The sequence below is a fragment of the Stenotrophomonas sp. ASS1 genome (assembly GCF_004346925.1).
GTDB lineage: Bacteria > Pseudomonadota > Gammaproteobacteria > Xanthomonadales > Xanthomonadaceae > Stenotrophomonas > Stenotrophomonas maltophilia_A.
Genome location: NZ_CP031167.1, coordinates 2,138,409 through 2,251,857 on the forward strand (window position 1 = coordinate 2,138,409; position 113,449 = coordinate 2,251,857).

105 protein-coding genes and 2 pseudogenes (1 of these 107 running past the window's edge) are annotated in these 113,449 nt (G+C 65.4%); 33 read left to right on the forward strand and 74 right to left on the reverse strand.

Features of this window, described 5'->3' with window-relative positions; translation table 11 throughout:
* The 22 genes and pseudogenes from rpoN to MG068_RS10180 all read right to left on the reverse strand — a co-directional run.
* Window positions 1–479, reverse strand: the beginning of a protein-coding gene (gene rpoN, locus MG068_RS10085; RefSeq protein WP_132810058.1) for an RNA polymerase factor sigma-54. The gene continues 931 nt to the left of window position 1, outside the view; 479 of the gene's 1,410 nt are visible here — the first part of the coding sequence; its start codon is at window positions 477–479; its stop codon lies beyond the left edge, outside the window.
* A gap of 285 nt (window positions 480–764) precedes the next feature.
* The gene (locus tag MG068_RS10090; protein ID WP_032970105.1) at window positions 765–1,397 is read right to left on the reverse strand and encodes a response regulator; all 633 of its coding nucleotides are present in this window, start codon (window positions 1,395–1,397) and stop codon (window positions 765–767) included.
* A gap of 91 nt (window positions 1,398–1,488) precedes the next feature.
* Window positions 1,489–2,067 carry a PilZ domain-containing protein gene (locus MG068_RS10095; protein ID WP_010485910.1) on the reverse strand — a complete coding sequence of 193 codons (579 nt, stop codon included), beginning with the start codon at window positions 2,065–2,067 and terminating at the stop codon, window positions 1,489–1,491.
* On the reverse strand, window positions 2,064–2,354 hold the full coding sequence (locus tag MG068_RS10100) for a hypothetical protein (protein ID WP_132810059.1): 291 nt from the start codon (window positions 2,352–2,354) through the stop codon (window positions 2,064–2,066). Before MG068_RS10100 ends, MG068_RS10095 begins: the two co-directional genes overlap by 4 nt.
* Window positions 2,351–2,770, reverse strand: coding sequence for a flagellar export chaperone FliS (fliS, locus tag MG068_RS10105; RefSeq protein WP_049398118.1), 420 nt, complete (start codon window positions 2,768–2,770; stop codon window positions 2,351–2,353). The genes MG068_RS10100 and fliS overlap by 4 nt, the downstream gene beginning before the upstream one ends.
* 125 nt (window positions 2,771–2,895) lie before the next feature.
* Entirely contained in the window at window positions 2,896–4,236 is a 1,341-nt protein-coding gene (gene fliD, locus MG068_RS10110) for a flagellar filament capping protein FliD (RefSeq protein WP_049421909.1), read from the reverse strand.
* A gap of 183 nt (window positions 4,237–4,419) precedes the next feature.
* Window positions 4,420–5,223 (reverse strand): flagellin, encoded by an 804-nt coding sequence (locus tag MG068_RS21325; protein ID WP_428999571.1) that lies wholly within the window; start codon window positions 5,221–5,223, stop codon window positions 4,420–4,422.
* 269 nt (window positions 5,224–5,492) lie between these two features.
* Window positions 5,493–5,970: pseudogene (locus MG068_RS21330) on the reverse strand (flagellin N-terminal helical domain-containing protein); the annotation flags it as partial.
* Window positions 5,971–6,192: 222 nt separating this feature from the next.
* Window positions 6,193–6,975, reverse strand: coding sequence for a flagellin (locus MG068_RS21285; protein ID WP_322108059.1), 783 nt, complete (start codon window positions 6,973–6,975; stop codon window positions 6,193–6,195).
* A 33-nt stretch (window positions 6,976–7,008) separates the two neighbouring features.
* Window positions 7,009–7,743, reverse strand: a pseudogene (locus MG068_RS21230) (flagellin N-terminal helical domain-containing protein); the annotation flags it as partial.
* An 86-nt stretch (window positions 7,744–7,829) separates the two neighbouring features.
* Window positions 7,830–9,038, reverse strand: a complete 1,209-nt coding sequence (gene flgL, locus MG068_RS10125) for a flagellar hook-associated protein FlgL (RefSeq protein ID WP_132810061.1) — start codon at window positions 9,036–9,038, stop codon at window positions 7,830–7,832.
* On the reverse strand, window positions 9,035–10,915 hold the full coding sequence (gene flgK / locus MG068_RS10130) for a flagellar hook-associated protein FlgK (protein WP_132810062.1): 1,881 nt from the start codon (window positions 10,913–10,915) through the stop codon (window positions 9,035–9,037). The genes flgL and flgK overlap by 4 nt, the downstream gene beginning before the upstream one ends.
* Window positions 10,916–10,923: 8 nt before the next feature.
* Window positions 10,924–12,123, reverse strand: coding sequence for a flagellar assembly peptidoglycan hydrolase FlgJ (gene flgJ, locus MG068_RS10135; RefSeq protein ID WP_032127379.1), 1,200 nt, complete (start codon window positions 12,121–12,123; stop codon window positions 10,924–10,926).
* Window position 12,124: 1 nt separating this feature from the next.
* Window positions 12,125–13,261, reverse strand: coding sequence for a flagellar basal body P-ring protein FlgI (locus tag MG068_RS10140; RefSeq protein WP_132810063.1), 1,137 nt, complete (start codon window positions 13,259–13,261; stop codon window positions 12,125–12,127).
* A gap of 2 nt (window positions 13,262–13,263) precedes the next feature.
* On the reverse strand, window positions 13,264–13,956 hold the full coding sequence (gene flgH, locus MG068_RS10145; RefSeq protein ID WP_010485899.1) for a flagellar basal body L-ring protein FlgH: 693 nt from the start codon (window positions 13,954–13,956) through the stop codon (window positions 13,264–13,266).
* Between the two features lie 21 nt (window positions 13,957–13,977).
* Window positions 13,978–14,763 carry a flagellar basal-body rod protein FlgG gene (gene flgG / locus MG068_RS10150; protein ID WP_005409571.1) on the reverse strand — a complete coding sequence of 262 codons (786 nt, stop codon included), beginning with the start codon at window positions 14,761–14,763 and terminating at the stop codon, window positions 13,978–13,980.
* 102 nt (window positions 14,764–14,865) lie between these two features.
* Window positions 14,866–15,615: a flagellar basal body rod protein FlgF gene (locus MG068_RS10155; protein WP_032127377.1), complete on the reverse strand. Its 750-nt coding sequence runs from the start codon at window positions 15,613–15,615 to the stop codon at window positions 14,866–14,868.
* Window positions 15,616–15,647: 32 nt separating this feature from the next.
* Entirely contained in the window at window positions 15,648–16,871 is a 1,224-nt protein-coding gene (gene flgE, locus MG068_RS10160) for a flagellar hook protein FlgE (RefSeq protein ID WP_107431886.1), read from the reverse strand.
* A 32-nt stretch (window positions 16,872–16,903) separates the two neighbouring features.
* Entirely contained in the window at window positions 16,904–17,587 is a 684-nt protein-coding gene (locus MG068_RS10165) for a flagellar hook assembly protein FlgD (RefSeq protein ID WP_132810064.1), read from the reverse strand.
* A gap of 23 nt (window positions 17,588–17,610) precedes the next feature.
* The gene (gene flgC / locus MG068_RS10170) at window positions 17,611–18,018 is read right to left on the reverse strand and encodes a flagellar basal body rod protein FlgC (protein WP_010485892.1); all 408 of its coding nucleotides are present in this window, start codon (window positions 18,016–18,018) and stop codon (window positions 17,611–17,613) included.
* 3 nt (window positions 18,019–18,021) lie between these two features.
* The gene (gene flgB, locus MG068_RS10175; protein ID WP_005409576.1) at window positions 18,022–18,417 is read right to left on the reverse strand and encodes a flagellar basal body rod protein FlgB; all 396 of its coding nucleotides are present in this window, start codon (window positions 18,415–18,417) and stop codon (window positions 18,022–18,024) included.
* A 137-nt stretch (window positions 18,418–18,554) separates the two neighbouring features.
* A complete protein-coding gene (locus tag MG068_RS10180; RefSeq protein ID WP_032127374.1) occupies window positions 18,555–19,499 on the reverse strand; it encodes a chemotaxis protein in 945 nt (314 codons plus the stop codon).
* Window positions 19,500–19,691: 192 nt separating this feature from the next.
* Here MG068_RS10180 and flgA point away from each other — a divergent pair, with 192 nt between their 5' ends.
* The 4 genes from flgA to MG068_RS10200 all read left to right on the forward strand — a co-directional run bounded on the left by flgA (window position 19,692) and on the right by MG068_RS10200 (window position 22,376).
* Window positions 19,692–20,348, forward strand: coding sequence for a flagellar basal body P-ring formation chaperone FlgA (flgA, locus tag MG068_RS10185; protein ID WP_132810065.1), 657 nt, complete (start codon window positions 19,692–19,694; stop codon window positions 20,346–20,348).
* 75 nt (window positions 20,349–20,423) lie between these two features.
* On the forward strand, window positions 20,424–20,729 hold the full coding sequence (flgM, locus tag MG068_RS10190; protein ID WP_132810066.1) for a flagellar biosynthesis anti-sigma factor FlgM: 306 nt from the start codon (window positions 20,424–20,426) through the stop codon (window positions 20,727–20,729).
* Entirely contained in the window at window positions 20,726–21,064 is a 339-nt protein-coding gene (locus MG068_RS10195) for a flagella protein (protein ID WP_049399388.1), read from the forward strand. Before flgM ends, MG068_RS10195 begins: the two co-directional genes overlap by 4 nt.
* Before the next feature lie 91 nt (window positions 21,065–21,155).
* The gene (locus MG068_RS10200) at window positions 21,156–22,376 is read left to right on the forward strand and encodes an ATP-binding protein (protein ID WP_019337422.1); all 1,221 of its coding nucleotides are present in this window, start codon (window positions 21,156–21,158) and stop codon (window positions 22,374–22,376) included.
* 410 nt (window positions 22,377–22,786) lie between these two features.
* Here MG068_RS10200 and MG068_RS10205 read toward each other — a convergent pair whose 3' ends face one another.
* The gene (locus tag MG068_RS10205; protein ID WP_032127372.1) at window positions 22,787–24,559 is read right to left on the reverse strand and encodes an EAL domain-containing protein; all 1,773 of its coding nucleotides are present in this window, start codon (window positions 24,557–24,559) and stop codon (window positions 22,787–22,789) included.
* Between the two features lie 4 nt (window positions 24,560–24,563).
* Complete coding sequence (locus tag MG068_RS10210; RefSeq protein WP_132810067.1) at window positions 24,564–26,666, reverse strand: sensor histidine kinase; 2,103 nt, start codon at window positions 26,664–26,666, stop codon at window positions 24,564–24,566.
* 131 nt (window positions 26,667–26,797) lie between these two features.
* Between MG068_RS10210 and MG068_RS10215 the strand changes: the two genes are divergently transcribed.
* Window positions 26,798–29,557, forward strand: a complete 2,760-nt coding sequence (locus MG068_RS10215) for a bifunctional diguanylate cyclase/phosphodiesterase (RefSeq protein ID WP_132810068.1) — start codon at window positions 26,798–26,800, stop codon at window positions 29,555–29,557.
* Between the two features lie 202 nt (window positions 29,558–29,759).
* On the opposite strand, the gene MG068_RS10220 is transcribed toward MG068_RS10215, so the two are convergent.
* The 10 genes from MG068_RS10220 to MG068_RS10265 all read right to left on the reverse strand — a co-directional run bounded on the left by MG068_RS10220 (window position 29,760) and on the right by MG068_RS10265 (window position 37,035).
* A complete protein-coding gene (locus MG068_RS10220; protein ID WP_206138698.1) occupies window positions 29,760–30,983 on the reverse strand; it encodes a GAD-like domain-containing protein in 1,224 nt (407 codons plus the stop codon).
* A gap of 13 nt (window positions 30,984–30,996) precedes the next feature.
* Window positions 30,997–31,524, reverse strand: a complete 528-nt coding sequence (locus MG068_RS10225; protein ID WP_132810070.1) for a hypothetical protein — start codon at window positions 31,522–31,524, stop codon at window positions 30,997–30,999.
* Between the two features lie 109 nt (window positions 31,525–31,633).
* Entirely contained in the window at window positions 31,634–32,098 is a 465-nt protein-coding gene (locus tag MG068_RS10230) for a hypothetical protein (protein WP_032127367.1), read from the reverse strand.
* Between the two features lie 136 nt (window positions 32,099–32,234).
* Window positions 32,235–32,582, reverse strand: coding sequence for a hypothetical protein (locus tag MG068_RS10235; protein WP_049399381.1), 348 nt, complete (start codon window positions 32,580–32,582; stop codon window positions 32,235–32,237).
* A gap of 97 nt (window positions 32,583–32,679) precedes the next feature.
* Entirely contained in the window at window positions 32,680–32,895 is a 216-nt protein-coding gene (locus MG068_RS10240) for a hypothetical protein (protein ID WP_049399379.1), read from the reverse strand.
* A 98-nt stretch (window positions 32,896–32,993) separates the two neighbouring features.
* Window positions 32,994–34,184 (reverse strand): methyl-accepting chemotaxis protein, encoded by a 1,191-nt coding sequence (locus MG068_RS10245; protein ID WP_010485867.1) that lies wholly within the window; start codon window positions 34,182–34,184, stop codon window positions 32,994–32,996.
* A gap of 164 nt (window positions 34,185–34,348) precedes the next feature.
* Window positions 34,349–34,963, reverse strand: coding sequence for a high frequency lysogenization protein HflD (hflD, locus tag MG068_RS10250; protein ID WP_049399376.1), 615 nt, complete (start codon window positions 34,961–34,963; stop codon window positions 34,349–34,351).
* The gene (gene mnmA / locus MG068_RS10255; protein ID WP_132810071.1) at window positions 34,960–36,102 is read right to left on the reverse strand and encodes a tRNA 2-thiouridine(34) synthase MnmA; all 1,143 of its coding nucleotides are present in this window, start codon (window positions 36,100–36,102) and stop codon (window positions 34,960–34,962) included. Before mnmA ends, hflD begins: the two co-directional genes overlap by 4 nt.
* The gene (locus MG068_RS10260; RefSeq protein ID WP_132810072.1) at window positions 36,099–36,560 is read right to left on the reverse strand and encodes an NUDIX hydrolase; all 462 of its coding nucleotides are present in this window, start codon (window positions 36,558–36,560) and stop codon (window positions 36,099–36,101) included. The genes mnmA and MG068_RS10260 overlap by 4 nt, the downstream gene beginning before the upstream one ends.
* A gap of 1 nt (window position 36,561) precedes the next feature.
* Window positions 36,562–37,035, reverse strand: coding sequence for a hypothetical protein (locus MG068_RS10265; protein WP_032127360.1), 474 nt, complete (start codon window positions 37,033–37,035; stop codon window positions 36,562–36,564).
* A 112-nt stretch (window positions 37,036–37,147) separates the two neighbouring features.
* Here MG068_RS10265 and clpS point away from each other — a divergent pair, with 112 nt between their 5' ends.
* Entirely contained in the window at window positions 37,148–37,474 is a 327-nt protein-coding gene (clpS, locus tag MG068_RS10270; RefSeq protein WP_006444529.1) for an ATP-dependent Clp protease adapter ClpS, read from the forward strand.
* A gap of 138 nt (window positions 37,475–37,612) precedes the next feature.
* On the opposite strand, the gene MG068_RS10275 is transcribed toward clpS, so the two are convergent.
* A complete protein-coding gene (locus MG068_RS10275; protein WP_132810073.1) occupies window positions 37,613–38,425 on the reverse strand; it encodes an APH(6) family putative aminoglycoside O-phosphotransferase in 813 nt (270 codons plus the stop codon).
* Window positions 38,426–38,563: 138 nt separating this feature from the next.
* On the opposite strand from MG068_RS10275, the gene clpA reads away from it, so the two are divergent.
* From clpA to MG068_RS10290, 3 genes are all read left to right on the forward strand, one after another.
* Entirely contained in the window at window positions 38,564–40,849 is a 2,286-nt protein-coding gene (clpA, locus tag MG068_RS10280; protein WP_132810074.1) for an ATP-dependent Clp protease ATP-binding subunit ClpA, read from the forward strand.
* Window positions 40,850–41,032: 183 nt separating this feature from the next.
* Complete coding sequence (locus tag MG068_RS10285; RefSeq protein ID WP_132810075.1) at window positions 41,033–41,311, forward strand: type II toxin-antitoxin system RelE/ParE family toxin; 279 nt, start codon at window positions 41,033–41,035, stop codon at window positions 41,309–41,311.
* Window positions 41,312–41,319: 8 nt separating this feature from the next.
* On the forward strand, window positions 41,320–41,607 hold the full coding sequence (locus tag MG068_RS10290; protein WP_032127356.1) for a HigA family addiction module antitoxin: 288 nt from the start codon (window positions 41,320–41,322) through the stop codon (window positions 41,605–41,607).
* 48 nt (window positions 41,608–41,655) lie between these two features.
* Here MG068_RS10290 and MG068_RS10295 read toward each other — a convergent pair whose 3' ends face one another.
* The 4 genes from MG068_RS10295 to aat form a co-directional block, all read right to left on the reverse strand.
* A complete protein-coding gene (locus tag MG068_RS10295; protein WP_032127355.1) occupies window positions 41,656–42,033 on the reverse strand; it encodes a hypothetical protein in 378 nt (125 codons plus the stop codon).
* A gap of 129 nt (window positions 42,034–42,162) precedes the next feature.
* Window positions 42,163–42,435 carry a hypothetical protein gene (locus MG068_RS10300; RefSeq protein ID WP_049399363.1) on the reverse strand — a complete coding sequence of 91 codons (273 nt, stop codon included), beginning with the start codon at window positions 42,433–42,435 and terminating at the stop codon, window positions 42,163–42,165.
* 171 nt (window positions 42,436–42,606) lie between these two features.
* Complete coding sequence (infA, locus tag MG068_RS10305; protein ID WP_005409596.1) at window positions 42,607–42,825, reverse strand: translation initiation factor IF-1; 219 nt, start codon at window positions 42,823–42,825, stop codon at window positions 42,607–42,609.
* A gap of 86 nt (window positions 42,826–42,911) precedes the next feature.
* Window positions 42,912–43,652 (reverse strand): leucyl/phenylalanyl-tRNA--protein transferase, encoded by a 741-nt coding sequence (aat, locus tag MG068_RS10310; protein ID WP_132810076.1) that lies wholly within the window; start codon window positions 43,650–43,652, stop codon window positions 42,912–42,914.
* A gap of 72 nt (window positions 43,653–43,724) precedes the next feature.
* On the opposite strand from aat, the gene MG068_RS10315 reads away from it, so the two are divergent.
* Entirely contained in the window at window positions 43,725–44,993 is a 1,269-nt protein-coding gene (locus MG068_RS10315; protein ID WP_132810077.1) for a hypothetical protein, read from the forward strand.
* A gap of 85 nt (window positions 44,994–45,078) precedes the next feature.
* On the opposite strand, the gene MG068_RS10320 is transcribed toward MG068_RS10315, so the two are convergent.
* Both MG068_RS10320 and trxB read right to left on the reverse strand, forming a co-directional pair.
* On the reverse strand, window positions 45,079–46,203 hold the full coding sequence (locus tag MG068_RS10320; protein WP_132810078.1) for a GNAT family N-acetyltransferase: 1,125 nt from the start codon (window positions 46,201–46,203) through the stop codon (window positions 45,079–45,081).
* A gap of 102 nt (window positions 46,204–46,305) precedes the next feature.
* On the reverse strand, window positions 46,306–47,277 hold the full coding sequence (gene trxB, locus MG068_RS10325; RefSeq protein ID WP_014037154.1) for a thioredoxin-disulfide reductase: 972 nt from the start codon (window positions 47,275–47,277) through the stop codon (window positions 46,306–46,308).
* 233 nt (window positions 47,278–47,510) lie between these two features.
* Between trxB and MG068_RS10330 the strand changes: the two genes are divergently transcribed.
* From MG068_RS10330 to lolA, 3 genes are all read left to right on the forward strand, one after another.
* The gene (locus tag MG068_RS10330) at window positions 47,511–49,871 is read left to right on the forward strand and encodes a DNA translocase FtsK (RefSeq protein WP_132810079.1); all 2,361 of its coding nucleotides are present in this window, start codon (window positions 47,511–47,513) and stop codon (window positions 49,869–49,871) included.
* Window positions 49,872–49,910: 39 nt separating this feature from the next.
* On the forward strand, window positions 49,911–51,854 hold the full coding sequence (locus tag MG068_RS10335; RefSeq protein ID WP_132810080.1) for a DUF3857 domain-containing protein: 1,944 nt from the start codon (window positions 49,911–49,913) through the stop codon (window positions 51,852–51,854).
* Window positions 51,855–51,965: 111 nt separating this feature from the next.
* Entirely contained in the window at window positions 51,966–52,604 is a 639-nt protein-coding gene (gene lolA / locus MG068_RS10340) for an outer membrane lipoprotein periplasmic chaperone LolA (protein ID WP_132810081.1), read from the forward strand.
* Window positions 52,605–52,808: 204 nt separating this feature from the next.
* Here lolA and MG068_RS10345 read toward each other — a convergent pair whose 3' ends face one another.
* A complete protein-coding gene (locus MG068_RS10345; RefSeq protein ID WP_132810082.1) occupies window positions 52,809–53,981 on the reverse strand; it encodes a hypothetical protein in 1,173 nt (390 codons plus the stop codon).
* A 448-nt stretch (window positions 53,982–54,429) separates the two neighbouring features.
* On the opposite strand from MG068_RS10345, the gene MG068_RS10350 reads away from it, so the two are divergent.
* Together MG068_RS10350 and MG068_RS10355 are read left to right on the forward strand one after the other, a co-directional pair.
* Window positions 54,430–55,707, forward strand: coding sequence for a replication-associated recombination protein A (locus MG068_RS10350; RefSeq protein ID WP_240792131.1), 1,278 nt, complete (start codon window positions 54,430–54,432; stop codon window positions 55,705–55,707).
* 225 nt (window positions 55,708–55,932) lie between these two features.
* Window positions 55,933–56,322, forward strand: a complete 390-nt coding sequence (locus MG068_RS10355; RefSeq protein ID WP_106548556.1) for a DUF805 domain-containing protein — start codon at window positions 55,933–55,935, stop codon at window positions 56,320–56,322.
* A gap of 73 nt (window positions 56,323–56,395) precedes the next feature.
* On the opposite strand, the gene MG068_RS10360 is transcribed toward MG068_RS10355, so the two are convergent.
* Window positions 56,396–56,770: a hypothetical protein gene (locus MG068_RS10360; protein ID WP_132810084.1), complete on the reverse strand. Its 375-nt coding sequence runs from the start codon at window positions 56,768–56,770 to the stop codon at window positions 56,396–56,398.
* A gap of 280 nt (window positions 56,771–57,050) precedes the next feature.
* Between MG068_RS10360 and MG068_RS10365 the strand changes: the two genes are divergently transcribed.
* From MG068_RS10365 to MG068_RS10405, 9 genes are all read left to right on the forward strand, one after another.
* Window positions 57,051–58,079 carry an alpha/beta hydrolase gene (locus MG068_RS10365; RefSeq protein ID WP_132810085.1) on the forward strand — a complete coding sequence of 343 codons (1,029 nt, stop codon included), beginning with the start codon at window positions 57,051–57,053 and terminating at the stop codon, window positions 58,077–58,079.
* Between the two features lie 122 nt (window positions 58,080–58,201).
* The gene (locus MG068_RS10370; protein ID WP_132810086.1) at window positions 58,202–59,578 is read left to right on the forward strand and encodes a YncE family protein; all 1,377 of its coding nucleotides are present in this window, start codon (window positions 58,202–58,204) and stop codon (window positions 59,576–59,578) included.
* A gap of 51 nt (window positions 59,579–59,629) precedes the next feature.
* Window positions 59,630–60,676, forward strand: a complete 1,047-nt coding sequence (locus MG068_RS10375; RefSeq protein ID WP_132810087.1) for a heme/hemin ABC transporter substrate-binding protein — start codon at window positions 59,630–59,632, stop codon at window positions 60,674–60,676.
* The gene (locus tag MG068_RS10380; RefSeq protein WP_132810088.1) at window positions 60,673–61,716 is read left to right on the forward strand and encodes a FecCD family ABC transporter permease; all 1,044 of its coding nucleotides are present in this window, start codon (window positions 60,673–60,675) and stop codon (window positions 61,714–61,716) included. Before MG068_RS10375 ends, MG068_RS10380 begins: the two co-directional genes overlap by 4 nt.
* Complete coding sequence (locus tag MG068_RS10385) at window positions 61,713–62,474, forward strand: heme ABC transporter ATP-binding protein (RefSeq protein ID WP_071227416.1); 762 nt, start codon at window positions 61,713–61,715, stop codon at window positions 62,472–62,474. Before MG068_RS10380 ends, MG068_RS10385 begins: the two co-directional genes overlap by 4 nt.
* Window positions 62,475–62,538: 64 nt before the next feature.
* Window positions 62,539–63,282, forward strand: a complete 744-nt coding sequence (locus tag MG068_RS10390) for a hypothetical protein (protein ID WP_132810089.1) — start codon at window positions 62,539–62,541, stop codon at window positions 63,280–63,282.
* 414 nt (window positions 63,283–63,696) lie between these two features.
* The gene (gene fusA / locus MG068_RS10395) at window positions 63,697–65,733 is read left to right on the forward strand and encodes an elongation factor G (RefSeq protein ID WP_132810090.1); all 2,037 of its coding nucleotides are present in this window, start codon (window positions 63,697–63,699) and stop codon (window positions 65,731–65,733) included.
* A gap of 230 nt (window positions 65,734–65,963) precedes the next feature.
* A complete protein-coding gene (locus MG068_RS10400) occupies window positions 65,964–66,236 on the forward strand; it encodes a hypothetical protein (RefSeq protein ID WP_005409616.1) in 273 nt (90 codons plus the stop codon).
* Between the two features lie 110 nt (window positions 66,237–66,346).
* The gene (locus MG068_RS10405) at window positions 66,347–67,102 is read left to right on the forward strand and encodes a SapC family protein (RefSeq protein ID WP_032127340.1); all 756 of its coding nucleotides are present in this window, start codon (window positions 66,347–66,349) and stop codon (window positions 67,100–67,102) included.
* On the opposite strand, the gene MG068_RS10410 is transcribed toward MG068_RS10405, so the two are convergent.
* The 12 genes from MG068_RS10410 to MG068_RS10465 form a co-directional block, all read right to left on the reverse strand.
* Complete coding sequence (locus MG068_RS10410) at window positions 67,103–69,427, reverse strand: ATP-binding protein (RefSeq protein ID WP_081352231.1); 2,325 nt, start codon at window positions 69,425–69,427, stop codon at window positions 67,103–67,105.
* Window positions 69,424–70,050, reverse strand: a complete 627-nt coding sequence (locus MG068_RS10415) for a LuxR C-terminal-related transcriptional regulator (RefSeq protein WP_049399337.1) — start codon at window positions 70,048–70,050, stop codon at window positions 69,424–69,426. Before MG068_RS10415 ends, MG068_RS10410 begins: the two co-directional genes overlap by 4 nt.
* Window positions 70,051–70,214: 164 nt before the next feature.
* Window positions 70,215–70,742 (reverse strand): GNAT family N-acetyltransferase, encoded by a 528-nt coding sequence (locus MG068_RS10420; RefSeq protein ID WP_032127338.1) that lies wholly within the window; start codon window positions 70,740–70,742, stop codon window positions 70,215–70,217.
* Between the two features lie 135 nt (window positions 70,743–70,877).
* A complete protein-coding gene (locus tag MG068_RS10425) occupies window positions 70,878–71,411 on the reverse strand; it encodes a lipocalin family protein (RefSeq protein WP_132810091.1) in 534 nt (177 codons plus the stop codon).
* 8 nt (window positions 71,412–71,419) lie between these two features.
* Window positions 71,420–72,493, reverse strand: a complete 1,074-nt coding sequence (locus MG068_RS10430; RefSeq protein ID WP_132810092.1) for an SAM-dependent methyltransferase — start codon at window positions 72,491–72,493, stop codon at window positions 71,420–71,422.
* Complete coding sequence (locus tag MG068_RS10435; protein ID WP_132810093.1) at window positions 72,490–73,275, reverse strand: DUF1295 domain-containing protein; 786 nt, start codon at window positions 73,273–73,275, stop codon at window positions 72,490–72,492. Before MG068_RS10435 ends, MG068_RS10430 begins: the two co-directional genes overlap by 4 nt.
* The gene (locus tag MG068_RS10440) at window positions 73,272–73,817 is read right to left on the reverse strand and encodes a DUF2878 domain-containing protein (protein ID WP_132810094.1); all 546 of its coding nucleotides are present in this window, start codon (window positions 73,815–73,817) and stop codon (window positions 73,272–73,274) included. Before MG068_RS10440 ends, MG068_RS10435 begins: the two co-directional genes overlap by 4 nt.
* Window position 73,818: 1 nt before the next feature.
* Window positions 73,819–75,078, reverse strand: coding sequence for an SAM-dependent methyltransferase (locus MG068_RS10445; RefSeq protein WP_071227409.1), 1,260 nt, complete (start codon window positions 75,076–75,078; stop codon window positions 73,819–73,821).
* Window positions 75,075–75,842 carry a DUF1365 domain-containing protein gene (locus tag MG068_RS10450; protein WP_132810095.1) on the reverse strand — a complete coding sequence of 256 codons (768 nt, stop codon included), beginning with the start codon at window positions 75,840–75,842 and terminating at the stop codon, window positions 75,075–75,077. The genes MG068_RS10445 and MG068_RS10450 overlap by 4 nt, the downstream gene beginning before the upstream one ends.
* Window positions 75,839–77,116 carry an NAD(P)/FAD-dependent oxidoreductase gene (locus tag MG068_RS10455; protein ID WP_132810096.1) on the reverse strand — a complete coding sequence of 426 codons (1,278 nt, stop codon included), beginning with the start codon at window positions 77,114–77,116 and terminating at the stop codon, window positions 75,839–75,841. The genes MG068_RS10450 and MG068_RS10455 overlap by 4 nt, the downstream gene beginning before the upstream one ends.
* A 1-nt stretch (window position 77,117) precedes the next feature.
* Complete coding sequence (locus MG068_RS10460) at window positions 77,118–78,068, reverse strand: acyl-CoA desaturase (protein ID WP_132810097.1); 951 nt, start codon at window positions 78,066–78,068, stop codon at window positions 77,118–77,120.
* An 81-nt stretch (window positions 78,069–78,149) separates the two neighbouring features.
* Window positions 78,150–78,917, reverse strand: coding sequence for a hypothetical protein (locus MG068_RS10465; protein WP_132810098.1), 768 nt, complete (start codon window positions 78,915–78,917; stop codon window positions 78,150–78,152).
* Window positions 78,918–79,052: 135 nt separating this feature from the next.
* Between MG068_RS10465 and MG068_RS10470 the strand changes: the two genes are divergently transcribed.
* Genes MG068_RS10470 through MG068_RS10480 form a run of 3 tightly spaced genes read left to right on the forward strand, consistent with a single transcriptional unit; the run spans window position 79,053 to window position 81,053 of the window.
* A complete protein-coding gene (locus MG068_RS10470; RefSeq protein WP_132810099.1) occupies window positions 79,053–79,676 on the forward strand; it encodes a sigma-70 family RNA polymerase sigma factor in 624 nt (207 codons plus the stop codon).
* Window positions 79,673–80,347 carry a ChrR family anti-sigma-E factor gene (locus tag MG068_RS10475; RefSeq protein WP_049399319.1) on the forward strand — a complete coding sequence of 225 codons (675 nt, stop codon included), beginning with the start codon at window positions 79,673–79,675 and terminating at the stop codon, window positions 80,345–80,347. Before MG068_RS10470 ends, MG068_RS10475 begins: the two co-directional genes overlap by 4 nt.
* Before the next feature lie 13 nt (window positions 80,348–80,360).
* Entirely contained in the window at window positions 80,361–81,053 is a 693-nt protein-coding gene (locus MG068_RS10480; RefSeq protein ID WP_132811132.1) for a Rossmann-fold NAD(P)-binding domain-containing protein, read from the forward strand.
* A gap of 2 nt (window positions 81,054–81,055) precedes the next feature.
* On the opposite strand, the gene MG068_RS10485 is transcribed toward MG068_RS10480, so the two are convergent.
* Genes MG068_RS10485 through MG068_RS10495 form a run of 3 tightly spaced genes read right to left on the reverse strand, consistent with a single transcriptional unit; the run spans window position 81,056 to window position 86,146 of the window.
* Entirely contained in the window at window positions 81,056–83,452 is a 2,397-nt protein-coding gene (locus MG068_RS10485) for a response regulator (RefSeq protein WP_132810100.1), read from the reverse strand.
* Window positions 83,445–83,912 carry a response regulator gene (locus tag MG068_RS10490; RefSeq protein ID WP_049399316.1) on the reverse strand — a complete coding sequence of 156 codons (468 nt, stop codon included), beginning with the start codon at window positions 83,910–83,912 and terminating at the stop codon, window positions 83,445–83,447. Before MG068_RS10490 ends, MG068_RS10485 begins: the two co-directional genes overlap by 8 nt.
* On the reverse strand, window positions 83,909–86,146 hold the full coding sequence (locus MG068_RS10495; RefSeq protein WP_132810101.1) for an ATP-binding protein: 2,238 nt from the start codon (window positions 86,144–86,146) through the stop codon (window positions 83,909–83,911). Before MG068_RS10495 ends, MG068_RS10490 begins: the two co-directional genes overlap by 4 nt.
* A gap of 252 nt (window positions 86,147–86,398) precedes the next feature.
* On the opposite strand from MG068_RS10495, the gene MG068_RS10500 reads away from it, so the two are divergent.
* Entirely contained in the window at window positions 86,399–86,692 is a 294-nt protein-coding gene (locus MG068_RS10500) for a hypothetical protein (RefSeq protein ID WP_032127324.1), read from the forward strand.
* Window positions 86,693–86,708: 16 nt separating this feature from the next.
* Here the strand turns inward: MG068_RS10500 and MG068_RS10505 are convergent, their stop codons facing one another.
* Together MG068_RS10505 and MG068_RS10510 are read right to left on the reverse strand one after the other, a co-directional pair.
* A complete protein-coding gene (locus MG068_RS10505; protein ID WP_132810102.1) occupies window positions 86,709–87,194 on the reverse strand; it encodes a TspO/MBR family protein in 486 nt (161 codons plus the stop codon).
* A gap of 70 nt (window positions 87,195–87,264) precedes the next feature.
* Entirely contained in the window at window positions 87,265–89,460 is a 2,196-nt protein-coding gene (locus MG068_RS10510) for a hypothetical protein (RefSeq protein ID WP_132810103.1), read from the reverse strand.
* Between the two features lie 133 nt (window positions 89,461–89,593).
* On the opposite strand from MG068_RS10510, the gene MG068_RS10515 reads away from it, so the two are divergent.
* A complete protein-coding gene (locus MG068_RS10515) occupies window positions 89,594–90,127 on the forward strand; it encodes a GNAT family N-acetyltransferase (protein ID WP_132810104.1) in 534 nt (177 codons plus the stop codon).
* Here MG068_RS10515 and MG068_RS10520 read toward each other — a convergent pair.
* A complete protein-coding gene (locus MG068_RS10520) occupies window positions 90,093–90,941 on the reverse strand; it encodes a helix-turn-helix domain-containing protein (RefSeq protein WP_132810105.1) in 849 nt (282 codons plus the stop codon). The two genes, MG068_RS10515 and MG068_RS10520, sit on opposite strands and share 35 nt — an antisense overlap.
* Window positions 90,942–91,030: 89 nt before the next feature.
* Here MG068_RS10520 and MG068_RS10525 point away from each other — a divergent pair, with 89 nt between their 5' ends.
* Window positions 91,031–91,492, forward strand: a complete 462-nt coding sequence (locus MG068_RS10525) for a DUF6265 family protein (protein WP_132810106.1) — start codon at window positions 91,031–91,033, stop codon at window positions 91,490–91,492.
* Window positions 91,493–91,800: 308 nt separating this feature from the next.
* Here the strand turns inward: MG068_RS10525 and MG068_RS10530 are convergent, their stop codons facing one another.
* From MG068_RS10530 to MG068_RS10555, 4 genes are all read right to left on the reverse strand, one after another.
* Window positions 91,801–92,748: a hypothetical protein gene (locus MG068_RS10530; RefSeq protein ID WP_132810107.1), complete on the reverse strand. Its 948-nt coding sequence runs from the start codon at window positions 92,746–92,748 to the stop codon at window positions 91,801–91,803.
* Window positions 92,749–92,890: 142 nt separating this feature from the next.
* Window positions 92,891–93,619, reverse strand: coding sequence for a hypothetical protein (locus tag MG068_RS10535; RefSeq protein WP_240792132.1), 729 nt, complete (start codon window positions 93,617–93,619; stop codon window positions 92,891–92,893).
* 640 nt (window positions 93,620–94,259) lie between these two features.
* A complete protein-coding gene (locus MG068_RS10550) occupies window positions 94,260–100,640 on the reverse strand; it encodes an NACHT domain-containing protein (RefSeq protein ID WP_132810108.1) in 6,381 nt (2,126 codons plus the stop codon).
* A 98-nt stretch (window positions 100,641–100,738) separates the two neighbouring features.
* Window positions 100,739–101,554 carry an AlbA family DNA-binding domain-containing protein gene (locus MG068_RS10555; RefSeq protein WP_132810109.1) on the reverse strand — a complete coding sequence of 272 codons (816 nt, stop codon included), beginning with the start codon at window positions 101,552–101,554 and terminating at the stop codon, window positions 100,739–100,741.
* 532 nt (window positions 101,555–102,086) lie between these two features.
* Here MG068_RS10555 and MG068_RS10560 point away from each other — a divergent pair.
* From MG068_RS10560 to MG068_RS10570, 3 genes are all read left to right on the forward strand, one after another.
* Window positions 102,087–102,842: a tetratricopeptide repeat protein gene (locus MG068_RS10560; protein WP_132810110.1), complete on the forward strand. Its 756-nt coding sequence runs from the start codon at window positions 102,087–102,089 to the stop codon at window positions 102,840–102,842.
* Between the two features lie 457 nt (window positions 102,843–103,299).
* Window positions 103,300–103,656 (forward strand): hypothetical protein, encoded by a 357-nt coding sequence (locus MG068_RS10565; protein ID WP_132810111.1) that lies wholly within the window; start codon window positions 103,300–103,302, stop codon window positions 103,654–103,656.
* A complete protein-coding gene (locus tag MG068_RS10570; protein WP_132810112.1) occupies window positions 103,657–104,127 on the forward strand; it encodes a hypothetical protein in 471 nt (156 codons plus the stop codon).
* Window positions 104,128–104,645: 518 nt separating this feature from the next.
* Here MG068_RS10570 and MG068_RS10575 read toward each other — a convergent pair.
* From MG068_RS10575 to MG068_RS10615, 9 genes are all read right to left on the reverse strand, one after another.
* Complete coding sequence (locus MG068_RS10575) at window positions 104,646–105,101, reverse strand: SEL1-like repeat protein (RefSeq protein WP_132810113.1); 456 nt, start codon at window positions 105,099–105,101, stop codon at window positions 104,646–104,648.
* 199 nt (window positions 105,102–105,300) lie between these two features.
* Window positions 105,301–106,032: a hypothetical protein gene (locus MG068_RS10580; protein WP_132810114.1), complete on the reverse strand. Its 732-nt coding sequence runs from the start codon at window positions 106,030–106,032 to the stop codon at window positions 105,301–105,303.
* Between the two features lie 54 nt (window positions 106,033–106,086).
* On the reverse strand, window positions 106,087–106,713 hold the full coding sequence (locus MG068_RS10585; RefSeq protein ID WP_132810115.1) for a nucleotidyltransferase family protein: 627 nt from the start codon (window positions 106,711–106,713) through the stop codon (window positions 106,087–106,089).
* Window positions 106,689–107,750: an XdhC family protein gene (locus tag MG068_RS10590; RefSeq protein ID WP_132810116.1), complete on the reverse strand. Its 1,062-nt coding sequence runs from the start codon at window positions 107,748–107,750 to the stop codon at window positions 106,689–106,691. Before MG068_RS10590 ends, MG068_RS10585 begins: the two co-directional genes overlap by 25 nt.
* Before the next feature lie 9 nt (window positions 107,751–107,759).
* The gene (gene paoC / locus MG068_RS10595; RefSeq protein ID WP_132810117.1) at window positions 107,760–109,964 is read right to left on the reverse strand and encodes an aldehyde oxidoreductase molybdenum-binding subunit PaoC; all 2,205 of its coding nucleotides are present in this window, start codon (window positions 109,962–109,964) and stop codon (window positions 107,760–107,762) included.
* Complete coding sequence (locus MG068_RS10600; protein ID WP_132810118.1) at window positions 109,964–110,914, reverse strand: FAD binding domain-containing protein; 951 nt, start codon at window positions 110,912–110,914, stop codon at window positions 109,964–109,966. The genes paoC and MG068_RS10600 overlap by 1 nt, the downstream gene beginning before the upstream one ends.
* Window positions 110,911–111,558 carry an aldehyde dehydrogenase iron-sulfur subunit PaoA gene (gene paoA / locus MG068_RS10605; RefSeq protein ID WP_132810119.1) on the reverse strand — a complete coding sequence of 216 codons (648 nt, stop codon included), beginning with the start codon at window positions 111,556–111,558 and terminating at the stop codon, window positions 110,911–110,913. Before paoA ends, MG068_RS10600 begins: the two co-directional genes overlap by 4 nt.
* A gap of 367 nt (window positions 111,559–111,925) precedes the next feature.
* Window positions 111,926–112,258, reverse strand: coding sequence for a hypothetical protein (locus tag MG068_RS10610; RefSeq protein WP_132810120.1), 333 nt, complete (start codon window positions 112,256–112,258; stop codon window positions 111,926–111,928).
* 129 nt (window positions 112,259–112,387) lie between these two features.
* Complete coding sequence (locus MG068_RS10615) at window positions 112,388–113,350, reverse strand: IS110 family transposase (RefSeq protein ID WP_132808894.1); 963 nt, start codon at window positions 113,348–113,350, stop codon at window positions 112,388–112,390.
* Window positions 113,351–113,449: the final 99 nt, after the last annotated feature.

Here is a 113,449-nt window from a genome sequence, read left to right on the forward strand (position 1 = left end):
TCGGCGGCGATGTCGAACTGGGCGCTGGCCAGCAGCTGCAGCTGGTCCAGCGGTGCCTGCAGGTAGCCTGCCTCATCGCAATGGTCCAGCCAGAAGGCGGCCACGGCCAGCTCGCGGTCATCCATGTCCAGCGACAGGCGCTGCAGCACGCGCAGCTGCGGGTCGCTCGATTCGCCGGCGGCGATGCGCGCCATGCGGTCGTCGTCGCCGTCCTGCCAGCTGGCGCCGGCCACGTCCCACATCGACGACTCGGGCAGCTCGTCGAAGGCGGCGATGTCCATCGTGGTGGCACTCGCTTCGGTGGCTTCGGCGGTGGGTGCTTCAGCCTCTTCGATCTCCAGCAGCGGGTTGGAGTCCAGCAGGCGCTGGATTTCCTGTTCCAGGTGCAGGCCATCGAGCTGCAGCAGCCGGATCGACTGCAGCAACTGCGGGGTGAGGTGAAGTTGTTGGCCCAGCTGGGCCGAGAGTGCAGCCTTCATCGTGGTTCCCCGGCACCGCTCCCCGGCGCCTTGTGGAACGCATCTTGCTTTTGATCCGGCGGGGGCGGAATCAGGGGGTTCCTGAGGGGCTTCGTGAATGTCCTGACAGGGTGTAGGGGTATTCCCTACATTGTCGCGGAATGTTGACGATGATCGCCGCTAAGTTGCTGATTTCCGGTGTTGGTGCCGGGTTAAGCGGGCTGCGCCGTGTACGGATTCCTGTCGGGGCGTGTCGGGGTGACGGGAATTCGTCGTCAGTGCGGATCTGGCCTCCTTCGCGGAGGATCACTCGAGCTCGTGCTGGTGGCGCGCGGCCAGCAGCAGCAGATCGTTGGCGCGGCGACAGCCCAGCGACTCCATCATGCGTGCGCGGTGGGTCTCCACCGTCTTGACGCTGATGCCGAGGTCGGCGGCGATTTCCTTGTTGCTTTCGCCCTTGCCGATGCGGCGCAGGATCTCGCGCTGGCGCGGCGACAGTGCGGCGATGCCGGTGGGTTTCTCGCGACCGAGCATCGGTGCCAGCATCTTGGCGGAGATCTGCGGGCTCAGGAACACCTGGCCGGCGTGCGCGGCACGCAGCGCCAGTTCAAGCTCCTGCGGTGCGGCATCCTTGACCAGGAACCCGACCGCACCGCGATCGAGTGCATCGCGCACGTGGGCGGCGTCGTCGTGCATGGTCATCATCACCACCCGCGTGCCGGGGGCGCGCAGGCGGATGTCGCTGAGGGCTTCCAGGCCGGTGCGGCCGGGCAGTGACAGGTCCATCAGGATCACGTCCGGGGCGTGCTGCAGGGCCAGCTGCAGTGCCTGCTCGGCATTGCTGGCCTCGGCGACGAGCTGCACGTCGGCAAACCCCTGCAGCAGCCGCGCCAGGCCGGCGCGGACCAGGGTGTGATCGTCGACGATGAGAACTCGCACAGGCACGTTGGAGGTCCGTGAGGGGAGTCCACCTTAACTTAGCTGAACGGGCGCGCCAAGGGTTGCCCATCCGGCGTCATGGTGGCAGGTTTCAGCGGGCGCGGCGTGCTTCGGCCACCTGGCGGCGATGCAGGCGGAACAGATGCCGCTCCATTGCCATCTCCAGGCCATCGCCAAGACGCTGGAAACGCAGCCACAGGTAGTGACCACCGCCACCGTCCGCCGCTTCGGCGATCACTTCCACGGGCAGGTCGATATGGTCAGGCAGCCAGTCGCTGGGCTGCAGGCGCACCAGGCCGGCCTGGCCGGGGCTGGCGCCGCTGCGCGGCCCCAGCTGCAGGCGGATGCCGCGGCGTGACCAGCGCACGGGCCGCAGCGTCAGTTCCTGGCCCTGCTGGCGTACCAGGCGGCCGAGCAGCACCATCGCCAGATCCAGCTTGGCTTCCAGCCGCTGCAACTGCAGGCTGGACTCATTGCGGTCGTCGTGCTCGTCAACGCGGCTGTCCTCGACCAGGGCCAGGCTGCGCAGCAGACCTTCGGCACTGCTGGTGCGACCGGCGGCGCTGCCTGCCTGGAACTCGGCCGGCAAGGCCAGCTCGCAGCTGAGCGTTTCGTCGAACAGCTCGCTTTCGGCGGGGTGGTGCAGCGACGTGGTCGGCAGTTGGGTCATGCGAGTGATTCTGCCTGCAGGTAGGCATGCGCCGCGCGAAGGGAGCGGCCGGTGTGCTTCAGGTGAGCTGCGGCTTCATCGCGGAGGGTGATCATGCGCGCCAGTACGCGTTGCTGGTGGTCGCGCAACGCGAGGATGGCGGCATCACTGGGGCGCTCGACAACCAACGACAGGGCAGCCACGGCTTCCAGGTGTTCGGCCATCAGGCGTTCGCTGGTGTCGTGGTCCTCGCCCTGGAGGCTGGTTTCCAGCGTATCAAGGGCGTCGTGCATAGTTTGAAGGTTCATGGCGCCACCGCCTTGGTGACCTGGCGCTGGTCTGCCGGAATCGCGTTCCAGGCCGAATCGATCTCCACCATCAAGCCCAGGGCTTCCTTCAGTGCGGTTGGATCGTTGTGCAGGTTGCCCTCGGTCAGGCGCATGATGACGAAGTCGTACAGTGCCGACAGATTGCCGGCAATCTCGCCGCCGGCTTCGTGATCGAGCGAGCCGTTGAGGTGGCCGACGATGGCGCAGGCTTCGCCGATGGCCTTGCCCTTGCGCGCCTGGTCATTCTGCTGCAAAGAGGCTTCAGCGGTGCGGATGCGCTCGCAGGCACCGGCCAGCAGCAGCGCTACCAACTTGTGTGGATCGGCATCGACGACCGAGGTGGTCACGCCGACTTTTCGGTACTGCTCGGCGAACTGCCGATTGGAACCGTACATAGGGGAAGTCTCCTGGAATGCCTGCCCATCCGCGTGGGTTGAGGGGTTCGGCACGGGTCTAACGGGTTATCGGCGCAGCCGGGGCTCTACTTGAGTACCGACTGCGCCGGAAAAATGCCTGGAAATCAGTTGCCGAGCTGCTGGATGAGCGAGCCGCCGGCCGATTGCATCTGCGTGACCATCTTTTCCATCGCGGTGAACTGCTTGGTGTAGCGGTCGGCCACCTTTTCCATGTTCTTGTCCAGCTCGTCCAGCTGCTTTTCCAGTGCCTTGATCTGCTTGTTCAAGGTCGCCGTACGCTGGGTGATCGTGCCGGTGGTCGCGTCCAGGCTGCTCTTCAGCAGTTCGGTCATCGGTTTGCCCAGCGCGCCCTCTGCACCGAACAGCTTGGTGGCGGCCTCCGGGTTCTTCGCCAGCGCGGTGTCGAGCTTGGCGCCATCAAGGCTCATGCTGCCGTCGGCGGCAATGGTGATGCCCAGATCCTTGAGGTCGTTGACGTTCGCACTCAGCTGGGCGCGCAGCTGCTGCTGCAGGCCACGGACCATGGCGTCGCCGGTCATGGTCGAGGCTGTGCGTGTCTCAGCGTTGTAAGCGCTGGAATTCTTCAACGTGGTCTGGATGCCGTTGTAGGCGGTGATGAAGGCCGTGAGATTGGTCTTCAGCGTGCTGTTGTCCGGAGTGACGGTCAGCGTCTGCGTCTCGCCTTCCTTCGCCTTGGTCAGGGTGAGGCTGATACCGGGTACCAGGTCGGTGATCGTGTTGGAGCTGCTGGTGCGGGTGAAACCATCCACCACCACCACCGCATCCTTGGCGGGCACCATCTCGGTCATCTTCGATGCGGATGTGCCGTCATAGGCCAGCTCGGAGAGTCCGCCATTGCCGCCACTGGCGCTGACCTTCAACGCGCCCTTGCTGCCGGAATCAACGGCGGTCAATACCAGGTGCATGCCATCGTCTGCGGTCACCACGGCCGCGGTGACGCCCTTGCTCTCGGCGGCGGAATTGATCTCGGCTGCGATCTTCTCCATCGTCGCGCCGGGTTCGATGTTCACGCTGATGGACTTGTCGCCGTATGCGATCGTCAGCGTTCCGTCGCCAACCACGGCGTCCTTTGTATACGCCTTGGAGCTGAGCTTCTGGTTCTGTGCCAGGGATTTGACTTCCACCTGGTGGCTGCCCGCAGCGGCCTTGCCGGCGGTCGTGCTGGTGTCCAGGGTTGCAGTGAAGTTCGACTCGGTCGGCGTGCTGACTTTCAGGCCGGGGGTGGCCACACCCTTGACCAGGGTCTTCAGCGCGCTCTGCAGACCTGTCATTCCGCTTTTGATGGTGCCAAGCGCCGAAAGCTTGGCGCTGGCGGCAACACCCGCCGAGTTGATCTGCTTTTCCCGGGGCTCGCGTTCCTTGGCGGTCAGCTGTGCAACCAGGCTGGGAATGTCGAGGCCGGAACCAATCGTGCCGATGGCCATGAGGGGAATCCTTTATCTTGGACGGGCCGGGCGGGTGTCCTGCACCTGCTATCGGCCTGGGAGGGGCGAGCTTGAGCGTGGAAACGCTCTCCAGCCTTCTGCAAGGCCCATGCCAATCCGCCACCGGGCACGAAGAAGGGGGCTTGCGCCCCCTTCCCGTTGTTGCCTTGTACTACCGCTGGATCAGCGCAGCAGGCTCAGCACGTTCTGGCTGGACTGGTTGGCCTGGGCAAGCATGGCGGTACCGGCCTGCTGCAGGATCTGGTTGCGGGTCAGCTCGGCGGTTTCCGAAGCGTAGTCCACGTCGCGGATGCGGCTGCGGGCAGCCGACATGTTTTCCGACGAGGTGTTCAGGTTCGCAACCACCGAGGTGAAGCGGTTCTGGATCGCACCCAGGTCGGCGCGGGCGGAGTTGATCGAGTTCAGGGCTGCGTCCATCGCCAGGATGGCGTTGTCGGCACCGTCCTTCGAGGAGATGTCCAGGTCGGCAAAGCCTTCAGCGGCCTTGCCTGCCGTGAACTTGGCGGTACCAGTGGCCAGGCCGGTAGCATCCTTCAGCTTGTCGGCGGTCAGGCTGCTCTTCACTTCGAAGTCGGCCTTTTCCGACGTCAGCTGCAGCTTGCCTTCCACCAGCGAGGCGGTGACACCCGTCTCGTGGGTCTTCGCGTTGATGGCGTTGACCAGTGCAGTGCTGCGATCGCCTGCGGTCTTCGATGCCCCGACAGTGATGTCAACGAAGCCCGAACCGTCACTCTTGCTGATCTGAAGTTCACCTGCAGCAACGCCGGTCGAGAAGTCGGCTGCCTTTGCCACCTGGGTGGCCACGGCAACATCGACGCCAGCTGCGACAAACGGAGCGCCGGTGATTTTGAATGCTTCGCCCGAGTTGGAGATGCTGATGGCACCGGCAGCAACAGAGGTGGAGACGCCAGCTGCCGCGAGTTCGCTGGACTTCGCAGCCAGCGCGTTTCCAATGTTGGTGACCATCGACGTTCTGGCAGCGGCGACATCTGCACCTCCAGTCACCCCTGCCACGTCGATCTTGACGCCGGCCACGTTGAACGAGAATGCATCGTACGTCCTCGCTCCGTCAACGCCAGCTGCGTCTACGAGGCTGGCCCCATTGATCGTGCCGGCCGTCGCGTTCGCGATAGCGTCCTTGGCGCCGCCCACCGGCACAGCACCGGTCGCGCTTGCATCTTTCGACGCGGTGGTCCAGTTACCCAGCTTGCTGATGTTGGCGTTGGCAACCTGCGAGATGTTGATCGTCTGGCCCTGGTTGGCGCCGATCTGGAAGGCCTGGTTGGTGAAGGTGCCGTCCAGCAGGTTGGTGCCGTTGAAGTTGGTCTGTTCGGCGACGCGCTGGATTTCCTGCTTCAGCAGCTGCACTTCGGCGTTCAGGGCCTGACGGTCGGAATCAGAGTTGGTGGCGCTGCGCGACTGCACGGCCAGCTCGCGGACGCGCTGCAGGTTGTTGCCGATCTCACCCAGTGCGCCTTCGGCGGTCTGGGCCAGCGAGATGCCGTCGTTGGCGTTGCGGGCGGCCTGGTTGGCGCCGCGGATCTGGGTGGTGAAACGCTCGGAGATCGCCAGGCCGGCGGCATCGTCCTTGGCGCTGTTGATGCGCATGCCCGAGGACAGGCGCTGAATGGTGGTGGCCAGGTTGGCGCCGCTGGTGCCCAGGTTGCGCTGGGCGTTCAGCGACATGGTGTTGGTGTTGATGACTTGTGCCATGGTGCGGTTTCCTTGTAGGCAGTGTGTCCGGCAGAGCAGCCTGACCGGTTTCGGGGGGCAGTGGCTGGCTTCCCCCCAAGGGGTGTGCTACCGCTGCTGAAATCAATAACGGCACTACCCCTCCGGCCTTTAGCGGAGTTTCGATCCTTTTTTCTCTGATCAAACGAAAAGGCCCCGCCATCTGCATGGCGGGGCCCGGCTCCAGCTCGAGTGGTGCAGGTATTACGACTGCAGCAGGCGCAGTACGTTCTGCGGCACCTGGTTGGCCTGGGCCAGCATGGCCGTGCCAGCCTGCTGCAGGATCTGCCCGCGGGTCAGTTCCGCGGTTTCCTGTGCGTAGTCAACGTCGCGGATGCGGCTGCGTGCGGCGGACAGGTTCTCCGAATTGGTGTTCAGGTTGGCGATGGTCGAGGTGAAGCGGTTCTGGATCGCGCCGAGGTCGGCGCGGGCCGAATTGACGGACTGCAGCGCCGCATCCATGGCGAGGATGGCGTTGTCGGCGTTGGCCTGGTTGGAGATATCCAGTTCTGCAAAGCCTGTCTGAGCCGTACCTGCGGTGAACGCCGTGCCATTGGTGGCACTGCTGCCTGCGGTCAGCCCGGTGGCATTGGCCAGTGCGGTGGCGCTCAGCGAGCCACCAATGGTGAAGTTGCCTTCCTTGTTCTCCAGCTGCACCTTCCCGTCAATCAGCGATGCGGTGACGCCGGTTTCGTGGGTCTTGGCGTTGATGGCGTTCACCAGCAACGTATTGCGTTCCGAGGCGTTCTTTGCGGCACCCACGTTGATGTCGACCACGCCACTGCCATCGGCCTTGGTCAGCGTCAGCTGACCGGCAGTGATGGCGGGGAAATCAGCAGCAATTGCCGGCGTGCCGTTCTGATGGTTGGCGACAAAGGCGCCAGTGGCGAAGCCCTCAGCGGCACCGGCGCCGGTGACGGTGATCGGCAGGTCATTGCCGTCGGCGCGCGAGAACGCCAAGGTGCCGGCAGCCACGCTGCCACTCATGGTGATGCCGGCGGCGGCCAATGCATCGGACTTGCTTGCCAGTGCCGCGGTGATGTCAGCGGCATTGACCGCCCCGCCAGCAGCGGCGGTGTGGATCGAAATACCGCCGACAGAGAAGGCAAAGCCACCAGCAGGAACCGTTGCAATGGCATTGAAGTTGCCGGACGGACCCGAGGTGGTCGGAATCGCAGCCTCGGCGCCACCGGTCGCAGTCTTGCCGGCCACGCTTGCCGGGGTCGAGGCACTGGTCCAGTCGCCGAGCTTGTGCACATTCGCATTGGTGATCTGCGAGATGTTGATGGTCTGGCCCTGGTCGGCGCCGATCTGGAAGGCCTGGTTGGTGAAGCTGCCGTCCAGCAGGCTGGTGCCGTTGAAGTTGGTCTGCTCGGCAACACGCTGGATTTCCTGCTTCAGCAGCTGCACTTCGGCGTTCAGCGCCTGGCGGTCCGAGGCCGAGTTGGTTGCACTGCGGGCCTGAACGGCCAGTTCGCGGATGCGCTGCAGGTTGTTGCCAACTTCGCCCAGTGCGCCTTCAGCGGTCTGTGCCAGCGAGATGCCGTCGTTGGCGTTGCGCGCGGCCTGGTTGATGCCACGGATCTGGGTGGTGAAACGCTCGGAGATCGCCAGACCGGCGGCGTCGTCCTTGGCACTGTTGATGCGCATGCCCGAGGACAGGCGCTGGATCGAGGTGGCCAGCGAGCTGCTGCTGGTGGACAGGTTGCGCTGAGCGTTCAGCGACATGGTGTTGGTGTTGATGATCTGTGCCATGGTGCTTCTCCGTGGTTGCTCGGTTGTTTCGGTGTGGAAGGCGCGGGACGCGCCGTGCTGGAAGACGGATGGAACGGGGAAAGGGACTAGCGGATCTTGTTGAACAGGGACATCGCCTGCATCTGGCTGAAGATCGTCTGGGCGGCTTGAAGGGCGGCGGTCTCCAGCTTGTATTGGCCGATGGCATCGGCGTAATCGAGGTCGCGCATCGTCGAGAGCGTGCTCTTGACGGTGACGGCAGTGGCTTCGCGGGCGCTGGCCGCGGTATCGATGGCGGCCAGCTGGGCGCCGCCCTTGGCGCGGGCGTCGATCATCGTTTCCGAGGCCCTGTTGAGGTCGCGGATGCTGGACTGCAGCGTGTTCTGCAGCGCCGTGCGCTGGCTTTCGGTGGACGGGTCGGTTTCCAGTGCGGCGACCAGTTTGTCCAGGGTGGAGAAGATGTCGCGGCTACCCGCGTCGCTGACGTTGAACTGATCACCGGCGGCTGGCTTGCCCTCGATGCGCATGCGCACGCCGCCAACGACAATGTCCTCGCCGGGTTTGTGGGTTCCGCTGCCGACCACCGTGCCGGTGCCATCAACCACCTCATAGGCACCTTCGGCAGTGCCGGTGAAGCGGACATTGAGCGTGCCGCCGGCCCAGCTGCCGCTGCCGTCACGGCTGACTGAGGTCAACAGGCCACTGCCGGTGTTGCCGGCGGCCGCGCTGGCATCCACACGGCCATCGCCGGTGGGGATGCGCATGAAGATCTCGCTGCCGGGCAGGGCGTCGGAGACCAGTTGGCCCGGTGCCACCTCCACCTGCCGCTGGTTCTGGTCACCGCTGTAGGTCACGGTGCCGCCGCTTCGCTGGAACGGGGCGTCAGCGTCGTTGCTGCCACCGAACAGGTAGCGTCCGCTGCCATCCCTGGAATTGGCCAGCGACAGCAGGCTCTCCTGGATGGTCTTCAGCTCGCTGACGATAGCCTTGAGGTCACTGGCCTTGGGCACCGGACTGTTGGCCTGGATACTCAACTCCACGGCGCGCGACATGAGCTCATTGACCTGAGCCAAGGCGTTTTCCTGCAGGCCCAGGCGGTTCTGCAAGCTGTTGGCGTTCTTGCCGAGCTGCTCGAGCCCGGCCACGACACGGTCCAGGCCAACGGCCGTACCTGCAGCGACCGGGTCGTCCTTGGGGGAGGTGATCTTGCTGCCAGTCGCGATCTGCTGCTCGAGGTGGCTGATTTTCGACTGCTTGGCGAGCATCAGCGACACGGACTGGTTGAACATCATCCCGGTGGAAATTCGGCTGCTCATCGACGGACGGCTCCCAGGATGGTCTGGAACATGTTGTCGGCGGTGGAGATCAGCTGTGAGGCGGCCTGATAGGCCTGCTGCAACCGCAGCATGTCGGCTGCTTCCTCATCCAGGTTGACGCCGGAGATCTCGTCGCGGGCTGCCTGCGCCTTGTCCGTGATGACCTGCTGCGCGTCCAGCGAGTACTCGGCCGAACGTGCCGCCGCGCCGACCTGCGTGGTCAACCCCCCCAGCGCACCGTTGAGGGTGACGGTGCCGCCGTTGAAGGCCTTGGCGTCCTCGACCTTGGCCAGCTTTGCCGCGTTGCTGTTGTCCGACGAGCCTGCCGGAGTAGGGCTGATATTGAAGGTGTCGCCGACCTTCGGTGCACCGTCCAGCACGAAGCTCCAGCCATTGGCGCTGATGGTCTGGCCCGGTGTGTAGGTCTGCGGCGGCCCACCGTTGATGGTGTAGGTGGTCGCCGACGTGAACACGATTGCGGCAGGATCGCGCAGGTTCGGATTGGATACATCGCTGACGGTGACGCCGGTCAGCTTCCCGGTGCCGGTGTTGGCCAGTGCAGCCGTACCCTTGACCGCTGCCGCTGCGGCGATACGGGAGGGATCGGTGATGGCGGTTTCCAGGCTTCCGGCGACGCCCGCGGTCGGCTGCAGGAGGAAACGGTCGTTGGTGGCCGGGGTGCCGCCGACCACCAGCTTGACGCCATTGATCACCAGCGGATCGGCGGTCGTGCCGGTACCGGTCAACGCAACGGTGGCGCCAGTGTCGGCGCGGGTGGCCTGCCACTGGGTGCCGTCGAACTTGAGGACGATGTTCTGTGCCTCCAGCTTGGACAGGTCACCATAGGTCGCAGTGAGGCTGCCGGTACCGGTATTGCTCGCGTTGGGCGTGACGCGTGGGTTGCCGATGGTGAAGAAGTCGCCGCCCATCTTGCCGTACATGTCCACGCCCTGGTGGTGCGCCTGGTTGAAGCTCTCGGCCAGGCCGACGGCGAGCTTGCCCAGTTCGGCCTGGGCCGGTGTCAGCACGGTATCGCGGAACTCGAGCATGCCGCCGATCTTTCCACCCACTGCCTTGGGATCGAGCGTGATCGTGTTGCCCTGGGTTTCCAGCGCCAGTTGCAGGCGTTCGGGCTGGTATGGATCGGTCACCGTAGTGACCTTGGACGCGGTCGTGCCCACCACCAGCGCATTGCCGCCTGCGGTATAGACGTTCATCACGCCGCCATCCTGGACGACGGCAGTGCCACCGGTGTAACCGATCAGCTGCGAGATCAGCTGGTCGCGACGGTCGAGCAGGTCCGGCGCCGCGTTGGCCACGTTGCTGCCAATGGCGCCGTTGATCTGCGCAATCTCCTGCGCCAGGCGATTGACTTCCGTGGCGCCGGCAATGAGCCCGTTGTTGACCTCGCTGCTCAGGTTGTTCATCTGCGTGTTGAGCTGCACGAAGCGGCTCGCCAGGGCCTTGCCGCCATCGAGCAGGCTCTGCCGGTCGGCCGTGCCGGCCGCGTTGGACGAAAGGCCACTGACGGCGTCGAAGAAGTTGGACCAGGAGCCGGCGACATTCGTGGCCGGGTCCGAGAACAGGGCATTCACCCGGTCGGCCATGCCCGAAAGCTGCTTCAGGCGTGCCAGCTCGCCGCTGCTGTCGAGCAGGCGCGAGATGGCCAGCTGGTCGGCAGCACGGCGGATATCGGTGATGCGGGTGCCGCTGCCAACGTCCCCAAAGCCGTAGTTCTGCGGATCAGACGTGGCGAAGTCGACCTTCTGCCGGCTGTAGCCAGGGGTGTTGATGTTGGCGACGTTGTGGCTGGTGGTCGCCAACGCACGCTGGAAGGCGAGCAGGGCACCAGTACCGGTGGAAAGTACGCTGGACATGGGGTTCCTCAACGACGAGTGATACCCAGCGCCGCGGTTGCGGTGCTGGCGAAGGTCTGGCCAAGGCGCGAGCCGGCATCGGCCACGGCGCTGACGGCGCGCTCGATGGTCGGGCCGCCGGCGATCGCGGCGATCTTGGCCGCGTAACGCGGATCGGTGGCATAGCCGGCGCGCTGCAGGCCGCGGGCGAAGCCCTGCACGTCGGTGCCGGCCTGCAGGGCCTGCTGGTAACGCGGGCTGGTCTTCAGCAGGCGCACATAGTCGGCGAAGCTCTCGGCCGGCGAACTGTAGGCGCGGAAGCTGGCGGTCTCGTTGCGGCGCACGCCATCGACATATTCGTGGGTGCCGGCCACGGCGCGCTGGCCGTTCCAGCCATTGGCCTTGATGCCGAACAGGTTGTGCGAAGTGCTGCCGTCGGCATGCTTGATGTGGCGCTTGCCCCAGCCGGTTTCCAGCGCCGCCTGGGCGACCAGGGCGCGGGCATCCACGCCCAGTTCCTTGGCTGCACTCTGCGCGTGCTGCCAGATGCTGGCAACGAAGCCTTCCGGGGTGTGCTCGCCCAGCTGGGCGACGGCGGTGCGGGTAGCCATCGCATCGGCCGGACTGATGGCGGTGCCGCGGTTGCTGGCGGTGGCCGACCACTGGTCGCCGTTGGCGGCCCAGTCCTCGCCCTGCAGGCTGCCGATGTACGGATCCTCGGTGCCCAACGAGCGGTGCATGCTGCTGCTCTCGCGGCCGGCGATCAGGTCCAGGGCCTGTTCCATCGGTGCGACTGCCGCCTGCGCACCGTGCTGTGCACCGGCGGCCATCTGCTGCAGCAGGCGCACGGCCTGACTGCCGTCTTCCAGCGGCAGCGACGGTGCCGGCTTGGCCGGTGCATTGAGCTGGTAGGCACGACTGGCCTTGGCCGGGTCCACGCGGGTATCCAGCGCCGGGCCGTCGGCGGCCTGGCCGGACAGCTGCCGGCTGATCATGCCCGACAGGCCCAGGCCCTTGCCGCGGGTCATCGCCTCGGCAATCTTCTGGTCGTACATCTCGCGGAACATCTTGTTTTCGCCGGGGAACAGCGAATCGCCGAAGCTGGCGTCACGCATGCTCTTGACCAGCATCTGCGCGAACTGGCCTTCCAGCTGGCGCGCGACCTTGTCGATCTTGGCCGGATCGTTCTGTTGCGCCGGGTGCAGATCGAATGCGGGAGTGATACGCATATCAGATCACCTCGAGCTCGGCACTCAGTGCGCCGGCCTGCTTCAGGGCTTCCAGGATCGCGATGAGATCGCCCGGTGCCGCGCCCACGGCGTTCACCGCGTGCACGATCTCGTCCAGGGTGGTGCCGCCGCTGAACTTGAACATGCGGCTGCCGTCGTTGGTGGCGGTGATGGTCGACTGCGGGCTGGCCACGGTGCGGCCGCCGGACAGCGCATTGGGCTGGCTGACGTTGGTGTTTTCCTGGATGGTCACGGTCAGCGAACCATGCGAGATCGCCGCCGGTCCCACGCGCACCTGCTGGCCGATGACCACGGTACCGGTACGCGAATTGACCACCACCTTGGCCGGGGCGCTGCCGGGGGTAAGTTCCAGGTTCTCGATGCGTGCCAGCAGGCCGATGCGCGCGCCTGGGTCGGTCGGCGCGGTGACCGCCACGGTCACGCCATCGACCGCACGCGCCGCACCTTCGCCGAAGGCGTTGTTGAGCGCGGCAACCATGCGCGAGACCGTAGTGAAATCGTTGTTGTGCAGGTTCAGGGTGATGTCGCCGCCATTGGCCAGCGGATCGGGCAGGGCGCGTTCAACGGTGGCGCCGTTGGGAATGCGGCCGACGCTGGGCACGTTCACCGACACGCGGGAGCCGTCCTTGCCCTGCGCGCCGAAGCCGCCGACGATCAGGTTGCCCTGGGCGATGGCGTAGATCTGGCCATCGGCGCCGCGCAAGGGCGCCATCAGCAGCGAACCGCCGCGCAGCGACACCGCGTTGCCGATCGAGGACACGGTGATGTCGATCGGCTGGCCCGGCTTGGCGAACGGAGGCAGTTCGGCGTGGATCGCCACGGCGGCCACGTTCTTCAGCTGCGGGTTGACGTTCGGCGGCACGTTGACGCCCAGTTCGCCGAGCAGGTTCTTCAGGCTCTGCACGGTGAAGGGTGCCTGGCTGGTGCGGTCGCCGCTGCCATCCAGGCCGACCACCAGGCCATAACCCACCAGCGCATTGCCGCGCACGCCGCCGACCTGGGCCAGGTCCTTGATGCGCTCGGCGCTGGCAGGGGCAGCCACGACCAGCAGCATCAGCGCGACGAACGACGCCATGGGTCGCTGCCAGGAAGAAGAGGAGAAGAGTTTCATGGCCATACTCAGAACGGCGTCAGGCCGGAGTTGAAGAAGCGGCTCAGCCAGCCCATCGCGTTGGACTGCGCGACGGGACCGCGGCCGCCGTAGACGATGCGGGCCTCGGCCACGCGGCTGGACGGAATGGTGTTGTCCTGGCTGATGTCGCCCGGGCGCACGATGCCCTGCACCTGAACCAGTTCATCGCCCTGGTTGAGCCGCAGGTTCTTCTGCCCCTGCACCACCAGGTTGCCGTTGGGCAGGCGTTGGACCACGGTGACGGTGACGCTGCCCTGCAGGCGGTTGCTCTGCGCGCTGTTGCCCTTGCCGGTGAAGTCACGCGCGCCCTTGGCCGTGGCACTCAGGATGTCCTTGCCGCCAAGGGTGACCGGAGCGCCAAGAATGGACGGTGTACCCAGGCTCAGGTTCGATTCCTTGTTGGTGGCCGTGTTGGCACTGGTCTGCGCGGTGGTGTTTTCCAGCAGGGTGATGGTCAACAGGTCGCCAACATCGCGCGCGCGCCGGTCCGAATACAGCTGCAGGGTCGGGCCGGCAGCGTAGATCGCGCCGGCGGTCGGCTGTGCCTGCGGCGGCATGATCGGCTGGATCGGTGCCATCGTCGGGTAGGGGCGCACGTCGCCCGCGATCACGCAGCCACCGAGCAGGGCGGCCACGGCGCAGGCGAGGGCAGTGCGGGCGAAGTTGGAAATGGGCGACATGGCGTTTCCCGGTTTGGCCCGTCAGAGCTTGTTGTTGAGATAACCGAGCATCGAGTCGGTGGTGGAGATCGCCTTGGCGTTCATCTCGTAGGCGCGCTGGGTTTCGATCATCGACACCAGCTCTTCCACCACGTTGACGTTGCTGCCTTCCAGCGCGCCCTGCACCACAGTGCCGAGGCCGTTGAGGCCGGGGTTGCCGTTCTGTGCCGGGCCGGACGCAGTGGTCTCCAGGAACAGGTTCTCGCCACGTGCCTGCAGGCCAGCGGGATTGACGAAGTCGGTCAGGGTCAGTGCGCCGACTTCCACCGAGGCGGCGCCGTCGGCCATCTTCACGCTGATGGTGCCATCGGTGCCGATGGTCACCGACTGCGCGCCTTCGGGAATCTGGATGCCCGGCTGCACCGGGTAGCCGCTGTTGGTGACCAGCTCGCTGTCCTGGTTGATCTTGAACGAGCCATCACGGGTGTAGGCCGAGCTGCCATCAGGCATCTGAACTTCGAAGAAGCCGCGGCCATTGACCATCACGTCCAGGGCGCGGCCGGTCTGCTGCTGGCCACCCTGTTCAAAGTTCTTGGCGGTGGCGACCACGCGCACGCCGGTACCCAGCTGCAGGCCGGTGGGCAGCTGCGTCTGCGCCGACGAGGAGCCGCCGGGCTGGCGCACCTGCTGGTACAGCAGGTCTTCAAAACTGGCACGGTCCTGCTTGAAGCCGGTGGTGTTGGTGTTGGCGAGGTTGTTGGAAACCACCGACATGCGCATCTGCTGCGCATCCAGTCCGGTTTTCGCAATCCACAATGCCTGGTTCATCTTCGATGTCCTGTCTGCTGAAGCCGGCCGCGTGGTGCGGCCCTTGTATGCGGGTGTGCAAGCGGTGTGCCAGCGCCGGCATCAACCGGCGCCGGAATTCCGTCAGCTGCCCAGGCGCAGCATGCTGTTGGCGCTGCGCGCGTTTTCGTCGCCGTGCTTGATCACCTGCACCTGCATTTCGTACTGGCGCTGCAGCTGGATCATCTGCACCAGCGCGCCAGCGGCATCCACGTTGCTGCCTTCCAGCTGGCCGCTGTGCACGGCCGTGCCCTGTGCCGGTGCGAACGGCTGCAGTGGGTCGGTGTTGCGGAACAGGCCGTCCAGGCCACGCTCCAGGCGTTCATCCGGTGCCTGCACCACTTTGATGCGACCGATCTGCGCCATGGTCTGCGGACCTTCGCCCTGCGGGATGATCGAGAGCGTGCCGTCGGCACCGATCTCCATCGCCTGGTAGGGCGGAATGGCGATCGGGTTGTTGTTGTCATCCAGTACCGGACGGCCGCTGGAGGTCACCAGCTGGCCGTTCGGCGTCACCGACAACGCCGCGCCGCGCGTGTACGCCTCGCTGCCGTCACTGGACTGCACGGCCAGCCAGGTGCCGGTCTGCAGGGACAGGTCCAGCGGCTTGCCGGTGATGTGCTGCGAACCGGGCGTGCGGTTGAATCCGGCGTCGACATGCAGCGCATCCACCCGCGAGGCAAAGCCCGGGCCACGGATCGGGAAGGCTTCGGTGTTGGCCAGCGCTTCCTTGAAGCCGGGGGTGTCGGAGTTGGCGAGGTTGTGGCTGAGCGTACCCTGCGCCTGCAGGGAGGCGCGGGCACCGGTCATCGCCACGTAAAGGGCTTTATCCATGCGGGGAGTTCCGTGACGGGGTCAGCAGGTCATCAACGGATGTTGATGACGGTCTGGGTGATCTGGTCCTGCGTGGTGATCATCTGCGCGTTGGCCTGGAAGTTGCGCTGCGCGGTGATCATGTTGACCAGCTGCTCGGTGAGGTCGACGGTGGATGCTTCCAGCGAGCCGGCCTGGATCTTGCCGAGGTTGGAGGTGTCCGGCATGCCGGTGCGCGGCGTGCCCGACTCGAACGTCTCCACCCACAGGTTGTTGCCCTTCTGCTCCAGACCCTGCGTGTTGTTGAACGTGGTCAGTGCGACCTGGCCGAGGGGCTTGTCGTCGCCGTTGGAGTAGCGGGCATAGACCACGCCGGTTTCCGACACGGTGATCTCGTTGAGCTTGCCGGCGGCGTAGCCGTCCTGCTGGGTGTTGCGCAGCGCGAACTTCTCGCCGTACTGGGTCGAGCCGCTGATATCCAGCGTCATGTTCAGCTGGCCCGCGCCGGTGGTCGGGGTGAAGGTGCCGAGGCTGACCTTGCCGTTGGCAGGATTGGTCAGCTTGCCGCTGTTGTCGAACGTCACCGGGGTCGGTGCGCCGGCCGGCTGGCCATCCACGTAGTTGCGCACGGTCCACTCGTTGGGGTTGGCGCCTTTCACGAAGTACGAGACCTGGATGTGGCTCACGCCCAGCGAGTCGTACACGGTGATGCCGCCGCTGGAGTGGTTGTAGCTGTTGGAGTCGGTCGGATCGAAATTGGTGACCGTCGGTTGCTTGGCGTTGGCGGGCAGGGTGAAACCGACCTTCACTTCGCTGGTCTGCTTCGGCGCGCTGTCGGTAGTGAGCAGCTGCAGGTCCACCAGGCGGCCGGCATCGAAGTTGGTGCCATCGGCGTTCGGCGCGAACACCTGCAGGCGCGCGCCCTGCGGGTTGATCACATAGCCGGCGGAATCGGTCTGGAAGTTGCCGGCACGCGAGTACACGCGCGAGCCGTTCATGTTCATGGTGAAGAAGCCCTCACCGGAGATCGCCATGTCCAGGCTGCGGCCGGTCTGCTCGTTGTGGCCCTGGATGAACTGTTGGGCCACGTTGGAAACACGCACGCCCGAGCCGGTCTGGTTCTTCGACAGGCCGTAGCTGGTGGAGGCGAACAGGTCAGCGAACTCGGCGCGTGATTGCTTGAAGCCGGCGGTATTGACGTTGGCGACGTTGTTGGCGGTGACGCTCAGGTCGGTATTGGCGGCATTGATGCCGGACAGGGAGACGTTGAAGCCCATGGGATGCTCCTGGTAGATGCGGAATGTGCGGCTCAGCTGACGCGGAGCACGTAGTCGATCGGGGCCGTGCCCAGGCCCTTGAGATTCAGGTACAGGCCGTCGGAGCCGACGGTCACGCTCTCCACCGGGGCCTGCACGAAGGTGGACAGCTTGGTGCTCTTGCCTGCGGTGTCGACGTGGTTGGCGACGATGGAGTACTTGCCCGGTTCCATGCGCTTGCCGTTGGCGTCCTTGCCGTCCCACTGAAACGCGGTTTCGCCAGCGGCCTTGGCATCTACGCTCAGCGAGGTGACCTTGGTGCCGTTGGCATCGGTGATGTCGACGGTCACGATGCCGGCAGAGGGCGCAGCCACCGTGCCTTCGACGCTGCCTTCCTTTTCCAGTACCAGCTTTTCCGACGGCACCAGTACCTGGTGGCCAACCAGAGCGGCACCGCGCAGCACCTGGTCGCTGGCCATCGATTCCTGGAAACCCTTCACCGTCTTGTTCAGATCGGTGATGCCCTGCACGGTGGACATCTGCGCCATCTGCGCGACCATCTGCGTGTTGTCCATCGGCTTCAGCGGATCCTGGTGCTGCAGCTGCTCGGTCATCAGGCGCAGGAAATCGGCCTGGTCCAGCGTGTTCTTCTTCTTGGTGGCGTTGCTGTTCGGGGCGTTCAGGCCGAGCGCGGCGTAGACGTCCTGGTTGGTCTGGTTGTTGACGGCGGTGGTCATGGTGGTATCCGGTGTTGCGGGCCTCAGCGGCCCATGGTCAAGGTGGCCAGGGCCAGTTCCTTGGCGGTGGTCAGCATCTCCACGCCAGCCTGGTAATTGCGCGAAGTCGAGATCAGGTTGACCATCTGCGCCACCGGATCGACATCGGGCTGGTAGATGTAGCCATCGCCGTCGGCCAGCGGGTGGCCCGGTTCATAGCGCTTGATCGGCGCGGCTTCGCTCTGGGTGATCTCCTTGACCTTCACCGACGTGATGTTCGGATCGTTCTTGCTGGTCACTGCCTGGAAGATCGGTTCCAGCGGCTTGTACACGGCATCGGCGGAACCGGCGACGGTGTCGGCGTTGGAGAGGTTGGAGGCGATGGTGCTCATGCGCACCGACTGCGCCTGCAGCGCGGAGCCGGCGATATCGAAGATCGGCAGGTTGCTCATGGCTTATTGCCCCGTGATCGCGGTCAGCATGGAACGCACCTTGCTCTCGACGAAGCTGAGCGAGGCGCGGTATTCGAGTGCGGCGCGGCCATAGGCGGCACGCTCGGCATCGGGATCGACGGTGTTGCCGTCCAGGCTGGGTTGCACGCCTTCGCGCGCGATCTGGAACGGGTTCAGGCCACTACTGATCTCGTAGTGCTGCTCGTGGGTGGTGGCCATCAGGCCATTGGCATCCTGCCCCTGGGCGTGGCGCAGGGCGGCATCGAAGTCCAGATCCTGGGCCTTGTAGCCGGGAGTGTCGGCATTGCCGAGGTTGCTGGCGATCAGCTTCATCCGCTGTTCGCGCAACGGCATGGCCTGGGCGTGGACGCCCAGGTAGTCGGTAATCAGGTTGCGCACGGTGCACTCCCACAGGAACGTTGCCTGGGAAGCTGCAAGGGGTGTGCCAAATTCGAGAGGGTAGTGCCGGCCGCTGGCCGGCTTCCCGGATTGTCCGCGGTTGCCGGCCAGCGGCCGGCACTACCGGATCAGAGGCCTCAGGCCGCCATCGCGACCTTGCGCAGGCGGTCCAGCACGAAGTCGGCCAGTTCGTGCGGCGAGTACTTGGCGACGAAGGCGTTGGCGCCGACGCGCTCGACCATCGCATTGTTGAATACGCCCGACAGCGAGGTATGAAGCAGGACGTAAAGGCCGGCCAGGCCCGGATGGCGCCGGATTTCCGTCGTCAGCGTATAGCCGTCCATGGCCGGCATTTCGATGTCCGAGATGACCATGGCGTAGCGCTCGGCGGGGTTCTCGCCCGAGGCCTGGATCTGCAGCAAGTGGTCCAGCGCCTGCTTGCCGTCGGAAAGCAGGGTGGCGCCCACCCCAAGCTGGTCCAGCACGCTGCGGATCTGTTGGCGGGCTACACGAGAGTCGTCCACCACCAGCACCTGCAGCTGCGGGCCGTCGGCGGGCATTGCCATCGCCGGGTCGAGTACTGCTTCACCGCGTACCTGGGCGATATCGGCCAGCACGCTTTCAACGTCGATCACCTGGATCAACTCGCCCTGGAAGCGCGTCACCGCCGTCAGATAGCTCGATTCGGCGCCCAGTTCCGGTGGCGGGTGGATGTCTTCCACCGCGATGTTGACGATGCGCTCCACGCCGCTGACCAGGAAGCCCTGGATCGAGCGGTTGAACTCGGTCACGACCAGGTAGCCGGGCGAGGTGTCCGCATCGGGCTCACGCTCGGGGTGGCCGATGGCCAGGCCCAGGTCCAGCACCGGCACCGAGCGGCCACGGACGTCGGCCACGCCGGCGAACTGGCTGGGCAGTCCGGGCACCTGGAACAGCTCCGGGCGGCGCAGGACTTCCTGCACCTTGAAGACATTGACGCCAAAAAGCTGACGTCCGCCGAGGCGGAACAGCAGCAGCGCCAGGCGATTGTGGCCGGCCAGTCGGGTCCGCTGGTCGATCCGGTTGAGCAGGTCATGGGACATGGCTGCTGTATCGGCGGGGTGGGCGCCGAACTTGAGCGCTTTTGTAGAGTCGCGCCATGCTCGACCCTGCCTCTGTAGAGTCGAGCTTGCTCGACTGGTCATGAAAGCAGTCGAGCAAGCTCGACTCTACACAAGCCGCTCTGGCACACCCCTTGCACGCACCTGGGCCAGATCCCTTCGACAGGAGGCGCCATGCGCCGGGTCACATCGCTCTTCGCCATCGCGCTTGCCCTGGCCTCGCCGTGGGCGGATGCCGCCGACTGGCAGCCGGTGGCCAGTATCCGCACCGCCGCGTTGTCGACGCTGCCGGCAGGCAGCGAGGGCGAGGCCCAGGTGGCCGATGCGCTGCGCTTGCCCAGGTGTGGTGGCGCGCTGCAGGTGCAGCCCACCGCCAACACCACGGTTGAAGTCAGCTGCCCCGATGCCGGCGGCTGGCGCCTGTTCGTACCAGTAAAGGTGCGGCGCAACCAGACCGTGCTGGTGCTCAACCGCGGAATCGGTACTGGAGAAACCCTCACCGCCGCCGATATCACCACTGCCCAGCGTGATGCCGCCCGGATTGCCGGTGCGGTGCTGGCCGATCCGAATGCAGCGATCGGCCGCATCGCCCGCCGTCCGTTGCAGGCCGGAGCCCTGCTGTCGAACAACGATCTGGTGGTGCAGCGTCTCATCAAGCGAGGAGACAATGTGGCCCTGGTTTCGCGTCGCGGCTCGGTCGAGGTCCGTATTGCAGGCCGTGCGATGGGCGATGCCGGTGAAAACGAACGGGTCTCGGTGGAGAACCTGTCCTCGCGGCGCATCGTGCAGGGCACGGTCGATGCCGCCGGTGACGTAATCGTGGCGCGTTGATTTACCGCAAAATATCCCTAAAGATCACGGCCCTGCGGCCGTTATCCCTTGTGAACGGCAACTCCAGGACACCCCATGAGCCAGAAAATCGACGGCAACCTGCAGGTCCCCCAGGCACTGCGCAGCGTGACGACCACGGCCAACAAGCCCGGCGTCAGCACCGATGCGGCGGCGCGCCCGGTCGAAGCGGCCGACAGCCTGCGCCTGACCGGCGAGGCCACCAATCTGCAGGCCATCGAGCGTGAGCTGACCACCGCCCCGGCAATCGACGCCCAGCGTGTGGCCGCAGTGCGCGAGTCGCTGCAGAACGGCACCTACAAGATCAATCCGGACGCGATCGCATCGCGCATGCTTGAGCTGGATCAGCAGCTGCACGGATGACCGCGCCGATGAGCGAACAACTGCAGCGGCTGGCCCAGGCGCTTGACGTTGAACGTCAGGCGCTGGTCGATCATGACGTACACGCGCTGATCCGGGCGACAGGTGCCAAGCTGGAGGCGCTGCGTGCACTGGAAGGCACGCCGCCGCTTGGTGAGGGGGATCACCTCCAGGAACTGGCCGAACGCAACCGTGCCAATGGTGTGCTGCTGTCGCGCCGGCGCCGCGAGGTCGATTGGGCGCTGCGCCAGCTCGGGCGTACCGAGGCCTCCTCCTCCTATGATGCCAAGGGCCAGTCGCATACGGTCACTGCGCGGCGCCCACTCGCCATCGCCTGACGCGACGGCGGTCGCACATCCCACCCCCGCGGGCTGAAGCCCGCCGCACGACCGCGTATATTGGGCGCCTGTTCGAATGCCCCGAGTCGCCGTGTCCGCTGCCAACGCCCTGGTTACCGCCCCCCTTCCGCCGCAGCCGGTGCTGCAGGCGCTGCTTGAGCGCCTGCGCGAAGGGCTGCTGCTGTTCACCGAAGACGGGCAGGTGGCCCTGGCCAACCCGGCCGCGCAGAACCTGCTGGCCAGCGGTGAGGGCGGCGGCCTGCCACCGCCGCAGCGCCTGCGTGAACTGCTGCCGCCTGATGCATTGGAGCAGGCGCGCCAGCATGGTCACTGGAACGGCAGCCTGCCGCTGGGCGAGGGCGTGGTCATCGCCCATCTGTATCACCACGGCCCGGTCGGCCAGGGGCACTTCCTGGCGTTGTTCCGCCATATCGAAGGCCAGGAAGACTACGAACGCGAATTGCAGCAGCGTCATGCAGAGCTGCGGCAGGCCTACCTGCGCCTCAACGGTACCCAGGAAAAACTGCTGCAGTCGGAGAAGATGGCCTCGATCGGCCAGCTCGCCGCAGGCGTCGCGCACGAGATCAACAACCCGATCGGCTACGTGCACTCCAACCTGGGCAGCCTGCAGGAGTACCTGCGCAGCCTGTTCACCGTGATCGAAGCCTACGAGCGCGCATTGCGGGCGCCGGACCCGAAGGCGCTGATCCCGGAGATCGACGATATCCGTGACCGCCTGGACATCGATTTCATCAGCCGCGACCTGCCGCAGCTGATGGCCGAGTCGCGCGAAGGCATCGAGCGGGTGACGCGCATCGTGCGTGATCTGAAGGACTTCTCGTATTCCGGCCGCGACGAGTCGTGGAAGCTGGTCGACCTGCACGCGGGTCTGGAATCGACCATCAACATCATCTGGAACGAGCTGAAGTACAAGGTCACCCTGGTGCGGGAGTTCGGCCAGTTGCCGTTGGTGGAGTGCCTGCCGTCGGAATTGAACCAGGTCTACATGAACCTGCTGCTCAACGCCGGCCACGCCATCGCCGAGCGCGGCACGATCACGGTGCGTACCGGCGTCGATGGCGATCACGTGTGGGTCGAGTTTGAAGACACCGGCGGTGGCATCTCGCCGGAACTGCGCCAGCGCATCTTCGATCCGTTCTTCACCACCAAGCCGGTGGGCAGCGGTACCGGCCTGGGCCTGTCGATCTCCTACAGCATCATCAACAAGCACCACGGCCGCATCGACCTGGACAGTACCCCAGGCGTGGGTTCGCGTTTCCGCGTGGTGCTGCCGGTGAAGCAGCCGCGCTGACTGCTCAGGGTAGTGCCGGCCGCTGGCCGGCAACCTCATTGAACCCGGCATCGAGAGCAGCCGGCCAGCGGCCGGCTCTACCAGGGCTTGTCCCAGACCTGGATTCGCGCTTCGAGTAGTGCCGGCCGCTGGCCGGCAACCTCATTGAACCCGACGTCCAGAGCAGCCGGCCAGCGGCCGGCTCTACCAGGGCTTGTCCCCGACCTGGATTCGCGCTTCGGGTAGTGCCGGCCGCTGGCCGGCAACCTCATTGAACTGGGCATCGAGAGCAGCCGGCCAGCGGCCGGCTCTACCAGGGCTTGTCCCCGACCGGGTCCGCGCTTCGGGTAGTGCCGGCCGCTGGCCGGCAACCTCATTGAACCCGACATCCAGAGCAGCCGGCCAGCGGCCGGCTCTACCAGAGGGGATCGTTACCGCAATGGGCGATCCTCACCGCCATCTCCGCTTTCCACCGGCGCCGGACCGGCGTTGCTGCGGCGCTGTTCCTCATAGGTGCGGAACGCCTGGTGGATGTGCTTGCGCAGCTCGTCGTCGTTCCACGGCTTGGTCAGGAAGCGATAGATCGCACCGCGGTTGATCGCGTCGGTCACGGTGTTCAGATCGGTGTAACCGGACAGCACCAGGCGGATCGTGTCCGGGTACAGCATCTTCACCCGGCCCAGAAACTCGGTGCCGCTCATGTCGCTCATGCGCTGGTCGGACAGGATCACCTGCACGTCATTGATTGCCAGCAGGTCGAACGCATCGCGCACGTTGCCGGCGGCCAGGATGCGGTAGCCGTCGCGACGGAACAGACGCACCAGCGAGCGCAGCACGTTCTCTTCGTCGTCCAGCAATAGCAGCGTGCGGTCGGGACGGGTCTCGGCAAAGGCTTCCGGACGCAGGTAGCGGCGGCGCAGGGTCATGCCGGCGGCATCGGCCGACATCGGTTCGCCGAACAGATAGCCCTGGAACACATCGCAGTCGTTGCGGCGCAGGAAGCCCAGCTGGGCCTGCGATTCCACACCGTTGGCGATCACGGTCATTCCCAGCTGGTGGCCCATGGCGATGATCGCGCGGGCGATGGCCGCCTCACGGTTGCCGGCCGGCGCGCTCTTGATGAAGCTGCGATCGATCTTGAGCTTGTCCACCGGGTAGCGGACCAGTGCACTCAGGCTGGAATCACCGGTGCCGAAATTGTCCAGGCTCAGGCTGATGCCTTCGTTGCGCAGATTGGCCAGCGTCTCGTGCACGAAGTTGACGTTGTTGGTCAGCGCGCTTTCGTTGATCTCCAGCGTCAGCATCTGTGCCGGCACGCCCGCGGCCTGGATCAGGCCCATGACTTCAGCGAAGAAGTTGGGCCGCAGCAGCTGCAGGGTGGAGACATTCACCGCGATGGTGAAGTCGTCGAAGCCCTGGTCGCGCCACAGGCGGGCCTGCTTCAGTGCGCCTTCCAGCACCCAGGTGCCGATCTGCACGATGATGCCCAGCCGCTCGGCGGTGCGCATGAAGCGCTCCGGCACCAGCATGCCAAGCGTCGGTGACTGCCAGCGCAGCAGCGCTTCCATGCCGACCACGTGGCCATCGCGGGCGCTGACCAGCGGCTGGTAACGCAGTTTCAGCTCACCATTGGGAATGGCGTCCACGATCTGGCGGGCGATGATGCTTTCGCTGTGCGCGCTCGGTGGCGTATCCACGGCGTGGATGCGCACCGCGTTGCCGCCTTCGCGGGCCGCCTGGTACAGCGCATCTTCGGCGTGATCGAGCAGGCGCGAGGTGCTGCTGGCATGGTCCGGGCACAGGCTGACGCCCAGCTTGCCGGTCATGAACAAGGTGTACGGCAGCACCGACAGCGGCAGCTCCATCTGCTGCCGGATCTCCTCTGCGAAGTCCTCCGGCAATGGCACGTCGGCGGTGCGTGGCACTGCGATCAGGAACTCATCGCTGCCGTGGCGCCACAGCTTGCCGCGACCACGCAGGTAGGACTGCAACCGCTGCGCCACCAGCACCAGGGCCTGGTCACCCACCTCGGCGCTCATGTTTTCGTTGACCGAGGCGAAGTGGTCGATGTCCACGTGCATCAACATCAGTGCGGTGCCGCCCGAGGCCGCTTCGGCGACCATCGCCTGCAGCTCGGGGTTGCCGGCGCCGAGGCGGTCGGGGGCATCATCGATGCTGACCGGGGGCTGGTTGGGATTCCACATAGGCTCAGTAGTCCGGTGACTCGACGGCGGCCATGCTGGCCGCCTGGTAGGGGAGGTGGACGTCGATCAGGGTGCCTTCGCCATGCGCGGACTCGATCCGAACGTGACCACCCACGCTCTGCGCACGTTCGCGCATCACGATCAGGCCCAGGCCGCGCGGACCGTCCGGGTCGAAGCCCTCGCCATCATCACGGATCTGCAGGTGCAGGCCGCGCTGGCCGACATCGCGCAGCTGCAGCTGTACCTGGCTGGCGCGGGCATGGCGCAGGGCATTGGTCAGGCTCTCCTGCGCGATACGGAAGCAGGCCTGCTCGATGCTGTTGTCAGGACGTTGTGGCAGCGGTTCGATCTCGGCCAGCAGTTCCACCGGCGAGGAACGGAACAGCACCCGTGCCTGCCAGCTCAGTGCGGCCTCCAGGCCCAGGGCATCCAGCTGCGGCGGGCGCAGCAGCGTGGAGATGTCGCGCAGCTTGGCCACGGTGGTGTCGGCCAGGCTGACGATCTGCGCCAGATCCTCGGCGCGGCGCTGTGGATCATGCTCGTCCTGCGCAGCATGGGCGGACAGCTTGATTGCGGTGATCGCCTGGCCTATATCGTCGTGCAGGTCGCGCGAGATCGCGCGGCGCTCATCCTCCTGCAGCGAGAACAGGCGGCCGGCCATCGCCTGCAGTTCACGGTTGCTGGTTTCCAGTGCACTGCGGGTGCGCTCGGAATCGCTCAGGTCGCGCACGATCAGCAGCTTGCAGTCGCGTCCGCCATAACGCACTTCGCCCACCGCCAGGCCGGCATGGAAGCTGCGGCCATCCGCGCGCTGCATCGCCACCACGCTGCTGTGACCGGGCCCCAGGTGTGGCTGGCCTGCACGCAATTGGCTGCGCACGCGGGCCAGATCGGCGCTGTCCACCAGTGCTGACAGGGGCTCGCCCAGCAGGGTGTGGCTGCCATAGCCGAACAGGCTGGCGGCCCAGGCGTTGGCGTACAGCACGTGTTCGTCGGAGAGGATGACCACGCCGTCGGGCAGTACCCGTACCAGCTCGCGGAACTGTTCCTCGCGCTCGCGCAGCAGGCGTCGCGACTGCTCGCGCTCCGTCACGTCCTGCAGGGTGCCCAGCACGCGGTTGCGGCCGGCCTCGTCGATGCCGCTGGCCGCACGCAGATGCACCATCAAGGCGCGCCCATCCATCGACAGCAACGGCAACAGCACGTCCACCTGCACGGGATCGCCGGAGCAGAGCTCGGCCAGCAGCTGTTCGGTCTGGGTGGCGGTGGCCGGGTCGGCCGGCACCAGCAGTTCGTCGAAGCGATGCCAGCGCCGCGCCTCGGGCGGGCGGCGACCGAGCAGGCGATAGACCTGGTTCGAATAGCGGCCAAGTCCCGTGGAGGGGTCCAGCTCCCAGGCGCCGATGCGTGCCAGCTCGTGGGCTTCTTCGACCCGCGCCAGCGCCTGGTCACGGCGCAGCTGGGCCAGGTTTTCAGCGGTGCGGTCGATGGCAATCAGCAGGCGGGCGTTGTGGCCGTCATAGCTGATGGCGTTGGAGCGAAGTTCCATCTGACGCAGGGAGCCGTCGCGCAGCTGCAGTTGGGTACGCAGTATGCACAGTTCCTCCGGTGCCTCGCGGATCGCCTCCAGCTTGGTCTGCAGTGCCTGGTCCTGGCCTGGCGGCCACAGCGAATCGATGGTCTGCTCCAGCAGTTCGTCACGGTCCCAGCCGAAGGCCGTACAGGCCGCCGGATTGGCATCGAGGATCGCCAGTGTGTCCAGGTCGTAGACCAGGATCGGGCCGGGGTTGCCTTCGAACATCTGCCGCAGGCGCAGCTCGGAGGCCTGCTGGCGTGCATGGGTGTGCAGCACATGCTCGGCCAGCGGGCGCAGCAGCAGATACAGCAGGCCGGCACTGGCGAGGGCAAAGAACGAGCCCTTCAGGCCCTGCCACAAGGCCGCCTGCTGCGGGTCGGGCACCAGTGCCTGCACTGCACTGTCGGTGGAGATCATCCAGGCCAGCGCCATCGCCAGGTAGCTCAGCACCACCCGGCGCCGGTCGCGGCTCAGCGCCTGCGCCATCCGCGGGTCGGGAACTGGGGCGTTGCCGGTCGGTTCTGCGGGCATGGACAGGGCGGAAGAAAGGGGCGCCGGCCATCTTACCGCGCAGGTGCGCCCAGACCACTCAATTATCCGCCGCAGGCGCCGTTAACCACTGCGTGCCCCGCTGACGGGCGTGTCATCCGGAGCAAGATCGCGTGGACCAAGGGATCATCGCCAGCCTGCTGCAGCACCCGCTTGCGTCGGCGCTGGTCATCGTCGACCGCACGGGCCGCCCGCTGGCGGCCAATCCGGCTGCGCGCGAGCATGGCCTGCCGGCGACCGTGGCTGCGTATGCGCCGATGCTGGAAGATCTGCGCCTGATGGCCGCCGATGGCGGCATCGTGGCCTGCACGCTGCCGGGTGGCCCGCACGGCCACTACGACGGCCACCTGCGCGCCGTGCATGATGGCGCCGGCAACCTGCTGGCCTTCACGCTGAGCATTCCAGAGCCGGTGCCGCTCGGCGGCGGTGGGCGCTGGGAGCTGGCGCTGGACAGTGCCGGGCACAGCCTCTGGGACTGGGACATTCCCAGCGACCGTGTGGTGCGCACCCCGGCACTGGGCGATGAAACCGCTACCGAGATTCTGGCCCGCGTGCACAGCGAGGACATCGCACAGGTGCGGGCTGCACTGGATGAGCATCTGCGTGGCTTGAGCGAGCAGTACAGCGCACAGTTCCGTTTCCGCCAGGCCGATGGCCAGTGGCGTTGGGTACTGGACCGCGGGCGCGTGGTCGCGCGCACCGCCGATGGCCAGCCGCTGCGCATGGTCGGCACGCATACCGATATCGAACAACAGAAGCAGCTGGAAGGGCTGCTTCAGGAACAGCAGCTGCACCTGAGCGAGGCCCAGCGCATCGCCAGCATGGGCAGCTGGTCGTTCGACCCCAACAGCGGTCATTTCTGGTGGTCGCCGGAGCTGCGTTCGCTGCTGGCGTTGGAGCAGGGGGCCGTACCCGGCCAGCGGCGCTGGCTGAAGCAGCTGCATCCGCGCTCGCGTGGTGCGCTACGCGCAGCATGGCGACGCTTGTGGCGCGATGGCCGGGCCGCCAACATCGAACTGGAACTGACCCGCGGCAACGAACCGTCGCAGCATCTGCGGCTGTGGATGCAGCCGCTGCTGGACACCGATGGCCAGCCCAAGCGCCTGCTCGGCCAGGTGCAGAACATTACCGAACAGCACCAGACCGACGCACTGATCCGCTGGCGCACCGAGCTGCTGAACCGTGTCTCCGCACTGGGCCGCATCGGCGGTTGCGAGATCGAAGTGCAGACCCGGCATATGCAGTGGACCGAGGAGTGCTACCGCATCCACGGCCTGCGCAAGGAGCCGATCACCCTCGACCAGGCGCTGGCGCTGTACACCGAGGATTCGCGCAATGCCTTCGAGGCGGCGCTGGGCCGGATCGCTGCGGGTGGACTGCCCGAACAGCTGGACCTGTGCTTCTACCGCCAGTCCGGCCTGCGCGTGTGGGTGCAGGTACTGATCGAGCTGGATCGCCGTGACGGCCTGCCGCCTCGGTTCGTGGTCCTGTTCCGTGACATCACCCGCGAGCGCGAGGCCAACGAGCGCATCGAGCTGCTGGCGCACTACGATCTGCTCACCGGTCTGCCCAATCGTGTGCTGCTCGGCGAGCAGACCGCCGAAGCCATCGAGGAAGCGCGCGACCGCGGCACCTCGCTGGCGATGTTGTTCATCGACCTGGACGGCTTCAAGACCATCAATGACAGCTTCGGTCATGCCACCGGTGATGCGCTGCTGAAGGCCGCCGCCACCCGCCTGCACCAGAACCTGCGCAACAACGACCTGTTCGGCCGCTTCAGTGGCGACGAGTTCATCGTCGTGCTGCGCGACCTGGCCGAGCCGGAAGACGCCGGCCACGTGGCGCGCAAGCTGATCGCTTCGCTGGCCGAGCCGCTGCGCCGTGGCGAGACCACGTTGAAGGTCGGTGCCAGCGTCGGCATCGCGATGCTGGGCGATGCCCAGACCGATTTCGATTCACTGCTGCGTGCCGCCGACGCCGCGATGTACGCGGCCAAGGAAGCGGGGCGCAATACCTACCAGTACTACAGCCAGGACGCATTGGCCCGCATCCAGCGCAAGCTCGAGTTGGAGCATGCCCTGCACGGAGCGATCGAACGCGAAGAGTTCAGCCTGGCCTACCAGCCGCTGCTGCATGCGCACCAGGGCGAGCCACCGGCGATCGAGGCCCTGCTGCGCTGGCACCGGCCCGGCATCGGCTACTGCAGCCCGGCCGAGTTCATACCGATTGCCGAGAAGTGCGGCGAGATCGTGCGCATCGGCGACTGGGTGCTGAACGAAGCCTGCCGCCAGGCCATCGCCTGGGACCGTGCCGGGCTGTGTTTCGACCGCATCGCGGTCAATGTGTCGGCGGTGCAGTTGCGTGACCGTGGCTTTGCCGAGCGGGTGATCGAGATCTGCCATGCCCACGGCTGGCCGCCGCAGCGGTTGGAGCTGGAGCTGACCGAGTCGGCGCTGATCCGTGACACCGACATCCTGCGCCACTGCTTCGACGTGCTGGAACGGCATGGTGTGCCACTAGCGGTGGATGACTTTGGTACTGGCTTCTCCAATCTGAACTACCTCAACCGTTTCCCGGTGGGGCGCCTGAAGATCGACCGCAGTTTCGTGCAGGGCATGCTGCATGACTCGGGCACGGCCGAAGTGACCCAGGCCATCGTGCACCTGGGCCATGCGCTGGGCATGAAAGTGGTGGCCGAGGGCGTGGAAACGCACCAGGAAGAAGACATGCTGCGGCGCCAGGGCTGCGACGAGATCCAGGGCTACCTGTATTCGCGCCCGCTCAGCCCGCGCGACCTGGCGCAGTGGCTGCGGCAGCAGCATCCGGCGCCCGGGCGCACAGACGCTGCCAGCGAGGTCGTGCTGGCACGCTGAGGTTGGCGCCGGGCTTTGCCCGGCGGGATCGCCGTACGCCGACGCACCGCTCTGGTAGGTGTCGACCTTGGTCGACACGGATGCCGGTGCTCGCGATCATCCACGCACAGCGTGGACCTACTGACGGCGCCGGCTCTGGTGGGTGCCGACCGTTGGTCGGCACTGATGCCTGCGCTCGCGCTCATCCAGGCATGGCGTGGAGCTACCGGTTGTCGCCATCCGGTTGGGTCGGCGGCTTTCTGGGTGTTATCCCGGCAAGAGCTTCCAGCTCGGCGAGACGATCCGCCTTCACCAGGTGCGCAGCGTTCCAACCGCCTTCGGAAACCGCGGGCGAAAAGCTGTAGATCTCATTCGGAGCCAATGGCCCAAGTCGGTCACGTGCATGGGCATGCAGGGGCTGCTCATCGTCGTCGGTGACGTCAAGATAGGGACCATCCAGGGCCTCCAGCAGGAATGCCAGTTTCCAGTTGCGTTCCACCGCATCGGCGGGGTCTGGTAGATCCGATTCTGTTGAGACGTGTCCGCTGTGCGGATCGATGCTGATCTGCGCGGAGGTGTTCTCCCCACACAGCAGAATCTGGCCGAAAGCCGTCACCGCGTAGACATGGAAAGTATCGGCACCCTCCATGGGATTGCCTTGCAGGAACGCGGTAGCAATCTCCGCATACAGGTGGGGATCGACCAAGGCGAGCCTGTCGTCGCGATAGCGTGCGAGGCCATCACGTCGCCACAGTGCCAGCAGCAGGTTGGGTAGCACGTCTTCCCATGCCGTCAGGGTGGCTTCGGAAACTGCTTCAACCTTGGAGCTCGGAATGAAGCCCTGAAGAAACTCGTCAGAATCCAACCCCGTCACAGGCAACGCGGTGTTCGGTACGGCCAGCGCATTCCAATCCGTGCTGATTGGCAGGTAGTCCAGGAAGGCGAGTAGTGTCTCCGCCCGTGCAAGTTCCGGGCTGCCCTCGTGGGTTGGAATGACGGTCACCGAGCCTCCGGAGACAAGCAGCAACGTGCCCGCAGGAAGGTCATGCCAAGCCTTGTCCAGCACCAGATACCGCTCTGGCGCCTCATCGATATCAGCGTCCAGGATGATGACCTGTGGGCCACCCTGCAGGCAGCCGGCGGAGACCTCGACGGTTGCGTCGGTCACACCTGCATCAGGATCGTTCACATCCATAGGCGCGGAGTACGGCTGCTGGAAATCGCCGAATGACTGTAGAGCTTGATGAAGCGCAATCAGGGAATCGGGATCCAGGGCAAGCGGGTCTGGGGCAACCGGGAGTTGCAGGGCAAGTGAAAGGCAGAGGGCGGCGCTGGCCATGGGCGGTGGGCTGATCTGAACTGAAATCGGACCTGCACGATGATGGGCTGTCCGGCCCAGGTCCATGCAAACAATCCGAATCTGCGCGTCTTTATAGGCGACATCCACGCATGGCGTGGATCTACTGCGATGCGGCAACCATTCGCTGCGGAAATTCGGAGCGAAGCCGTGCGCGCACTGCTTCCACCACGTGTGCATAGCGTCGGCGCTGGATGAAATAGCCCATGTAGAACAGCAGCAGGGCCACCAGCATCGGCGACGCAGCCGGGCGGACCAGGATGATCGGCACCAGCATCACTGTCAGGCCCAGCGCGAACCAGCTGCACCGCCCGACCACCCGCACCTCCCTGCGTTGCGCGTCGATCATCACCCGCCCGCGCATCAGCGGAAAGTAGCGACCGCCAAAGCTCGGCGCGAAGCTCTCGCGAAAGGCGACACTGCCGTCCGGCAGCGCGCGGAATACCAGGCGAAGCCAGGTATCGGCCGGCAGATCATGCTCCAACCCGGCCAGCGAAAGCTGCGCCAGCTCTGCCGGCGTAGCGGCGATGCGCTGATTGAACAGTACGATGCCGGTGCGGAAGAAGAACGGCGCCCACAGCACCAGCAGCAGGACTTCGATCAGCAGCAATGCGATCAGGGCGATGGCCATCGGTCTTCCATGAACGGGACCGGCGCATCATGCCATGGGGATGGCCGGCGCTAGCACTGCGGGTTCGAGTACGAGCAACAGGTCACATGCCTTGCCGGATCGACTTGGCTCAATCCTTTTCCGCCAGATCGCTTAGGTCCAGGATCTGCGGGTTGACGCTGCTGGCTACGATGCTTCTGATCAGCCCCGGGCGGCGGCGAAGCGAGTAGGCGCGTATCGCATGGATGGGACTGAATTCACACAGGGGGTAGCGTGAGTGCCCCATGATGACGGGCCTGTTGAAGTGGATGTCCTTAGGGTCATCAAGTGGCAGGGCCCACTTCCCACCGTGTACCAGCCTGACGGTCTCCCCTAGATATCGGGCGAACACGACCCTCAGAGAGTCCCGCTCGTCCTCAGACAGCGTGGCTGCCATCAAGTCATGGAGGTGTTCCAGCCTGTCGAGGCTTTCGGGGCTGCTATCCAGTTCAATGCCATGCGTTTGAGCCTGCGCGACCAGCCATTCTATCTGGCCGTCCATCAGCATCAGGAATTGCTCAAAAGCCTCGCGGGCTTCTTCCAGATTGAACGTCATGCAGAGGCCAGAGGAGACAGGGGGAGTGGGCAGTGTGTCCTCGTCCCGTTCCTCAGGCTATGCAACAAATCCTAAAAGGCGACAGGCAAAGCAGAGGTTGCAGAGATCGCGGCGTCCATCCCCGAAAGTCGTGGATCTACCGTTTCATCAATGCGATGCCTGCAATGGAATAGCTGGCGATCAACAGCCCGAACGCGTACTCCGCGACGATGATCAGCCAGAAGGTCATCGGCTCGATGTCCCGCCATGCATCAATGGTGCCGGACCGGTGATGGCTCAGATGAACATGCCCGGTGTTGATGGCAGTTGCCGGCGCCCAGGCAAATAGAAAGGCCATCAGCATGAAGAGCAGGCTGCCGAACAGGAATGCGACAGGTCTATGCCGGGGTGGCCGCAAAGTGGCGTAGGCGGGGCGCCAGGTGAAGGTGACCGCGATGAGCACCATCACAGCAAATCCCAGCCAGGTCATGAACGTGGTGCTCATGCGACGACACTCCGTGTCCAGCCGTAGGTGGCATGGGCGGATCATGCCATGGGTTTGGAGCGGGTGGTGGTGAAGACCATCCACGCATGGCGTGGATCTACCTCAAGGCTTCCCCATCCAACCCCAGGTCCCACGCCAGACCCAGCAGCGCGTCGTCCGTGCGGGACAGGGCAGGGCGCGCATCGGCCAGCTGCTGCAGTTCGCGGATCTCCTCGCGGGCCACCTCTTCCAGCTGCTGCAGCTGCTCACGCACGCTCGCGTTGCGCGGGCGCTCGGTGTCGGCGAGGGAGGGCAGGGCGCGGATCAGGGTCATGGTGCGTGTACAGGATGCATCCAACGGCGGGTTACAGGCAAAGGCCCCGGACGAACCGGGGCCTTGCGGGCTGCCGGCAACGGCAGCGGACATCAGGATCAGAACAGCTCGACGGTGCCGGCGCCCATGCTCTGCTGGGCAACCGGCTTGTGCGGCGGGCGTTCCCATTCGCTGCGCAGTTCCCGCAGGCGGCTGCCGGTGCGCTGAAGGGCGGTGGCGATCTCTTCGTCGAACACGCCGCCATTGCGGTGCAGCAGTTCCTGCAGGGCCACTGCCTCGCGGTTGATCGCGGTCAGGCGGTCCAGGTGGGTGTGCACGCCGCCCAGCGCCTGGGTGGCGATGTCTTCGAACTGCAGGGCGCGTACAGCTTCGGCCACGCTGCCATCGATCGAACGGGCGCACTCGGACACTTCGCGCATGCCATCGCCCAGCGAGGCATTGATCTGCGCGACGTTGTCGAGCATGGCCGCCGCTTCCTGACGCGCTTCGCGGGAGCGGTCCATGTCACGCGAGGCCATGTGCGAGACCGTCTCGCGCACCTTGGCGATGGCGTCCTTGGAGCTGTGCGCCAGCTTGCGGATCTGCTCGTTGAAGGTGGTCGAGCGCTCGGACAGGTTGCGCACTTCGTCGGCGACCACCGCGAAGCCACGACCGGCTTCACCGGCACGCGCGGCTTCGATGGCGGCGTTCAGCGCCAGCAGGTTGGTCTGGTCGGCGATCGACTTGACGTCTTCCAGCAGCGCGAAGATGCCATCCAGGTGCTGCGCCATCTGGTCGATGTGCTGCACGGTGGTGCTGCTCTGGCCGCTCACCTGTTCCAGCGCTTCCACCAGCTGCTCCATGCGATGGCTGGCGTGCTGGGCGAAACGGGCAACGTCGAGGCCGGCATTGCCTTCATCACCGGCACGATCGACGATGCGCGACAGGGCCTGGCTCTGCTGGCGCGACTTGCGGTTCATGGCGTCGAAGCTGCCGCCCAGGCTGGACACCGCCTGGCGGATCAGGTCACGGGCGCGTTCCACTTCGCCGCGCGAGCCGTCGATCTCGTTGCCGACGAAGTTGCGCAGTTCGGTCAGCAGCTGGTCCTGCTCACGCAGGACACGGGCGTGTTCCGGGGAACGGTGCGCCTGGGCGCGGGTGGTCCACCACGCAAAGCCGAGCCAGCTCAGCGTCATCGTGGTCAGGATCGCCCAGCGCAGGGCGGCCGGCCATTCGAAACCGATGGCGAAGGGGAGCAGCAGGGTCAGAGCCAGGGGGGCGGCCAGACGGATGAAAATGCGTGAGTACATGGACGTTCTCGGGAGGTGCACGGAGGATGTATCGGCCGTACCCCCTTTCTCTTTAACGTCGAAATGCCTCGAAGTGCATTCTGAATGCGCCGGTTTTCCGACGCCTCGGCGGCTTCGGGGTCAGAGCCCTTTCCTTGCCGGAAAAGGATCCGACCCCATGGGGCTCAGGCCAGCTGGCGGTCCACGGCCTCGATCATCGCCTTGCGGCTGAACAGGAAGTCCCAGTAGCTGCCGCCCAGCTGGCGCCACAGCACCGCCGAACGCACCGCGGCCAGCAGCAGGGCGCGGATCTCCGCAACCACACCGGCCTGGCCCAGGTAGTGCGGGTTGCCCTGCACCATCACCCGCGGCTTCAGGTGGCTGATGGTGTCGGCGTACAGGCCACCCAGGTTGGCCAGCACGTCCGGGTGGCCACTGTCGCCCAGCTCGACGGCTTGGCGCTGGGCGCGTTCGATGCCGGAGGCGACCTTGTTCACGGTGGTGCCGTCCTGCACGAAGCGGCGCTCCAGCTGCAGCACCGACAGGGCCAGCTTGGGCAGGATCGGGTCCTGGCCCTGGCTGCGGAAGTAGTTGTGCAGCAGGCGCAGCCCAGCCTTCAATGCATGGCGGTCACCGAACACCTCCTGCGGCGAAGACGCGTCGACGCGGAACACGCTGTCCACGGCGGTGCGCACGGCAGCGGCGTCGGAATGGCCGGTATCGGCGATGCGGCGTACCTGCTGCAGGGCCTGGGCAATGCCGGCCAAAGCCAGGACGCGGTCGTCGACAGTGAAACTCATGCAGCGATTACCTCAAAAGGGGAAGGGGTGGTGCGCAGGCGCTGTTCCAGCGGCGCATCGGTGGCGGCGATCACCGCGCCACCCAGGCACACATCACCGTCATACAGCACCAGTGATTGACCGGGAGTAACGGCGCGCTGCGGGCGCGCAAAGGTGACCAGCACGCTGCCATCGTCCAGCACCTCGACCGTACACGGCTCGTCGGGCTGGCGGTAGCGGGTCTGCGCGGTGCACTCGAAGCGCCGTGCCGGCGGCGCGCCGGCAATCCAGTGCGCGGTCTCCGAGCGCAGGCGGTTGGACAGCATCCACGTGCTGTCGCGATCCTGGTCGACGTACAGCACGTTGCTGGCCACGTCCTTGCCGACCACGTACCACGGCGCCGCAGGGCGGCCACGCACGCCGCCGATGTTCAGGCCCTCGCGCTGGCCCAGGGTGAAATAGAAGACGCCAGGGTGCTCGGCGATCACACTGCCGTCGGCCGGGTCCAGGATCTGCCCGGGCTTGGCCGGCAGGTAGCGGCCGAGGAACTCGCGGAAGTCGCGCTCACCGATGAAGCAGATGCCGGTGGAGTCCTTCTTGGCGTGGGTCGGCAGGCTGACGTCACGCGCGATCCGGCGCAGGTCGGTCTTTTCCAGGTCGCCGATCGGGAACAGGGTGGCCGCCAGCTGCGCCTGGCCCAGCTGGTGCAGGAAGTAGCTCTGGTCCTTGGAGCGGTCGGCACCACGCAGCAGCAGCCACTGGTGGCCGCGCTGGGCCACGCGCGCGTAGTGGCCGGTGGCAATGCGTTCGGCGCCCAACTCGCGGGCGGCATCCAGGAAGTGCTTGAACTTCACTTCGCGGTTGCACAGCACGTCCGGGTTCGGGGTGCGGCCGGCCGCGTACTCGGCCAGGAAGTGCTCGAACACCCCCTGCCAGTACTCGCTGGAGAAATCACGGAAGTGGAACGGGATACCGAGCAGGCCGCAGACGGCCACCGCATCGCGGCGGTCGTCCTCGGCGCGGCAGTCGCCGCTGCCGTCGTCGGCCCAGTTCTGCATGAACAGACCGGCTACGGCCTCGCCCTGCTGCACCAGCCGCCAGGCGGCGACCGAGGAGTCGACGCCACCGGAGACGCCCACCATCACGCGCGGAGTGCTCATGCGACCTCCCGGACCAGCGAAAGCGGATGGCGCTGGCCACCCAGGAAATCAGCCACCACCTGCCAGACCAGTGGGCTGCGCAGGCGCTCCGTGGCGGCCTGCAGCGCGGCCGGGGTCAGCCACAGCGCGCGATCGATGCCGGTGTCCAGCGGCTGCGCCGGGTCGTGCGAGACCGGATGCGCCGCATAGCAGAAGCGCAGGAAGGTGGTGCCGTCGGCGGCCGTCCACTGGTAGCAGCCGATGAAGTGGGTCAGCTGCACCGTCCAGCCGGTTTCCTCGCGGGTCTCGCGCAGGGCTGCCTCGGCCAGGCTTTCGCCCGGCTCGAGGTGGCCGGCCGGCTGGTTCAGCACCTGGCGGCCGTCGATGGTCTCCTCGACCAGCAGCACGCGGCCACCGTCGACCACCACGGTGGCGACAGTGGCGTGCGGTGCCCAGCGCGGGTCCGGCGTGGTGTTCAACTCAGAACTCGTCCTTCTTGGTCAGTTCCAGCTCCATGGCGTCGGCGGTGCGGATGGCCGCATCGATGGCGTCGCTGAGCTGGTCGGCCGTGGCATCGGCGTCGATCTTGACCACGAACATGGCGGTGGTGTCCTGCTTCACCCAGCCGCCCATCTTGGCGTCCTGCGAATCTTCCAGCAGGCGGTTGGCTACGGCCACCGGGAACTGCTTGGTCTTGGCGTTGTAGGCCGGCGACCAGATCTCGCGGATGTTGTGGGTGCCGAAATCTTCCACCGACGAGCGCACGTAGACCATCTGGGTGCGATCACCCTCGACGTCGAACACCATGCGGTAGTCGCCGTCCTCGTCGACCTCGTAGGTATAGCCCAGCTTGTCCAGGTGGCGGGCCACGGCCTTGTCGGCCTGGGTCTCGGCGGCGGCGGAGCCGGCGGCGGCCAGGGCGATCAGCAGGGCGGGAAGAAGGGTCCTTTTCATGAAGATCCTGTGAAACAGTGTTGAGAGAGGGTGCAATTGTGACGGTGGGCGTGCGTGCCGTCCAATCTGCGGCAGGCCGACGCAGGCTGGCCCGTGCCTCTATAATGGGCAGATGCCCCATGAGTCTTCCCCCGATTCCCATCACGAGCACGGCGTTGCCGTGGAGCCCGCGCGCCCGGAAGTGGCGCCGCCGCCGTTCTACCAGGTGATGCTGCTCAACGACGACTACACCCCGATGGATTTCGTGGTGGATGTGCTGCAGCAGTTCTTCAGCATGGACCTGGACAAGGCCACGCAGGTGATGCTGCACGTCCACACCCGCGGCCGCGGCGTGTGCGGGGTGTTCACCCGTGAAGTGGCCGAGACCAAGGTCGCCCAGGTCAACGAGTACTCGCGGATGAACCAGCACCCGCTGCTGTGCACGATGGAAAAGGCCTGACCGGCTGCCGGTTTTCGTCCGGGCACATCGACTCCGGACCCGGTGTGCCCACCAAGGTGGGCACCTACCAAGGCAGGGGCCTGTATCGATAGTGGATGGGGCGTGCCCACCAAGGGGGGCATCTACCAGAGCGCGGGATCAGCCCTCCGCCAACGCCTCCAGCGCCATCCGCGCCACCGCCTCGTCGACTTCGGCGGGGTCGCCATCATCCCGGAACCACACCGCTGACAGCCCCGCGCTGGCTGCGATCCAGCGCAGCAGGCGCGTGCGTTCCAGGCCCGCCAGCGCGCCGACCTGTTCCAGCCGGGTGGCAAACCGCTCGGGTCGGGTGGCCACATGGATGCCGGGGCCGCACAGGTCCGGATTGCTGAACATCGTCGTGTAATCGAACGCGCGGTCGCCCAGCAGCCGCTTCGGGTCGATCGCCAACCAGCCGCGCGCGCCGAAATCCAGCACGTTGTCGTGGTGCAGGTCGCCGTGCAGCGGCCGGATCTCCTGTTCCTGCTGCAGCAGCCCCTCCGCCAGCGATCTGCACTGTTCCAGCAGTGGCGGCAGCGCAGCACTTGGCTGCAGCAGGTCGGCGAACCATGTTTGCAGGCAGACCAGTTCCGCTGGCGGTGCGCTCCGTGGCCGGTGCAGCCGTTGCAGGACCTGGCACAGGACCGTGGTGCAGGTGTCATCGTCGCCCTTGATCGAACGTTGCCGCAATGAGTCGCCGCCGGCACGTTCGATCAGGATCGCCGGCCCCTCGTGGGCCAGCAGGCGGGCGGCGCCGTCACCGTCCCACCAACGCAGCAGGCGATGGCTGTTCTGCTCTTCGGTTTCGCTGCTGATCTTCAGCATGGCCGGCTCGCCGGCGGCGGTCAGCACCGGCCAGAGCTGGGCATGGGGCGTTTCGATGGCTGCGCCATCACGCCGCAATCGCCAGCGACTCAGGTAGGGTTCGCTCATGCTGGGTGGGCTGTCCTGGAGTGAATGAAGATCAATCGATTCGCACTGATAACGCCATCTGAACGCAGCAATCCGCTAGGGTGATGGAAATCGCGTAGTCAGGCCGCATATTGTCCCCATCTGCCGCCGGAGTAATCCATGTTCAGCAAAGACCTCGAACACACCATCGGCCAGTGCTACAAGCGCGCCCGTGAGGCCCGGCATGAGTTCATGACGGTCGAACACCTGCTGTTGGCACTGCTCGACAACCCGTCCGCCCAGGCCGTACTGAAGGCCTGTGGCGCCGACGCCGAACGCCTGCGCCAGGAGCTGGAGCAGGCCATCGAGGCCTCCGTGTCCCGCCTGGCCGAAGATGACGGCCGCGATACCCAGCCGACCCTGGGCTTCCAGCGCGTGCTGCAGCGGGCCGTTTACCACGTGCAGTCCTCGGGCAAGAAGGAGGTCACCGGCGCCAATGTGCTGGTCGCCATCTTCGGCGAGAAGGACTCGCACGCCGTCTACTACCTCAACCAGCAGGATGTCACCCGGCTGGATGTGGTCAATTACCTGTCCCACGGCATCGCCAAGCTGGGCGAGGAGGGCGAGCCGCCGTCCTCTTCCTCCGAGGGCGAGAGCCGAATGGAGGGCGGGGAAGGTGAGCCGAAGGGTGATGCCCTGACCGAGTTCGCCAGCAACCTCAACGAACAGGCCCGGGCCGGTCGCATCGACCCGCTGGTCGGCCGTGCCGACGAGATCGAGCGCACCATCCAGGTCCTGTGCCGCCGCCGCAAGAACAACCCGCTGTACGTGGGTGAGGCGGGCGTGGGCAAGACCGCGATTGCCGAGGGCCTGGCCCGCCGCATCGTCGAGGGCTCGGTGCCCGACGTTCTGGCCGATGCGGTGATCTATTCGCTCGACCTGGGCGCGCTGGTGGCCGGCACCAAGTACCGCGGCGACTTCGAGAAGCGCCTGAAGAGCGTGCTGACCGCGCTGAAGAAGGTGCCCAATGCGGTGCTGTTCATCGACGAGATCCACACCATTATCGGTGCCGGTTCGGCGTCGGGCGGCACGATGGATGCGTCCAACCTGATCAAGCCGGCCCTGGCGTCCGGTGAGCTGCGCTGCATCGGCTCGACCACCTTCCAGGAGTACCGTGGCATCTTCGAGAAGGATCGGGCGCTGGCCCGCCGCTTCCAGAAGATCGACATCGTCGAGCCGACCGTCGGCGAGACCTACGAGATCCTGCAGGGCCTGAAGTCCAAGTACGAGCTGCACCACGGTGTGACCTATTCCGACGAGGCGCTGCAGGCTGCGGTGGACCTGTCGGTGAAGCACATCGGCGACCGCCTGCTGCCGGACAAGGCCATCGACGTGATCGACGAGGCGGGCGCCCGCCAGCGCCTGCTGCCGGAAGGCCAGCGCAAGGAACTGATCGACGTCGAGGAAGTGGAGGCGATCGTCGCCAAGATGGCGCGTATCCCGACCAAGCAGGTCAGCGCCACCGACAAGGATGTGCTGCAGCACCTGGAGCGCAACCTGAAGATGGTGATCTTCGGCCAGGACCCGGCCATCGAGACGCTGTCCTCGGCGATCAAGCTGGCCCGTTCGGGCCTGGGCAACCCGGAAAAGCCGATCGGCAACTTCCTGTTCGCCGGTCCCACGGGTGTCGGCAAGACCGAGGTGACCAAGCAGCTGGCGCTGCAGCTGGGCATCGAGCTGGTCCGCTTCGACATGTCCGAGTACATGGAGCCGCATTCGATCAGCCGCCTGATCGGTGCGCCTCCGGGCTACGTCGGCTTCGACCAGGGTGGCCTGCTGACCGAGAAGATCGTCAAGACGCCGCACTGCGTGCTGCTGCTGGACGAAATCGAAAAGGCGCATCCGGACATCTTCAACATCCTGTTGCAGGTGATGGACCGCGGTGTGCTGACCGATACCAACGGTCGTGAAGCCAACTTCAAGAACGTCGTGCTGGTGATGACCACCAATGCCGGTGCGGCGCAGGCCTCGCGGCGTTCGATCGGCTTCACCAAGCAGGACCATGCCACCGACGCGATGGAGACCATCCGCCGCAGCTTCACCCCGGAATTCCGCAACCGCCTCGACGCGGTGGTGCAGTTCCAGGCGCTGGGCTTCGAGCACATCCTGCGCGTGGTCGACAAGTTCCTGATCGAGCTGGAGATGCTGCTGCAGGACAAGCACGTCAGCCTGTCGGCCACCCCGACCGCGCGCGACTGGCTGGCCCACCATGGTTTCGACCCGCTGATGGGTGCCCGCCCGATGGCCCGCGTGATCCAGGACAAGATCAAGCGTCCGCTGGCCGACGAGCTGCTGTTCGGCAAGCTGGTCAACGGTGGCAAGGTCAGCATCGACGTCCGCGACGACGAGCTGGTGGTCGAGACCCAGGCCGAGCCGGAGCGGCTGCTGCCGGTCACGGTGGAATGAGCTGATGCCATAGGCTTGGCGTGAAAGACTGGAAATGACAAGGGCGGCTTCGGCCGCCCTTGTTGTTTCCAGTGGGGCTGTCGTCCGCGGCCTTGCTTGAACGGAACGGAGGTGCCAATGCTGTCTTCTGGTCGCGATAGTGTGTTGCCCTGTTTGTATCGCGAAACGATACAGGATACAGTGATGATCATCGGTTTTCGCCACAGGGGCCTCGAGCGGCTCTACCGTTCCGGCAGTAGCAGTGGAATCCGCCACAGTCACGCCAGCAAGGTGTTGTTGATCCTGTCGATCCTGGATGTTGCTTCGGGTCCTGAGGATCTGGCCATGCCTGGATTGCGTCTGCATAAGCTCCGGGGCGGCCTGAAAGGGCATTGGCCTGTATGGGTCAATGGAAACTGGCGGATTACCTTCCGTTTCGCCGGCAGCGACGTGGAGCTGCTGGATTACCTGGACTATCACTGAGGCCGCGCATGATTCATCACCATCCGCATCCCGGGCAGGCGATCAAGGCAATGGTCTTTGATCCAATGGATCTGTCTGTGACCGAAGCGGCCGAGCGCCTGGCAATGTCGCGGGTAGCCCTTTCGCGGGTTCTGAACGGCAAGGCGGGCATCAGTCCTGACCTGGCCATCCGCCTTGAGATGGCGGGGGTGAGTACTGCGGTTTTCTGGATGGGGCTGCAATCCAGCTACGATCTCTGGTTGGCACGGCAGCGCGCGCAACCGAGAGTGTTGTCGTTGGTTGCCGCGACGCGTTGACGTATATCGCGACAAGGGCGGCTTCGGCCGCCCTTGTCCTGTCTGGGGTCAGCGGCTGCGGCGGCGCGCCTCACGCTTGAATCGCTCGGCATCGATCGGCTCGATGCGTGCAACCTCGCAGCTGCCGCGACCTGTGTCCAGTGCGCTTCGGCCCTCGCTGCACAGCTCGTCAGCTTCTTTGCCGTCGGTCTTGAAGCCGAGGCGGGTGGCCAGTACGGCAGAAGGGCAGCTGTTGCGGAAATGCACAACATAGTGGTCTTCGCCGGAGCGAAGCAGGATGTTCTTGTCGGCGCCGGCGCGAACGATCTGCTGTTCGCCGGTCAGTGATACGCACTGTGCCGGCGCGGTGTCGGCGGCATGGGCGGACGACGCCAGCAGGGTGACGGCAGACAAAGCCAGGGGGATTAGCAGGGAAGACAGGTTCATGGCGGGGCAGGGGGCAGCGATCCGGACTGGATCGGATCCCAGGATGCCGCCGCCGCTGCAAATGCGAATCTGCCGCAAGCAGGGCTGACCGACGCCACGGTGAGATCGGTCACGATGACCTTTGGCGCCTCAGGCCGCGATCGAACGGAATCCCTGCTGGCGCCCCTGGTCGCCGCCGTCTTCGATGACAAAGGCAACCGCCTCGTGCGGAATGTGCAGGCGCTGCTTGAGGGTGCTGCCCATATGCGGAATCTCGCGCTGCACGGCCAGGTACAGCGGGTGCGAGGCGTCCATGCTGGTGCAGACCAGGCAGGGCTGGCCGAACCAGGTGCCGTCCGGGCCCTTGCTGGCGTAGCAGCGGCTGGTGACGGACTGGGGGTCCAGGACGATCAGGTAGGTCATGCGCGCAACGCCTTCTGTGAAGAACGCATTGAGTCTAGAGTCGCGGCGCGATGCGGTACTTCGGACAGGGACGAAAATCGAGCGGTCCCGGTGCCGGTCGCTTTCTTCCGCGCACGACAAAGGGCCAGCAGCGAGGCCGGCCCTGTCGGAGTGGCGCAATGCGCCGACCGCTTACTTCATGCGGTAGGTGATACGACCCTTGGTCAGGTCGTACGGGGTCATTTCAACCTTGACCCGGTCACCGGTGAGGATGCGGATGTAGTTCTTGCGCATGCGGCCGGAGATGTGGGCGATGATTTCGTGCCCATTTTCCAGACGAACGCGGAAAGTGGTGTTCGGCAGCGTCTCGCTGACGGTGCCCTCGAACTCGATGGAATCGTCTTTCGACATGTAGTCCTGTGCGGTTCAGAAAACGGCCACGCTGGGCCTAAGGCGCGGTATTTTACGCGTGATGGGCCCGGCTTGCAAAGTTTGTGTTAACCCCCGGCCAAACGCTGTGCTGGCAAGCGTCCTACCGCCTGGGTCCAGGGGCCTTCACGGCCGTCACGGTGGACGGTCTGGCGGACGTGTTCCAGAAAGTCCGCGCGCGGCAGGTGCTCGGCGCCCATCCGCAGCAGGTGCGGATTCTCCACCTGGGCATCGATCAGTTCCCAGCCCCAGCCACGCAGGGTGGCTGCCAACGCGGCCAGGGCGATCTTGGAGCCGCCACTGGCGCCACTGAACATGCTCTCGCCGAAGAAGATGGCACCGATCGCGACGCCATAGATGCCGCCGACCAGTGTCTGCCGATCCCAGACTTCGAAGGAATGGGCGAAGCCAAGGTCGTGCAGCTGGCTGTAAGCCTCGACCATCGCCGGGCTGATCCACGTACCGTCCTGGCCGGGCCGAGGTGCCGCGGCGCAGGCGCGCATCACACGACTGAAGGCGGTGTCGGCGGTGACCTCCCACGTGCTGCTGCGCAGCTGGCGGCGGAAGCGGCTGGACAGGTGCACGCCGTCGGTGCGGAACACCATGCGCGGGTCCGGCGACCACCACAGGATTGGCTCGCCCTCGCTGAACCACGGAAAGATACCGCCGGCGTAGGCATTGAGCAGACGCACCGGATGCAGGTCGCCGCCCACCGCCAGCAGGCCATCGGGCTGGCGCAGTGCGGTCTCGGCCGGAGGGAAGGGGGCGTCCGGCGCATCGGCCAGGCGCCAAGGCAGCTGGCGGGTCATGGGGCCATTGTATTCGTCGTGGTGATTCGTGATGTCTGGCACCATCACTATTCACCGGCAAGGAGCCTCCGAATGAGTGACTCGATCAGCGCCATTCTCGACCTGCATGACGCCCCGCGCACGCGCAACGACAGCCAAGGCATGCTGCTGTCGATGGCCACTGAACAGCCGCGTCAGCTGGGGGAGTTGATGCTGCAGGCGCTGGCGCGGCCTTCGCCGGGCTCGGCCTTCCTCGACATGGCACTGGACCTGCTGCCGGATGACGCGGTGCCCGCGGTCGCGGCCGACGCGTGGCGCCGCCATCGCGCGGGCGAGCGCGGTGACGTGTTGACGAGCGTGATGGAGTTCGCCAGCTATCAGGCGCCGCAGGTGCTGCAGGGCGATTGGGAGGCATTGCTGGCGGTCGCCAGTGAGGATGAGGTGCAGTTGGCCGCGCAGGTCTGGCACGGCCTGCCCAGCGCGACGGCAGCGCATTGGGCGCAGATCCTGGCCGAAGCCAATGACGATCGCGAAATGGCGCGGGCCAGGGCGCTGCTGCTCGCCGTCCAGCCCGAAACCTACGCCATTGCTCGCGGCTACCTGGTCGACTGGGGGCGCTTGGATGCCGAGGTCTGGGCGCACTGGGCCGGCGTCGCCGAAGGTCCGCAGCCGCGTCGCCTGCATGGCGAGCGGCCATTGCACTTCCGCTTCGGCCGCGAACAGCATCGCGCGCAGCAGGCGGACGAGCCGAGCTGGCGCAGGCGCATCTGGCGCCTACACCCGACCTGGAATGGTGGGCAGGTGCATCACGCCGGGCACATGGGAGGGCCGCTGGAAGCGCTGTGTAGCAGCTGCCATGCGCCGCTTCAGCGCCTGCTGCAGACCGATGCCGCCGCGCTGCAGCCGGGCGCGCCGGGCGAGATCACGCTCGGCCTGTGTCTGGACTGCTGCGGCTGGGAAGACCCGCCCGTGCGTTTCTATCGCCACGATGCGGCCGGCCTGCCCAGCTGCCACCCCAGCCAGCACCGTGAGGTACCGAACACACCCACCGACAGTGGCGACCTGATGCAGGCCGAGGTGGGTTTGGTCGCCATGGACAGTGCGCGCTGGCAACAACAGGACTGGGGCCAGTCCAATCATCGGCAGAACCTGTCGCGCGTGGGCGGCGCGCCGAGCTGGGTGCAGAGTGCCTGGTACCCGGCGTGCATCGATTGCGGCGAAGAGATGCCGTTCGTGATGCAGCTGGATTCGACACTGCCGACCACGGGTGAGGGCACGCTGCTGTGGGGCAGCGGCGGCATGCTCTATACGTTCTGGTGCGCGAGGTGCCGGGTGAGCGGGCATTTCTGGCAGTGCACCTGAGCACAGCGCCCTCGCTATTGCCTTGGTAGGTGCCAACCTTGGTTGGCACGCTTTTCGGCACCGCGCCAATCGAGCAAGCTCGACGCTACGTTCCTGCGCGGAACGGCCCATGCCCCTGCAGCTCCTGCTGGTAACGCCGCACATTGCGCCGCTCCTGCCGGCACCACTCCTGCAGTGCGTCTGCGAAATCCGGATCGGCCACCCAGTGCCTGCTGCGCACCAGCGTCGGCAGGAAGCCGCGTGCCAGCTTGTGCTCGCCCTGTGCGCCCGGCTCGAAGCGGGTCAGCCCTTCGCGCAGGCAGTATTCGATGCCCTGGTAGTAGCAGGCTTCGAAGTGCAGGCCGGGCAGGGTGGCGCCACCCCAGTAGCGGCCGTACAGCGTGTCTCCACCGCGCAGGCAAAGCGCACCGGCAATCGGCTCGCCGTCCTGTTCGGCCAGGAACAGCACCAGCCCCCGACCCAAAGAAATGGCCAGGTGACGCAGGAAGGTCTCGGTCAGCGCCGGGGCATTGCCGTACTCGAGGAACGTCTGCAGGTAGAAGCGGTACATCGCCTGCAGATCGGCGCGGCTCGCTTCATCGCCGTGCACCACGCGGAAGGTGATGTCTTGGCGAACGACCTTGGCGCGTTCCTGGCGGATGTTCTTGCGATGCTTGTGGTTCATCGCACCGAGGAACTGGTCGAACGTCGCCCAGTCGCCCGGGTTCTGCCACTGGAACTGCACGTCTTCGCGCAGCAGCCAGTCATCGCCGAACAGCGCCTCGTCCACTGCGGTGTGGAAGTTGATATGGGCCGAGGACACGTCCAGTGCCGGCAGCGCCTCGCGCAACGCCGACAGCAAGGTGGCGCGATCTGAATCGTGACGGGCCAGCAACCGCGGGCCGGTGACCGGTGAGTACGGCACCGCGCCCAGCCACTTCGGATAGTAGTCGCGGCCATGACGGGCATACGCGTTGGCCCACGCATGGTCGAACACGAATTCGCCGTGGGAGTTGGTCTTCAGGTAACCCGGAATGGCGCCGACCAAGCTGTCGCCTTCCCAGAGCGTGAAGTGCCGGGGCTGCCAGCCCCAGTCCTCGCGCAGGCAGCCGTGCTGTTCAAGCCCGGAAAGGAAGGCATGACTGACGAAGGGGTTGCGGCCGTCGTGCAGGGCATCCCAGTCGGTGGCGGAAACGGACTGCAGGGAGTCGAGGAAACGGGAGGAGGGCATGGGGGAAGGATAGGGCAGATGAAACAGAAAGGCCGACGCACTGGCGTCGGCCTTTTATCCGGAGTCGAGCATGGCTCGACCCTACAGGAGCGGGTCAGCCTCTCAGCTGGCCTTGCCCTGCGCGTCCAGGTAGCGCTCGGCGTCCAGTGCGGCCATGCAGCCGAAACCGGCCGAGGTGATCGCCTGGCGGTAGTGCTGGTCGGCCACGTCGCCGGCGGCGAACACGCCTTCCACCGAGGTCTGGGTGGCGTTGCCGCCCAGGCCCGAGCGGATTTCCAGGTAGCCGTTGTTCATCGCCAGCTGGCCGTCGAACAGGGTGGTGTTCGGGTGGTGGCCGATGGCCACGAAGAAGCCGTGGGCGTCGATGTCGCGGGTGCTGCCGTCCAGCGTGGACTTCACGCGCACGCCGGTCACGCCGGCATCATTGCCCAGCACTTCTTCAACCTGATGGTGCCAGACGGTCTCGATCTTGCCTTCGGCGACCTTCTTGAACAGCTTGTCCTGCATGATCTTTTCCGCCTTCAGGGTGTCGCGGCGGTGGACCAGGTAGACCTTGCGGGCGATGTTGGACAGGTACAGCGCCTCTTCCACGGCGGTGTTGCCGCCGCCGACCACGACCACGTCCTGGTCGCGGTAGAAGAAGCCGTCACAGGTGGCGCAGGCAGACACGCCGCGGCCCTTGAACTCGTCCTCGGTCGGGATGCCCAGGTACTTGGCGGTGGCGCCGGTGGCGATGATCAGGGCATCGCAGGTGTACTCGTGGCTGTCGCCGATCAGCTTGAACGGGCGCTGCGACACGTCGGCGGTGTGGATGTGGTCGAAGATGACCTCGGTCTCGAAGCGCTCGGCGTGGGCCTGCATGCGCGCCATCAGGTCCGGGCCCATCAGGCCGTGGGCGTCGCCCGGCCAGTTGTCCACCTCGGTGGTGGTCATCAGCTGGCCGCCCTGCTGCAGGCCGGTAATGACGACCGGCTTCAGGTTGGCGCGGGCGGCGTAGACGGCGGCGGTCCAACCGGCCGGGCCGGAACCGAGGATGACGAGGCGCTGGTGGCGGGAGGGCAGGCTGGTGCTCATGTAAACTCGCGAAAAGGTAGATGGGACAAGGCGCTGGCGATGTTTGCGCAGCATCCTTGGCTGGTCATAGAGTGGCGGCTGGGGCAGGGCGATTCAAGCCGATGAACGGAACGCCGTCATCCAGCAGTGGGTTCGGCCCCCGGATTGGCCTGCCGGACGTCGCATAACTGAAAACTGACGCCCTCTCATTTATTATCAATCACTAACAGCGCATTCCAAAGGTATGGTCTAAGGTGGCGAAGCAGGTCCCCGAACGCTCCAAGTCCGACGACAGCAAGGCGTCACGTCGCACGGCCGCGGCGGCGACGACCGACAATCCACGCCGCCAGCGTCTCTGGCGCGATCTGGGCCTGATCGCCATCGCGCCGGCCCTGCTGTACCTGGCGGCCAGTCTTTTCACCTATTCAGCGACTGATCCGGGCTGGTCGCATACCGGCAGCGTGGTCGCGCCGGTGCACAACCTGGGTGGCCGCGCCGGGGCCTGGATCGCCGACGTGCTGCTGCAGCTGTTCGGCTACGTTGCCTTCCTGCTGCCGGTGGTGCTCGGCGCGCTGGCGTGGATCGCCATGTTCGGCCTCAAGCGCGAGAGCAAGGGCGAGAACGACCTGGACCCGGCGCTGCGCCTGGTCGGCCTGGTCGGTTTCCTGATCGCCGGCACCGGCTTCCTGCATGTGCGCCTGTTCAGTGGCGATGTCTCCAGCGCTGGCGGCATCCTCGGCAAGCTGGTGGGCAATTCGCTCACGGTCGGCTTCGGCGCGCTGGGCGCGAACCTGTTCGTGCTGGTGCTGCTGCTGGCCTCGATCACCCTGGCCACCGGGCTGTCCTGGTTCACGGTGATGGAGAAGATCGGACGCGGCGTGATGTCGCTGGCGCCGTTGCTGGCGCGCAAGAAGGAAAAAGTCACCGAGTGGCAGCAGACCCGGGTGATGCGCGAGGAGCGCCAGGAAGTGCGCAAGGCCGATGCCGAGGTGCGCGCCAAGCGCGAGCCGGTGAAGATCGAGCCGCGCCCGGAACCGGTGATCGAGAAGAGTGACCGGGCCAAGCGCGACACGCAGATCCCGATGTTCCGTGGCGTCAACGGCGACGGCTCGGACCTGCCGCCGCTGGCCCTGCTGGACGATCCCAAGCCGCAGCCGGTGGGCTACGACAAGGAAACCCTGGACGCGCTGTCGCGGCAGATCGAGTTCAAGCTGAAGGATTTCCGCATCGACGCCCAGGTGGTCGGCGCCAACCCCGGCCCGGTCATCACCCGCTTCGAGATCGAGCCGGCGCCGGGCATCAAGGTCAGCCAGATCAGTTCGCTGGACAAGGACATCGCGCGCGGCCTGTCGGTGAAGTCGGTGCGCGTGGTCGACGTCATTCCGGGCAAATCGGTGATCGGCCTGGAAATTCCCAACGTCACCCGCGAGATGATCTACCTCTCCGAGCTGCTGCGTTCGAAGGAATACGACAAGTCGGCCAGCGTGCTGACCCTGGCGCTGGGCAAGGACATCGCTGGCCGCTCGACCGTGGCCGACCTGGCACGCATGCCGCACCTGCTGGTGGCCGGTACCACCGGTTCGGGCAAGTCGGTGGCGGTCAACGCGATGGTGCTGAGCCTGCTGTTCAAGGCCTCGCCGAAAGACCTGCGGATGCTGATGATCGACCCGAAGATGCTCGAACTGAGCGTCTACCAGGGCATCCCGCACCTGCTGGCGCCGGTGGTCACCGACATGAAGGAGGCCGCCAACGGCCTGCGCTGGTGCGTGGCCGAGATGGAGCGCCGCTACAAGCTGATGAGCGCGGTGGGCGTGCGCAACCTGGCGGGCTTCAACAAGAAGGTGAAGGAAGCCCAGGACGCCGGCCAGCCGCTGATGGACCCGCTGTTCAAGCCGAACCCGGAACTGGGCGAGGCGCCGCGTCCGCTGGAGACGCTGCCGTTCATCGTCATCTTCATCGACGAATTCGCCGACATGATGATGATCGTCGGCAAGAAGGTGGAAGAGCTGATCGCGCGCCTGGCACAGAAGGCGCGTGCGGCCGGCATCCACCTGATCCTGGCCACGCAGCGCCCGTCGGTGGACGTGATCACCGGCCTGATCAAGGCCAACATCCCGACCCGCATCGCCTTCCAGGTCAGTTCCAAGATCGACTCGCGCACCATCCTCGACCAGTCCGGCGCAGAAACCCTGCTGGGCCACGGTGACATGCTGTACCTGCCGCCGGGCACCGCCATGCCCGAGCGCGTGCACGGTGCCTTCGTTTCCGACGAGGAAGTGCACCGCGTGGTCGAGCACCTCAAGGCGATGGGCCCGGCCGACTACGTCGACGGCGTGCTGGACGAAGTGCAGACGATGGGCGACGGCGTGGTCGTCGGCGCCACCGGCCTGCCCGAGAACAGCTCTGCCGGCGATGAGTCCGACCCGTTGTATGACGAAGCGCTGCGGGTGGTCACCGAGACCCGCCGTGCCTCGATTTCCGGCGTGCAGCGCCGGCTGAAGATCGGCTACAACCGTGCAGCGCGATTGATCGAGGCCATGGAAGCGGCCGGCGTGGTCAGTCCGCCCGAGCACAATGGCGACCGCACGGTGCTGGCACCGCCGCCGCCGAAGTAAGACCCGACGTATCCCCCACGACGTCCAAGGAACCGACGCATGCTTCACCCCGTACCAAGCGCGCTGGCACTGGCGCTGGCAGCCTTCCTGGCTGCCGGCCCGGCACTGGCAGACACCGCCACCTCCGCGCCCGCCACGGCGCCGCCTTCCACCAGCGGCGATACCGAAGCCAGCAATAATTTCAGCATTGTCCGTTACCGCGCCGACTACCAGGTGCGGCCGGATGCGGGCAATGTGCAGACCGAAACCTACGAAGTCCTGCTCAAGACCAAGGCCTCGGTCGAGCAGTTCAGCCAGGTGCGGCTGAGCTACAGCGAGAAGATGGAGACGCTGGAAGTACTCGGTGCCTACACCATCACCGCCGACGGCCAGCGCCGCGACGTGCCGGCTGACCGCATCTACACCCAGGAAAGCTATTCCAGCGCCTCGGCGGCGATGTATGCCGACCGCAAGGTGCGGGTGATCGTGTTCCCGAACCTGGCCCCGGGCACGCGCCTGTACTACCAGGTGCGCCGCACCCAGGCCACGCCGTACTTCCCGGGCTACTTCGGCCTGTGGGAGACCTTCAATGTATTCACCGAGTACGAGGACGCCGAAGTCACCCTGAGTGCGCCGGCCAACCTGCCGATGTTCGTCGACAGTCGCGGCGTGCAGGGCAGCGATCGCCCGACGGTGAAGAACGGCCAGGCACAGTGGCGCTGGCGCTACCAGCGTCGCGAGGCCATGCCGGCACAGAACTGGTCGGCGGCAGGATGGGAGTTCGGCCCGAACATCATGGCCAGCACCTATCGTGACTGGTCGCAGATGGGCCGCGCCTACCAGCTCAAGGCCGGCCCGGCCGCGCAGGTCACGCCGGAGCTGCAGGCGCTGGCCGATGAGATCACCGCTGGCATCAGCGACCGACGCGAACAGGCCGATGCGCTGTACCGCTGGGTCGCGCAGAACATCCGCTACGTGGCGGTGTACCTGGGCAATGGCGGCCTGGAGCCGAACAGTGCGCAGAGCATCCTCGACAACCACTACGGTGACTGCAAGGACCATGTGACGATCCTGGAGGCGCTGCTGGCAGCCAAGGGCATCGCCAGCTCGCCGGTGCTGATCGGTGCCGGCGGTGGCCCGACGCTGCCGAAGATTCCAGTGCTGGGTCGCTTCAACCACGCCATCACCTACATTCCCGAGTTTGATCTGTACCTGGATTCGACCACCGCGTGGGCGCGCTTCGGTCAGCTGCCAGAGGGTGACCTGGGTGCACCGGTGATGCGTACCCGTGACGCCACGCTGGCGCGCACCCCGGCCAACACCCCGGAGCGTAACGCCACCTCGATGGAAGTGCGTTTCACCTTCGACGCCAACGGCAACCTGCGTGGTGAGACCATTCCGAAGCTGGGCGAGAACGCCGAGATCGGCATGCGTGCCCAGTTCTCCCAGCTCAACGCGCAGAACCGTGCGCGCGCTGAAGAGCAGATCATGGCCGCCTCCGGTTTCGATGGGCGAGGGCAGCTGCAGATCCAGGGCGTGCCGGTCGACCTGACCCGGCCGTTCGGCTACCGCATGGCGTTCCAGGCCGAGGACTACGCCGACTTCAGCGTGGCCGGCGGCATGGCCGTGCCGGATCCGCCGGGTGGCGAGTCGGTGCGTGGGCTGTACGCCACTGCCTCGGCGCCGGCCAACGAAACGCCGTTCTACTGCAATGCCAGCCTGCGCGAGGAAACCTATCACCTGCAGTTCCCGGCCAATGCGCCGATCATCGCCATCCCGGCCAGCCAGCGTTTCGCCAACGCCGCCGGCGAGTACCGGGTGGACTGGAGTCGCGAGGGCCAGGACGTGATCGTCCATCACCGGTTGCAGCAGAATGCGGTGCGTGGACCAGAGGCGCTGTGCCAGCCGCAGGACTATCCGGCGTTCCGCGCGCTGTACCGCGAAGTGCGGCGCGGCTTCCGCGGGCAGGTGCTGTACGGCAAGCTGCCCAGCTCGGGTGGCTGAATCGCCGATGGACGTTCGGGGCGGCATAATGTCGCCCTGATCGCCCATTCATCTTTCCCCGGGCACACTGGCAACCACCTTTCCTGGCGCCCGCGCCCACAGGATTCCCGCATGAACTTCCGCTTCCGCCGTTTCCTTGCCACCACCACCCTGGCCGTGGCCTGCGCCGCCGCCGGTAGCGCCTGGGCTGGCGCCCGCGATGACCTGAAGACCTTCACCAGTGGCCTGAAGGGCCTGGATGGCCAGTTCAGCCAGCAGGTGTTCGACAGCCGCGGCAAGGTGAAGGAATCGACCAGCGGCCGCGTGGCCCTGTCGGCGCCGCGCCTGTTCCGCTGGGAATACGTGCGTCCGCACGAGCAGCTGATCGTGGCCGACGGCAGGAAGGTCTGGATGTACGAGCCGGACCTGGAGCAGGCCACCGTGCGCGAGCAGGGCAAGGAAGAGCAGAACAGCCCGCTCACCGCGCTGATCAACCCGGCGCTGCTGGAACAGCAGTACGACGTCAGTGAAGAGGCCGCGCAGCGGGACGGCCTGCAGTGGCTGTCGCTGTCGCCGAAGCGCGATACCGAAGCCAGCTTCCAGTACGCCGCGCTGGGCTTCAACGCCCAGGGCCTGGCCAGGATGGAGATCACCGATGCGGTTGGTCAGCGCACCGTGATCAGCTTCAGTGGCTGGAAGCGCAACCCGGGCTTCGCGGCCGGCACCTTCAGCTTCACCCCGCCGAAGGGCACCGACGTCATCGGTAACTGATCGGGGACGCCGGGCATGGCCCGGCGCTACCTGCTCTGGTGGGTGTCAACCGGCACCGCCCTGGTGGGTGTCAACCTTCTGCTCCGGTGGGTGTCAACCTTGGTTGACACGCTTTTGCTTGATCTGCCGGCCAGCGGCCGGCACTATCCGATCATTGCCTGGTGCTGGTGGGTGTCAACCTTGGTTGACACGCTTTCGGCCAGCTCATCCGTTGTCCGGATGAACGATCACCTGCCACGCGGTGCCATCAAATCGAATCAGGTCCCAGGGCGTCAGCACCCAAAGCACGCTACCGACGGAACTGATATCAACAATCGTTGCATCTCTCAGTTCTTCGGGGATGCCTTCCAGCAACGGTTCAACTACGCCGGTTTCTAGACCGTAGACGTAGAGGCCGCCATTCTCCGAGCCGATGTAAACCTGTTGCTTGTACTGGCACGCAGAGTTGAAGTTGATGCCTTCGCCGACCTCGTGTTGGAGGCACTCGAATCCAGCGGAGATGTCGCCCGTAACGATGGTGCCGTGCATTCCTACAAGGACGAGGCGGCCCTGGTCGGTCCTGCAAGCATGAAGCAGCTCCGCAGTAGTGACTTGTTCGGGCACGGTCCAGCTCGAGCCATCCCAGTGCGCAATCAGGCCTTGGGAGCCGATTGCGTAGAGGTCAGCAAAGCCCGTTCCGCAGAGGTCGTTCACGCTGCCCACGCGGAACTCAGCGAGTAGCTGGTTGAATCCTTCATCCTCCCGGACATGGGTCATGTGGGCTCGCCAATCGGCGAATCTCCGGCGAAGCTCTGCGTCGCGTTCCATCGGATCTCGAGGAAGTGCGGGAGCATCGCCCAGTTCGAGCAGGTGGCCGAAATCTTCGAGCCAACTGACGAAGTCATCCAGATCCGACTCGTCTTCGTCCTCCTCGCAGAAGGCAGTCGCGAATTGGGTTGGAAGCTGCCGCCATCCGCCGTCGCCCCGATGATGGATCTGTCCTCTTGTGCCGCTGCAGAACAGATCGTCGCCCAGCAATCGCAAACGGGTAAGACCTCCGGGAAAGTCGGCGCCTTCAGCTGGGACGTACTCGATCGTTGCCCCAGCACGGGAGTAATCTTCCAGCTGCCCATGGAAATCCAGGGCAAGCACACGACGGGGGCGACCGCCTTCTTCCTCTGGGACAAGCTGTGTGGACATGACCTGAAAGTCCTGCAGGTCATGGTGGAACCACTCCTCTTTGGGGGTGCGGCCAAAGACGAACATACGGGTGGGTGGGCCGGGATCCGGGTCGTAGTATTCATGCCCAGGCCCAAGGGCCGCAGCCAGATAGTAGATGTCCGCATCGACCGCGCAGCCAGCAATGAACTCAAGGACATTGGATTCGGGATCTCGCACGCTTGGGTCCTGAAGGGTTGAGCTCCAAATTCTCGGTTACTGATGAGGACGCACGGACCTCGGGAAAGAGCGCTCTATGTTAATCAGTGGCTTACCGGTGGATTGGCTGCGGCGGATTCGGCTCATTTCCGACACATTGAGGGGCTGCCGGCCAGCGGCCGGCACTACCACCCGTGCGGCCTGATCGCCGGCATGGCCCGACGCTTTCTGCTCTGGTGGGTTTCAACCGGCACCGCCTTGGTGGGTGTCAACCTTGGTTGACACGCTTTTGATCTGCCGGCCACGGCCGGCACTACCAGACATCGCGTCCCGCCCGCCGGGCACGGCCCGGCGCTACCGTTGGGCGGCGCGGTACAATGACCGCGTGCCAAGACATCGTTCAACTTCCTTCCCCGGCCCCGATCTGCTGAGCGTCGATCGGGAACATCTGCGCCCGCTGGCCGAGCGCATGCGCCCACGCACCCTCGACGAGATGGTCGGGCAGAAGCGCCTGCTGGCGCCGGACAGCGCGCTGCGTCGCGCGGTCGAGTCCGGTCGCGTGCACTCGATGATCCTGTGGGGGCCGCCGGGCTGTGGCAAGACCACATTGGCGCTGCTGCTGGCCGAGTATTCCGACGCCGAGTTCCGCGCCATCTCCGCGGTGCTGTCCGGCCTGCCGGAAGTGCGCCAGGTGCTGGCAGAGGCCGCACAGCGTTTCGCTGAAGGTCGCCGCACCGTGCTGTTCGTGGACGAGGTGCATCGCTTCAACAAGGCACAGCAGGACGCGTTCCTGCCGCACATCGAACGCGGCACCATCCTGTTTGTCGGTGCCACCACCGAGAATCCGTCGTTCGAACTGAACTCGGCGCTGCTGTCGCGTTGCCGTGTGCATGTGCTGGAAGGTGTTTCGCCTACCGACATCGTCGAGGCGCTGGAGCGTGCGCTGGGTGACCGCGAACGCGGCCTGGGCGAGGAGGGCATCGAGGTCGCCCCCGAGCTGCTGCTGGAAATCGCTACCGCCGCCGACGGCGACGTGCGCCGTGCGCTGACCCTGTTGGAAATCGCTGCCGAGCTGGCGGGCGGGGAGGGTGGTCGCATCACGCCGCAGACCCTGACCCAGGTGCTGGCCGATCGCACCCGTCGCTTCGACAAGGGCGGCGAGCAGTTCTACGACCAGATCTCAGCGCTGCACAAGTCGGTTCGCAGTTCCAACCCGGATGCCGCGCTGTACTGGCTGACCCGGATGCTCGATGGCGGCTGCGATCCGTCCTACCTGGCCCGCCGGCTGACCCGCATGGCCATCGAGGACATCGGTCTGGCCGATCCGCGCGCGCAGAGCATGGCGCTGGAGGCCTGGGACATCTACGAGCGGCTGGGTAGCCCGGAAGGCGAGCTCGCCTTTGCTCAGTTGGTGCTGTACCTGGCCAGTACCGCCAAGTCGAATGCAGGCTATGCGGCCTTCAACCAGGCCAAGGCCGATGTGCGCGAGAGTGGCACCGAAGAAGTGCCGCTGCACCTGCGCAATGCGCCGACCAAGCTGATGAAGGAGCTGGGCTGTGGTGCCGAGTACCAGTATGACCATGATGCGGAAGGCGGTATCGCACTGGACCAGACCGGCTTCCCGGATGCGATGGGCGAGCGCGTGTATTACAACCCGGTGCCGCGCGGCCTGGAAATCAAGCTGAAGGAAAAGCTGGACAGGCTGCGCGCCGAGCGCGAGGCGGCGCGGGCGGCAAAGGGTCGTTGAGCCCGCTCTTGTAGAGTCGAGCCATGCTCGACTCCGCTCTTTGACGGACTACGGGTGCCTTCTGGAATAGCAGTCGAGCATCGCTCGACTCTACGGAGGGCAATGGCAGTCGAGCATGGCTCGATTCTACAGGGGGCAATGGCAGCCGAGCATGGTTCGTCGCCACATTGTCCATAGCGCGTGCATTTGGCACACTGCGCGGCTTCTCTTTCAAGGATCGATGCCGTGCAGGAAATGATTCTGCCGTTGAAGCGCTACGCCCAGTTCGAGGGCCGCGCCAACCGCCGCGAGTACTGGATGTACCAGCTGTTCCTGTTCCTGGTCGCAACCGCGGTGATGCTGCTGGCCGGTGTGCTGGCGATCCTCCTGCGCAACAGTCCCGATGCACTGGCCGGCATCCTGATCGGCATGGTGGTGCTGCTGGGCGTGATGTGGCTGGCCACGATCGTGCCGCTGATTGCCGTGACCGTGCGCCGCCTGCATGACTGCAACCAGTCGGGCTGGCTGTTCCTGCTGGCGCTGGTGCCGGGCGGTGGGATCGTGATCATGATCTTCTCGCTGCTGCCGGGCACGCCGCAGGAGAATGTTTACGGTCCGGTGCCTTCGGGGCCGTGATCTTGCATGAGTCGAGCATGGCTCGACTCTACAGAGGCAAAGAGAAGAAGCCGGCGTTTCGCCGGCTTCGTCGTTATTTCAGGGTGCAATCGCCGAAGGACAGGTAGTCCGTGCCGGAGCTGAACTGCAGCGTGCAGCTGGCGGTGAAGGTGGCGCCTTCTTCCAGTGCGCCCAGTTTGGCGGCCTGCTGCTCATCATCGCTGGTCAGCCGGGCCAGGACATTGCCCTGGTCGTCGCCGGCCTCGATCAGCGGTTCACCCGCCAGGTTGCTGGAAACGCCCAGTGCCACGGCGGTGAACGTCACCGTCTGGTTGAGTTGGTCCATGCTCAACGTCGAATTGCCGGCCTCTTCAAAGGCCTGGTAGAGCGACGGCAGATCCTGCGCGGCGTGGGCGGCCAGTGGGGCGAGCAGGCCGAGGGACAGGGCGATCAGTGCGGTGTGCTTCAAGGGTTCTCACAATCATGGGATCCGATCCCATGGCGGTTGTGTGCAGATGAACGCGACCCGGATGGCGGCAAGTGCCCGCCATCCATGGCTGCGCTGTAAGCGGGGCGATCCAATGCCCCGATGGGCGGCAAAATAGGGGAATTGCTGCCCCTTGCGCAACCCGGGCGTGCGCGCGCGTGATACACAGCGTGACGTTCGATCGATGTGATAATCATTCGCGTTTAAGGTAGACTGCGGTCCCTTGTGAACCGGCGGCCCTGGGCCGCTTCTGCCGCCGCTGATGAAGCATTTCGTCCCGCCTTCGCGCCGTGGTCCACTGGCCCGCGGCCTGGTCGCCTTGATGATGGGTCTGCTCCTGGCCACCCCGTACGCCCATGCGCAGCAGCGCAATCCGCTGCAGAAGATCGGCCACACCGTGCTCGACGAGCCGGCGGTCAGTTATCGCTTCGAGCATTTCGTGGTGGACAGTCCCGACCAGCAACGCCGCTGGCGGGTGAACCTGGCGATTCCGGCCAAGGCCGGCAAGACGCCATCGCCGGTACTGTATGCGCTGGATGGCAATGCCGTGGCCATGGTGCTGGACCAGCCGTTGCTGGCCGAACTGGCCGCACGCAAGGCGCCACCGGTACTGGTGCTGATCGGCTACGACAACGACCTGCGCATCGATTCCAAGGCGCGCACCCGCGACTACACCGCGTGGATTGATCGCGCCGACGACGAGAGCGGTACGACCCAGGCGGTTGGCGGTGGTGCTGCCGCGTTCCTGGATGTGATCGAACGCCGCATCAAGCCGGAAGTCGAGCGCCGCGCACGCATTGATACGCAGCAGCAAGCACTCTGGGGCCACTCGCTGGGTGGGTTGTTCGTGCTCAATGCGCTGTACACCCGTCCCGCCGCCTTCCAGTCCTATCTGGCGGCCAGTCCGTCGCTGTGGTGGAGCCAGGGCGCGGCGCTGGGTGATCCGGAACAGCAGTTCGTGCAGAACGTGCATGGCCAGCCGGCAAAGCTCTGGCTGATGCTGGGCGGTGCCGAGCGTGTCGGCGATCGCGGCAAGCGCGACATGAACAACCCACGCGTGGTCGCGCACCTGCGTCGTATCGGTGGGGCCACCCCGGATGCTGCCATGCAGCTGTCCGAGCGCTTGGGCAAGCTGCCGGGCATGCGCGTGCAGTACCGCGAGTTCCCCGGCCTCGGCCATGGCCCGATGCTGCCCGCGTCGTTCCACGCTGCGCTGCACGAGCTGTATGGCGTGACCGACCGCAGCGCCGGTGACGGCGCGCCCAACGGTGGTGACAGCGCCGCCGAATGAATCCCTTCGCATGCCAAGGCATGCGACCCCACTACCCAGGCGAGGCTGCCGATGTGCAGCGGCCCAGGCAACCGATGAATCCCGCGTCACGTGGCGCGGCCTACGTGTGCAAGGAGCCTTCCATGTCGTTCCGTCCGTCTTTCCGTCTCACATCTCTCGCCGCTGGCCTGTTGCTGGCCGTGACCGCCACCGCACAGCCGGTGTTCGATCAGCCGGCCAACGCCACCTTCAAAGGCGAGGTCGTCTCGCGCGGTGAGAACGTGGTTCCCGGCAGCACTGCCGACGTGGTCGGTCGCGGTTTCGTGCCGGGCCAGAAAGTCAGCCTGCTGCGTGGCGACAGCGTGCTCAACACGCAGCCGCTGGTGGTCGATGCCGATGGCAACTTCAAGACCCAGCTGAGCATTCCGGCCGATGCCGTGCCGGGTACCCACCCGGTGGTGGTGCGCGCCAGCCAGCCGGCTGCAGCCACCGTGCTGAAGCTGCGCGTCTCGCCGCAGCTGCCGCTGTCCGGCCAGGCGCAGTTCGCCACCCAGTCCAACAAGCTGGTGCCGGGCCTGTACCAGTCCGCCTACAGCGCCGCCAGCAACGCGGTATTCGTGACCTCGGCCGTGGGCCGCCCGCCGGTGACCCAGTCGCAGCTGTTGAAGCTGGACCCGAAGTCGCTGAAGGTGACCAAGGCGATCACCCCGGCGCAGGTGCCGGGCAGCACCAATGGTGCGGTGTACGCGGTCTACGGCGTTGGCGTGGATGACACCAACGGCAACGTGTGGGTCACCAATACCCGCCAGAACTCGATCGCGGTCTACCGCCAGAAGGACCTGTCGCTGGTCCACCAGTTCCCGGTCGACACCGTGCCGCACGCGCGCGACGTGGTGGTCGATGGCACCCACGGCAAGGTGTTCGCCTCGGCCACGGGTGAAGACCACCTGTCGGTGTTCGATGCCAAGACCTTCAAGGAGCTGCCGGCAGTGACGCTGGAATCCGGCGTGGATGACGGCAAGTTCACCCCGATGAGCCTGGTGCTGGACGAGAAGGCCGGCAAGCTGTTCACCGTCAGCATCGGCACGCCGGAAGCGGCGGTGATCGATGTGGCCAGTGGCAAGGTCGAGAAGGTCATCGACCTGGGCAACTCGATCAGTGCCTCGGGCGTGGCCTTCGACGCGGCACGCAACCGCCTTTACGTAGCCTCGCAGGGCACTGACAACCTGCTGATCGTCGACGTGGCGGCCGGCAAGGTGCTGCATGACGTGCCGGTCGGCGCCGGTGCGCTGAACGTCGCATTCGATGATGCCTCCGGCCTGGCCTATGTCAGCAACCGTGGCGCTGGCACGGTCACCGTGGTGAACGGTGACGGCAAGGTGGTCGCCAACCTCGACGGCGGCACGCTGCCGAACCACGTCCGCGCCGATGGCAAGGGCAACGTGTTCGCGGTGAACAAGTCGCGTGGCGCCGAAGACCCGAAGGGTGACCGCATCACCCGCATCACCCCGAAGCAGTAAGTCACACGGCAGGGCGGCGTGCGCGTCGCCCTGCCAGCAAGGAGAACGAGCATGAACATCGCGTCCCGTCTGCGCCTCTGTGCGCTTCCATTGGCTGTCTCGCTGGCACTGGCTGCCTGTGGCGGTTCATCGACGCCCTCGGACACCGGCAAGCCGTCTGAGCCTGCCGCCGCGACCGCGGCTGGCGAAGCCGCGTTGCCGGCTGGCTGGCAGCGCGTGGCCGGCACCGACATGCCGGCCGTGCGCGATCAGAAGGCGGTGCTGCCGGCCACGGTGCACTCCGATGATGGCGCCGACGTCCAGGTAGCCGACACCAGCCGCATCATCGCCGGTGGCGACGACGTCATCGCTGTGATCGAGGCGCTGGGACTGGACAAGCAGGTGTTCGCCGCACCGACCAACACCACCACGCAGGCCGGCCTGGCCGCGCCGCACCAGTTCCTGTTCAACCGCACCACGGGCGTGGAGGGCGTGCTGAGCCTGCAGGGCTCGCTGTTCCTCGGCAACAGTCTGCGCCGCCACACCGAACTGGCGAAGAAGCTGCGTGAGGTGGGTGAACCGGCGGTGGTCATCGATGACCTGCAGCCGGCGCCGGACAAGGTGCGCAAGGTCGCCGCCGCACTAGGGCTGGCCGAGGCAGGGCAGGCACTTGCCACACAGGTGCAGCGTCAGCTGGACGAGGCTGCAGCGATTGGCAAGGGCCTGGGCCATGCGCCACGACTGATCCACGTGTCGGCTACCGGCGCCGGTGGCTCACCCACCGTTGCGGGTGCCGACAGTGCGTCGGCGCAACTGATCGCACTGGCGGGCGGCATCAACATCGGTACCGAAGCGGGAGTGAAGAACTACTCGCAGCTGAGCAATGAGGGCGTGGTCGCGGCGGCACCGGAAGTGATCCTGGTGACCGAGCATGACCTGCAGCTGTTCGGCGGTGCCGAAGGCCTGTGGAAGGCGTACCCGACGCTGAAACAGACCCCGGCCGGGCAGGCCAATCGGGTCTGGGTGATGCCGGATGTGCAGCTGAAGTACACCAGCGTCGGTTCCGGTGCTGGCGCGCTGGCGCTGGCCAAGGCCCTGGCGGCGTTGCCGAAGGCATGAGTCCGGCGGATCGGCGCCGCCGTCGCGGACGAATGATGTTGCTGGTGGCGTTGCTGGCACTGCTGGGGGCGGTGCTGGCGTCGTTTGCCGTGGGTCCGTTGCGATTGCCGCCGCTGGAGGTGATGCAGGCGCTGGCGGTCAAACTGGGCCTGCTCGATCCGCAAGCGGTCAGCAGCCGTGATCTGGCGGTGGTCTGGCAGCTGCGCATTCCGCGCGCCCTGCTGGGCGCGATGGTCGGTGCGTCGCTGGCGATGGCCGGCGCCAGCCTGCAGGGCCTGTTCGGCAATCCGCTGGCCGACCCCGGCATCGTCGGTGTCAGCCAGGGCGCGGCACTGGGCGCAGTCGCCGCCATCGTGCTCGGCGCCGCGGGCGCTGCCGGCTGGCTGGTGCCGGTGGCCGCGTTCGCTGGCGGCGCACTGGCCATCGGCCTGACCTACGCGTTGGCCCGGCCGGGCAAGGGGGCGGGCAACGCTACGCTGCTGCTGGTCGGTATCGCGATGGCCGCGTTCTGCTCGGCGTTGATCGGTTTCCTCACTTACATCGCCAGCGAAAGCGAGCTGCAGTCGCTGGTGTTCTGGCAGATGGGCTCGCTGGCGCGCGCCAACTGGGCCGACGTGGCGGCGGTGGTGCCATTGTTCGCCATTGGTGTGTTCGCGCTGCAGCGACTGGCTACGCCGCTGGACATGCTGGCGCTGGGCGAACGCCAGGCACAGCACCTCGGGCTGGATGTGACCCGCACGCGGCGTCGTCTGGTGGCGTTCAGTGCGCTGCTGGTGGGCGCGGCGGTGGCCTTTGCCGGCTCGATCAGCTTCGTTGGCCTGGTGGTGCCGCACGTGGCGCGCCTGCTGGTCGGCCCCGGGCATCGCTGGCTGCTGCCGTTGTCCGGCCTGCTCGGTGCGCTGCTGATCGTGGTGGCCGACACCGCCGCACGCACGCTTGATCCACCCGCGGAGATTCCGCTGGGCTTGTTCTCGGCCGCGCTGGGCGCACCGTTCTTCCTCTGGCTGGTGCTGCAGCAGCGCCGCAAGGCGGCCCCATGAGCGCGCTGCTGAAGCTGCACGAGGTGGTGGTGCGCCGCCAGCAGCGCGAGATCCTGCATGGCATCTCGCTGGCGTTCGAGCCGGGCACGGTGACCGCCCTGGTTGGCCCGAACGGCGCGGGCAAATCCACGCTGTTGGCGGTGGCTGCCGGTGACCTGCGTGCCGACGTGGGTGAGGTGAGCCTGCTGGGCAAGCCCTTGGCCAGCTACAAAGCGGGGCCGCTGGCACGCGAGCGCGCGGTGATGCCGCAGGAGCATGGCGTGCGCTTCGCCTTCAGCGTGGAAGAAGTGGTGGCGATGGGGCGGCTGCCGCATCCGCCGGATCCAGCCGTGGACGACGCCCAGGTGGAAGCGGCAATCGATGCCGCCGAGCTGCAGGCGCTGCGCCTGCGCGAGGTGCAGCAGCTCTCGGGCGGTGAATCGGCCCGGACCACGTTCGCGCGCGTGCTGGCGCAGGACACGCCGCTGCTGCTGCTGGATGAGCCGACTGCAGCGCTGGATCTGCGCCACCAGGAACGCACGCTGCGCAGTGTGCGCGCCTGTGCCGAGGCCGGTGCGTGCGTGATCGTGGTGCTGCACGACCTCAATCTGGCTGCCGGCTATGCCGACCGCATCGTGCTGCTGGAGCAGGGCAGGGTGGCAGCCGATGGCACGCCGTTGCAGGTGCTCACCGAAGACAACCTGCAGCGGGTCTACCAGCAGGATGTGGTGGTGCTGGAGCACCCACGGCGCGGCGTGCCGCTGGTGGTTGTGACCTGAGCGTCCAGTCGTTCTGCGCGGCCACGTATCATGTGCAGTTCGTTTTCTTCAATGGACTGATGTGATGATCTGTTTCTTCCCGCGCGGCGCACTCTTTGCTGCAATGACTGCGGTTGCCGGCGTGGTGAGTGCTGCACCGGCAACCTCCATTTCCCTGATGGATGCGACCGAGCAGGCTTCGCTGATCGAGAGCCGCCATTCCTCCGGCGAGGGCGCTGCGGTGTCGTCGATGAGCACCAGGTACTACGCCAGTGGCGAAATGCATTTCAGCTGGGACGGTCAGCAGGTGCTGACGTTGTGCGAGGGTGCGGTGTATCTCAGGTTTCCCGAGGGCAAGCCAATGATGTTGACCGCAGAGCAGCGTCAGATGTTCGCTTACCAGGCCATGATGTCCAGTCTTGGAGCAATCGCTGCCGTTGGTGCCGCATCGGGCGAATCCCTGGAGGTGGCGGCTGATGGCAGCGGGACCCGCAGCGCGGGGGAGAGTCCATGGGCCTATGGGGTGGAGCGCTTCGATGTGACCACCCAGCGCATGCCGGATGGCGCGGTGCGCGTGCATTCCCGCAAGACCGAGATCGTGAACACGACGCCCCCGGCGCGCCCGGACGATATGTTCAGCACCGAAGACGATCAGGCGGCGCGTCTGTCCGAGTTGGCGCCGGTCGGCAGCTGGACCGAGGTGGTGGTCCATGGCGGCCCGCGCCAGGCGCAGGTGGATCCGGCGATGTCGTTGAAGGGATGGATCTCGATGGGGGACGACCAGGCTGCGACCGTGGCTGAGGCGCGCAAGCTGCATGAGTGCAAGTGAGCTGAGCTGGGGTCAGGGCCCTTTGCCCGTGGCAAAGGGATCCGACCCCGAGACCCGTCGGCCTCATTGTTCTATTAATGTGCGCAATATTCACTTGCGCGCCAGATTGGCAGGTCTAGAATGCGCCCCATGAACCGGATGCCGCTCCTGAAGTTTTTCACCCTGACCCGCGCAAGCGCGGAACGGGCGTGTCTGCCTGGAGCCCCGCGAGGCCGTTGAGACGGTCATCGCTGGAACTTCGACAGAGCGCCCTCCGGGGCGCTCTTTTCGTTTCCGCAGTTCCATTCCCCATAACCCGCTGTACCGCAAGGAGAACGTGCCATGCACCAGATCGCCGAGACCGAACGCTAGCCGCGCACCCTGTCGCCAACCGGGGTGCGCGGCCCCTGGAGTTGGCTTTGCAGGAACCTCTTTATGAACACCCAGACCCTTTCCCACCGTCGCAACCTCGGCATCATTGCCCACATCGACGCTGGCAAGACCACGCTGACCGAACGCCTGCTGTGGAAAAGCGGCGAGATCCATCGCGTCGGCGAAGTGCACGACGGCAATGCGACCACCGATTTCTCGGCGATCGAACGCGAACGTGGCATCACCATCGGCGCTGCCGCCGTACAGGCGCAGTGGGCGCCGCGCGACCTGCCGCCGCATCGGCTGACGCTGATCGACACTCCCGGCCACATCGACTTCGCCATTGAAGTCGAGCGTTCGCTGCGTGTGCTCGACGGCGCCGTGGCGGTGTTCTCGGCCGTGGACGGTGTGCAGCCGCAGTCGGAAACCGTGTGGCGCCAGGCGCGTCGCCATCGCGTGCCGCTGATCGCCTTCGTCAACAAGATGGATCGCATCGGCGCCGCGTTCGAACGCGTGCTGGAGCAGCTGCAGGACAAGCTGAGGGCGCGGCCGTGGGCGCTCGGTGTGCCACTGGGCAGCGAAAGCGACTTCAACGGCTGGGTCGACCTGGTCGATGAGCGTGTGCTGCACTGGCAGGATGGTGCCGTAACCACGGTGACCCCGTGGGACGCCGCCGCGCGCACCGTGTGGCAGCCGCAGCGCGACGCACTGGTCGAGGCCGTGGCCGACCACGACGAACTTCTGGCCGATGCCTGGCTGGAAGGTCGCGCGATCGATGCCGAACAGCTGCGCGCGGCGATCCGACGGGCGACGCTGGCCGGTGCGGGCGTGCCGGTATTGGCCGGTGCGGCCTTCAAGGACAAGGGCATCGAGACGCTGCTGGACGCGGTGGTCGATTACCTGCCGTCGCCGCTGGATCGGCCTGCCGTGACCGCCGAAAGCGAGAGCGGCGAGGTGGTGCTGCCGCCGGATCCGGACGGTCCGCTGGCCGGTCTGCTGTTCAAGATCACCCACCAGCAGCACGGTGCGCTGAGCTTCGTGCGGCTGTACTCGGGCACCTTGAAGGTCGGTGATGCCGTGGCCAGTTCGCAGCATCCGCAGGGTCGACGTGTCAGTCGCCTGGTGCGGGTGCAGGCCGACCAGACCCACGACATCGAACAGGCCGTGGCCGGTGACATCGTTGCGGTGCTGGGCTGGAAGGACGCGGTCAGCGGTGAAACGCTGAGTGGCCGTGCGCAGCCGCTGCGCCTGGAGAACATCCAGGCACAGGCGCCAGTGCTGGCCTGGCGGCTGGAGCCGGCGCGTGCGGCCGACCTGATCCGGATGGCGCAGGGCCTGGCCAGCCTGGCCCAGGAAGATCCCTCGTTCCGCGTCGAAACCGATCGCGACACGGCGGAGACCCTGGTCTGGGGCATGGGCGAGCTGCACCTGGAGGTGATGGTCGAGCGCCTGCGCAGCGAGTGGAAGGTCGAGGTGGGCGTAGGTTCGCCGCGCGTGGCCTACCAGGAGACACCGCTGCGAGCGATGACCGGCGTGGTGGGGCGGCTGGTCAAGCAGACCGGTGGCCAGGGCCAGTTCGCGCACGTGGTGCTGGATGTGTCGCCGCGCGAGGACGACCAGGTCGTGTTCAACGACCGCATCGTCGGTGGCGTGGTGCCGCGCAGCTTCATCGCGGCGGTGGAGAAGGGCGTGCGTGCCGCGCTGTCGGAAGGTCCGCAGGGCCATCCGGTGGTCGGTATCGAGGTCAGTCTTGTCGATGGCCAGACCCATGCCAAGGACTCGTCGGAGATGGCGTTCCACCGTGCCGGTGCCGAGGCGGTCAAGGCGGCACTGGTGGAGGGCGGTACGCAGCTGCTGGAGCCGGTGATGGCGGTGACGGTGCATTCGCCGTCGGCGTCGGTGGGTGATGTGGTGGGCGATCTCAACCGTCGCCATGGTCGCATTGCCCGCATCGACGACCAGGACGGTCGCGCCGAGGTCAATGGTTTCGCACCGCTGGCGCAGCTGGTGGGGTACACCACATCACTGCGTTCGCTCAGCCAGGGGCGGGCCAGCAGTGAGGCGCACCTGCATGGTTACGAGCCGGTACGCGCTGCGTAAGGAAAGGCGAGGGGAGCCCGTGAGCGGGCTCCCTTTTTTGTAGGCGTTGGTGGGGTTCCGTATCCACGCATGGCGTGGATCTACTGCGAAGCGGCGCGAATGATGAATCCGCATCAGCACGCGAGTATTTGCACTGCATTGCAACAAAACTGCAGAAAAAGCTGGATTAAAGTGATGCCTCACGATAAATTGCGCACCCCCCGTTGCTCGCCGCCGCCCGCACCCCTCTCATGCGTGATGACAAAGACCCCGGAACCCTGGAGCTGACCCTGCCGCGAAAGCGCGGTCGTCCGCCCAAGTTCGGGTACGCAATGAGTGACGCGCAGCGCGCAGCGCGCTACCGCGCGCGCCGGGCCGGGCAGGCCAACCACGCCGATGTGCGCTCCTGCTCGGACATGGTGCTGCTGGACAAGATCCGCGCTGCGGTGAGCGCGCGCGACACCGAGCTGGCCGGGTTCCTGGTCCACGTCCTCTGGCAGCGCTACCCCCTGCAGTTGAAATAGGCCGTCGGTGGGGTGGCCGTTGTCATCGAGCTTGTTGATAATGCGGGATTCAGGTTGTTCCCGCTGGCGCGCCCGGGATGGCAGGCGCGCATGATCGAACGGTTCCCAAGATGACGACCACCAGCGACACCACCACCGAAGCGGCGCCGAGCAGCGCCCCCCTGTTCTACACCCGTCCGGTGCCGCTGCAGGCCGATGTGCATGCCGATCTGCGCATCCTGCCGGGCAGGCTCGAGTTTGCCGCCGGCAACAACGCCATTCCGCTGGTGCTGGGCGAGTTCTCGCTGGCCCTGCACCACTTCCCGATCCTGTTCGCCGGCCCGACCGCCGTGCCGATGGCAGCCGTGGGCGTGTCCGACCAGAACCTGTTCATCAAGGACGGCCTGTGGGAAGACGAGGCCTATATCCCGGCCTACCTGCGTCGCCACCCCTTCATCTTCATCGACACCGGTGCAGACAACGACTTCCTGCTGGGCATCGACGAAGAGAGCGCGCGCGTGGTCAAGGGCGGTGACGAAGGCCAGCCGCTGTTCGTTGATGGCAAGGCCACCGACATGGTGCAGCAGGCGTTGGAGTTCTGCGGCCAGTACACCCGCGAGCACGAACAGACCCAGGCCTTCTCCAAGGCGCTGATCGACAACGGCCTGCTGGTCGAGCGCAACGCCACCGTCCGCACTCCGGATGGCCGCGAGTTCAATCTCAACGGCTTCCTGGTGGTGGACGTCGAGAAGTTCGTAGCGCTGCCGGAAGCGACCGTGGTCGAGTGGCACCGCAGCGGCTGGCTGGCGCTGATCCACCAGCACCTGATGTCGCTGGGTCGCTTCAATGACCTGACCCGTCGCCAGGTCGAGCGCCTGGCGGCCTGATCAGGCCGATGGTGCGGCTTCCGCCTTGCGGGAGCCGTGCCACTGCTGCAATCCCCGCAGCAGTCGCCGCGCCTCGACCCAGTCAGGCGCGGCCTCATGCCCCAGTTCCCACAGGTCGGCCGCTGTGCCGGCCTGATCCGTTGCCCGGCACATCTGCAGCGTTCCCTGCAGCCGATGTGCATGATGGCGCAGTGTCGAGGTATCGGCGTCCTGCACGGCCTGTTCAATCCTGGCCAGCTCATGGGCAATGTCCGCAGCGTAATCCGGCTCGGCGCCAGGGGTGTCATCGGGCGCGGTGCCGTGCGCCGAGGGCGGCAGGTCCAGCGCCTGCAGCAGGCTCGCAACCTGCAGCGGCTTGACCAGGATGGCGTCGAAGCCGGCCCTTCGGCAGCGTGCCGCGTGCCGGCGCCCCATGCGGGCGGACAGGGCAATCACTCGCAGAGGTGCCTGTGCCTGCGCGCGCAGCTGCTGCGCCAGTGCATAGCCATCCGAGCCGCGAAGCCCGATATCCAGTACTACCGTGCCGCGCGGTCGTAGCGCATGCTCGGCCAATGCGGCGTCGGCATCGGCAACCGCGCGTACGTCGGCGCCCAGCCGACGCAGTTGCTCTGCGACGACATGCCGGCTGAGTGCATGATCTTCGACAAGGAGCAGGTCGATGCCGGTCAGTGGCGTCTGCTGCAGCGGCTCGATGGGCGGCTGATCGCCGTGAACGGCGCGGACCGGCAATCGCAGGGTGAAACGGCTGCCGCGCCCATGCACGCTGTGTGCGGTCAGGTTGCCGCCCATGGCAACGGCCAGTTCGTGCGCAATCGTCAGGCCCAGTCCGCTGCCGCCACGTCTCTGGCCATCCTCGTTCTGCTGGAATGGTCGGAACAGAAGCGCCAGTTGAGCGGGTGCGATGCCGATGCCGCTGTCGATCACATCCAGCAACAGCTCCCGGGGAGACAGGGCGGGTTGTAGTTGCAGGCGCACCTCGATACCGCCGACATCGGTGAATTTCAATGCATTGCCCAGCAGGTTGTCGACAATCTGACGCAGTCCATCAGCATCGAGCACAACCACTGGCGCTGGATCGGGCCCGCGATCCAACTGGAGTGACAGCCCTCTCCGCAGTGCCTCCGGCCGGATTGCTTCCAGTGCACGGGCACAGAGTTGGCCGACGTCGCAGGGCGTGGGATGCGGCCTGAAGCTGCCGCTGGCAAGGCGCGAGAACGCCAGCGAGCGATCGAGCAGCCTGCGCAGCGAGTGGCCGGCGGCAAGCGCAGCCGCGAGCAGTTCACGCTGCCCCTTGGGCAGGTGTGACTGGCTCAGCAGGTCGATCGAAGCCAGTACTGTCTGCGCGGAATTGCGCACTTCATGGCTGATCATTCCCGCCGCGCGCCCGAGGCGTTGTTCCGCGCGGCCGATTCGCCAGCGTAACGCCTGCCAGAGCACGGGCAGGCCGATGAGTGCCGCGGCCAGACACAGCAGCCAGAGCAGGAGCGGGGAACGCACCCGATCCAGTGCGCTCTCGATGGATGTGGGCAGCATCTGCTGCGCCCACAACTCCAGCAGGCCTGCGTGCTCTTCGAGGGTGATGGCGCGCAGCGCCTGATCGATGCGCGCCAGCAGCTGCTGGTCCTCCCGGCGGACAAGCAGGTGCAAATCGGTGGAGAATCCGCTGTCGAACGGGTGCAATTGCAGGTTTCCCGTGAAGTGCTGCCGGATCATCGAGTGCAGCGTTGCTTCCAGCCCGATCGCAGCATCGGCGTTGCCGCTTTCAACAGCGGCCAGGGCCGCATGGCGGTCGGGGAGATGCAGGAGGTGGATCCGGGGGTGGTGGATCGTCAGCCAGTCGGCATAGGGACCGCCTTCAACTACGGCCAGCAGCTGCGCCCTCACACCGGTAATGTCACGGGGCGGGTGCTCGCCTTTACGCACAGCCAATACCGTCTTGCCGCCATGGAAGGCGCCGGAGGCCCTCAGGTCGGGACAGGGAAGCGGGTGATGCGAGGGGCTGCCCATGACCAGCACCAGGTCGGCCTCGTCCCGGCAGACGGCAGCGACCGCTGCGCTCGTGCTGGGGTAGTTGAGATCGCGGAAGCGCAGGCCGGAATGCCGAGCCACAAGCTTGGCATAGCCATGGGCGAGGGTGGGCAGTGCGCTTGAATCCGCCAGCGTTGGGGGGAGCGGTCGCAATGATGGCGCGGTGGCAACCCGCACTTCGCGGCCGGCGGACCATCTCCGCAACTGTGCATCCTCGGCCGATGCAGCCGGCAGCAGGATCAGGGCCAGCAACAACGTGCACGACGTGCGCAGACGGAGGCGAACGCGCCGCCTCATTGGATCTCCAGCTGCTGCCGCAGTGCATAGATCTCCGCATCATTGCGCAACCCGAGCTTGCGCAGGGCCGCGACCTTCTGGGTACTGACCGTCTTGACGCTGCGGTGGCGACGCAGCGCGATTTCCGAGACAGTCAGGCCGGCCAGGAGCAGGTCCAGCACTTCGCGTTCATTGCGGCTGAGTTCCTCGCGGCACGCCGGGAACAGGCAATCGGCAGGGAGGCGGCACAGCCCCTGCGAGATGCGCACGATGGCATCAGACAGCATCTCCAGGGGCTCGGACTTGCTGACTACGCCGGAGATGCCGGTCGCCAGCAGGTGGTCGATGCGGGTGGATGGCGTCAGCGTGGCGAAGGCGAGCAGGGGAATATGTGGGAAGCACTCGCGCAGCAGCGGAACCAGCTCATCACTGCTGCGGTCGCCAGGCGCCAGGGTGAGATCGATGATGGCGACATCCACTGCCAACTGGCGCAGGCTGCCGATGAGCTCATCGCTGCGGGTGTGGCTGGCGACAATGCTGAAGCGGACGTCGTGGGACAGGTGCAGGGCGGTGCCGCGGCGGACGATTTCGTGATCGTCGAGGAGTGCCAGCCGCAGTCGGCGCGGTGCAGGATATCCATTCATGCGCAGGGAGGTGATCGGCGCCCGCAGGGCGTGGCGATCATTCTGGCGCCGCTGTCGCGTCGAGCATCGAACTTGTTGGAATTTTGCGATTATTCCTAAGAATCGATGCGTAAAGCCCATCAATTCAATGCCGCCGATTGATGAGGTGGATCGTCAGTACCCAATCAAGCGCTTCGGGGTACTTCGCTCGCGCTGCGCAGGTCGCGGGCCATTTCGCTGGTCGCAGCCCATCCGAGATCCGCATACAGTGGTTTCCCTTGGGTGGTAGCGTGCAGCACCGCGTAGGCCACCGCTCGTCCGGCGAATGCATGGTCGGCCAGTTTCATCAGTTGGCGGGCGATGCCGCGACGCCGATAGCCGGGCTCCACGTAGACATTGAGTACGTAGCCGCGCGTGTCCTGCTCTGGATGGGCGGGGTGGGGCGGCCAGTCGATCAGCATCAGGCCAATGCCTGCGATGGGTTGTCCATTGTCGGAAAGGACATGGCCGAAGTAGTCGCCTGACACCAGGCGCGGTTCGAGCCAGGTACGGAACGGGGCCGCCATCTGCTGAAGGATCTCTTCGCTCCGGCCGCTTTCACGGAACATCGCTTCTCGGTGAGCGCAGATGAGGTCGAGGTCGCACGGAAGGATCTGCCGGACTTCGAATCCATTCCAGGAGGTTGTGATGGCATCGTCCGCGGGGCTGTTCATCGATCGTGTATCCGTTCCGGCCTTGCTGGCCTGCCCAGCATCGTATCTGCAGGGCGCGTCGCGAGTGCACCACGTTGCAATGATTGATGATCGACTGATGCTCCAGGACGATCGACCCGGGCAGAAGGTGCCGCGTCATCGCACCGATTGCGGCACCCGCCTCAGCTTGCGGGTGTCGTAACCCATGGCCGCAATCCGCTCGACCGCCTGCTGGTAGTCACTGTCCGACACCTGCGGGGTGCGGGCCATGTACCAGACGTAATCGCGCTTGCTTCGTGCCACGATGGTCTGGCGGTAGCTTTCATCGAGCCAGGCGATCACGTACTCAGCCTGGATCGGCCAGATGAACTGCATGCCCCAGACCGCGCCGTTGCCTTCCTTCTCGACACGGCCGATGGGGTGCATGGACTTCTGTGGCGCTTCGAAGCTGCCTTTGCGGTACGTGAAGGTGGTCTGGATGCGTCCATCGGGGCGCAGGGCATAGCTCTCCACGGCGTCGAAGGCTTCGCGCTCAGGGCGCGACGGGATATGCGCGATCACGTACCAGTCGCCCATGAAACGCGGCACGTCCACCGCGGATGGACGCGGCAAGGGGCGGGTGTCACTCGCGCTGCAGCCGGACCCGAACAGGCCCACCGCGATCAGGGGGAGCAGCGGAAACATGCGCATCGGGCACCTCAGCGGGGTCGGAACAGATAGTGGGCCACCAGCCACTGCTGGCCGTCGTCGTAGCCGAACAGCTCGGCGCATGCCATCCAGAACATCCGCCAGCGCTGCCACCAGACCTTCGCTGCAGCCTGGCCATAGGTGGCGATCAACACCGGCATCACCCGCTCGCGGGCTGCATCCTGGTTGGCCAGCCAGTGGTCGGCCGTGCGCTGGTAATGGGTGCCGTCCAGCAACCACCGTTGCTCCAGGCGCAGGTCGCGCTGGAAATGCAGCAGCGTGTCGGCCGCCGGCATCAGTCCGCCGGTAAAGAAGTGGCGACCCATCCAGTTGTCGCCGCCGTCTGTCTCGAACGGATACATCAGTGTGCGATGGGCGAAGATGTGCACGAACAGTGCACCGTCCGGTTTCAGCCACCGTGCGATGCCTGCCAGCAGGCGCTGGTAGTTGCGTACGTGCTCGAACATCTCCACCGAGACACAGCGGTCGAACCGGGCCGTCGGCAGGTCAAGCTGGTTGACGTCGCGGGTCATCACCTCGACGTTGCCCAGGCCGCGCGCCTCGCACTGCGCCATGATGTACTGGCGCTGGCTGTGCGAGTTGGAGACGGCGGTGATATGCGCCTGCGGGTAACGTTCTGCCATCCACAGGGTCAATGAGCCCCAGCCGCAGCCCAGCTCAAGTATCTGCTGGCCATCGGCCAGTCCGGCGCGCTGGCCGTACAGTTCCAGCATGGCGTCCTCGGCCTGGTCCAGCGTTTCGCGCCCGGTGGCGTAGTAGCAGCTGCTGTACTTCAGCCGCTTGCCCAGGCAGGCCTGGAAGAATGCCGCGGGAACTTCGTAGTGCTGGCGGTTGGCCGCTTCGGTATGCAGCGCGAGTGGGCTGTCGGCCAGCTCGGCGATGCGCTGGCTGAAGCGTGCCGATTGGCCTTCGATGCCGCCTTCGCTTTCCTCATGCAGGCGTTGCGCGCACAAGCGGCGGATGCCCGCACGCAGCGCCGCATCGGGCACCAGCCCACGTTCGGCCCAGGCGATCAACCCGGTTTCCGCATCTTCGGCTGGGTTCAGTGACGGGATCGCGCTCATGCGGCATGCTCCTTGGAAGAACGGGGAAACCAGGGAAAGAACATCGGTGTACTGCGCTGGTAGGCGCGATAGTCGTCGCCGCGGCTGCGCAGCGCCTGTTTCTCGGTGAATGGAATGCCGCTCAGATAGCGCAGGAACACGTACATCAGCAGCGGGCCGGCCCAGGCCAGCCACCACAGTGGCGAGCCGACCGCGAGCAGGACATAAGTGAACCAGTGCAGCCACTCGAAGAAGTAGTTGGGGTGGCGGGAGTAACGCCAGAGCCCCTCGCGGCAGGTGCGGCCCTTGTTCGCTGGATTCGCGCGGAACCGGGCCAGTTGATGGTCGGCCAGGCTCTCGCCGCCGACGCTCAGCAGCCAGACGAGTGCGGCGGCCACGATCCACAACGTCGTGCTTGTCTGCGGATTGTCAGCCACCGCGACGAAGGGCAAGGCGAACAGCACGACCAGCAGCGCCTGGGCCATGAAGAAGCCGAAGATCTTGCCTTGATGCCCTTGCCAGTGCTCGCGCAGATAACGGTAGCGGCCGTCTTCCTGTTCGTGGCGGACCCGGTGCCACAGGTGCAAGGCGAGTCGACTGCCCCACAGGCCACCGAGCACGCCGAGCGCCATCCGTGGCGCCGCCGCACCATCGCCGAGCCACGCCAGCAACAGGGCTGATGCGCCCACGCCCTTGGCCCAGAGCACATCGACCACGCCGATGTTGTCGTGGCGGCGCTGCCAGGCCCAACCCCAGCTCATCACAAGTACGGCATACAGCAGGACCCACAACAGATTGATCATGACGGTGCTCCTGCCAAGGGCGGCGGGAGGGTGCGGGAGCCGCGACGAGCGGCCATGCACAGCAGCGAAAGCGCGATGCTCCAGCCCACACCCAGCACCAGCAGGCCCTGCCACAGCGGCGCAGTGAAACGGACCGCCTCGAAACCGCGCGCTGCGGAGAGATACGCCAGCGGGGCCAGCAACAGGCCGAACAGGGCTGGCAGGGCAGGGTGGCGCAGCAGGAAGCGCATCGACGTGGTCAGCGTCATCGCAAACGCGGCCCACAACGCCATGATCCAAAGGGGCGGAGTCCAGCCCGGCGGGGCAGCAGCGTAGCGCACGGCGCCGCTGGCGGCGGCACTGGCGTCGACCAGCCACGCGCAGGCCAGCGCCAGCAGCATCAGCCGAAGGTCCAGTCGAGGGTGCGGTGAAGTCAGCAGCTGGCTGCCGATATAGATCGTTGCGGCCAGCAGCGCCGGCCACTGCCAGCCTCGCCCTGCGCCGGCCACGGCACACAGCCAGACCAGCTGGTTGCCAAGCAGATTGGTCCAGAACCGGCGCATGTCAGCGGCTGTCGCCCGCAGCGAGGACGGGCCGGTGGTCCGGACGGGCCAGCAGCAGATGCGAGACGCCGATCGAACGTTCCAGGAAGCCGCCCTCGCAATAGGCCAGATAGAATTCCCACAGCCGGCAGAAGCGTGCATCAAAACCCTGCGCCTGCACCGCAGGCAGCTGGGCCAGGAAACGTTGGCGCCAGGCGCGCAGGGTCAGTGCGTAGGAGTGGCCGAAATCCTGCTGGGCGATCAGCTGCAGGTCGCTGGATCGGGTCTTGGCGGCCATGATCGCGTTGATCGATGGGATGAAGCTGCCCGGAAATACATAGCGCTTGATGTAGTCGACGCTGCGCCGGGCCTGTTCGTAGCGATGGTCCTCGATGGTGATGGCCTGCAGCAGGGCAACGCCATCCGGCTTGAGCAGGCGTTGCAGTGTAGCCATGTAGGTGTCCAGGTACTCGGCGCCGATCGCTTCGATCATTTCGATCGATACCAGCTTGTCGAACTGGCCCTGCAGGTCGCGGTAGTCCTGCATCAGCAGCGTGATCTGATCCTGCAGGCCCGCCGCCTCTACGCGTTGGGCGGCCAGCGCATGCTGTTCCGCGGAGATGGTGGTGGTGGTCACATGGCAGCCATAGTGCTGGGCGGCGTGTACCGCGAAACCGCCCCAGCCGGTGCCGATCTCCACCACGCGGTCGCCTGGCTTGAGGTGCAGCTGCTGGCAGATGCGGTCCAGCTTGCGCCGCGAGGCGGATTCCAATGGCTCGGATTCGCTGGCGAACATCGCCGACGAGTACATCAGGTCCGGCGACAGGAACAGGGCAAAGAAGTCGTTGCCCAGGTCATAGTGCGCGGCGATATTGCGGCGACTGCCTTCGCGGCTGTTGCGGCGCAGGCGGTTCCAGGCCCGCAGCATCCCCCCACCCAAGCGGGCCGGGCCACGCTCCATGCCGTCGAGCAGATCGCGATTGCGCACCAGCAGCCGGATCAGTGCCACCAGATCATCGCAGTGCCACTCGCCCTGGATGTAGCTTTCACCTGCGCCCACGCTGCCTTGCGCAGCAACCTTCCGATAGAACGCCGGGTCATCGATGGTGACGGTGACATGCAGTTCATCACGGGCATCGCCCAGCCAGACTTCGCCGAGTGCATCGCGCACGCACAGCCGACCGTCGCGCATCGGGGCCAGCTGGGCCAGCAGGCGGCGGCGCAGGAACGCGTCCAAGGCGCCGGGGCGCGGCAGGGCAACCCAGGGAGTCATCGAGTTCATCGCGGTTTCTCGGCAAGAGTGGGGTGGTCGTACACCGGGTTGCGTTTCAACCACAGCCGCAGTGCGTGCCAGTGAATGGCGGCCACCACCTGGGTGGTCATCAGGGGATAGCAGGCCAGGACCCGGGCCAGCCCGCGGCCATCCAAGGCACGCCGCTGCATGGCCTGGGTGGCATCAAACTGGCGCACGCCGTCCCGCCAGACCTGCATGTGCACGCGCAGGTCCTGGTCGGGGCGGTTGAATCGCCAGTCGTAGCCGCAGTCCATCGGCATGAACGGCGAGACATGGAAGCACTTGTCGAACTGCCAACGCAGTGAGCTGCCTTCGTGCGTGGCGGTGGCGACCGGCAGCACATAGGCGTGCCGTTCCTTCCAGGGCGTGTTGGTGATCTCGGCGACAATGCAGTCCAGCGTGCTGCCGTCTGCCTGGTAGCAGTAGTAGAAACTGACCGGGTTGAACACGTGCCCGGCAAAGCGAAGATGGGTGAGCAGGCGCACCGGGCCGGTCGGCCGGTAGCCAAGCGTGTGGGCAGCGTGATCGCGGATGGCATCGGCCAGGGGCCGTGCGGGATCGCCGAAGTAGTCGCTGCGGCGGAACTCGGCCAGGTTGCGGCGATTGACCGACCACAACCAGCGCCCGTCGAACACCGTATCGAGTTCGTCCAGATCGAGCAGCAGCTGGGCGATGGGGTAACGGAAGGCATGCGGGTGCGGATGATGCCGGCGATGCATCACCTGCCCGATGTAGAGCGCGCTGGCACTCATGCCGCCACCTCATCCGCGGCGGATGCCAGCCGATGTGGAGCGCAGGCCTGCAGGGCATCGACCACGCAGCGGGCGCTGCGGATGCCATCCTCATGGAAGCCCCAGCCCCAATAGGCGCCTGCGAACCACGTATGGCGACGGCCCTGCAGTTCCGCCCAGCGCTGCTGTGCCCGCACCGCGGCGTGGTCGTGCACCGGGTGGGCATAGCGCAGCGTACGCAGTACTTTGGCCGGATCGATTGCCTCGCTGCGGTTGAGGGTAACCACCAGAGGCGTGCTGCCGGGCAGGCCCTGCAGCAGGTTCATGCAGTAGCTGACCGTGCAGGGCGCGGCGCGATCCTCTGGCACGTGCGCGTTCCATGCCGCCCATGCCTTGCGGTTGCGCGGCAGCAATGACGCATCGGTGTGCAGCACCGCTTCATTGGTTTGATAGCGGATGGCGCCGAGCACGCCGCGCTCGATGGGGTCGGCGTCGCGTAGCAGCGCCAGGGCCTGGTCGCTGTGGCAGGCCAGGATGACCTCATCGAAGCCTTCCACGCCGGCCGCGCTGTGCACGCGCGCGCCCCAGGGCATGCGCTCGACCGACTGCACCGGGCACTCCAGCCGCTCATGCACCCGCCAGCGGGCGCGCAAGGCATCGACATAGCGCGCCGATCCGCCGCTCACCACCCGCCACGGCGCGCGCCCGCTCATCTGCAGCATCTGGTGGTTGGCCATGAACTGGGCCAGATAGCGCGCCGGGAAGTCCATCACCGTGGCCGTCGGGGACGACCACAGCGCGGAGGCCATCGGCAGCAGGTGCTCGTCGATGAAGGCATCGCCATAGCGCTGGCTGCGCAGGTACTCGCCGAGCGTGGGGCCGTCTTCCTCGGCCAGCAGCAACGGCGCATCCCGATAGAACCGGCGCAGGTCGGCCAGCATGCCCCAGAATCGAGGTGACACCAGGTTGCGGCGCTGGCAGAACAGGCCATCCAGCGAGGTGGCGTTGTACTCCACGCCGCTGCGCTCGCTGTGCATCGAGAAGCTCATCGTGGTCGGCTGCGAAGCCACACCCAGCTCGTCGAAGAGCGCGGTCAGCAGCGGATAGTGCTGGGGATTGAACACGATGAACCCGGTATCCACCGCCATGCGTGTGCCATCCACCTGGACGTCGTGCGTGTGGGTATGGCCACCGAGGTAGTCGTTGGCCTCGAACAGCGTGACGTCGTGCTGGCCCTCGAGCCACCAGGCACTGGCCAGCCCCGCGATACCCGAGCCGATGACGGCGATGCGCATGTCAGTACCTCGCCTTGGCCAGGACCCACTCGGGGATGGGCTTGAGACCTTTGACCAGGCCCAGGGCCGCCATCGCGCGCAGTCCGTACCAGGTCAAATCCACTTCCCACCAGCGGAAGCCCTGGCGGACAGTGCCGGGGAAGAAGTGGTGGTTGTTGTGCCAGCCTTCGCCGAAGGTGAGCAGCGCCAGCCAGAGGTTGTTGCGGCTGTCATCGCGTGTCTCGAAGCGGCGGCGGCCGAAGCGGTGCGCCAGAGAGTTGATGGTGACCGTGGCGTGGAACAGCACGATGGTGGAGATGAAGAAGCCCCATACCAGCAGCTGCGGGCCGGAGGTGTTCAGGCCCGGTGCCCAGCGCTCCAGCCCGGCGCCCAGTGCATACAGCGCTGCGGCCAGCAGTACCGGCACGGCCGTATCGAAGCGGTCCAGCCAGCGCAGTTCGGAGAAGCGTGCCAGGTCCGGTACCCGCGACAGGTCGGTGGCAAACGCCTCGCGGGTCAGGAACCAGCCCATGTGGCTGCGCCAGAAACCACCTTCGCGCGGGGAATGCGGGTCCAGCGGCTGGTCGGCGTGACGGTGATGGTGGCGATGGTGGGCGGCCCACCACAGTGGCCCGCGCTGCACGCTGGAGGCGCCGATCACCGCGAACACGAACTGCACCGGCCGCGATGCCTGGAAGGTGCGGTGCGAGAAGTAGCGGTGGTAGAACGCGGTGATGGCGAACATGCGCACCGCATAGAGCGCTGCGGCGACGATCACCGCCGTCCACGAGATACCCACCCAGAGCACGGCGATGCAGGCCAGGTGCATCAGCGCGAACGGCACGGCGCGCACCCAGTCGATGCGGCCCGGCCGTTCGCCGCTGCTTTCTGCGGCGTTGCCGGTATCGAACCAGCGCTGCAGCGTGCGCAGCAGGCGCCAGCGTCGACGGGGGAGGGGCGCTACAGAGGCCATGGCGGATCTCGGCGGGTGTCGTGACCTCCTGTACGCAGCAGGATGCGCATTGGATGCGCCACGGCGCATTGAATTTCGACTTCACCTGGGCGTCACGATGCAGCGCTCGACCAAGGGGCGTGTCCACGCCTGTTGCCAGTCGCTGGCCGGATGCTCGGCCGGTCGCGAGCGGAAGCGCACCGTCACCTGTGGGTAGCTGCCGCGCGCATCGCGCAGATTGCTGGTGCCGCGGAACTCCAGCAGGCGGCGGTCGGCAGTGGCGTAGACCAGGGCCAGGCGCGGCGCGATGCCGCCGTACCAGGTGTCCAGGCTGACCTCGATGGCCTGGGCGTCGATGCCCTGCCAGCGGACGGGGCCGGTACGCCGCACCTGCACCGGGAAGTAGCGCTGGCGCGCGGGCACCAGGAATGGCAGCGTGATGCGCTCGCCCCGCAGCAGCGCCGGCCAGTGCAGGCGCACCGCGGCGTCGAACCCCGCATCGATCACCGCGTCCGGCGGAAGTTCAAGCCGGCGCTGGCGCGGCTCAGTGCCCGAGTCCTCTTTCCAGCTGATCGACACCGAATCGCTGGCGGCCGCCACCTCTGCGGTCTGGCCACTGCGGCGGTCCTGCAGCGAATAGCCCCGTGCCTGCGGGCGGACGCTGGCGGGCAGATGCTTGCGGGCGAAGGGCTGGCCGTCCGGGCATTGGTACAACACCCATCGCTCGGCGCCCTCCGTTGCCTCGCGCCGCCAGTGCACTTCACGGTAGAGGATGTCGCCCTGCGCGGAGGTGGCTACACCCTCATTTCGCATCCAGGGTGCCGCCAGCGCGGCATGGGGCAGGCACAACAGCAGCCAGGCAGTGCGCATGGTGTTCATCCGGAAGCGGAGATCTCTCAGGTCATACGGCGGGGACGCCCGGTTGGATGCGCAGTGCCGACTGCATCCAATGGCTGCCCCTGCGCGTACAGAGGACAGACCTTCACCTGCCCGCCGCGAACTCAGATGTACCCTGACGCCGCCAGCACACTCCTCAACTTCGATACCGCACGCACCGTGTCCAGTTCCCAGCAGCCGAGCAGCGAGCCGACGAACTGGACCGGTGACATGGACGGCGTAGCGCGGCTGCGCGACCGCGACTGTTTCATGCGGATCTACGACTACTTCATGCCGCGGTTGTGCGTGTACCTGCGCGGGCTGGGCGCACCCGATGCCGTAGCCGAGGAGCTGGCGCAGGAATGCCTGTTGCGCCTATGGCTGCGGGCCGCCGATTTCGATCCGGCGCAGGGTGCGCTGAGTACGTGGTTGTATCGCATCGCCCGCAACCTGCATATCGATCGAGTGCGCCGTGAGCGCAGCTGGATGCAGGTGCAGGCGGCGGTGGAGGACGCGGCGACGCTGGATGTGATCGAGCGCAGCAGCGCCGAACAGTTCGCCGACCAGGCGCGTCTGCGCCAGCGCATCAACGAGCTGCCTGCGGTGCAGGCGCGGCTGGTGCGGATGTCCCATTTCGAGGCCAAGAGCCACAGCGAGATCGCCGAAGCGTTGGGCATGCCGCTGGGGACGGTCAAATCGCACCTGCGCCGTGCCTTTCTGCAACTGCAGGCGAAAGTGGGAGGTGTGCTGTGAATCCGCACCACCACCTGCACGAATCCACGCTGATGAGCTATGCCGCGGGTGCGCTGCCGGCGCCGTTGAGCATCGTGGCCGGTGCTCATCTGGAGCAGTGCCCGCATTGCCGTCAGCGCCTGCGCGATGCTGAGGCGATCGGTTCGGTGCTGCTGGAGCAGACCCAGCCGCCTGCAACCGACACGAGGCGTGAACAGTTGCGCGAGGCCATGCTGATGCAGCTGGCCACGGAAACGCCGATGGCCATGGCGGAATCCCTGCGCCCTATGCCGAAGGAGCGGCCCGAGGCCGATCCCGATCATCTGCCGGTATCACTGCATCCCTACTTTGGCACCTCGCTGGGTGACCTGCGCTGGCGTTGGATGGCGCCGGGGGTGCACTGCATCCGGGCCGAGCAGATGCCCTCGCTGATCATGCTGAAGATCGCCCCCGGCAAGTGCCTGCCCATGCACAGCCATGGCCGCAGCGAGCTGACTCAGATCCTGCGCGGTTCCTACAACGACGCGCTGGGGCTGTTCGCGCCGGGTGACGTGGCGGATCTGGACGAGGAGGTGGAGCACCAGCCGGTGACCGCGCCGGGTGTGCCGTGCATCTGCGTGTCTGCGTTGGATGCGCCGTTGGTGTTCAGCGGTTGGCTGGCGCGGAAGATCCAGCGTTTCGTGAAACTGTGAGGCGGGTGCGATGATGGTCGGGACAGGTGCACTACGGATTCTGTTGACCGGTGCCGCAGGCCTGGTCGGGCAGGGTGTGGTGCTGGCCTGCCAGCGCTCACCGCAGGTCTCCCGCCTGACCGCGCTGGTTCGTCACCCAGGCAGTCTGAGCGGCACCGGCAGCGAACTGATTGTCCCGGACTTTCTGCGTATCCAGGAGCGGGTGGAGGAGCTTGCCGGGTTCGATGCATGCCTCTACTGCGCCGGAGCGCCACTGGTCGGCACCGCCGAGGCCGAGTACCGACGCGTTACCGTGGACACCACACTGGCGGTAGCCCGTGCCTGGGTGGCCGCGAATCCCGAGGGATGCTTTCTGTATGTATCCGGTGCGGGTGCGGACCCTCAGAGCCGGCTGATGCCGCTGAGGGTCAAGGGCGAGACCGAAGTTGCTTTGCAGGCCCTGCCGATGCGCTCGGTGATGCTGCGCCCGGGTGGCGTCAGGCCGGTCGCGGGAACCGGCACCCGTCATGCCCTGTTGAAGCCCTTGTACTGGGGTGGCGCACCGTTGATGAAGCTGGCCGGCGCGATTGCGCCGTCGCTGGTGACCAGCAACCTGGCCCTGGGCCAGGCGATGATTGCGTTGGCCGGCAGGGAGCACCCGCCGGCCACGGTGGAGTGCGCGGACATCAACCGGATCGCCCCTGGCATGCGTGATCCGGCGTCCTGACCTCAGTGCGTCGTCCCCAGCGCGGTGCGTACCGCCGCTGCAAGATCACTGCGGGTAAACGGCTTTGGCAGCAATGAAACCGCGCGTCCCTGGCTGCCCACCTGGTCGTGGTCACGTGGATAGCCCGACGTGAACAGGACGGCGACTTCCGGCCAGCGTTCACGGACTTCGTGCACCAGTTCCCACCCCGACATGCCGGGCATCACCACGTCCGAGAACAACAGATCCACCTTGGTGTCGGGGCGCTCCAGCAGCCGCAGCGCGGAGGGGCCGTCGTGGGCTTCCAGCACGCGGTAACCGAGCAGCCGCAGCGCATCCACCGTGTGGGCGCGGACATCGTCATTGTCCTCGGCGACCAGAATGGTTTCCTCGCGCGGTGAGTAACCCGCCAGGCCGGTCTGTGGGGTGCGTGCTTCGCAGGGCAGAGCCAGCGGAGAGCGCGGGAACATCATGGTGATGCTGGTGCCGCCGCCTTCCACCGAGTCGATCAGCACGTGGCCACCGGACTGCTTGACGAAGCCATGCACCATGGACAGGCCAAGCCCGGTGCCGCGGCCAACCTGCTTGGTGGTGAAGAACGGCTCGAACACGCGCGCCAGGGTCGCCGCGTCCATGCCGTGGCCATTGTCGCGAACCCGCAGCATCACGTACTCGCCAGGCGCTGCATCGGGAAACAGGGCGGCGTAGTCGTGGTCGAGATGGCTGTTGTCGACTTCGATCACCAGCCGGCCGCCATGCGGCATCGCATCGCGGGCATTGACCGCCAGGTTCAGTACGGAGGCCTCCAGCTGGCTGATGTCGATCTCCACGCACCAGATGTCCTCGGCATTGCGGATCTCCAGCTGCACCAGCTCACCCAGTGCACGCTGCAGCATGTCGTGCATGTCCAGCAGGCGTTCGTTGAGGTTGGCGGCCTGGCTGTGCAGCGGCTGGCGACGGGCAAATGCCAGCAGGCGCTGGGTCAGGCTGGCGGCACGGCCGACGCCTTTCAGTGCATTGTCCAGTGCACGGCTGACCATTGCCCCGGATTCTCCGGCGCGTTCGTTGAGCAGCATGGCGTGCTCGACATTGCCGGAGATGACCGTCAGGATGTTGTTGAAATCATGGGCGATGCCGCCGGTGAGCTGGCCGACCGCCTCGATCTTCTGCGACTGGCGCAGTGCGTGTTCTGCCTGCAGCCGCGCGGTGGTTTCCACTGCCTCGGAGACCACGGCGGTGACCACGCCTTCGGTATCCAGCAGCGGGCGGAACGAGAAGTCGAAGCTGCGCCGCCCGGTCGGGAGTTCCAGTTCCAGTGCATGCAGCGAACTGCGGCCCTGTACGGCTGCAGCGACGGCCTGTTCGATCAGCGCACTGATGCCATCGGTTGTGGCAAACCAGAGCGATTCGCCGAAGCGCGCGCCAACAGTGTCCTTCTTGTCCGCAAGCACCGCGGCCAGTGACGCGTCATTGGCATCAACCACGCGTCCGGACAGATCCAACAGCACCTGATGCTGGAAGCTGGATTCGAAGATCGCCTGCAGGCGCCGCTTGCTGGCCCGCAACTCGGCGGTGCGTGCCTGCACCTGTCGCTCGAGAACCTGGTTGTCCTCGCGCAGCGCCAGTTCGGCCTGCTTCAACAGTGAAACATCGCTGCCCATGCAGATGTAGCCGACCACGCTGCCATCGGCCGCATGTTCCGGTACGCAGTCCATCTGCACGAATCGGGATTCGCCGCTGCGGTGGACCAGTTCGACCTGGAAGCTGGTGCGCTCGCCCTGCAGTACCCGCTCCAGGCTGGGCAGGGCGTGCTCGAAGGCGGAAATGCCGGTGACATCCCGTGCCGCGCGACCCAGCAGTTCGGCCAGGCTGACGCCGTGCCAGTCCAGGAACGCCTTGTTCGCGAAGCGGTAGCGATGCGCCGCGTCGAGCTGGGCGATCAGCGCAGGGACGGCATCGGTTACCTGCTGCAACTGCGCCTGGCTGTCGTTCAGTGCGGCCTGCGCCTGCACAAGCTGGGTGCGTTCATGGGCCTCCTGCCGCGCACGACGGATCGCATCCGGCAGGCGCTGCAGGCGCTGCTTGACCACGTAGTCGCGCGCGCCGCGGGTCAGGGCCTGCACGGCCAACTCCTCGGTAAGCGTGCCGGAAACGAAGATGAAAGGGGTCTGCGGAATCCGCTCGCGTGCCAGTGCAAGGGCCGCATCGCCGTCGAATCCGGGCAGCACATGATCGGCCAGGATCACATCGAAGGCGCGATTCTCAATTGCCTCGATGAAGGCATTGCGGGTCCACAGGCGCTCGGCCTCGAAATCGAGGCCGGCACGCTGCAGCTGTGCGCTGATCAGCTCCGCATCAAGCGCGCTGTCCTCCAGCATGAGGATGCGCAGGCGCTCGCTGCGGCGCGATCCATCACGCATTGTGCTGCCCCGAGCCGTTGGGCCGATACGGCGGGGGCTGGTTGGTGATGCCCCAGAACATGCCCAGCCCCTGGATAGCGTCGAAGAACTCCTTGAAGTCCACTGGCTTGACCACGAATGCGTTCACGCCCAGTTCGTAACTGCGCACGAGATCCTGTTCTTCGCGCGACGAGGTCAGCATCACCACCGGGGTGCTGCTCAGCTGTGGGTCACCACGCACCTGTTCCAACACTTCCAGACCGTTCACCTTGGGCAGCTTCAGGTCCAGCAGCACCACCACCGGGCCGCCGTGCATGGCGCCGGCGAACTTGCCTTCGCAGCGCAGGTAATCCAGCGCCTCGGCGCCATCGCGTACATGGATGACATCGTTCAGCAGCTGGCAGCGCGACAACGCGGCCAGCGTCAGCTCGGCATCCTTGGGGCTGTCCTCCACCAGGAGGATCGGCCGCAGGTCCCTCATGGGTGATCTCCTGTGGAACGGGGTAGGGTGAAATGAATCGTGGCGCCCTTGCCGGGCTCGCCCTCGGCCCAGGTACGGCCGCCATGGCGGCCGATGATGCGGCGTACATTGGCCAGGCCGATGCCGGTGCCTTCGAATTCTTCGACGTGATGCAGGCGCTGGAACACACCGAACAGCTTGTCCACGTAGCGCATGTCGAAGCCGCAGCCGTTGTCACGCACGAAAAAGTGGTCTTCGTCGACGTTGCGCTCGTGACCGACCTCGATAACGGCCTGCTCGCGCTCGCGGGTGAACTTGATCGCGTTGGCCAGCAGGTTCTGCCAGACCAGACGCAACATCGTGGGATCGGCCTCCACCTCCGGCAGCGGCGCCAGCGTCCATTGCACATCGCGTCCGGCGTAGTCCAAAGCCAGGCTCCGGTGCACATCTTCGGCCAGTGCCGCCATATCCAGCCGTACCCGGCCGAGCGTGGAACGGCCCATCTGCGAGAAGCTCAGCAGATCGTCCACCAGTGTCCCAGCGGATTTGGCCGACTCCACGATCGTATCCAGGAAGCGGCGCTCGGTATCGTTGAGGCGTTCGCCGGCCGAGCTGCCCAGCAGCTCCGAATAACCGACGATGTGGCGGAACGGCGCGCGCAGGTCGTGGCTGACCGAATAGGAAAACGCTTCGAGTTCCTTGTTGCTGCGGACCAGCTGCTCGTTGAGCTCGGCCATTTCCTCGGCCTTGCGCAGCACGATATCGACGATGGCGGTGCGCATTTCGTGTGCGGCATCGCAGTCGGCGTCGGTCCACGGCAGGCTGCGTTGCCGTACGGTCTCTTTCCAGGCTTCGAATGAACTGCGCGGGGACAGTGCCACGCCGGGCGCCGCCGCTTTGCGTGGGTCGCCACCCCAACGCACGGTGCGCACCACTTCCGGGCGGAACCACATCAGATAGCTGTCGTGCAGCTGCGAAATGGACACCGCCAGTACGCCGCTGGCCACGTCGGACAGGCGCGCGCCGGGCGCCCAGTTGGCTGCCAGATGGTCACTGCAGTACGTTTCCTGCCCGGTCTTCTGGGTAGCCAGCCAATCAGCCAGGGCCAGCACGTCGCTGGCGGGTGGGCACTCACCCACGCGCATGCAGTCGCCCCTGTGCACGATGGCCGCACCGGCAGCGCCGGTCAGCGACAGCAGGCTGGCTTCATCGTGGCGCAGCGCAGCCATGAAATCCTCGTCGCCGGCCATGCGTGCCAGCAGCTTGACCAGCACCGAGCGGCGCGCCACGCGCTCTTCGATGGCGCGTGCACGCTCCTTCAGGGCGATCTGCAGTGACAGGATCTGGCCCATGAACTCGCAGGCAGTGCGCACGTGGTAGGGCAGGCGGCGTGGCTGCACCGTGTGGCAGGACACCAGGCCCCACAGTTGGCCCTCGTGCACCAGCGACACCGACATCGATGCGCCGGTGCCCATGTTGCGCATGTACTGCAGGTGCACGGGCGAAACGCTGCGCAGCACGGCCAGGCTCAGGTCGGTAGCCGGCGCGTCGCGATGGTCCTCGGCCCGCATCAGCGGGGTAGGGGTATAGCTGTTGTCCGCGATCAGGCGCACCCGATTGCGGCGGTACAGCTCGCGGGCCTGCGCAGGAATGTCCGACTCGGGGAAGCGCAGGTCCAGGTAGGACGGCAACAGGCCGTTGCCATCTTCGGCGACCACGATGCCGTTCCAGCCGGGATCGAACTGGTAGACCAGGGTGCGATCGAAGCCGGTCAGCCGGCGCATGTGCGCGGCCGCCAGCTGGCACAGATCTTCCACGGTGGTAGCCGATTCGATGCCGGTCATCAGTTCGCGGATCGACGGATACAATTCTTCCAGCGAACCAGGCTGGCCGGGAACCGGCGCCTCCAGCTCGATCAGCAGATCGGTGGCGGAGCGATGCACCAACAATTGATGGCGGCCGTGGCCATCCAGGTGCACGGCGCCGACATGCGCGCTGCTGCCCACCGTGGCCTGCTGGAACAGCGCCTGGAAGGGCGCCAGCACGCCGCCCAGTACCTCGCTGACATGCTGCATCAACGGTTCGCCGAACTGCTGCAGCAGGCCGGGATGACTGACGGCGCGCTCGCGCACCCGCAGGGACTGCGGTTCAACGACCAGAAGCACGCCGTAGGGCTGGATCGCGCCGGGGGTGTGGATCGGTTCGCGCGCGCAACTGGACAAGGCAGTGTCGTGCGTGGACTCGGCAGAAGGCATCAAAGGCGGGACTCATGATTCGTGGATGGCTGGAATGGCCCAGCGTTGCATCCGGCATGCACGGATGGTGACGCAAAATCGTGCATTCGCATACCGGTACGTGCGTGTGAAGAACGTTTCATTCAAACCTGAATTCTTCATCTGGACATTCCAACAGCACTTGCATGTTTCGCGAAAGGTACATGTGCGCTGCACGCGCACTCGACACCGACTTGCCTAAGGTGAACGCACATTCCTGAGTGACCACGCCCCGTGAACCTGCAGACCTTGCCTTCAACGCCATACCGCATGCTTGCCGACAGCTGCCAGTTTGAGCTGCTGGATGTGGATGCCCTGCAGGATCCGGCCAGTGGGCGCCTGCTCCACCTGTACTCGCTGGTTGCGCGCTGTCTGTGCTGCGAAACGGTGTTCAAGGCGGAGGAAGGGCAAGGGCTGGTCAGCCACACCGCCGCGCGCGTGGTGCGATGCCCCACAGGTTGTGGCCAGCAGGCGTTCAAGCCGGCGTTGCTGCGTGCATGGCAGCCGCAGCGCGTCGCACAGGCCTGAGAGCACTGATACGGGGTCACAGCACCCCGGGATTGGCGCGCCACACCGCGAAGTTCAGCGCCGAGGCGAACGATATCCAGGCCAGGTAAGGCAGCAGCATCGCCGCCGCACCGCGATGGAGGCGGGCGAAGGCAACGATCGTTGCGCACACCAGCGCGATCAGTACCAGGATGTCAACGAAGGCCAGCGCGCCCAGCTTCCAGCCGAAGAACAGCCAGCTCCAGAGGGCATTGACGGCCAGCTGCACCAGATAGAGCACCAGGGCCGGTTGCGCGTTGCGCCAGCCGCGTTCGCGCCAGACCAGCCACGCCGCAATGGCCATCATGGCGTAGAGCAGGCTCCACACCGGGCCAAACACGCTGGCAGGCGGTGCCCAGGCAGGCAGGGCGAGGGTGGCGTAGAAGCTGGCGGCGGATGTCGATGCCCACGCGCCGACCGCCGCCGCCGCAAAGGTGACCACGCCCCATCCCAGAAGACCCAGAGCCTGTGAACGCCGCTTCATTCCGTACCGCTCCATCCTGCGTTTACCGCTCATACGAACGGAAGCGGCAAATGGATGCAACCCGGGGCGATCAGTCTGAAGAACCCGCGGCGCTTCCACGTTCGGCAGCCGGCAACAGCGAAGGGCGCTGATCGAACCATTCACGCGCCTTGGCCAGATGCCACTGGCGCTGTTCGCCATCAAGCTCGATGCCCGCGCCCAACAGCCCCCAGCGCAGATAGAGATCGCCCCGCTTGCGCTGCTCCAGCAGATCCAGCCGCGCACGTACCGACAGGCGATCATTCTCGGCCCGCAGGCCGTCGATCAGCAGATGACCCGGGCGCCAGCGCAACGTGGCCTGTGCATCGACCTGGCCGGAGTCGAGCAGTGACAGCGTCCAGCGCGGGTAGTCGGTGCGCTTGGCGAACACGGCCAGCAGGGGGCGTGCATCGCTCAGGGTCAGATCGGTGGTAGCGTCCACCTGGAACGGGGACTGCGCGTCGATGCGGCCCCGCTTGAACACAGCACGGCCTTTCCACGCGCTGCTGGAATCGGTGCCCGCCACCTGCACATTGCGCAGCTCCACGGTGGTGCCGGACAGATCGAAGTGGCGCTGGTTGAAGTCCCCACGGCGAAGCGTCGCGTTCACGTCGACATCGCCGCCCATGTCCAGGCCTGCAACCTTCGCACTGGCGTTGCGCCCCTGCAGGCGCGCGGTGCCGTGGCCGACGCGGCCATCGGTGTCGAGCGTGGCGTCGCCGCTGAGGCTGCCGGTGCCACGCAGCAGGCGCACCTGTTGAGAGCCGAGGTAGCCGTTGTAGGCGGCCAGGTCAGGGATGGTCGCCTCGCTGAAACGCAACCGTGCGCGAACGCCCTTGCGCAGTTCCTGCAGGCGGCCATCGCCGGTAAGGTCCACGGCCAGGTCACGCCCGTCGAACAGCCGCACATCCTTCGCATCGCTGGGGCGCGCGGTGAAGCGGGGCAGCCGGATCGCCAGCTGTGCCTGGTTGGGGGTGCCGGCCTTCAGCTCGCCATGCGCGCTGGCGGTGCCGGCCAGACGCACGCCGGCCACTTCGGCCACCGCCGCGGCGGAGGGAATGTCCACGGTGCTGCCTTCGATCAGTTCGCCATTGCGCAGGCGCAGATCGGCCTTCAGGGTGCCGCCGCCGTCGAGCTGCAGCCACGGCTTGCGCACGAACAGGGCAGGGATCCAGTTGAGCGAGGTGAAGGCCCATTCGCCGCGCACGGTACCGGAGCTGCGTTCCAGCAGCTGGGCAGGGTGCTGGAACGGAATCTCGCGCCCGGTGATGAGCAGGTCGGCATCGATGCCGGCGGCCGAATCCGGGCGTGGCGGCAGGCGGGCCTGCAGGCGCAGGTCGTTGGCCACATTGAGCTGCAGGGCCAGCACGCCGCGATTGGGCGCGCCATCGCCGAGGAAGAGCGGCACCTGCCAGAGCGCGTGGTCACCGGGTTGCAGCTGGCCGTCGATCATGTGAGCTGCCAGTTGCAGGCGGCCGGGCACCGGCGAGCTGGAGATGCGCGGCGTCTGCGCGTCCGTATCCATGCGCAGGCCCTGGCTGCGCGCATCCACCTCAAGTCGCGCATGCAGCAGCTTCAACTTGGCCAGGCCGGGCGCCTGGTCGCGATAGTGCCGCGGATAGCTGAAGCGCGCGGTCAGATCCATGTCGCCCAGCAGCTGCACGCCGTCATAGCTGGTGTCTGCCTTGCTGAACGAGACCTCGGAATCGAACAGTTCGGACGGGCCGCCGCGCAGCTGCTTGAGGAACCCGACCGTGCCGCGGCCCTTGCCGATGATCAGCAGCTTGCCGAGCCGGGCACTGCGAATGCTGTCGCTGTGGATGGCGTCGAAACGCAGGGTCCAGCCCTGGTCGCTACGCGGCGGTGACGGAATGGCGTCCTCGACGCGACTGATCTCGGCCGACACGCCTGTGGCCTGCAATCGGGGAACCCGCACTTCGCGGCTAAACAGGGGCAGGACCGCCAGGCGGGCGCTGGCACGCTCGGCATGCAGTACGTAGACGGTATGGTTGACGTGTCCGCGCATATGCACGTTCCAGGCAATGACGTGGCCCGGCAGCAGCGTGATGGCCGGGCCGGTGGTCATCACGAACTTGTGCGGCTTGCGGTTGGTGACCTGGTCGAACAGCGGGGTGTTGAGGAAGATGTTGCCGGCCAGCAGGTAGAGAACGTACATGCCCAGCAGGATGTAGCCAGCGACGCGCCATCGGCGGAGCCGGTGTGGGATGCGCGCGGAAGTAGGGGGCATGTACTGCTCTAAGGACCGGAATTCACTCAACTATTGCCGAACCGATGGCGGTGGCGCGTGAAGCGGGTGCGGGGCACTTGCTGGATTCTGCTAGTGTCCGCCTTGCCCGCTACGCCGATCCGCGAGGAATCGCATGGAAATCCGAGCTGCCACCGACGGTGACTTCGACGCCATGTGGGTGATCCTTCAGGCCGCCATTGCGACGGAAGATGCGCTTCCGTTCGCCGGCACCTTCGAGGCCGGCACCTTTCGGGACCATTGGTTCGGAGTGCAGGCGGCCTTTGTGGCCGTGCTGGAAGGGCGCGTGGCCGGAATGTACAAGATGGGCGCCAACTACCCGGACCTGGGCGCGCACGTGGCCAGTGCCACCTACGTGGTCGATCCGCTGGCGCAAGGGCGTGGCGTCGGGCGGGCGCTGGTGCAGCATAGCCTGGTTCAGGCCAGGTCGGAGGGCTTCCTGGCCATGCAGTTCAACTACGTGGTCAGTACCAATGCGCCTGCGGTCGAGCTGTACCGGAAGCTGGGCTTCGCCGTGGTCGGGACGCTACCGGCGGCGTTCCGGCATCGGACGCTGGGGTTGGTTGATGTGTATGTGATGCACCGGTTGCTGGAGGACGACGCAGGGCCGGGGCTCACCGTGAGCGGGCAACACTGCTCCCACGAATGAAGGCCGCCGCCAGCCGCAGGGCATCGTCGCTGCCCCGATCACCGCGCAGCGCGTGGACCAGTCGACCGGGCGTGACGCCGGTCCAGCGCACCAGGTCATGCGTGGCATGGGCCTGGTCGCTGTAACCGTGGCGCGCCGCAGCTGACGCGATGCTGGTGGCTTCTCCATCCAGCGTGTGCAACAGAGCCTGCAGCCTGCATACACGGGCATATTCTTTCGGGGTCATGCCCACGGCTGCCAGAAAACGCGACTGCAAGCCACGCAGTGATGTGCCCAGCTGCCGCGCCAGTTCGGCGATGCGCAGGTCGCCTTGCGCTGCATCCAGTTCCCCAACGGCCTGTTCGATGCGCTCGTCCAGGGTGAAACTGGCACAACATTCCCGCAGCACCTGCCAGAGGGGCTCGGGCGTACCGCTTGCCGCGCTGGCGCGTGCGGCTGCACTGAACGTTTCGGCAAAGAAGGCGTCCAGCGTGTACAGATCCGGGGCCTGGTCGCGAAGCCCGGGCAGGTGGACGCCGGCAATCAAGGCACTCGCCGCCGGCTGCAGCCGCACGCCGATGCAGAACACCGGGCCGACGGCCCGCAGACGAATCGGACCGCATTGCTGTGCGGCGAAACAGAACGGCAGATCGGAGCGGATCCGGCCGTCTGCCCCATGCAGATGCATCGGCACGCCCAGTTCCGCCAGCAACTCGCAGCGGCCATCGGGATAGATGACCTGTACGTCATGGCCGGGGGCTTCGTCCTGCAGCCACCAGAGGCACTGGACATGACGGCGCAGTTCGTCGGGGGCAGGGTGCTCGCGGTAGTCCATGCGGCATCGGACGCCATCCTGCGCATTTTTACAAGCGCCCTTGGTGGCCCTGCCGCTAGCCTGCAGCCAACCATCCAGGAGGTCAGTACATGTTGAAGTCGAAGGTGGCGTTGTTGGGCGCAGGCCTGGCGTTGGGAAGCGGCGCGGCCATGGCTGCACCGGCCGAGTTTGACTGGCTGGCCGGGCATTGGTGTGGCGGTACCGAGGAGCGCAGGGTTGATGAGGTCTGGCTGCCCGAGGCCGGCGGCGCCTTGCTTGGCATGTCGCGCACGCTGAGCCGCGGCGATATGGAGTCATTCGAGTACATGCGCCTGGTGCCTGCAGGCAAAGCGGCTGGCCTGCATGTGCAGCCCAATGGCGTGGCGCCGACCACGTTCGTCATTGCCGAACATGGCGCGAACTGGGTGGTGTTCGAGAATCTGCAGAATGACTTCCCGAAACGCATCGAGTACCGGCGTGATGGCACTGCGCTGAAGGCGAGCATCTCCGGTCCGGGAGTTGATGGGAAGATCCTACGGATTCCGTTTGACTATCGGCGCTGCGGGGAGTGAGTGGGAACGCTGGCCAAGAGTGAGGCCAGGGATCTGAGGACTGGGGAGGCTCTGGCCTCTTGGGTAGCGATCTTGGCCGTAACATAATATACATTATGCGAAATGATGTATCGGGCGTGGTCCGGCTCGTCGGCTAGATCTGGCAATGGCTGCGGCTCTGGCTTGGCTCTTGCCTCCCTGCAGGCTCCCCCGACAAGGATGAGATTGCAGCATGAGCAATGAGCCGTGGGCCAAGTCTGCCCAAGGGCATGTAAGGCGATTTCGTTGGGGCTTCGCCCCTTACATCCCGCCAGCAGGGAACTTTTGGACTAGATCGAATGAAGAAGATCGTTCAATCCGAGGTTACGAGGATCACGCCATTCGTAGGGCCTCGGACACCAGTCGGCGAACTTGTCCTCAATGTCATAACAGATCATTCTGTCAAATATGCCATTATTTACGGCAGCCTTAATCTTAGACACGACATGCTGATCTTCTTCGCGGAATCCAAATCCTGCTACGAGAAGTACGTTTTCCTGAATTCGATGCCTGTTTTCACACGCCTCTCGGAGTCGTTGGTTGTAGAACCGGAGGGCGGTGTTGGATGCAATGATTCCCTTCTTCACCTCCGCATCGCCGACGACCAAAACGGGCCATCGATACGGAGGATCGTTGTATTGGGTCTTCTTGAATGGCTTGTATCGAAGATCGCCATGCAAGTGCATGATCTTGAACTTTCGATCAATTCCTTCACGAAGATCTCCCCAGGGCGACCAAAAATCTGTCGTGAAGGCGCCCCGAACGTACCTTTCGCCATAGATGATGTGATCGAAGACACCATCAAAATTCAGGGTGAAGTAGTTGACTGAATCGAACCTTGAATCAAGATGACGAATTGCGGGATCAAATTGCCTAACTACTTCCAGCATCTGCCGAAGGGACACCGTAAGTTGAGTCTCAATCTGGTCCAGTGCCTGAATAATTGAATCCTGAAGACTGGATTGCTGGAAGATGTTCGCAAATGCCTGCTGGTCTATCCTAAATCGAATAAGGTCTTGCTTCGTCTTCTCGACAACAAGATTGATGGTCATCAGTCCACCCAAGATGTAGTCGAACGACTCCTGGGTAAACATTGCCTGAAGCTGCGATGGAATTCTCTCGTAGACGCTTTGACTGATCTTCTGATACGTAAAGTCGATCAAGTCTCTAGCTTGCGGACAAGCTGCCGATATTCCGTGATTAATCCCAGCGCCGCTAAGGATCGTGAGTTGCTGCATTAAAGTACGCTCCATGTATCACGTGTCCCAAGCATAGTTCAGTTTGAGAAAAGTATGCGTCGGGCTTTTCCCTACTTGACCATTACGATTGCGCTGTGCTGTAGACCCTGGAACTCCAGGGAGGGACTTAGAAGCTAGCTGGCTAAGGCGGAGTCTCCGGGAACGTCCCCATGGGGCGTTTCCCGACCTCAATCAGTGCATGTGGCGATGGCTCAGGCGTACCAGGTGATGTGGACTGAGCGATGCTGCGAGCCGGATGGTCCTGACTCAACTCCGATTTCTGGCGTGGTGCGCGATACGGATTGTGGGCCGGTCCATCGCGTGCGATCGCCACGCATACCCGTATCGAAATCTTGGCCTTGGTGCCCTGCTCCGTTACGCACGTGCAGGTGGTGTCCTGCTCAGTCGTGCCGGAAGCCATGCAGTACAGCTCGGGCTGCGATTGCATGGTGCGGTCATCGAAGGCGGGCGCGGACCACGGCTGAAATTCCACACGTGGTTTGTGTTTTTGCACGTATTCTTCGCGGGTGAGGGGCTTTGCCGTCGGCATGCCCGCGCCCAAGGGCGCCAAGGCATCTGCCGCCGGCAAAGCATCGGCCCCCTGCTCTTCCTTCTTCGCAGCTTGTGCGTTGGAGGGTTTGATGAGAAATAACCAGCCCAGCCGCATGATGCCTATCAAGGCGACCACCACTGATAGGTCCTGCCAGACTCGCTTCGGCACCTTGAATTTGTGACTGGCCGTGTGCGACGTTGTGTTGCGATACCTGTCATAGAGGTTCTTCGGATCGATCCAAATTTCCTCGTCGACCTTGTCGTGAATCCGTTCGTCGTAGGGACATGCTGAGCCACTCGATGACGAACACCAGATCAAATCCGCGATGCCGATGCGTAGACATCGAGCGGATGCGTGGATCTGGGCGTCTGCGAGCCGCAGATGGACGAACCTTTTTTGACCGTTTGGGTGCGACTTCCAGCTGAGTCGGCAAGTTTCGAAGCCCCGAAAGCTGCCCCTCTAAAGCGTCATATCTGCCTCACAGGATTCCCGCAGACTGGGGGGGCGCTGCTGCCGCCGGCTGGGCGGCCTGAATACCCTGCCGCAGCTGGCCCTGCCATCTCCCCTGCAGCTGTCGGGGAGATCGTGCAGCGGCGCCAGCCGCCAAGGGGTTTCGCTGCCGGCGATAATGCAGTTGACTGAGCATCGGGCGGCATCGGGCGGTATCGGACATGTCCAAACTGGAGGTGCGTTTGCGAACCCCGCCGCTCGCTTGCTTGAAAATGTCTGATGCCACTTGCGATGCAGCCGCTTCCGTGTATCGGTCAAGCATGGCGAATCGACGGAAGTCCGCTGCATGGTCGTCACAGATAGTGGCGGAGCTGCTCACCGAGGTGCTCCATCGCGATCACTGTCAGCTCTACTGGTTGCTGCGCCGCAGCTGACCTAAGTACCTGCGGCGGCCATCGCGCTGGAGTGCCTGCTTGACCTTCTCATTGACCTTCTCATTGACCTACTCTCAGAACATGCTTTCGTGAATCGCGTTAGCAAGCCCTGGATAGAGCGTGACCTCGAGCGAGGGTGTGATACGCACTACAAGGGTGGTATGCCAATACCGAGACCTGCGATCACCCCGGCCCGGATCGCTGCGTCGCAAGCGAATCACGCAAATCAAATCGCACGCTTGTGCCCTCAGGAACTCTCGTAGGAAGCTGGATCGGCAGGTTGCCCGATCTCCACTTTCGCGCTGGCCTTCATGCCGATCACCATACTGGCACCACGTCTCGACGCGGAAGACGGTCGCGCCGGAGCGGTCCAGCCACTCACGGCCGAAAGAATCCCTCTGAGTCAGGCCGCCGAACTTGATAGCCTCTGTCGTCAACCGGGTCCGTTCAGCAGCGCCCACGACGCCAAACACATCGGTCTGGTCGATGCCAGCCCGGGCATGGGTGATAACCAACCATGGGATAAACGGCGTCTTAAATTTCAGCCATCGAGGATCGCCTTCTTCATGCTCCTCTAGCGTTGGAGCGTCGATCTGGAACGCGTCCTGGGCGGCGACGTTTTTGGCGACGCTATCGCCCTGCTCGGAGGGCACCATCGATGAGCGCACATGGACTTCGACGCCGTCCATCGAATGCCAGTCTCCATCTATGACCAGCCATTCTCCGACCGTGTTTCCTATGCCTAATAGCGAACAGAGCCTGCTCGTGTCGGCAGTAAGTTCAACTCCTTGATCGGTCGCTTCGCGCAGGTTGACGCGAGTCGTCGCCCCGGGCCAGTCAGTGCCGTCGGCCAACCACAGGCCGTCATCGCGGGTGAGCACCTGCTCGCTCAACCACTCCTGCAACGGCTGATTCCCACGGCAGGTGGACACCGCCACTGGAAAATCGCGAAGGAACTGCCCGGCGACGGAATACAGGCCATGCCAGCACAAATGCTCACCGTAGTGATGCTGCGCCTCGGACATCTCACCGTGGCTCCTACCTAGATCCAGGCGACCACCAAGGTCATACATGCTAGTGACGCCCGGCGCACGCTGGTGTACCCAGAAGCTGAGAGCATCGCGCGTCACCCAGCGTTCGCGATCAAAGAGCGAAGCAACCTCCGATACTTCGTTCTTGTCAAAGTCGTATTCTAGGCTGACGTGCCACGCTGGCTCCGGAGACTCCTTCGGGCGAGAGTCATAGAACGACGTTCTCCCGCCTTGGCGCGTGACCATCGGGTATGCGGACTGGTTCACGCGACTCAGCTTGGCTTGCGCCGCCTTAGACAATTTAAAGGCGCCACCTCGGTGACAGGCCAGCAGTGCTTCCTTTGCGAAGTGCTGACGCAACACATGTGGATCATCCTTATCGAATGCGATTTCTTCCAATAACTGACGGTGCGGGGCGACGGCGTTCGGTGCCTCTAGCGCTACGCGAGCCATCGCGATCAGTAACCACAGCTGCGAGTGAAGATAGAAAAACGGCAGCTCTTCAGCGCCGAAGGCGCCAGCGGTCTTGTCGTGGTAGCGCGCAACCACCCGGTGTAGAACATCCGTCCGGCCAAGCCGCACGGCGGATCGCAGGGCATGTGCAGACATCCAGCGTCGTTCGGCGCGGGGCGAGCCCAGCCCGAACCAAATCAGTCCCGCGGCTATATCGATGGGATCGTCACTAGGGTAAACGCCCGGACGCCACTCCCCATCGAGCACCAATGGAGCGAGCTTGGCCGCGCCTCCGCGAAGAAGCCGAGCGAGCGCCGCCTGTGCCGCGCTGGGCTCCGCCCTTGTGCTGAAACTTGCCGCCACACTGAGCCAGACAGCTGCGGGCACCTCGGCCTCTGGTCGGGAGAATTCCTTGAGCAGTGCCACGACCAGCGCGTGGTGCTCGACACCGGTCAGCTCGGCAAGGCGATTGAGCTGGTACTGAGACAATTGTTCGAAGGAGACAAACTCTGATGGATTGGCGTGGATGATCCACGCGGCGCAGTTTGGCCAGATACGGCCCATGGCGTCAGACGCACTCGACCACGCGGCCTTACACAGTTCTAGCTCGTGAATCTTGTCGTACAGATCGAGCTGCTCTTGCCGAGCAATGATCTCGATGTATCTAGTCATCCCCGAGAGCGGAACCTTGGCGCGCAGGACTTCCAGGAAGTCCTGCTCCAGACGCCGCCCCTGAAGCAACCCGTTCAGAGCCTCAAGCGCCTCCGCAATCCCGGCCTCGTCCAGTGGATCGAGCGAAGCTGCACGGGCTTTGGCCCCCGCGATCTGTTTGGCTTGCTCGGCGTCCCAATCTGATCGGTGGGGCACGGAGGTTGGCGCTCGCCAGTTGCTGAGCGAGTTGAACTCCTTGGTAGCCACCGCCATCGCCTTTGCGGATTGCAGCAACTGTGATCGTTCGACCGAGTCGCAGCCCAATGCCCGCTCCGCCAGAAGCGCGAGTGACTCGACATTATCTGAACCATACCCACCGGGATGACACTGCTGATAGTGATGAATCAGCTCTGTCGCCAGGGTCGCAGTGACGCCTGCCGGATGCTTCAGGAGAGAATCTACGAGTTCGACGGTGCTACAGGTACGCAATTCCGCGGGAGAGCTTACGCGCAACATGACCAAGGCCAACGAGGGCTCGAGATCGCCGATATCGATCAACACCTTTAGGTACGGCAGCAATGTATAGTCGAGCGAGATCCGTTCGCGATCCTCCCAGCGAGCCAGCCGTGCCAACCCCTTGGGGCCAGCGGCCCGTGCCAACGCCCGGCCGTAGCCGCTCCAATCGAACTTGTGTTCCTCTCCTAGATTCAGGTCGCAGATGTTCGACAGCGTGTTGCTGTCGGCGTCGTCCAGGCGTGTTCCACGCAGCGTCGCTGCGAAATGCATCAGCTCGCCGACAAACTGCCAGTCGCCCGAGCCTATCGCATCGACCTGTTCCAAGCCGCGATGGAAGTACTCGGCAGCATCGGCGGAACTGGCTGGAACGATAGCCCTAGACAAACGCGCAAATGCTGCGACGCGCTCATTGACATCATCTAGCCGTTCGATCGCTTCGCGAGTGCGCACGGCCGCCTTGCCTGCCGCCATCTGACTCGGCGCCCGTCGTGTCAGGATAGCAATCAAGTCGATGACGTTGGAAACCGGCGCGGCGTCCACGGCGCTCACCAAATCAGCGTACTCAGACACTTCCTTAGTGTCGTGGCCGGCGTCTGCGGACACGGCTAAGGTGAGCAGTCGCTCGCCCACAATCCTGAATTGCCTCTGTGCCGTCAGACCGCCCAAGTAGTAGTCGTTGCTAACGCGCAGGCGATTCCACTTCGCCAATAGCGGGCGCAGCCGCCCATCCCCTGCGCTTGCGTTTCGACTGACCGCTTGTGCGAATGCCTGCGCTACCGAATGCCAGGTTCCCAATCGGGAGTCAAGGAAGCGTTCGGTCCGTTGCAGGTCGTCGTTGTGCAATCGACGAGACGATCCGTCGGACTGCGATTGCGCCTTTACGGCCTCGCGCATCGCTTCCTTTAGCGCCGCGTGGAACTCCTTGCCTTGGAGCGCCGGTGGAATCCCAACTGCTGCGCTCAACAATTCCTGGGGAAGTAGCATCCGTTCTTCGAGTGGCACTCCCTCGGCGAGGGCGCGCATTGTCTTGGCTGCGATGTAAGGATACACATCGCGCGCCCAGCAGTCCTCCAAGAACATATACAACATGGGAGTCTTGAACGCCGCCGCATCTAGGATCGCGATCGCCTCGCCGCTCATTCCCAAGGACGTGGCTACGGCCGCTGCCCGCAGCATGCCGCGCCCAATCGGGGTTTCCTTGGGGTGATAATCGCGCTCGCCCAAGTTCACTGTAGCGCAGACCGATGCCAGCCGGCTGATCAAGGCCCGTTGCCAGGTCTCGTTACCGTCTGCGTGCGCGACAGCAGCTAGCAGCACACCAGTTCGGGCGGATTCTGAGTCAAGCATCGCCTTGAGCGCCCCGCCTGGCCCCCGATCCGCGGGCGAGTTTGCCTGGACAAGGGTAAACATTTGTTCCGCCACTTCGAAGCCATACCAGTCTCGCCAGCCGGCCAGGTCTCGCGCAGCCGCTTCGCCATTGCCTCGGGCCAACCACGACAGAGGGATGGACGCCATGTCGAGAGCTGTCGGACCCTCATCGCGGCGGCGATCCTCACGCTTCTGGTCGTAGTAATGGCGGCGCCACTCTGCGACTCGGTGGGCGTGGTGCGTCGCGTCTGCAACCTCGCCAGCCAAGACATGCGCGATGGTGAGCCGGGCATGCCTGGCGCCTGGCCAGTCCGTGCGTGCTTCGAACAGCCGCCGCAACGAGTCGGCATCGGCGATGGACACCGTCAAATCGGGGTAATCCAGGAGATACTGCGTGCCTCGCTGGTTCATCGCAGCCAGCGTCGATAGCTCGACCAGTAATTGCACGAGCCGACCGTTATCTTCTTGGTCGGCGGCGAATGCTACCGCCGCACGAATGCGCGCCTGCCGGATGGCCTGCTTGCCAGCCGCGCTGGTGATAGCGGCCGGAAGGCGCTCGTCGAAGGCCAGTGCAAACAACTGATCGCCGTCGCCCAGCTGTTGCAGCAAGTCGGGCAGGGTTGTGGCGGCGTAGATGGAGCGATCTTGCATCGCTAGCAGGTTCTTGGCGAGACGGCGTAACGTCGCCTCGTCTGCGGCGTATGATTCGCGGATCAGTCGTTCGGTCGGCTCATCGCGAATCATCAAGCCGTATTTGGTTTGTTCCAGCAACGGTGACAAGTCGGCGCCAAAGCTGTTCACTGCCCCTTCCGCCAAGCCGTTGGCTTCGGCGAATTCACGCACGGGCACGGGCGGCGGCAAGGTCGCAAGTCCTGCCAGGAACGAAGCGATCTCATCCTCTTGGTATCCCTGCCGTCGAGCTTCGGTCAAGGCCTTTGCAATCTTTGATCGGAGCAAGTCGTCGAGCTGAATGACCTTGTCGACTTTCGAGGGCGCAAGCATTTCCGGCCCCTCGTCGACCAGATGCTCGAGGATGCGTGCGTTTCCGCGTGATCTCGACTGGGCGACTTGCACCATTCCCTCGGTCAGACCATCGAGACGGTTCTGCAGGTAGGCCTGGGATTCAATCAGGTTGAATGACCGAAGTTGCAGATGCTCGCATGCGGCGCTGCCGATCGCGCTTTTTAGGCGATAACCCCGTGCGCTAACCACCACCTGCACACCCGGAATCGACCCCGCGATACTTAAGTCTTCGAGCAGAAGACGCGGGAACGCGGTCTCTCCGCGCAAGTCGGCGTGCTCGCCGGCATTGTCGATTGCGTCAAGTAGCAACACGAGCTGTCGATCCGGCGAGACCGAGCGAAGCGTCTCGACTGCTTGGGTCAATCTCGATCTGAACGTCCGGATCAGGTCACTATCACTGGCAGTGCTAGGCAGCATGGGGTCGCACAGGCTGCGGCTCGCCAACAGGTTGGCGATATGGATCAATCCACGTTGCGGCAGGTGACGAGCGTCGGATGCCGCGCGGTACTGCCCCATACCAAAGCAATCGAACAGAACGACATCATGATCCTGGCCCAGCTTCCCCGCCAGTGATTGCATGAAGACCGTCTTACCGACGCCGCCGTCCGCGTGGATAAGCAGAGGCTGATTCAGGGCCGGAATGCGGGCAGCCACCGACGCCAGTTGGTCGCGTTCCAGTACTGCACCGACATCCGGGAAGCTCTCGCGGACCGGCAAAAGGTCATCTTCGTGCTGCAAATCAAGTGCGGAGAGCACGTCGGCGCGCAGGATGACATTACGATGCTGGGCTATGAGACCAGCCTTCGTGCGCGCCAACTCGCGTAGGTTGCTAAGTCGAATCCTGGACTGCGGGTCCCGGGCGACCGACCAATCCGCCAAGGCAACGGCCAGCTCATGCTTGCTCTGGCGCAGGTCCCCGGTGATCCCCGTCAGACGAAGCCGGGCTGCGAACTCAGCCAGATCCTTGCCCCGCAAGTTGATCGCCTCGCTGAGCTGCTTGGCCTGCGTCTTGGCAACGCCCTTGAGTGTAACTCCGTCTCGCAACGCCATCACGGCTTGTTCGAGCTCGGGCAGGATCGGACGATTGGTGATGAGCTCGAAGCGAAGACGACTGCGTGCTGCCCCAACACCGTGTTCGCGCTTGAGCGTGCGATAGGTGTGCGAGAACTTCTCCACAGTGTGCTTGGCATCGGCCGCCCGAAACGGCTTGTTCTCGGATGCCTTGGAATACTTGACCTGGACCACGACGACCCGGTCCGCATCCAGGAACGTCGCGGCGGATCCGTAGTACAGCACCGCGTCGGCGATCTCGGTTGCGTCCTGGGAGACCCGGTCACTGGGGGAGAAACCCTCGATCGCGACGCCGACAAAACCATCTTGCGGAAGCAGCAACCCCAAGCTCTTGCGGGCCACCCACGCTTCGTGGAATTCATGACCGTCGCGGGAGGCGCGAACACTGTCGACGTGAACTGGAGATTTTGCCACTGGGTCCCTCTTTCGTTGCACGCGCCCTACAGGTCCAGCAATCGCCAGATGGCCTGCTTCTTCGCTTGGTAGGCGTCTTCGATGAACTCTTTGTGGTCGTCCGACTGAGTATCGTCGAAGTGGCTTTGCTCGTTGCGATTGAACTGACTCAGCCAGCTGTCGTTCGCTTCCCGATGCTCATCCAGGACACGCAACTGGGCCAGATGCTTGTCGAGGTCTAGGCTAGGCTGGCTGGAATAGCCCGACCCGATGCGCCGGTTGAGCACCGCCTGCAGCTGCAAATGGCCGGCTTCGGTGGACGTCGTGCCATCGCGCACGTAGACAACGCTTGTCCGCAGGCCCTCCCCTTCTCTTAGGGCCAGGAGCGGCAGGACTTTAGGATCGTCTTCCACAAGTAAGACCTGGAACGACTTGCCCACTAGCGCCTCGTATTCGGACGCGCCGAAGGCAAAGTCAAGAATTTGGTACTCCAGCGGCTTGGGCAGATAGCCGCTGAGCGGCGGGATCAGCTGTGCCTTGTCCTTGATGCTCGGCAAGCCGATCGGAACGAGGCTGCCATCCGCCTGTTGCGACACACCCACGACGAGCGCGCCACCGCCTGAGTTCGCCAAGGCCAAGATGTGGCGGGCGAGCTTTGGCAGTGCAGGCCAATCGGACTTGAAGTCCAGGTAGTCGGTCTCGCCGATGTTGCGACGAAGCAGATCACGCAGCGCCTCACGGGTTGGCGCCGTAAAGAACCGGGCGAAGGTTTCGTGCTGTTCTTTTAGAATCGTCATCCAAAGTGAACTCGAGGTGCGAACGAAGTATCCGGACTGCTTGGTCGGGGTGATCTGCCGACTCAATTCGCTTGGCTACATTCAATGCCGCGAGCCAGACCAGTAGGCTGACGTCTGCAATGCCTAAGCCGGGCCACTCTACGAGGCGTGCATCGATCTGAATCTAATGCTGGGCCTCACTCGGGTCGACAGGGTCGATTAGACCTTTACGCACAAGGCTATTGAGCAAAAATTTGGCTGCCTGCGGTTCGCTAAGCCCTCCGATTTGAGTGGATTCTTGGCCGCGTTCGCCGTGAACTGTGATGAGACCTTGGTCAACAAAATACTCAGCCTCGTAGATCTTCCCGCCATGCACTATCTCGATCTTTCCCACAAATCACCGTCATTTAATTAATTGCTATAACCAAAGAGGGGGATGCTAGGTGCACTTCATACGCCCCGTCCGTCAGTGCAGCCCCGCCACATAGTGACATGCAGAGCTCCGCCTCGCAGAATCCAATCCCATTAATGTGACGCGTCACGCCGAGCCGCCCATCCCATTGGCGCCCCACCTCTCTCCCACTATAGTGCCAACCCCCACAAGGACGAGGCGGCGCACATGCCCTACATCGGAATCGGACTACACGTACTGGCAGCCATCTACTTCGCGGTGCACGCCATCCGCTCGGGCCAGAGCCTCTACTGGCTGATCCTGCTCTTCTCGTTCCCGCTGCTTGGCAGCGTCGTCTACTTCCTGGCGATCTACTTCCCGGAAGCCCGCAACTCGCGCGGCGCGCGGCAGGCAATCCGCTCCGCCAAGCAACTCATGGACCCGGGCCAGGATCTGCGCAACGCTCGCGCTGAGCTGTCGCGAACGCCCACCGTGCAGAACCGGGTTCGTCTTGGCATGACGCTGCTGGATGCCGGCCAAGCGGAGGAAGCCAGGACCCTGCTTGAGCAGGCGGCCAGCTCGCCACTGGGTGACGACCCCTACATTCTGACCGGCCTTGCCCGTGCCCGCCTTGAGTCCGGACACGCCGCACTTGCAGTCGAGACGTTGGACGGCCTGTTTGCCCGCCATCCGGAAGTGCGCCGCAAGCCGGAACAGACCCTGCTTTACGCGCAGGCGCTGGCTGCTGCACAGGCACCTGGTACCCGCGCCGCGTTCGAGCGCGCCGTGGAATGTGGAAATGATGCGGCCGCCCGCTGCCTGTACGCCGAGTGGCTGATGGCACAACCGCAGCCTGCTGACCGTGAGCAGGCTCGCAGCCTGTTCGCCAGCATCATCGACGATGCCCAGCACTGGTCGCGCCACGCGCGCAGCCACAATGCCGCCTGGCTGGAGCGAACCAAAGCCGCATTGAAGGGCTACTGACGCCTGGCGGCCTTTGGCAATCCTGTCGCATCCGCCTCGCTCACAGCCTCGCCGGGCGGATGGCGGCAGCGCGCAGGACTGCACCACCGACATTGCCTATAGCCTTGCGGCGCAAGGCTCCAGCCTCATTGCGCCGCATGCAACGATTCTGAAAACGTTGAAAGTGGTGACGGCATCGGCCCTACTGCATTGGCATCGCGCACAACCGGGCGTATTCCTTGCTGTGCCACCTTGAACAGGTGGCCGGGCTTCGAAACCCCGGTTGTGCAATCGTAAAAAGCGCTTGCCAGTCGGCACCACTCCGGGTGGTGCCGACTGGCAATCCGTCAGCCGGCTATGGCGGGCGGTGCGTGGGGGCCTTGCGCCCGCCGGTCTGATTGCACACCGGGTTTCGAACCTCGCACCGTCCGCCACCTCTATCGGTGGCGGCTTCTGCATGCACGCAAGGAGCCCAGCCATGACCCAGCCCCACTCCCCTGCCCCGCACCCGATCCACGACGCGCCCGCCAACGGCCCCGTGCTGGATCCGAACACGCTCGTCGCCCTGCTGCACAGCATCGGTTCGGGTGCCGCCTCCGATGGTCAGCCCTGGCCAGAGCGCCATCAGATGCCGGGCCGGCGCATTGCCTTGGCGGATACCGATTGCTCGCTGGCCGGCCTTCGCGTGGTCTTGGAGATTCTGCTGGCCGCGCAGCGCGCCCGCGAAAATGGCGAGCTGGAGCAGTACGTTGGCCCGCGCGTGATGGAGGGGCTGATCATGGCCGGAATCGGCCTTACCGCACACGCCAGTACCCGACTGCATCCGGAGGGCTGAGTGGCGTGGTGGCGCTGGGCGGCCAATGCGCCCTGTCTTGTGGTGGTGGTTGCGGCACAGGCGCAGTGGCCTGCGCCGCCGGTGCCCTCGCCTGTCGCGTTCGAAAGCATCACCGACAATCGCTTTTCACAACTGCGCCGCCAAGCGATGCAGTTCGTGGCGTCTCGGCCACGACAGGGCTTCCAGTTTGTTGAGCGGCATCGAGATGCCGAGTTCCAGGTTCATTGCCGAGGCATACCAGTGCTGTGGCTGGAGAGGCGCTCGAAACATCTGCTGTTGCAGGTCTCACTGGACGCGGACCAGCGGGCGCCCGTCGTTCTGCAGCTGCGGGCAATCCTCCAATGGCAGTTGGAGCCATTGGATCATCTGGAACAGGTGCTGGCTGGTGTGCCGGAGCCTGTTCTGATGGACCGGATGCTGCAGGTTCTCGCTGGCCAGGTCCCTGATGGGGCGCGATGTGGCGTGCTGTAGTCGAGCGTGGCTCGACTCTACAATGGTGTTGGCTGCAGCCGACGCGGGCCAGGCGCCAGCGCTCCCTCCGTAGCTGCATGTTTCGGCATCCCTTGCCACAGGAGGCTGCATGCTTGCGGCCCTATCGGCAGATTACGTGCCAGCACGGCACGTCCTTGGAAGACCTATGAGGCCTTCGCTTGCCGGAGACGAAGCAGGCCGACAGACCCGACTTTCCACATGGCAAATGCTATGCAAAGAGCGAATGCCACAAATGCCAAGCCCGCAAACCCATAGTCTCGCCTGCCATCAGCAAGATCAATCAGCACGAAAACAAGGAGTACTGAATTCACGGCAGCCCCAAGGCAGGCAACCAGCCTGAGTGCCCAGAAGAACATGATGTAGTAAGCCCGAAGAAATCTCTTGTATCTACTCATCTCAAGGGCACCCGGACCCTTTCCCCGCCTGCAACCCAATTACGTAGAGCCTGACTGAGCCGCCACGCTCGCATCCCAAGTAGGAAGACGGCGTCTCTCTTCCTATCGTTTGCTGGCACATCGCTGAGCCGCCATGCGAGCCGCTTGCTCAAGCTCGGAAGCCGCGTCCCTCACGCCCTTCAGCGCGGCACTCTTGAGCCATGCGTATGCCTCACTGGATGACTCACAGTCCTGTTTGTCCCTCAACATGAAGAACACGTTGTACTGTGCAATCGGGTGCCCCAGCGCTGCGGCATAGACAAGCCACATATGGGAGCTGCCGGCCATGCCTTTGCCCTCAAAGTGGCGTGAAATTCGAAACGCCGCCTCAGCGTCGCCTGCATCTGCGCGCCCAATCAACGTGCGTAGCTGCTTGTCATCAAGCACCGCGGCCCCGTCCGTTGCGATCGAGCCGTCAAGCTCAACTTTCGGCCTGTCCGGTTGAGGGGGCGCCTGCGCATTAGCCAACCCTGTGCCTGCCAGGTACAGGAGAAGACCGGTTGCCCTGAATATGGTCATCTGATGGCGCCGCCCTTGCTCATGAAATCCACCTGTTCCTCAAGATTGCTGTTGTGCTTTCCCCATGGGGGTGTTTTTTTCCGCAGTTCCCTTGATCTGGATGCCTGGAGCTTGTCTTGAAGAAGGGGGTGCGGGTTCTCGCTTGCGATGTGTCTGGTGGGGCGCGATGTGGTGTGGTGTAGTCCAGCATTGCTCGACTCTACAGAGGCGCGGGCTGCGGCGGCTCAGGTTCGTGGATGGAGCCTTCGAGCAAGGCGACGTAGGTGTCCAGGCGGATGCGCATGCTGATCAGCATCCAGCCCAACAGGTACAGAAGCACCATGGCGAGGATCAACAACCCGCCGACCAGGCTGACGTCGAAGGCGCCTGCCCAGTCGCCCCATTTCCATCCCCGGAACTGCAAATAGAACGCAATGAGCAGCGGGAATGGCCCAAGGCGTTGCAGCCCGCCGTACATCAGGCCCATGCGCTCGATCATGTTGTTGCGCAGCTGACTGACATACTTGAGGCGGCGCTCGCGCTCAATGCGAGGGAAACGGCGAAGCTCGGTAACCACCGCTTGCCAGTGGGCGAAGTCACCGTCCATCTCCTTGGCGTGCGACAGCCGTGGCTGACTGAATTGGCGGATGCCTCTGCGGGCCGCCAGGGCGCCCCCAACAATGAAGCCCCCGATTTCGATTGCCAGGCAGGCAATAACCACCTGGAGTACTGCGCCAATAGGCAGCCATCGATCCGGAAGCTGGGCAGTAAGTATGCCAATGATCGCCGCACCCATGCCGATGCGAAACGACCAGGTCTCCACCCTGCCCGCCTTACGATAGATGCTATGTTCAACCAGCCCTTGCACCCGCTGGTAGAGCCAGTGGAAGGTCAGCTCCTGTTGCTTCGTCCTGTCCGGCGAATCGAATCCGCCCTCTGCCTGCATATCCATTGCGTCCCCCTGCCCGCCGGCGCAGATGCCGGCGCCACCATCGTAGCCGACGACTCACCTCCCGGCATCGATCCAGCCCGCAAGGCGAGCACGCGCGAGATCTTCTGGCGTGTCGATATCCAGGCCCAGCTCCGGCGCTTGAAGGACATGCACGGCATCGATGGGAAGCTGCCTCAAGCGCGCTCCGAAGCCGCGGTCACCGCTTGCACCCACCTGATTGAACCATGCGCGCGGCACCACTGCAGGAATGCCAAGCGCGTTTCCGTGACGGGTGCCGGCGCACCCTGACGCCGAAGCGCGGGCACCCAAAAGCAACGCCTGCAGATGGGAGTGCTCGATCGCGGGCTGGTCGCATGCCACGACCATCACGGCGGCCACCGCGGGCAGCAGGTGTGTGCCAGCAACCTGCAGGCTGCTGGCCAGGCCGCTTTCCCAGTGGTGGTTGGTTACCGGGGTGGCATCCAGTCCGGAAATACTGGATGTCACGGCCTGTGCGTTCCCGCCCACCACCACCAGCACCTGCGATGGCGCAAGCTCCAGCGCCAACCGCACTACGCGATGCACCAGGGTCTCGCCCTGCCGGGTCAGCAGCTGCTTGGGCTGGCCAAGCCGGGTGCTCCCGCCCGCAGCAAGCACCACGACCGCATGCGCGGACGTCACCTGCCGGCCGTGCTGCGCCATTGCTGCAGCTGTGCGGCGATGCTGAGCGAAATCGCCTCCGGCCCTCGGCCGCCGATGTTGAGGCCGACCGGCGATCGAAGTCTCGGGGACAGGCGGTGGCGCTGATCCGGGGTCAGCAGCTTGAACAGATCCTCACGCCTTCGCCGCGGACCCAGAAGTCCAATGAAAGCAGCCTCGGTATCGGCCAGGGCCACCAGCGCCTCGCGGTCCAGCTCGAAGTCGTGGTGCATCACCAGCACCGCGTCGCACGGGTCGGCGTGGAGGGCCTCGGCCGGGCTCACCTGGAGCTGTGCATCCGCGCCCTGCCCCGCTGAGGACCAGCGCGCTCGTCGTTCGGCCACGCTGACCCGCCACCCCAGGCCCCGCAGCAACGGAACCAGGAAGGGCGTTTCTGGACCGCCCCCCAACACCAGGGCCCGCGGAAGCCGGGGCAACGGCAAACGCCACGCTGCTTCTCCAAAGGGCTGCGCCCCGTCCATCGGGTGCAGCTGCCATGCCTGCTCGCGATGGCCGGCGCGGAAAACGATCTGCCCCGACGTGCGAAGGTCGCGCTGAAGTGACACCCCCTCGCGCAGCCAAGCCTCGATCACGGTGTCGATGCCCGTCATGACCCGCAACGGCAGAAGCGCAATCCGAAGCCGGCCGCGGCAGCCGAGCGCGGACCCACTCAACAGGTCGTCGTCACTGCGGGTGTCGATCTCGATCCAGTCGACCTGCCCTGCCGCGCTCACCTGCTGCGCGCGGCGCGCGAGCTCGGGCTCCAGGCATCCGCCGCTGAGCCAGCCGACCTGGCTGCCGTTGCAGAACAGCACCATGTCGCCGGCACCGGCGTAGGTGGAGCCATCGGCTTCCAGCACCAGCGCAAGCACGGCGTGCTCCCCCGCGCGCACGCGCGTCAAGGCCGCCTCGAGCACGCTACGCGGGCTGCCTTCGGCGAGGAAGCCCGGCGTTGCGGACAGGTGTGCGGCAGGATCCCTGGGGTCCACTCCCTCTGCCGAAGAGGGCTCCAGCACGGGTGAGGCCGCGGGTCGGTCCATGCGCAAGGGTCAGCCCACGTCGGGCAAGCCGGGCAACAGCTTGTCCAGGGTGATGGGATAGTTGCGCACGCGCACACCGGTGGCGTTGTAGACCGCATTGGCGATCGCGGCCCCGACACCACAGATGCCCAGCTCACCGACGCCCTTGGCCTTCATTGGCGAGATCACCGGATCCAGCGTGTCGAGGAAGACCACCTGCTGGTGTGGAATATCGGCGTGCACGGGAACCTCGTATCCCGCCAGGTCGTGGTTGATGAACAAGCCAAGCCGTTTGTCGACCACCAGTTCCTCCATCAGGGTCGCGCCTGCGCCCATCACCATCCCGCCGATGACCTGGCTGCGTGCGGACAGCGGGTTGAGGATCCGGCCGCCATCGCATACGGCAAGCATCCTGCGGATGCGCGTCTCTCCCGTGTAGGCATGCACGGCGACCTCGCAGAAATGCGCTGCATAGGTGCCGACGTCGTACCCCTGCTTGAAGTTGCCGAAGGCAATACCGTCCTCTGCCGACAGTGTCCCCGCTTCGGCCAGGTCGATGGTCCGCCCACCCGCTTGGATGTGGCCATTGGCGAAGTTTGCGGTGTCGCCGTCGAAGCCTAGTTTCTCGCCCACCTTGCGGCGCAGGCTGACGCACGCCGCGTACACGCCTGCGGTGGAGCTTGCCGCGCCCCACTGGCCACCGGAACCGGCGGAGGCGGGATGACGCGAGTCGCCGAGGGTCACCTGGACCCGGTCCAGCGGCACGCCCATGGTCTCGGCCGCCGTCTGCGCGATGATCGTGTAGGAGCCGGTGCCGATGTCGGTCATGTCGGTTTCCACGATCACCCCGCCCTGGCCGTCGAGCCGGACCCGGGCCGCCGACTTCATGGTGGGTGCGCCGCGATAGCCGGCGGACACGCCCATGCCGACCAGCCAGTGCCCTTCCCGTACCTGCGCCGGCTTGGCGTTGCGCTTGTTCCAGTTGAAGCGTTCCGCGCCCTCGCGCAGGCAGCGCACCAGGTTGCGGTCGGAGAACTTCTTGCTCGGATCGCCGGGTACGACCTCGGGCTCGTTGAGGATGCGGAACGCGATCGGGTCGAGGCCCAGCTTCTCGGCCATTTCGTCCATCGCCACTTCCAGCGCCATGTGGCCCGGTGCTTCGCCCGGCGCGCGCATCGCATTGCCTTCGGGCATGTCGAGCGTGGCGATGTAGTTGGCCACCAGGCGGTTGGCGCCTGCATAGAGCTTGGGCGTCTGCAGGGTGCCGTTCTCGCCGTCCTCGCCGTTGATGTTGCCCGACCAGTTCTCATGGGCGATGGCGGAGATCCTGCCGTCCTTCGCGCAACCGATCCGGACGCGTTGGATGGTCGCGTGCCGGTGCGTGGTGTTGTTGGGCATCAACGGGCGTTGCAGCGCGATCTTCACCGGCCGCCCGACCTGCTTGGCGGCCAGTGCGGCCAGCACTGCATCGGCGCGGATGAACAGCTTGCCGCCGAAGCCGCCGCCGATATAGGGCGAGTCCACACGTACCTTGTCGGGATCGATGCCGAGGATCGCCGCCATGCCCTGCCTGGCCCAGTCGATCATCTGGTTCGAGGTCCACAGGGTGAGCGTGTCGCCTTCCCAGGCGGCGATGGTGGCGTGCGGCTCCATCATCGAATGACTTTCGTCGGCTGTGTGGTAGGTCTCGTCGAGCTTGACCGCCGCGCTCGCGTAGGCGGTGTCGAAATCGCCCAGCGTCTGCCGGTCGGGCTTGCCACCGCGCCCCTTTGCCAGCGGCGCGGACGGCGCCAGCGCTGGGAAATCGAAGCGCCCCTTGCCGCGCTCGTAGCGGGTGCGGATCAACGCCGCAGCGGCGCGGGCCTGCTCGAAGGTCTCGGCCACCACGCAGGCAATGGCCTGGTGGTAATGGGCGACCTCGGGCCCGCCGAACAGTGGCGCATTGTTCCAGTTGGATGTGCCGACCGGTTTGGTCTCCGGTGCGGTGATCACCGCCAGTACGCCGGGTGCGGCACGTGCGCGGGAGGCATCCATCGAGATGATGCGCCCCTTGCCGATGCCCGCGCCGACGATGTAGCCGTAGACCTGGTTCGGCGCCACGTCATGGCGCTCGTAGGCATAGGGGGCGGTGCCAGTGGTCTTGCGTGGGCCGTCGATGCGCGGCGTCGACTTGCCGACCACCTTGGCCTTGTCGAACAGGTTGTCGCCGGCGGGGGCGTTGAATTCGAGGGGCATCAGCGCTCTCCTTCGGCCAGAACGGCGACGAGGGTGCGCTCGGCAAGCGCGATCTTGAACGCGTTCTCCTGCGTTGGACGGGCACCGGCGAACACCTGCCGGGTCGCGGCCTTGACGCCGTCGCGCAGCAGGGGTTCGGCTGCTTCGATGCGCCACGGCTTCGGCGCGACCCCGCCGAACGCGAATCGCGCCGAGCCGTCACGCTGCACGACCGCGGCGACCGACACCAGTGCGAACGCATAGGACGCGCGGTCACGTACCTTGTGGTAGACGTGCCGGCCGCCCAGCGGTTCCGGCAGCGTAACGTGGGTGATCAGCTCACCGCGCTGCAGCACGTTGTCCTGCTGTGGCGTGTCGCCTGGGGAACGATGGAACTCGGCAATCGGGATGCTGCGCGTGCTGCCGTCACCCTTGACGGTCTGGATCGTGGCGTCCAGCACGCGCAGCGCCACCGCCATATCGCCGGGATAGGTCGCGATGCAGCTGTCCGAGGTGCCGATCACGCCCATCTGCCGGGAGAACCCCTCGAGCGCGCCGCAGCCTGATCCGGGCAGGCGCTTGTTGCAGGGCAGATGGGGGTCGTAGAAGTACGGGCAGCGGGTGCGCTGCAGCAGGTTGCCGCCGGTGGTGGCCTTGTTGCGCAGCTGCCCGGACGCGCCTGCCACGATCGCGCGGGTCAGCACACTGTAGTCGCGGCGCACGCGCTCATGCGAGGCCAGCGCGGTATTGGTGACCAACGTGCCGATGCGCAGGCCGCCGTCGTCGGTGGGTTCGATCCTGTCCAGGCCGATGTCCTGCACGTCGACCAGGTGCGCGGGCGTCTCGACCTCCAGCTTCATCAGGTCGAGCAGGTTGGTTCCTCCCGCCAGGAACTTCGCGCCCTCGGTGCCGGCGACGGCCTTGGCGGCCTCGGCCGGGGACTTCGCGCGCTCGTAACTGAAGACCTTCATGAGCGCCCCCTTCCAGAGGTCGTGCCAGCGACCTCTTGCATCGCCTCGGCAATGTTGGAATAGGCGCCGCAGCGGCAGAGGTTGCCGCTCATGCGTTCGCGCATCTCCATGTTGGTGGCCTGGGGCCGTGCGCTGACATCGGCCTGCGCATGGCTGGGGACACCGCGCTTGATCTCGTCCAGTACCGCCACCGCCGAACAGATCTGCCCCGGCGTGCAATATCCGCACTGGTAACCGTCATGCTTGATGAAGGCGGCCTGCATCGGATGCAGGTCATCAGGGGTTCCGAGGCCTTCGATGGTGGTGATGGCATCGGCCTGGTGCTGCACCGCCAGGCTGAGGCAGGCATTGATGCGTTCACCGTTGACCAGCACGGTACAGGCGCCGCACTGACCGTGGTCGCAGCCCTTCTTGGTGCCGGTCAGTTTCAGATGTTCGCGCAGGGCGTCGAGCAGCGTCGTGCGGGTGTCCAGCTCGAGCTCACGATGCGTGCCGTTGACCGTCAACGCCACCGTGCTGATGACCGGCGGCCTGGGCGGCGGGGATGCCGCCAGTTCGGCGGCGAGCGATGACGCCCCCGGTGCGGCGGACATCGCCATGGTCGTGGCGCCGCCGGCGATCACCTGGCGACGCGTCAACTTCATTCCTTCGTCCCAACTTGGCACAGTGACCTCCTGGCGTTCGGGGAAACCCCGTGGCTGGATGGACGCGCTCAGACTACCCGAGGGGCACTATGCCCGGCTGGGTAGTACAGATCTGTGAAGCCTGTCCAGCGTGTGCCTGCATCGTCGGCCGAGCCTGCTGGCCGGTCATCTTCAACGCCGCCTCTGGCAAACGTGCGCCTGGTGGGCAGCGTATCGATGCCCGGGTAAAGCCGCCCAGACAGGCCCACGGCGCGCCGTGGGCTGGTCTGCGGAACTGCGCCACGCGGCGCTCGGATACGGTGCCGCGTCGGTGGTCAGCAATCGCTGTGGTCCGGGCGAGCTGCCACGGCCGTGCGTGATGCTGGACTCATTGCCGTGTGGATCGACTGCGGGAAGACGCCAGAAGGATGATCGGCACATAGCAGGCCAACGCCCCCATGGCCAGGCCCATGGCCTCGAGTTCCCAGTTCCTGCGGTACGGCGAAGGCCCGATGAAGGCCCAGATCAGCAGGAGCGTCCCAATTACAAGCATGGTCTTGTTGGCTGCTGAGATGAGCTTGGCTGCAGAGGGATACCCTAGATTGGGGTCGAACGGGCCGAGCATCCAGCCGAGGCTCTTGAAGTAGTCACGCGCAAGAAAGAACAGGAAGACAAACACCCCCATGAGCACGCTCGCCAGCAGCTGATAGTGCGGTTCCATGGCAACCTCTTGAGGGGATCTGGCGTTTCCACGCGTGGACGTCCCGCAGCTTAGCCGGATTTAGATGAGGCGTGCATCCGTTGACCGGAAGCGGACGTCAGGGCAATAGTCGAGATCCTATGTTCGTGGTCAAGCCTGCTGGAAGCAGGCTTGACCCACCTTCAGCATGGCCGGATCGAAGTCCCGGCCGCTTTTGAAGACACCCCAGGCGATCCTGGCCAGCTTTCTGGCCAGGATGTTGAAGACGGCGGTGCTGGGGTGACCGCGTTTTGACAGCTCGTCGTAGAGCGGTTGCCCCCGGCGACACCGCTTGAGCCCCATGGCGGCCATGTAGAGCATCTGGCGCAGCACTGGCGCGCCCTGTTTGGACAGCCGACGCCGTCCCGTTCTTCCGCCAGACTCGTTGGGCCGGGGATCCAGGCCGGTGCAGGCGATCCACGCGTTGGCGTTGGCCAACGGCCAGCGCGTCATGTAGTAGATCAGGTGAGCGGCGACAGCGGGGCCGATACCAGGGATGGTCAACAGGCGCTTGTAGAGCGTGCCATGCTCTCCATCGCGACCCAAGCGCTGCAGTTCGCTTTCCAGCTCGGACAGCGTCCCAGCCAGAGCGCAGAACAGATCTGACAGCTCCCCGGGGGCACTTTTGCTTACCCCGAAGGATTGCTCCAGGCGCGCGCGTGTCTTTACCAGCGTCTGCCGCTTGCGCAGCAAATCGTGCATCTGCTGCTGCTCATCGGTACGCGGTACGTATTCACGCAGGCGATCGTTCTCCTTCTTCACGTATCGGGCGATCGCTTCGGCGTCCATGGCGTCCGTCTTGCCACGCGAGCCCGTCGCCCGGCCGTAGTGCTTGATCAGACGTGGATTGATCACATAGACAACGTGGCCTGCCTGGCCAGCCATCCGAGCCAACAACTCGTAGTACCGCCCCGTCGCCTCCATGCCAATCCGGCATCGCTGGGGCAAGGTGTTGAGCCACTGGGCTATGCCGGCCCGGGTGTTGGCGATCCTGTCGCCGGCCTTGCGGTCGGCCACTGCCGGTACGAACTCCTTGGAGTCCACGTCCACGCCAATATCGAGAGAATCAGACATTTGTACGGCTCCCAGCTATCTTTAAGGGGCTGGGGTGGTACCGCACCGACGTTAGCTTGCCTACATCGACGATCCCCTTTGGGGGCCGTACGATCCTTT

Bases quoted from the DNA above. Each gene is read 5' to 3' on its own strand.
- MG068_RS10095 (WP_010485910.1), bottom strand. From the start codon at position 2,067: ATGACCCAACTGCCGACCACGTCGCTGCACCACCCCGCCGAAAGCGAG.
- MG068_RS10100 (WP_132810059.1), bottom strand. From the start codon at position 2,354: ATGAACCTTCAAACTATGCACGACGCCCTTGATACGCTGGAAACCAGC.
- fliS (WP_049398118.1), bottom strand. From the start codon at position 2,770: ATGTACGGTTCCAATCGGCAGTTCGCCGAGCAGTACCGAAAAGTCGGC.
- fliD (WP_049421909.1), bottom strand. From the start codon at position 4,236: ATGGCCATCGGCACGATTGGTTCCGGCCTCGACATTCCCAGCCTGGTT.
- MG068_RS21325 (WP_428999571.1), bottom strand. From the start codon at position 5,223: ATGGTCACCAACATTGGAAACGCGCTGGCTGCGAAGTCCAGCGAACTC.
- MG068_RS21285 (WP_322108059.1), bottom strand. From the start codon at position 6,975: ATGAGTGGCAGCGTGGCTGCCGGCACCTTGGCGTTCTCGCGCGCCGAC.
- flgL (WP_132810061.1), bottom strand. From the start codon at position 9,038: ATGAGCAGCCGAATTTCCACCGGGATGATGTTCAACCAGTCCGTGTCG.
- flgK (WP_132810062.1), bottom strand. From the start codon at position 10,915: ATGTCCAGCGTACTTTCCACCGGTACTGGTGCCCTGCTCGCCTTCCAG.
- flgJ (WP_032127379.1), bottom strand. From the start codon at position 12,123: ATGCGTATCACTCCCGCATTCGATCTGCACCCGGCGCAACAGAACGAT.
- MG068_RS10140 (WP_132810063.1), bottom strand. From the start codon at position 13,261: ATGGCCATGAAACTCTTCTCCTCTTCTTCCTGGCAGCGACCCATGGCG.
- flgH (WP_010485899.1), bottom strand. From the start codon at position 13,956: ATGTCGCCCATTTCCAACTTCGCCCGCACTGCCCTCGCCTGCGCCGTG.
- flgG (WP_005409571.1), bottom strand. From the start codon at position 14,763: ATGAACCAGGCATTGTGGATTGCGAAAACCGGACTGGATGCGCAGCAG.
- MG068_RS10155 (WP_032127377.1), bottom strand. From the start codon at position 15,615: ATGGATAAAGCCCTTTACGTGGCGATGACCGGTGCCCGCGCCTCCCTG.
- flgE (WP_107431886.1), bottom strand. From the start codon at position 16,871: ATGGGCTTCAACGTCTCCCTGTCCGGCATCAATGCCGCCAATACCGAC.
- MG068_RS10165 (WP_132810064.1), bottom strand. From the start codon at position 17,587: ATGACCACCGCCGTCAACAACCAGACCAACCAGGACGTCTACGCCGCG.
- flgC (WP_010485892.1), bottom strand. From the start codon at position 18,018: ATGAGCAACCTGCCGATCTTCGATATCGCCGGCTCCGCGCTGCAGGCG.
- MG068_RS10180 (WP_032127374.1), bottom strand. From the start codon at position 19,499: ATGTCCCATGACCTGCTCAACCGGATCGACCAGCGGACCCGACTGGCC.
- flgA (WP_132810065.1), top strand. From the start codon at position 19,692: ATGCGCCGGGTCACATCGCTCTTCGCCATCGCGCTTGCCCTGGCCTCG.
- flgM (WP_132810066.1), top strand. From the start codon at position 20,424: ATGAGCCAGAAAATCGACGGCAACCTGCAGGTCCCCCAGGCACTGCGC.
- MG068_RS10195 (WP_049399388.1), top strand. From the start codon at position 20,726: ATGACCGCGCCGATGAGCGAACAACTGCAGCGGCTGGCCCAGGCGCTT.
- MG068_RS10205 (WP_032127372.1), bottom strand. From the start codon at position 24,559: ATGTGGAATCCCAACCAGCCCCCGGTCAGCATCGATGATGCCCCCGAC.
- MG068_RS10210 (WP_132810067.1), bottom strand. From the start codon at position 26,666: ATGCCCGCAGAACCGACCGGCAACGCCCCAGTTCCCGACCCGCGGATG.
- MG068_RS10225 (WP_132810070.1), bottom strand. From the start codon at position 31,524: ATGGCCATCGCCCTGATCGCATTGCTGCTGATCGAAGTCCTGCTGCTG.
- MG068_RS10230 (WP_032127367.1), bottom strand. From the start codon at position 32,098: ATGACGTTCAATCTGGAAGAAGCCCGCGAGGCTTTTGAGCAATTCCTG.
- MG068_RS10235 (WP_049399381.1), bottom strand. From the start codon at position 32,582: ATGAGCACCACGTTCATGACCTGGCTGGGATTTGCTGTGATGGTGCTC.
- MG068_RS10240 (WP_049399379.1), bottom strand. From the start codon at position 32,895: ATGACCCTGATCCGCGCCCTGCCCTCCCTCGCCGACACCGAGCGCCCG.
- MG068_RS10245 (WP_010485867.1), bottom strand. From the start codon at position 34,184: ATGTACTCACGCATTTTCATCCGTCTGGCCGCCCCCCTGGCTCTGACC.
- hflD (WP_049399376.1), bottom strand. From the start codon at position 34,963: ATGAGTTTCACTGTCGACGACCGCGTCCTGGCTTTGGCCGGCATTGCC.
- mnmA (WP_132810071.1), bottom strand. From the start codon at position 36,102: ATGAGCACTCCGCGCGTGATGGTGGGCGTCTCCGGTGGCGTCGACTCC.
- MG068_RS10265 (WP_032127360.1), bottom strand. From the start codon at position 37,035: ATGAAAAGGACCCTTCTTCCCGCCCTGCTGATCGCCCTGGCCGCCGCC.
- clpS (WP_006444529.1), top strand. From the start codon at position 37,148: ATGCCCCATGAGTCTTCCCCCGATTCCCATCACGAGCACGGCGTTGCC.
- MG068_RS10275 (WP_132810073.1), bottom strand. From the start codon at position 38,425: ATGAGCGAACCCTACCTGAGTCGCTGGCGATTGCGGCGTGATGGCGCA.
- clpA (WP_132810074.1), top strand. From the start codon at position 38,564: ATGTTCAGCAAAGACCTCGAACACACCATCGGCCAGTGCTACAAGCGC.
- MG068_RS10285 (WP_132810075.1), top strand. From the start codon at position 41,033: ATGATCATCGGTTTTCGCCACAGGGGCCTCGAGCGGCTCTACCGTTCC.
- MG068_RS10290 (WP_032127356.1), top strand. From the start codon at position 41,320: ATGATTCATCACCATCCGCATCCCGGGCAGGCGATCAAGGCAATGGTC.
- MG068_RS10295 (WP_032127355.1), bottom strand. From the start codon at position 42,033: ATGAACCTGTCTTCCCTGCTAATCCCCCTGGCTTTGTCTGCCGTCACC.
- MG068_RS10300 (WP_049399363.1), bottom strand. From the start codon at position 42,435: ATGACCTACCTGATCGTCCTGGACCCCCAGTCCGTCACCAGCCGCTGC.
- infA (WP_005409596.1), bottom strand. From the start codon at position 42,825: ATGTCGAAAGACGATTCCATCGAGTTCGAGGGCACCGTCAGCGAGACG.
- aat (WP_132810076.1), bottom strand. From the start codon at position 43,652: ATGACCCGCCAGCTGCCTTGGCGCCTGGCCGATGCGCCGGACGCCCCC.
- MG068_RS10315 (WP_132810077.1), top strand. From the start codon at position 43,725: ATGAGTGACTCGATCAGCGCCATTCTCGACCTGCATGACGCCCCGCGC.
- MG068_RS10320 (WP_132810078.1), bottom strand. From the start codon at position 46,203: ATGCCCTCCTCCCGTTTCCTCGACTCCCTGCAGTCCGTTTCCGCCACC.
- trxB (WP_014037154.1), bottom strand. From the start codon at position 47,277: ATGAGCACCAGCCTGCCCTCCCGCCACCAGCGCCTCGTCATCCTCGGT.
- MG068_RS10335 (WP_132810080.1), top strand. From the start codon at position 49,911: ATGCTTCACCCCGTACCAAGCGCGCTGGCACTGGCGCTGGCAGCCTTC.
- lolA (WP_132810081.1), top strand. From the start codon at position 51,966: ATGAACTTCCGCTTCCGCCGTTTCCTTGCCACCACCACCCTGGCCGTG.
- MG068_RS10350 (WP_240792131.1), top strand. From the start codon at position 54,430: ATGCGCCCACGCACCCTCGACGAGATGGTCGGGCAGAAGCGCCTGCTG.
- MG068_RS10365 (WP_132810085.1), top strand. From the start codon at position 57,051: ATGAAGCATTTCGTCCCGCCTTCGCGCCGTGGTCCACTGGCCCGCGGC.
- MG068_RS10370 (WP_132810086.1), top strand. From the start codon at position 58,202: ATGTCGTTCCGTCCGTCTTTCCGTCTCACATCTCTCGCCGCTGGCCTG.
- MG068_RS10375 (WP_132810087.1), top strand. From the start codon at position 59,630: ATGAACATCGCGTCCCGTCTGCGCCTCTGTGCGCTTCCATTGGCTGTC.
- MG068_RS10380 (WP_132810088.1), top strand. From the start codon at position 60,673: ATGAGTCCGGCGGATCGGCGCCGCCGTCGCGGACGAATGATGTTGCTG.
- MG068_RS10385 (WP_071227416.1), top strand. From the start codon at position 61,713: ATGAGCGCGCTGCTGAAGCTGCACGAGGTGGTGGTGCGCCGCCAGCAG.
- MG068_RS10390 (WP_132810089.1), top strand. From the start codon at position 62,539: ATGATCTGTTTCTTCCCGCGCGGCGCACTCTTTGCTGCAATGACTGCG.
- fusA (WP_132810090.1), top strand. From the start codon at position 63,697: ATGAACACCCAGACCCTTTCCCACCGTCGCAACCTCGGCATCATTGCC.
- MG068_RS10400 (WP_005409616.1), top strand. From the start codon at position 65,964: ATGCGTGATGACAAAGACCCCGGAACCCTGGAGCTGACCCTGCCGCGA.
- MG068_RS10405 (WP_032127340.1), top strand. From the start codon at position 66,347: ATGACGACCACCAGCGACACCACCACCGAAGCGGCGCCGAGCAGCGCC.
- MG068_RS10410 (WP_081352231.1), bottom strand. From the start codon at position 69,427: ATGAGGCGGCGCGTTCGCCTCCGTCTGCGCACGTCGTGCACGTTGTTG.
- MG068_RS10415 (WP_049399337.1), bottom strand. From the start codon at position 70,050: ATGAATGGATATCCTGCACCGCGCCGACTGCGGCTGGCACTCCTCGAC.
- MG068_RS10420 (WP_032127338.1), bottom strand. From the start codon at position 70,742: ATGAACAGCCCCGCGGACGATGCCATCACAACCTCCTGGAATGGATTC.
- MG068_RS10425 (WP_132810091.1), bottom strand. From the start codon at position 71,411: ATGCGCATGTTTCCGCTGCTCCCCCTGATCGCGGTGGGCCTGTTCGGG.
- MG068_RS10430 (WP_132810092.1), bottom strand. From the start codon at position 72,493: ATGAGCGCGATCCCGTCACTGAACCCAGCCGAAGATGCGGAAACCGGG.
- MG068_RS10435 (WP_132810093.1), bottom strand. From the start codon at position 73,275: ATGATCAATCTGTTGTGGGTCCTGCTGTATGCCGTACTTGTGATGAGC.
- MG068_RS10440 (WP_132810094.1), bottom strand. From the start codon at position 73,817: ATGCGCCGGTTCTGGACCAATCTGCTTGGCAACCAGCTGGTCTGGCTG.
- MG068_RS10445 (WP_071227409.1), bottom strand. From the start codon at position 75,078: ATGAACTCGATGACTCCCTGGGTTGCCCTGCCGCGCCCCGGCGCCTTG.
- MG068_RS10450 (WP_132810095.1), bottom strand. From the start codon at position 75,842: ATGAGTGCCAGCGCGCTCTACATCGGGCAGGTGATGCATCGCCGGCAT.
- MG068_RS10455 (WP_132810096.1), bottom strand. From the start codon at position 77,116: ATGCGCATCGCCGTCATCGGCTCGGGTATCGCGGGGCTGGCCAGTGCC.
- MG068_RS10460 (WP_132810097.1), bottom strand. From the start codon at position 78,068: ATGGCCTCTGTAGCGCCCCTCCCCCGTCGACGCTGGCGCCTGCTGCGC.
- MG068_RS10465 (WP_132810098.1), bottom strand. From the start codon at position 78,917: ATGCGCACTGCCTGGCTGCTGTTGTGCCTGCCCCATGCCGCGCTGGCG.
- MG068_RS10470 (WP_132810099.1), top strand. From the start codon at position 79,053: ATGTACCCTGACGCCGCCAGCACACTCCTCAACTTCGATACCGCACGC.
- MG068_RS10480 (WP_132811132.1), top strand. From the start codon at position 80,361: ATGGTCGGGACAGGTGCACTACGGATTCTGTTGACCGGTGCCGCAGGC.
- MG068_RS10485 (WP_132810100.1), bottom strand. From the start codon at position 83,452: ATGCGTGATGGATCGCGCCGCAGCGAGCGCCTGCGCATCCTCATGCTG.
- MG068_RS10490 (WP_049399316.1), bottom strand. From the start codon at position 83,912: ATGAGGGACCTGCGGCCGATCCTCCTGGTGGAGGACAGCCCCAAGGAT.
- MG068_RS10495 (WP_132810101.1), bottom strand. From the start codon at position 86,146: ATGCCTTCTGCCGAGTCCACGCACGACACTGCCTTGTCCAGTTGCGCG.
- MG068_RS10505 (WP_132810102.1), bottom strand. From the start codon at position 87,194: ATGAAGCGGCGTTCACAGGCTCTGGGTCTTCTGGGATGGGGCGTGGTC.
- MG068_RS10510 (WP_132810103.1), bottom strand. From the start codon at position 89,460: ATGCCCCCTACTTCCGCGCGCATCCCACACCGGCTCCGCCGATGGCGC.
- MG068_RS10515 (WP_132810104.1), top strand. From the start codon at position 89,594: ATGGAAATCCGAGCTGCCACCGACGGTGACTTCGACGCCATGTGGGTG.
- MG068_RS10520 (WP_132810105.1), bottom strand. From the start codon at position 90,941: ATGGACTACCGCGAGCACCCTGCCCCCGACGAACTGCGCCGTCATGTC.
- MG068_RS10525 (WP_132810106.1), top strand. From the start codon at position 91,031: ATGTTGAAGTCGAAGGTGGCGTTGTTGGGCGCAGGCCTGGCGTTGGGA.
- MG068_RS10530 (WP_132810107.1), bottom strand. From the start codon at position 92,748: ATGCAGCAACTCACGATCCTTAGCGGCGCTGGGATTAATCACGGAATA.
- MG068_RS10560 (WP_132810110.1), top strand. From the start codon at position 102,087: ATGCCCTACATCGGAATCGGACTACACGTACTGGCAGCCATCTACTTC.
- MG068_RS10565 (WP_132810111.1), top strand. From the start codon at position 103,300: ATGACCCAGCCCCACTCCCCTGCCCCGCACCCGATCCACGACGCGCCC.
- MG068_RS10575 (WP_132810113.1), bottom strand. From the start codon at position 105,101: ATGACCATATTCAGGGCAACCGGTCTTCTCCTGTACCTGGCAGGCACA.
- MG068_RS10580 (WP_132810114.1), bottom strand. From the start codon at position 106,032: ATGGATATGCAGGCAGAGGGCGGATTCGATTCGCCGGACAGGACGAAG.
- MG068_RS10585 (WP_132810115.1), bottom strand. From the start codon at position 106,713: ATGGCGCAGCACGGCCGGCAGGTGACGTCCGCGCATGCGGTCGTGGTG.
- MG068_RS10590 (WP_132810116.1), bottom strand. From the start codon at position 107,750: ATGGACCGACCCGCGGCCTCACCCGTGCTGGAGCCCTCTTCGGCAGAG.
- paoC (WP_132810117.1), bottom strand. From the start codon at position 109,964: ATGCCCCTCGAATTCAACGCCCCCGCCGGCGACAACCTGTTCGACAAG.
- MG068_RS10600 (WP_132810118.1), bottom strand. From the start codon at position 110,914: ATGAAGGTCTTCAGTTACGAGCGCGCGAAGTCCCCGGCCGAGGCCGCC.
- paoA (WP_132810119.1), bottom strand. From the start codon at position 111,558: ATGAAGTTGACGCGTCGCCAGGTGATCGCCGGCGGCGCCACGACCATG.
- MG068_RS10610 (WP_132810120.1), bottom strand. From the start codon at position 112,258: ATGGAACCGCACTATCAGCTGCTGGCGAGCGTGCTCATGGGGGTGTTT.
- MG068_RS10615 (WP_132808894.1), bottom strand. From the start codon at position 113,350: ATGTCTGATTCTCTCGATATTGGCGTGGACGTGGACTCCAAGGAGTTC.